Here is a 101,870-nt window from a genome sequence, read left to right as displayed (position 1 = left end):
CCCCAATAGGAGCGTCGCAGTATGCCAGGCAGCTCCGGGACTATGTTTTGGGGCTGCTTCGCAGCCCAACGCGGGGCAAGCCCGCTCGCCACAGGTTACTGGTTGCCCGTTCCGTCTCTTAACTGACCGGCATTGGGCCAGTTGAGCCCGGTTTTTCGTGACGCGCTTATTGCGAGCTGAGCAACTGACCGATGCTTGGGTCCTTGAACAGACGAGTCAAGGCATCACTCAGGACGTCGCTGACCAGCTTGGTGTTGGTCTCCTGGTTGGGCGACATGCCAAAACGCTGGTTGAGCGAGGCCGCATAACGGCCGCTGTAGCGGCGGGTGCCGGCGTTGACGTCGGACTTGAAGGTGGCGCCGATGGAAGCCTCGGTCACATACAGGCCTTCCTTGGGCGACTGGTATTTCAACTCAGCCAGGGTAACGGTCAACTGCGGCACGCCCGGCGAGTTGGATGGGGTAAAGCCCAGCAGACGCACGGCCGCCTCGGCCTGGGCCTGCAGCTTGGGCAGCACATCCTGGGCATTGACCGAAATCAGCGCGGTCTCCGGGTACAGGCCACCACGAGAACCCAAGGTCGGCGACGGACGGCCGTCCACCACCCGCACCGACACCGGTTGGCCATGGCCCACCGGCGCCAACTGCGTGGTGAGTTTCGGTTGCGGACTGAGTTGTTGCGGGCTGTTGGCGCAGCCAACCAGGGCCAGCGTGGTCACAGTGATCAAACCGAACAACAGGCGTTGCAACATGCGCTTCTCTCCAGAAAAGTCAGGTACCGACAGGCCGCCAGTATAACGGGGGGTCATCGCAGGGAACCAGCGTCAGTTACAACCTATGACTCGCGGCATTATGCGCGGTTCGCTGTCACTCACGTGTCACAGCCGATACATCGCTCCGTCATCCCGCACCGGCATGCTTGGCCTCAATCACAGGAGGCTGATCGCCATGCAATTTCTCTGGTCGTTGTTTACCCGCAAGCCCGCGCTTCGTCAGTTTGCGCTGCTCGATCTGCAAGGTCGCTGCCAGGCGTTCAAAGAGTGCAGCCAGCCACCGGTGGGCGAAGGCTGGGTGGAAATCGAGGAAATTCGTCTGAGCTGGATGCATCGCCCCTTGCCGGCCCATGCCCGTGTCAGCCCACGCGTGGAGCGGGCGTCGCGCCGGCCGGCGTTGGCCGCCTGACCAAATGTCTAATAAAAGTCATAAAACACGCCCATTTCCCTGACGTTCTTCGCTACAATCTCCCCCCGATTATAAGGACGTCTCCTGATCGGGCCTCGCAGCACCGTTAATGCCTCGGTATTAACCCCAGCAATCGCCCACAGAGAGCCGCCCACACAGATCCTGTGAAGCTGGCGCGCTTGCTGTTTGCTCTGCAAACCACCCGTCTTTACCGAATCTGCCAGAGCTGCCATTGCGCTCGGCCACTTGAGTTGTTTGCCCGTTCTGCCGCGTGTCGACGCAGAGCTGCGGGCCAGGTGCCAGGCTGGGGCAGCCCTTTTTTGAGGTTCACGTCTTCAAAAGAGCGTGAAAAAAACGGGTTTTCACAACTTCACAAGAGTGTGGCGAGCAAATGAATAGTTTGGCGTTTGTACAAGCACCATCAGCGTCTGGAACAGCCCAACCGCACAGGACCGAGTGCTCCTCGACAACCGGAGCTTGAGCCTGTCCGCTACGGATTGATTGCACGCATCGCACGCTTTGACCATAAGTCGAATTGCCACAGCCGCCCATGAATGCGTTCATAGGCAGATCAGGCCAGGCAGCAAGCGTGTGCTGACGTTGCAAAGAATTGCGAAACGGACATGGCGATCCTGGCCATGGGTAACCTGGGGCAACACGTGAACCGCCCCGTCACTCCTGGCAGCCATGCCGTCAATTTGGTGCTGCAGATTTTGGAGACGCGTTAAATGGCGCATAACGAAGCAGTCGACGTTGTACTGGTAGGGGCCGGCATCATGAGTGCCACCCTGGCCGTACTGCTCAAGGAGCTCGACCCCGGCCTCAAGCTGGAAGTCGTTGAGCTGATGGATTCGGGTGCCGCGGAAAGTTCCAACCCGTGGAACAATGCCGGTACCGGCCACGCCGGCCTGTGTGAATTGAACTACACACCCCAGGCCGCCGATGGCTCCATCGACATCAAGAAAGCCGTGCACATCAACACCCAGTTCGAGGTGTCGAAGCAGTTCTGGGCGTACCTGACCAAAAAGGGCACCTTCGGCTCATCCAAATCCTTTATCAGCCCGGTGCCGCACCTGAGCTTCGTGCAAGGCGAGAAAGGCGTCGAGTTCCTCAAGAAACGCTTTGAGACCCTGCGCCAGCACCATGCGTTTTCGGACATGCACTACACCGAAGACCGCAGCGAGATGGCCGAGTGGATGCCGCTGATGATGCCGGGCCGCCCGCTCGACGAAAAAATCGCCGCTACCCGCGTCATGAACGGCACCGACGTCAACTTCGGCGCCCTGACCAATCAGTTGCTCAACCACCTCACCAGCTCGGCCGATGCCCAGGTCAAGTACTGCAAGCGCGTCACCGGCCTCAAGCGCAACGGTGCCGGCTGGACCGTGAGCATCAAGGACGTCAACAGCGGCAACAGTCGTGAAGTGGACGCCAAGTTCGTGTTCCTCGGCGCCGGCGGTGCGGCCCTGCCGCTGCTGCAGGCCTCGGGTATCGAAGAAAGCAAAGGTTTTGGCGGTTTCCCGGTCAGTGGCCAGTGGCTGCGTTGCGACAACCCCGAAGTGGTCAAGCATCACCAGGCCAAGGTCTACAGCCAGGCCGCCGTGGGTTCGCCGCCGATGTCGGTGCCGCACCTGGACACCCGCGTGGTGGATGGCAAGAAGTCGCTGCTGTTCGGGCCTTACGCCGGGTTTACCACCAAGTTCCTCAAGCACGGTTCATTCCTCGACCTGCCGCTGTCGGTGCGCGCGGGCAACATCGGCCCGATGCTGGCCGTAGCCCGCGACAATATGGACCTGACCAAGTACCTGGTCAGCGAAGTGATGCAGTCCATGGAGCAGCGCCTGGAATCCTTGCGCCGTTTCTACCCGGAGGCGAAAGCCGAGGACTGGCGCCTGGAAGTGGCCGGCCAGCGTGTGCAAATTATCAAGAAAGACCCGAAAAAAGGCGGCGTGCTGCAATTCGGCACCGAGCTGGTCGCAGCCAAGGACGGTACGCTGGCAGCGCTGCTGGGCGCCTCCCCAGGCGCGTCGGTGACTGTGTCGATCATGCTGGAACTGATCGAGCGCTGCTTCCCGGCCAAGGCCAGCGGCGAATGGGCGGCCAAGCTGCACGAGATCTTCCCGGCGCGCGAAAAAGTGCTGGAGACCGACGCCGAGCTGTATCGCAGGATCAACGCGCAGAACAACATCAGCCTGGAACTGGTTGAGCAGAGCAACGAGGCCGAGAGCTTCGCCTAAGGCATTGCTGCAATAAAAAACGCCCCGCTTTCACGATGAGAACGGGGCGTTTTTTTTGCGCGACGCAATCAGCCGCGGGCGTTATCGATCAATTCGATGTACTCGGCGGCATTGCGCTGGTCCTTGATCAGGTCGACGAAGGTCTGGCCGTGCTCGTCTTTGCCATCCAGATCCAGGCCGGCTTCCTTGAAGAACCCCAGGAACCGCTCGAAGTCGTCGATACGCAGGCCACGGTAAGCCTTGATCAGTTTGTGCAGGGACGGTGAAGTGGCGTCGACCGGTTCGAAGTTCAGGAACAACTTGATCTGATCGTCGCCGATCTCATCACCAATCACCTGTTTCTTATCTTTACGCATTACCGACTCCAGCCTGCAAACATTTACACGGGGTTTGAAGTCTACCTGCGCAACGCAGGCTTCGAAAGCGCTGCTGGCCCCATGTGACAGGGCGGCCCGGCACTGCCGTTCAATCGAACTGGGCAAGCATCCAGCGTTGATACTCGGCGACGCCGGCATCGCCCTCCCGGGGCGCCCAGTGCGCGAGCTCACCCTCGCCGACCGGTCGATAGGGCCCGGCCTTGCATTCGAACATCACGGTGTCGGGCTGCAGCACCACCAGACCATGGAACACCCCCGGCTGCAGATCGACGCCGGCGCATTCGCTGCCGGCCTGCATCACGCGCCTGGCGATCACTTCGCCGTTGTCGTTGAACACCAGCAGGCCCAGACGGCCCTGGAGCACAAGCAGGGTTTCCGCCTTGTCCGCGCTGAGATGGCGGTGAGGTGGCACGTAGGTGCCGGGTTGCAGGCCCACCGCCATGCGATGGCAAGGCTCATCCATGTCATGGAAGTTATGATGATGCCGCCCACGGGGGCTGGCGGCCGCTTTCTCGGCCAGTTCGGTGAACAGTGTCTGATCCAGAAAGCGGGCCATGCGTTACATCCCTTTGACGGCGTAGATACCATTGGCGTTGCGCCAGTAGCCTTTGTAATCCATACCGTAACCGAAAATATAGCGGTCGATGCACGGCAGGCCGACGAAATCGGCTTTCAACTCGGGACGGGCCTTGCGGTCGTGGTCCTTGTCGATCAGTACGGCGGTGTGCACTTTACGTGCGCCGGCGTGTTTGCAGAAGTCGATAATCGCACCCAGGGTGTGACCTTCATCGAGGATATCGTCGATGATCAGCACGTCACGATCGATGAACGAGACTTCCGGCTTGGCCTTCCAGAACAGGTCGCCGCCGCTGGTTTCATTGCGATAGCGGGTAGCGTGCAGGTAGGACGCTTCCAGTGGGAAGTGCAGATGAGTCAGCAGCTTGCCGGCGAAGATCAGGCCGCCGTTCATCACACAAAACACCACCGGGTTGGTGTCGGCCATTTCGCGAGTGATGTGTGCGCCGACCTTGGCGATCGCTTCTTCGACTTGCGCTTCGGTGTACAGGCAGTCAGCCTCGCGCATGATTTGACGGATATGCTCGAGATCAGCGGACATGGCGCTCTCCAAGGGGTGCTGTGGCAAGAAAAGCGGGCGAAGGTACGCTTCTCATGCGCTGCGAGCAAGCCTTAATGGACTAACGTACTAGATGTCTATAGGACAACACCCTCGGATAGATTAATCTAGGCCGGTTTTTTTGCCCGCCGCCGGAGCCTTTCCCATGCCCACTCGCGAGATCCGCCACCCGCTGATCCGACACAAACTCGGCCTTATGCGCCGCGCCGACATCAGCACGAAGAATTTCCGTGAGCTTGCTCAGGAAGTCGGAGCGCTGCTCACTTACGAAGCCACCAAGGATTTGCCACTGGAGAGCTACGAGATCCCAGGTTGGGCCGGTCCCGTCCAGGTCGAGAAGATCGCCGGTAAGAAAATCACCGTGGTCCCGATCCTGCGCGCCGGTATCGGCATGCTTGAAGGCGTGCTCAGCCTGATTCCGGGCGCCAAGGTCAGCGCCGTGGGCGTGGCCCGAAATGAAGAGACGCTGCAGGCTCACACCTACCTGGAAAAACTCGTTCCGGAAATCAATGAGCGCCTGGCGATGATCATCGACCCGATGCTCGCCACCGGCAGTTCCATGGTCGCCACCATCGACCTGCTGAAAAAGGCCGGTTGCAAGGACATCCGCGCCATGGTGCTGGTGGCCGCGCCCGAAGGCATCGCGGCCGTCGAGAGTGCGCACCCGGACGTGCAGATCTATACCGCCTCCATCGATGAACGCTTGAACGAACACGGCTACATCATCCCCGGCCTGGGCGATGCCGGTGACAAGATCTTCGGCACCAAGCAGAAGGACGCGTGAGCATGCAGGATGAATTCAACGACCCGCTTTGGCGCCAGATCCTGTCTGGCGCACAAATGCTCTTCGTGGCATTTGGCGCGCTGGTGTTGATGCCACTGATCACAGGTCTTGATCCAAACGTCGCGCTGTTCACCGCCGGCCTGGGCACGTTGTTGTTCCAGGTGGTGACCGGGCGACAGGTGCCAGTGTTCCTGGCATCGAGTTTTGCCTTCATCACCCCGATCATCCTCGCCAAGGGCCAGTTCGGCCTCGCGGCGACCATGGGCGGCGTGATGGCGGCCGGCTTCGTGTATACGTTCCTGGGCCTGGCGGTGAAGATCAAAGGCACCGGCTTTATCGACCGGCTGCTGCCGCCGGTGGTAATCGGGCCGGTGATCATCTCCATCGGCCTGGCCATGGCGCCGATCGCCGCAAACATGGCCATGGGCAAGTCCGGCGACGGTGCCGAGCTGATTCATTACCAGACGGCGATGATGATCTCGATGCCGGCGCTGCTGACCACGCTGATCGTGGCGGTATTCGGCAAGGGCATTTTTCGCCTGGTGCCGATTATCTCCGGCGTGCTGGTGGGGTTTGCCATGTCGTTCTACTTTGGCGTCGTCGATACCGCGAAGATCGCCGCCGCACCCTGGTTCGCTCTACCCCACTTCACCGCGCCGGAATTCAACTGGCAGGCGATCCTGTTTATCGTCCCGGTGGCCCTGGCCCCGGCGATCGAACATATCGGCGGTGTGATTGCAGTAGGCAGCGTGACCGGACGCGACTACCTGAAAAAGCCTGGCCTGCATCGCACCTTGCTGGGTGACGGCATCGCCACCACGGCCGCCGGCCTGTTTGGCGGCCCGCCGAACACCACCTACGCCGAAGTGACCGGCGCGGTGATGCTGACCAAGAACTACAACCCGAAAATCATGACCTGGGCGGCTATCTTTGCCATCAGCCTGGCATTTATCGGCAAATTCGGCGCACTGCTGCAAAGCATCCCGGTGCCGGTGATGGGCGGAATTCTGTGCCTGTTGTTCGGTTCGATTGCTGCTGTGGGGATGAACACGTTGATTCGCCACAAGATCGACCTGGGTGAGGCGCGCAATCTGGTGATTGTGTCGGTAACCCTGGTGTTCGGGATTGGCGGCGTGTTGGTCGGTACCGGCACCGGCCCGGATGACTTCGGCTTGAAGGGCATTGCCCTGTGTGCCGTGGTGGCGATTGGCTTGAACCTGTTGCTGCCGGGCAATGATGGCTGGAAGAACAAGAAACCGGATGAGCCGTTGATCTAACTGCCGACCCACCCACCAATGTGGGAGGGGCTTGCCCCCTCCCACATTTGATTTCAGTGGATGTCAGAGCTCACCCAACCCATCGATCAACGCCTGGTTCTGCTCCGGTGTACCGATGCTGATCCGCAGGAACTGGGCAATCCGCGCCTGCTTGAAGTGGCGCACGATCACCCCTTGCTCGCGCAACTTGGCTGCCAGTCCGGCTGCATCGTGGCGTGGGTGGCGGGCAAAGATGAAATTGGCCGCTGACGGCAGCACCTCAAACCCCTTAGCTTCCAGCTGCACGACCAATTGGTGGCGGCTGTCGATCACCTGCTGACAGGTTTTCTCGAAGTATTCACGATCGTCGAACGCCGCCGCCGCGCCGACAATTGCCAGACGATCCAACGGATAGGAATTGAAGCTGTTCTTGACCCGCTCCAGCGCTTCGATCAGGTCCGGGTGGCCCACCGCCAGGCCTACGCGCAAACCGGCCAGTGAGCGCGATTTGGACAGGGTCTGGGTCACCAACAGGTTCGGGTAGCGGTCCACCAGGCTGATGGCGGTTTCGCCGCCAAAGTCGATATAGGCTTCATCCACCACTACCACCGAATCCGGGCTGGCCTTGAGGATCTGCTCCACCGCGTCCAGAGCCATTACACAACCGGTTGGCGCATTCGGGTTGGGGAAGATGATCCCGCCATTGGGTCTGGCGTAGTCCGCCGCGCGGATCTGAAACTGCTCGTCCAATGGCACCGGCGCCGACTGGATGCCGTAGAGGCCGCAGTACACCGGATAAAAGCTGTAGCTGATGTCCGGGAACAGCAGCGGCAGCTCGTGCTGGAACAGGCCGTGGAAGATGTGCGCCAGCACTTCGTCGGAGCCGTTGCCGAGGAACACTTTGCCAGCATCGATCGCGTAATACCTGGCCACGGCCTGTTTGAGCAGGTCACTGTTGGGGTCCGGGTACAAACGCAGGTCATCGTTCAACTCGGCCTGCATGGCGGCCAACGCCTTGGGCGATGGGCCGTACGGGTTCTCGTTGGTGTTGAGCTTGACCAACTTGGTCAGCTTCGGTTGCTCGCCGGGTACGTAAGGCACCAGATCCTTGACGAAGGGACTCCAGAATTTGCTCATGTGTTATTTCCCCTCATCCAGGATTCGATACTCGGCGCTACGGGCGTGAGCGCTCAGGGACTCACCACGGGCCAGCACCGACGCGGTCTTGCCCAGCTCGGATGCGCCTTGTGGCGAGCAGAAGATGATTGACGAGCGCTTCTGGAAGTCATAAACCCCCAGCGGCGACGAAAATCGCGCGGTGCCGGAAGTCGGCAGCACGTGATTGGGGCCGGCACAGTAGTCACCCAAGGCTTCGCTGGTATGACGCCCCATGAAGATCGCACCGGCATGACGAATCGACGGCAGCCAGGCCTGTGGGTCGGCCACCGACAATTCCAGATGCTCCGGCGCGATGCGGTTGGCCACTTCAATGGCCTGTTCCATGTCCTGCACCAGAATCAGCGCGCCACGACCATTGATTGATTTCTCGATGATTTCGGCACGTTCCATGGTCGGCAACAACTTATCGATGCTGGCGGCGACCTTGTCGAGGAACTCGGCATCCGGGCTGACCAGGATCGCCTGGGCGTCTTCGTCATGCTCGGCCTGGGAGAACAGGTCCATGGCGATCCAATCCGGGTCGGTCTGGCCATCGCACACCACCAGGATCTCCGAAGGACCGGCAATCATATCGATACCGACCTGGCCAAATACATGGCGCTTGGCAGTGGCGACGTAGATGTTGCCGGGACCAACGACCTTGTCGACCTTCGGCACACTTTCGGTGCCATAAGCCAGCGCCGCAACCGCTTGGGCACCGCCGATGGTGAATACACGGTCGACACCGGCAATACAGGCAGCGGCCAGCACCAGCTCGTTGATTTCACCGCGCGGAGTGGGCACCACCATGACGACTTCAGTCACGCCCGCCACCTTGGCAGGAATCGCATTCATCAAAACGGACGACGGGTACGACGCCTTGCCACCCGGCACGTACAGGCCGGCACGATCCAGTGGCGTGACCTTCTGGCCCAGCACCGTGCCGTCGGCTTCGGTGTAGCTCCAGGAGTCCTGTTTTTGTTGCTCGTGGTAGCTGCGCACTCGCGCCGCCGCCACTTCGAGGGCTTCGCGCTGCGGCACGGTAATGCGGGTCAGCGCCAGCTCCAGGCGTTCACGCGGCAGGATCAGGTCGGCCATGGACTGCACGTCGAGACCGTCGAACTGACGGGTGAAATCCACCAGCGCCGCGTCACCGCGCGCGCGCACCGCCTTGATGATGTCGAGCACCCGCTGGTTGACCGAGTCGTCGGACACGCTTTCCCAGCTCAGCAAATGATCCAGATGATGGGCGAAATCCGGGTCGGCAGCGTTGAGTCGGGCAATTGCAGTGGACGTGGTCATAGCGAGGGCCTCATAGGATTGGCAAAAACTCAGGCGCCCTAAACTACCGTTCGCTCCGCTTGGGCACCTGAGAATTCTGGCTATGAGGCGGATAGACGGGCGCGGCCTATGGCCGCGCGGGTGAGTCAACCGCGGTGTCGAGACTCCACTGCCTTGCGCAGGGTGTCGATCAACGCCTGGATTCGGGCGTGCTGCATCTTCATTGATGCCTTGTTGACGATCAGGCGGGAGCTGATGTCAGCGATGAAATCCTGTGGTTCGAGACCGTTGGCACGCAGGGTGTTGCCGGTATCGACCACGTCGATGATCTTGTCGGCCAGGCCGATCAGCGGCGCCAGCTCCATGGAGCCGTAGAGCTTGATGATGTCGACCTGACGGCCTTGCTCGGCGTAGTAGCGCTTGGCGACGTTGACGAACTTGGTGGCCACACGCAGGCGGCCCTTGGGTTCAACGTCACCGACCCGGCCGGCGGTCATCAACTTGCACAGGGCAATACGCAGGTCCAGCGGTTCGTACAAGCCCTGGCCACCATACTCCATCAGCACGTCCTTGCCGGCGACGCCAAGGTCGGCCGCGCCATGTTCAACATAGGTCGGCACGTCGGTGGCCCGCACGATCAACAGACGAACGTCGTCCTGGGTGGTGGGAATGATCAGCTTGCGGCTCTTGTCCGGATTCTCGGTCGGCACGATGCCCGCTTCAGCCAGAAGCGGCAAAGTGTCGTCAAGGATGCGGCCCTTGGACAGTGCGATGGTCAACATGGGAAACGTCAATCCTTCATCAGGCTATTGCTGCCTGGTCGCAAACGGCGCCAGACACAGATCGAGGCCATGACAGCCTCGATTTGGAACACATTCAGCATACCGCGAACTGACACCGTCTGTGGTGAGCGGGCTTGCGCGGTGCGGGGTTGCGTAGCGACCCCAAAGCGGGGACTGCTGCGCAGTCCAGCGCGGGGCAAGCCCGCTCACCACAACAAGCTCGTTCACCACAGCAAGCCCGCTCACCACAGCAAGCTCGCTCACCACAGTGACGGTGTTTTCAGCTCCAGGACTAGCCCGGTACGCGGCGGATTTTCGCGCCGAGCATCTGCAGTTTTTCCTCGATGCACTCGTAACCACGGTCTATGTGGTAGATGCGATCGATCAAGGTGTCACCGTCCGCACACAACGCGGAGATCACCAGGCTGGCCGATGCGCGCAGGTCGGTGGCCATGACTGGCGCGCCCTTGAGCTTGTCGATACCGGTGACGATGGCAGTGTTACCTTCAACCTGGATCTTCGCGCCCATGCGGTGCAGCTCATAAACATGCATGAAACGGTTTTCGAAGATGGTCTCGATCACGGCACCGGTGCCTTCGGCAATCGCGTTCAAGGAAATGAACTGCGCCTGCATGTCGGTCGGGAACGCCGGGTACGGAGCGGTACGCACATTGACGGCTTTTGGCCGCTTGCCGTGCATGTCCAGCTCGATCCAGTCTTCGCCGCAGGTGATTTCGGCACCGGCTTCGCGGAGTTTTTCCAGGACCGCTTCCAGGATGGTCGGATCGGTATCCTTGACCTTGACGCGACCACCGGTGACGGCGGCGGCAACCAGGTAGGTGCCGGTCTCGATCCGGTCAGGCATGACCTTGTAGGTTGCGGTGTGCAGACGCTCTACGCCATCAATGGTGATGGTGTCGGTGCCGGCGCCGGAAACCTTCGCACCCATGGCGTTCAGGAAGTTGGCCAGGTCGACCACTTCCGGTTCGCGCGCGGCGTTTTGCAGGACGCTGCGACCGTTGGCCAGGGCAGCGGCCATCATGATGTTCTCGGTACCGGTCACGCTGACGGTATCGAAGAAGAAGCTCGCGCCACGCAGGCCGCCTTCCGGCGCCTTGGCCTTGATGTAGCCGCCTTCGACATCGATGATCGCGCCCATGGCTTCCAGGCCACGAATGTGCAGGTCTACCGGACGAGAACCGATGGCGCAACCGCCAGGCAGTGCCACTTCGGCTTCGCCGAAACGGGCAACCATCGGGCCCAGTACCAGGATCGACGCACGCATGGTTTTCACCAGCTCGTACGGTGCGATCAGGGTCTTGATGGTACGCGGGTCGATTTCGACAGCGAGTTTCTCGTCGATCACCGGCTCGATGCCCATGCGACCGAACAGCTCGATCATGGTGGTGATGTCATGCAGGTGCGGCAGGTTGGCCACGGTGACCGGGCCATCGCACAGCAGGGTCGCTGCCAGGATCGGCAAGGCGGAGTTTTTCGCACCGGAAATGCGGATCTCGCCATCAAGGCGGGCACCGCCGGTAATAATCAATTTATCCATAAGAATCTCGACGCCTTGGGGGCTCAGGTGCGCTCGGCCCAGGCCGCGCGGCTGAAAAATTTCATAGTGACCGCATGGATGCTGCCATCGGTGATCCACGGGTTCAAATGGGCATAGATCTGCTGCTGACGCTTGACCGGGCTCAATGCCGCCAGTTCATCGCTAATCACGTTCAGCTGGAAATTGCAGCCTTCGCCTTCAACTGCAACCTCAGTATTCGGCAGCTTTCCTTCAAGGAAGCTCTTAACTTCTAGGGCCTGCATGCTCAACCTCTATCGGCGCCCAGTGCGCGCGGGTCGCACATCATACAAAAAAGCCCCGCGCCTGCGAACCCCGCATAGCAGGACTCTGACGGGGGGCTTGCTTGAAGACGTGTATTAAGGATGCGCCAACAGCTCGGTCAGACCGGAAACTTCGGCAATTTCGCGCATGTCTTCAGGCAACGCACGGATGCTGACGGTTTTTTGGGCCGCCTCGGCATCGCGCATGAAGCACAGCAGCAACGACAGGCCGACACTGCTGGATTTGGTCACCGCCGAACAGTCAAGTACCAGCGCGGGCGCGGTACTGGTCTTGATCAACGCCTGCCCCTGCTTGCGCAGGTCAGGCCCGGTGCGGTAATCCAGCACGCCGCTGAGGAATAACTCACCGGCGTCGCCAAGACGCACAGCCGACTCGGTCATTGCGCAGCCTTCCCGGCTTCTTTGTCGGACGTTTCCTTGGCCTTGGCGACTTCACCGGCCCAACCATTGATGGTCTTGTCCAGGTCGTTGCCATTGCGCTGCATGGCGTCGGCGAACTGATCACGGAACAGCTTGCCGATGTTGATGCCGTTGATGATCACGTTACGCAACTTCCATTCGCCCTTGACCTTCTCCAGGGTGTACTGGACAGGGTAGACGGCACCGTTGTTGCCCTTGACGCTCATGTTCACGCTGGTGCGATCACCCGACTCATCGCCGGCGGGTGCAACGGTAATGCCCTGGTTGTTGTACTCGAGCAACGCATTGCCATAGAACTGGAACAGGCCGCGCTTGAAGTTTTCCTGGAAGCGCTGCATCTGCTCAGGGGTCGCCTTGCGCGAATACTTGACCGTCATGATGCTGCGGGAAATGCCTTCGGCATCCACCACCGGTCCGACAATGCTGTTGAGCGCATCATAGAACTTACTCGGGTCTTGCTTGTACTGTTCTTTGTTGGCGGTCAGATCAGCCAACATTTTGTTGGTCGTGTCCTGCACCAGATCGTGCGCAGAACCCGCCGCGTTGGCCATCAATGGCAGCGCTGCAAGCAGTACCAGAAGGCCACGTCGCAAGGTAGAGATCATGTACAGAGTCCTCATTTGGCGTCTTTATTGACCGTATTGAGCAAAAATTTTCCGATCAGGTCTTCAAGCACCAGCGACGACTGCGTGTCGTGGATGGTCGAACCATCCTTGAGCAGGGCTGTTTCCCCGCCCACGCTGACACCGATGTATTTCTCGCCCAGCAGACCCGCAGTGAGGATAGACGCAGTGGAGTCGATCGGCAGGTTGTCGACCTTCTTGTCCAGTTGCATCGTCACTCGACCGGTGAAACTGTCGCGATCCAGATCGATTGCCGTGACCTTGCCGATCGTCACGCCGGCCATGGTCACTTTAGCTCTGACAGTCAAACCGGCGATATTGTCGAAGTAGGCGTAAAGTTTATAAGTGTCGGCGGTGGGGCTGGCCGACAGGCCACTGACCCGCAGGGCCAGCAACAGTAAAGCCAGGATGCCAGCCAGCAAGAAAAGGCCGACACCGATTTCCACAGTGCGGTTTTGCATCAGAAATCTCCAAACATCAAGGCGGTCAAAATGAAGTCAAGGCCCAGTACCGCCAGCGAGGCGTACACAACGGTCTTGGTGGTGGCGCGACTGATCCCTTCTGAAGTGGGCTCACAGTCGTAGCCTTGGAATACGGCAATCCACGTCACGACAAAGGCAAAGACGATGCTCTTTATAATGCCGTTGAGTACATCACCGTTGAAGGTGACGCTGTTCTGCATGTTGGCCCAGTAGGAACCGTCGTAGACGCCCAGCCAGTCCACCGCCACCCAGGAACCGCCCCAGATACCGACCACGCTGAAGATCATCGCCAGCAGTGGCAGGGATATGAAGCCGGCCCACAGGCGCGGGGCAACAATGTATTTGAGCGGGTCGACGCCGATCATTTCCAGGCTGGACAACTGCTCGGTGGACTTCATATTGCCGATTTCGGCGGTCAGCGCGGAACCCGCGCGCCCGGCGAACAGCAACGCGGTGACCACCGGCCCCAGCTCGCGCAGCAGCGTCAGGGCAACCATCTGCCCCACCGCCTGCTCCGAGCCGTAGCTGGACAGGATATTGAAGCCCTGCAATGCCAGTACCATGCCGATGAACACCCCGGAGACCACAATGATCACCAGGGACATCACGCCGACGGCATGCAGTTGCTTGATCAACAAGCCAAAACCGCCGCCGTTGCCGCCGCGGCCGAGCAAGGCGTGAAACAGAAAAATCGTCGAGCGGCCCAGCACTTCGACGATGTCGATGCCCGAGCGACCGAAAAGGCGAACCTTTTCGATAAGAGATGTTTTGCGCATCAGCGCTTCCCCAGAAGATCTGCGCGGTAATCCGCTGCCGGAAAGTGAAAAGGCACCGGGCCATCCGGATCGCCGGTCATGAATTGGCGAATGCGCGGGTTGTCGGCATTCATCAGCTCTTCAGGCGTACCCTGCCCCAGTACCTGACCATCGCCCACGACGTAGAGGTAGTCGGCAATGCTCGCGGTTTCCGCCAGGTCGTGGGAGACCACGATACTGGTGATGCCCAGCGCATCATTGAGCAGCCGGATCAGGCGTACCAGCACGCCCATGGCGATAGGGTCCTGGCCGACAAAAGGCTCGTCGTACATGAGGATCTGCGGGTCGAGGGCAATAGCACGGGCCAGGGCGACACGACGCTTCATGCCCCCGGACAGCTCGTCGGGCATCAGGTCAATGGCGCCGCGAAGGCCCACGGCCTGCAGCTTGAGCAGCACAATGTCGCGAATCATTTCGTCCGAAAGCTGGGTGTGCACCCGCAGTGGAAATGCCACGTTCTCGAAAACATCAAGGTCAGTGAACAGTGCCCCACTCTGGAACAGCACGCCCATGTGCTTGCGCGCATCGAACAGATCACTGCGCGACAGGGTCGGCAGGTTCTGGCCATTGACCCACACTTCACCGGCACTGGGGCGCAATTGCATGCCCATCAAGCGCAGCAGGGTGGTCTTGCCGCAACCGGAAGGCCCCATGATGCCCGTGACCTTGCCGCGTGGAATGCGAATATCGACGTTATTGAAGATGCTGCGCGTCCCGCGCTTGAAGGTCAGTCCCTTCAGCTCGACCGCGTAGGCGTTATCGGCACTCATCTAAACTCCTTGGGATGCAGCTTCTCACTCAGACACCACCTCTGCGACAAACGTTTGCAACGGTTGCGCAATATATATAGCCACGTGGGCTGAGCGGACCGAACTGGCGGCGAACTATAGCACTGCTGGTACAACGCCCCCAAGGCCGGAACTGCGCCAGTTCAGATAAGAGACAGGGAAAAAACGTTGCCGGGCGTGAATCTCAGGCACCGGCAGAATAAAGCCTGACGAACTTGCGTGAGGGAATTGATCATTACCGCTATAATCGCCGACTTTTCGTCAGGCTATACGATTTCAGACATGAGCCAATCCAGCGACCTTATTCAATCCGCACAGCGCACTATTCGCCTCGAGCTTGAAGCCGTGGAAGGCTTGCTGGCCCATATCGACGCGGATTTCGTACGCGCCTGCGAGATGATTCTGGCCAGCAAGGGCCGCGTGGTGGTGGTTGGCATGGGCAAGTCGGGCCATGTCGGCAACAAGATTGCCGCCACCCTGGCCAGCACCGGCACCACCGCGTTTTTCGTGCACCCGGCCGAAGCCAGCCACGGCGACATGGGCATGATCACCAAGGATGACATCATCCTGGCGCTGTCCAACTCGGGGACCACCAACGAAATCGTCACCCTGTTGCCGCTGATCAAACGCCTGGGCATCCAGATGATCAGCATCACCGGCAACCCGGAGTCGACCCTGGCCAAGGCTGCCGAAGTGAACCTGAATGTGCATGTGGCCCACGAGGCCTGCCCGCTGAACCTTGCACCGACCTCCTCCACCACCGCTGCGCTGGTGATGGGGGATGCCCTGGCCGTGGCATTGCTGGAAGCCCGCGGGTTCACCGCCGAAGATTTCGCGTTTTCCCACCCGGGCGGCGCGCTCGGCCGACGCCTGTTGCTGAAGGTCGAAAACGTCATGCATTCGGGCGATGAGTTACCCCATGTACCGCGTGGCACCCTGCTCAAGGATGCGCTGATGGAAATGACCCGCAAGGGTCTGGGCATGACCGTGATCCTCGAAACCGATGGGCGCCTGGCCGGGGTATTCACGGACGGTGACCTGCGGCGCACGCTGGACCGGACCATTGATATTCATACCGCAACCATCGACGCGGTGATGACGCCCCACGGCAGGACGGCGCGTCCCGAGATGCTGGCCGCAGAAGCCTTGAAAATCATGGAAGACCACAAGATCGGCGCACTGGTGGTGGTCGATAGCGACGACCACCCGATCGGCGCCCTGAACATGCACGACTTGCTGCGTGCGGGAGTGATGTAAATGAGCAGCGACCTGTTGCAACGCGGCAAGCACATCAAGCTGGCGATTTTTGACGTCGACGGCGTACTGACCGACGGTCGCCTGTACTTTCTCGAAGACGGCAGCGAGTTCAAGACCTTCAACACCCTCGATGGCCAGGGCATCAAGATGTTGATAGCGGCAGGGGTGCAAACCGCAATTATCAGCGGTCGAAAAACCCCGGTTGTGGAACGTCGCGCACAAAACCTGGGGATTGCTCACCTGTATCAGGGCCGCGAGGATAAACTGGTGGTTCTGGACGAGCTCCTGGGCCAACTCAATCTAAGCTATGAGCAGGTCGCTTACCTCGGTGATGACCTGCCCGACCTGCCGGTCATTCGTCGGGTCGGTCTGGGCATGGCAGTGGCCAATGCCGCGACATTCGTTCGCGAACATGCCCACGGCATAACCACGGCCCGTGGCGGCGAAGGTGCCGCACGCGAGTTCTGCGAATTGATCCTGCGCGCCCAGGGCCGCCTTGAAGCGGCTCACGCCGCCTACCTATAGAGCGTTATATGCTGAGCAAAAAGATTCGCAACTTCCTGTTATTCGGGGTGATCGCCGCGCTGTTCCTGGCGGTGGGCTACTGGAATATCAGCCCGGAGCGCTTTCTCGACCAGCCTGCCGCGCAGGTCGATGAGGGCGCTATCGACTATTACGCCACCAACGCCTACAGCGTGCAGTTCCTGCCGGACGGCAAGGTGCAGTACGAGATGACCTCGGACAAAGTCGAGCACCTGAAGGCCTCCGAAGTCACCCTGCTGACCAACCCGGACTTGAACCTGTACCGCGGCACGGAGTTTCCGTGGCATGTGACCAGCAAGCATGGCGAGGTCAACCCGGACGGTACCCAGGTCGAACTGATCGACTCGGTACGCGTCGCACGCACTGACGCCCAGAACCGCGACACGATTATAACCAGCAGTCGCATGACCGTATTCCCACAACAGCAATATGCGCAGACCGAGCAAGACGTTAGAATCGACGGCGCTGGCGGTGTATCGACTGGCAAGGGAATGAAAGCGTATTTGAAAGAAAGCAGGATACACCTGCTATCGAACGTAAGAGGACAGTATGAGGCTCGTTAAAACTCTCCCGATTTTGCTCGGTCTTGGCGCAGCACTGGGAAGCGTGAGCGCCTGGGCTCTGCCGAACGATAGCGAGCAGCCTATCCGTATCCAGGCTGACGATGCGCAGCTGGATGACAAGCAAGGCGTCGCCACCTATAAAGGTGACGTAATCATTATCCAGGGCTCGATGAAGATCACCGGTAACACGGTAACCCTGACGCGCACCCCGGCAGGCGACATCGACGTGGTGACGTCGGTGGGCAACCTTGCCTACTTCGAACAGAAGCAAAAGGCAGAAGATCCAGGCCCGATGAAGGGCTATGGCAAGACCATCCAGTATCATGCGCAGCAGAACCGCATTGTGCTGATCGATCAGGCCAAGGTGCTGAGCGCCGACGGTAACTCCACCGAAGGCGAGAAGATCGTCTACAACACCAAGACCCAGGTCGCCCAGGCGGGTCGTGCCAACGGCACCAAGGTCAGCGCGCCGCGCCCACGCATCGACATGGTTATCCAGCCGAAGAAGAAGGCCGAGTAATGGCAACCCTGAAAGCCCAGCATCTGGCCAAGGCCTATAAAAGCCGTCAGGTCGTGCGCGATGTCAGCCTGTCGATCGACAGCGGCCAAATCGTCGGTTTGCTCGGCCCCAACGGCGCCGGCAAGACGACCTGCTTCTATATGATCGTCGGCCTCGTCCAGGCCGACCAAGGGCGCGTACTGATCGACGACCTGGATGTCAGCCATCAACCGATGCACGGCCGTGCCCGTGCCGGTATCGGCTATCTTCCCCAGGAAGCTTCGATCTTCCGCAAACTCTCGGTAGCCGACAACATCATGGCGATCCTTGAGACCCGCAAGGAACTCGACCGCGACGGCCGTCGCGCAGAACTGGAAAGCCTGCTGCAGGAATTCCATATCAACCATATTCGCGACAACCTGGGCATGAGCCTGTCCGGTGGCGAGCGCCGCCGCGTGGAAATCGCTCGGGCATTGGCCACTGCGCCCAAGTTCATCCTGCTGGACGAGCCGTTTGCCGGCGTCGACCCGATTTCGGTCGGCGACATCAAGCAGATCATCCACCACCTCAAGGCCAAGGGCATTGGCGTGTTGATCACCGACCACAACGTCCGTGAAACACTCGATATCTGCGAAACGGCTTATATCGTCAACGATGGACAGCTGATTGCCGAAGGCGATTCAGCCACCATCCTGGCCAACGAGCTGGTCAAGGAAGTGTACCTGGGTCACGAATTCCGCCTGTAAACACCGTGGTGTCACGGCCGTTTGCCAAGGTGCGCGGGAGTCAATGAAAACCCCGGTTTTTTATTGTTACCGCGCTCTAGGCAAAGCCCCCGATATCAGGCATATAATTTGCTTATGTTTGGCGCTCACGCGCCCTGTCGTGGATGGCGCATTGCGCCGGCGAATAAGGTGTTAAGCCCCTGCCATGAAACCATCGCTAGTCCTGAGAATGGGCCAGCAGCTGACGATGACACCGCAGCTGCAACAGGCCATCCGCCTGCTCCAATTGTCCACCTTGGATCTGCAACAGGAAATCCAGGAGGCCCTGGAGTCCAATCCGATGCTCGAACGCCAGGAAGAAGGCGACGACTTCGACAATGCAGACCCATTGGCCGACAACATCGAGCAAAAACCCAATTCCGACGTGCAGGAACCTTCCTATCAGGAAACCGCCCCCACGGTGGACAACCTGGAGGAAGGCGAATGGAACGAACGCATTCCCAACGAGCTTCCCGTGGACACCGCCTGGGAGGACGTCTATCAGACCAGCGCCAGCAGCCTGCCCAGCAGTGACGACGACGAGTGGGATTTCACCACCCGCACATCCGCCGGAGAGAGCCTGCAAAGCCATCTGTTGTGGCAGTTGAACCTGGCGCCGATGTCGGATACCGATCGCCTGATCGCCGTAACCCTGATCGACTGCATCAACAACCAGGGCTACCTGGACGAGAGTCTCGAGGAGATTCTCGAGGCGTTCGACCCGGAACTGGATATCGAGCTGGACGAAATCGAAGCCGTCCTGCACCGCATCCAGCAGTTCGAGCCTGCCGGTATTGGCGCGCGCACGCTCAGCGAATGCCTGCTGCTGCAATTGCGTCAACTGCCGGGCAAAACACCCTGGCTGGTCGAAGCCCAGCGCCTGGTCACCGACTACATCGACCTGCTGGGCAGCCGCGACTACAGCCAGTTGATGCGCCGCATGAAGCTCAAGGAAGACGAACTGCGCCAGGTCATCGAGCTGGTGCAGAGCCTCAACCCTCGTCCCGGCTCGCAGATCGAGTCGAGCGAAGCCGAATACGTGGTCCCCGATGTCATCGTGCGCAAGGACAACGAGCGCTGGTTGGTGGAGCTGAACCAGGAATCGGTGCCGCGTCTGCGGGTCAACCCGCAATATGCCGGGTTCGTGCGCCGCGCCGACACCAGCGCCGACAACACCTTCATGCGCAACCAGTTGCAGGAAGCGCGCTGGTTCATCAAGAGCCTGCAGAGCCGCAACGAAACCCTGATGAAAGTCGCGACCCAGATCGTCGAACATCAGCGCGGCTTCCTGGAGTATGGCGACGAAGCGATGAAGCCGCTGGTACTGCATGACATCGCCGAGGCGGTAGGCATGCACGAGTCAACGATTTCCCGGGTGACCACACAGAAATTCATGCATACCCCACGGGGTATCTACGAGCTGAAATACTTTTTCTCCAGCCACGTGAGTACCTCTGAAGGCGGCGAATGCTCGTCCACGGCGATCCGCGCGATCATCAAAAAACTGGTTGCCGCGGAAAATCAGAAAAAGCCGTTGAGTGACAGCAAGATCGCTGGTTTACTGGAGGCACAAGGCATTCAGGTCGCCCGTCGAACCGTCGCCAAGTACCGCGAGTCCCTTGGGATCGCGCCTTCCAGCGAGCGTAAGCGTTTGATGTGACGGGCGGGCCATAGCGTTCCAGTGACGGGTATTTTTGCCCGTCGCTTTATGCACTGGCAACGAAGGAGAAGCTGTATGCAAGTCAATATCAGTGGACACCATGTAGAAGTCACCCCGCCACTGCGCGACTACGTCGAGCAGAAGCTGAGGAAGCTTGAAGGACATTTCGACAAGATCACCAACGTGCAGGTCATCATGAAGGTCGACAAGCTTCAGCAGAAAATCGAAGCGACCCTCCAGATACCCGGTGGCGAAGTGGTTGCCAACGCAGAGCATGAAGACATGTACGCCTCGATAGACTTGCTCACCGACAAGCTGGACCGCCAACTTAAAAAGCATAAGGAAAAGAATCTGAGCCTGCTCCAAGGCACAGGTCGCTAACTCTCCCCCCATGATCCGACTTGAATCCATCCTGACCCCCGGCCGTTCCCTTGTGAACGCGCCGGGCGGCAGCAAGAAAAAAGCCCTCGAACAAATTGCCAACCTGATCGCTCGCGAAGTGCCGGGCCTCGAAATGCAAGATGTCTTCGAGGCTCTCATCGCTCGTGAAAAGCTCGGTTCCACCGGCTTTGGTAACGGCATCGCGATACCCCACTGTCGCCTCAAAGGGTGCACGGATCCCATCAGTGCCCTGCTGCACCTGGAAGCCCCCATCGATTTCGACGCCATCGACGGCGCCCCGGTCGACCTGCTGTTTGTGCTGCTGGTCCCGGAAGCCGCTACCGATGCGCACCTGGAACTGCTTCGGCAGATCGCCAGCATGCTCGATCGCAAGGAAGTGCGTAACAAACTCCGCAGCGCCAGCAGCAATGACGCGCTGTATCAGGTTGTCCTGGATGAGCAAAACGGGCAGTAATCATGCGTTTGATCATCGTCAGCGGCCGCTCCGGCTCGGGTAAGAGCACCGCCCTCAATGTGCTTGAGGACAGCGGTTTCTACTGCATTGATAACCTGCCTGCGGGCCTGCTGCCCGAATTGGCGGAGCGCGCGCTGATTCACACCGAGCTGGCGCAGCCGCTGGTGGCCGTATCGATTGATGCCCGCAATCTGCCCAGCCACCTTTCACGGTTCCCGGAACTGTTGGAAGAAGTGCGGGCCAAGCATATACATTGCGATGTGCTGTATCTGGATGCGGATGAGGAAACCCTGCTCAAGCGTTTCTCCGAAACCCGCCGTCGCCACCCGCTCAGCAGCCCGCATCGTTCCCTGGCCGAGGCCATTGAGGACGAAACGAAGCTGTTGGGGCCGATCATCGATCTGGCCGACCTCAAGATCAATACCACTAGCCTCAACCTGTACCAGCTACGCGACGCTATCAAGCTGCGCCTGCTGAACCAGCCTGAGCCCGGCACGGCGTTTCTCGTCGAGTCCTTTGGATTCAAGCGTGGCATGCCGGTAGACGCCGACCTGGTGTTCGATGTGCGTTGCCTGCCCAATCCTTATTGGAAGCCTGAACTGCGTGACCAATCAGGCCTGGATCAGCCGGTGATCGATTATCTGGCGGCGCAGCCGGATGTGCAGGATATGTTTCAGGACATCTCCAGCTACCTGCTCAAGTGGCTGCCGCGCTTCGCTGCAAGCAACCGCGCCTATGTCACCATCGCCATCGGCTGCACCGGAGGCCATCACCGTTCCGTCTACCTGACCGAACGCCTGGGCCAGGTGCTGCAACAAACCCTCAAGAATGTCCAGGTACGCCACCGCGACCTCAGCTGAAAGGAACACCCCCGCGATGCCCGCACGTGAAATTGAAATCATCAACAAATTGGGCCTTCACGCCCGGGCCTCGGCCAAGTTCGTCGGTGTGGCCGGACAATTCCCTTGCAAGATCCGCGCAGGGCGTACCCGCGAGTCCATGGTCGACGGTAAAAGCATCATGGCCATGATGATGCTGGCAGCCGGCAAGGGCACCAAGATTCACCTTGAGACCGAAGGCGAGCAGGAAGAAGAGGCAATGAAGGCCTTGGAGGCGTTGATCAACAACTTCTTCGACGAAGGGGAATAATTCGCTGACGCTTCATCCCAACGCCGTATCCATCACCATCATCAAGCAAAACCCGATACACAGCCCCAGGCTCGCGAGCTTTTCGTGGCCATTGCGGCGCGACTCCGGGATAACTTCGTGAGTCACCACCAGCAGCATGGCCCCAGCCGCCAAGGCCAGGCCCAAGGGCAGCAGCACCTCGGCCAGGCTTACCAGCCAGGCGCAGAGCACGGCGAACACTGGCTCGACCAAGCCTGAGGCGGCACCCACCATGAACGCCTTGACCCGCGACATCCCGGCGCCGGCCAGCACCAACGCTATCACCAGGCCTTCGGGTACATCCTGCAAGGCGATGCCCATGGCCAGACTGTCGGCATCCGGCATGCCGCCCCCGGCGGAAACGCCCACGGCCATGCCCTCCGGAATGTTATGGGCAATGATCGCGAACACGAACAGCCAGATGCGCGGCGGGATCACCGGTTGCTCCGGCGTACCCACCAGCATTTCCGGGCTGGCGCTTGAGACCTTTCGGTCAACCAGATAAAGGCCGAAGGCGCCCAGGATGATGCCAGAACTGACCAGGCCACTGGCGGCCCAGGGGGACAGCCCCAGCCCTTCAGCTGCCGCAATCCCCGGCACGATCAACGAAAACGCAGTGGCTGCCAGCATCACGCCAGCGCCAAAGCCCAGCAAGGTATCGCTCAAGGCCATCGGCATGCGCCGAATCACTAATACCGGCACCGCGCCCAGCGCCGTGCCCAATGCGCAAATGGAACCACCCTGTAAGGCACGCAGGATGCGCGGCTCAAGATCGAGCCAAGCCAGCCCGTGGGCCACCAGCAAGGCAGTGCCTGCCAACAGCAGCAGCGAGCCAAACGCATAGCGAAACAATCGCACGCTGCCAATCGCCAGTGTTTCAGTGCCCATAATCGGCCTTAGTGCTTGTTATGAAGAAGGGTGTCAGGCCAGAGCAGCCTGATAGCGGGCGGCGACTTCCGGCCAGTTGATAACGCTGTAGAAAGCATTGATGTATTCCGGGCGGCGGTTCTGATAACGCAGGTAATAGGCATGCTCCCAGACATCCAGGCCAAGGATCGGGGTGTTACCGCTCATCAACGGGCTGTCCTGGTTGCCGCTGCTTTCCACCACCAGGGTCTTTTGCGCAGTGACGCTCAGCCAGGCCCAGCCGCTGCCGAAACGCGTCAGCGCAGCTTTGGTGAACACCTCCTTGAAGTTGTCGAAGCCGCCCAACTGCTCATCAATCGCTTTGCTCAGTGCGCCCTCGGGCTTGCCACCACCTTGAGGCGACATTACCGCCCAGAACAATGAGTGGTTGGCGTGGCCGCCGCCTTGGTTGATCACCGCCGCGCGCATTTTTTCCGGCAATTGCTGCACACTCGACACCAGTTTCTCTATTGGCCAAGCGGCGAACTCCGTGCCCTCTACCGCCGCGTTCAAGTTATTGATGTAGGTCTGGTGATGCTTGGTGTAGTGAATCTCCATGGTTTGCGCATCGATATGCGGTTCCAGGGCATCGTAGGCATAGGGCAAGGCAGGCAAGGTGTAGGTCATATCAATGTGCTCCGTATTGAGAAGGCGTGGGGTGCGCTGCAGTACCTCCCAGCAAGCGATGGGTACGCGGGTACTCGCCGTGGTCGCTGATGAAGTTCAACAGCTCAACGTAGGTTTTACTGCTCTGGCGCAGCGCCGCTTCACGCAGCTGCGGCGTAAGACGCGAGTCCTGCATGGCCTGCAGCAGGCGCTGGTGGATGGCGCACAAGTATTCCGCGCTTTCCTCCGGCTGGTTGAGGCGCAGGTGCAGGTCCGCCAGGTTGTGATGGGAAATAACGCAGGCCGCGACAGCCTCTTCGGCATCGGCCCAGCGCTCGAACAGCACTAAGGCCAGGGCCAGGGCTTGCAGATAGGCCTCGCGCGCGTCCACCCAATCACCCTGCATAAAGCAGCGGTTGGCCCGTTCGATCGTGCGTTTCCAGTGCTCCATGGTGAGTCTCCAAAGCAGGTTGGCGATTACACGCCGCCGGCGGTGAGTTTTTCCGGATCCAGCAGGACTTCCAATTGGCTGCGCGGCAGGTCGGTGTGCTCAACAGCCACGTCAATCACCGGACGCCCCTGCTGATAAGCCTTTTTGGCAATTTCAGCCGCCTTCTGGTAGCCGATGATGGGGTTGAGCGCCGTCACCAGGATCGGATTGCGCGACAGCGCCTCTTTGAGTTTGTCCTCGTTCACCTTGAAGCTGGCGATGGCCTTGTCAGCCAGCAGGCGGCTGGAATTGGCCAGCAATTCCAGGCTGCTGAGCAGGTTCTGAGCGATGATCGGCAGCATCACGTTCAGCTCGAAATTGCCTGACTGCCCAGCGACGGTGATCACCGTGTCATTGCCGATCACCTGCGCAGCCACCATCGCTGTCGCCTCAGGGATCACCGGATTGACCTTGCCCGGCATGATCGACGAGCCCGGCTGCAACCCCTCCAACTCAATCTCGCCCAGGCCTGCCAGAGGGCCGGAGTTCATCCAACGCAGGTCGTTGGCGATTTTCATCAGCGACACTGCAGTGGCTTTCAACTGGCCGGACACGGCGACGGCGGTGTCCTGGGAACCGATCAACGCGAACAGATGTTTGCCGGGCGTGAACTGGACGCCGGTCAGGCTGCTGAGCTGCTGGCTGAAGCGCGCCGCGAATTGCGGGTGCGCGTTGATGCCCGTGCCCACCGCAGTCCCCCCTTGGGCCAAGGCTTGGAGACTCGGCAGCAAGTCCTGCAAGTGGCCGATATTGGCCTTGAGTTGTTGCGCCCAGCCAGTGAGCACCTGACTCATGCGTACCGGCATGGCGTCCATCAGGTGGGTACGGCCGGTCTTGATGAACGGATGAACCTGCTCGGCCTTGCGCTCGATCACTTGCACCAGATGCAGCAGGGCCGGCAGCGTTTGCTCATGCAGAACAAGCGCCGCACTCACGTGGATCGTGGTAGGAATGACGTCGTTGCTGCTCTGGCCGCAGTTCACGTGGTCATTGGGGTTGACCACTTCCCCCAGCAAACGGCTGGCCAGCGTGGCGATCACTTCATTGGCATTCATGTTGGAGCTGGTGCCGGAGCCCGTCTGGAAGATATCCACCGGGAAGTGGCGCATGTATTCGCCTTCCAACAAGCCTTGAGCGGCATCGACGATGGCTTTGCCCTGCCCCTCGCCGATTTGCTTGAGGTCTACGTTGACCTTGGCGGCCGCGGCCTTGACCAGGATCAGCGCGCGAATGAACTGGGCGGGCATGGGGCGGTGGCTGATCGGGAAGTTGTTCACCGCGCGCTGGGTTTGCGCACCATACAGGGCATCGGCGGGCACATGCAGTTCGCCCATGCTGTCGCGTTCGATACGGGTGTTACTCATCGGAGGATCCTTGCGCCAGGTCAGAAACGGGTATGGACGGCAGCAACTGGCAAGTCGCCAACTGCCAGGCAAAGGCCTGCCAGCGCTTGAGGCGGCAGGCACAATGAGAAAGCTTTTCCAGGTCGCGCAGTGGGCGCCAGGCCTGATCAAGGCACTGGGAACGCCAATGCCAGGGCAGGGCAATATCGTTGGCGGTGTCGATCAGCAGACGAAATGAAGTTTCGGCGACCGTCCACGGGTGGGTCGCGGTGCAGCACGCCAGGTACCGCCCTTCGCTCAGGTAATGCTCGATCAGGCGCGGCTCATCAGGGTCCAGCCCGCAGCGAATCTGGCGACTCATCCAACGCCAGCTCTCCAGATAAGGATCTTCATGCAGGACAGAACTCATGATCTCACTCGCTCGGTAATGAGATTTATTATTAGATGATATTGAGAATCAAAACAAGCGCTGCACCGGAATCGACTTTTCAAACGCCAAAAAAAAGCGCGCCATCACCGGGATGGCGCGCCTTTCCATAAATCGCTCGGAGCGTCAGCTACCCGCGACAGTCATCCGCTCGATCAAGACCGAACCGGTGCGAATGTTGCTGCGCAGTTCCAAGTCATTCCCTACCGCGACGATCTGCTTGAACATATCGCGCATATTGCCGGCGATGGTGACCTCCTGGACGGCAAACTGAATTTCGCCGTTTTCCACCCAGAAACCCGCCGCGCCACGGGAGTAATCACCGGTAACCATGTTCAGGCCATGGCCCATCAATTCGGTTACCAGCAGGCCGCGCCCCATCCGCCGCAACAGCGCCGCCTGGTCTTCGTCGCCGTGGGTCACGAACAGGTTGTGTACACCGCCCGCATTGGCGGTGCTGGGCAAGCCGAGTTTACGCCCGGCATACGTGCCCAGCACATAGGACACCAACTCGCCTTTCTCGACAAAGGGCTTGGCATAGGTCGCCAGGCCATCACCGTCGAAGGAAGTACTGCCCATGGCACGCATCAAGTGTGGGCGTTCATCGATGGTCAGCCATTCTGGAAACAACGTCTGGCCGATCGCCCCTTCCAGGAACGAGGATTTTCGATACAAATTGCCACCGGAAATCGCCCCGAGAAAACTGCCGAACAAACCGCCGGCCAGCTCCGCCGAAAACAGCACCGGCACTTCACAGGTCGGCACCGGACGCGCGCCCAGGCGGCTCGCGGCACGCTGCGCGGCCTTCTGTCCAATGCTGGCTGGATCGGCGAGCAAATCGCCCTGACGGTTCACGTCATACCAGTAATCACGCTGCATCTGGCCATTGGCTTCGGCGATCATCACGCAGCTCAAACTATGGCGAGTGGACGCGTAACCACCGATAAAACCATGGCTGTTCCCGTACACGCGGCACCCCTGGTGAGTGTTCAAGGTGGTGCCATCGGCATTTTTGATCCTGGGGTCGGCGTCAAAGGCCGCGGCCTCGCAGACCAGCGCCTGTTCGATGGCCTGCTCCGGGGTGATATCCCAGGCATGGAACAGATCGAAGTCCTTCACGTCCTTGGCCATCAGCGCCTGGTCGGCCAAGCCCGAACTTTCATCCTCGGAGGTATGCTTGGCGATTGCCAACGCTGCGGCAACCGTTTCGCGAATCGCCTCCGTACCACTGGCGGACGTACTGGCCGACCCCTTGCGCTGCCCCACGTACAGCGTGATGCCAAACCCCTGGTCGCGATTGAACTCAACGGTTTCCACTTCCCGCTGACGCACCGACGTCGACAGCCCCTGCTCCAGCGAAACGGCTACTTCACAGGCGCTGGCCCCCTGGCGCCTGGCCTCGGCAAGAATCTGCTCGACTTGTTCCTGCAGTGCCGGTAACGCTTGCGGACCGACGCTTTGGGCTGCACTCATGGTTTTCTCCACTCAAATTCTGCTTTCGGTTAAGGCCATCGAGCGACCGGGCCGGACAAGCGGCCCCCGACTGGTTATCATGGCGGCGTTTCTTTGCGGACTGCCACCATGGTTGATTCTTACGACGACTCCCTCGATGGGGAGAAAAGCAAAACCCAGGTCAAACGTGAGCTGCATGCTCTGGTTGACCTTGGCGAGCGCCTTACGACGCTCAAAAAAGACTTGATTGCCAAACTGCCACTGACCGACGAAATGCGTCGGGCGCTTGCGGATGCGCCCAAGCACACCGCGAACATCGCGCGTAAGCGGCACATTTCGTTTATCGGCAAGCTGATGCGCGATCAGGACATTGACGCCATTCTGGCCTTGCTCGATCAAACCGATGCCTCCACTCGCCAGTACAACGAACGCTTCCATAACCTGGAGCGCTGGCGTGACCGCCTGATCTCGGGCGATGACGCGGTGCTGGAGAAATTCGTGCTGGACTACCCGGATGCGGACCGCCAACAACTGCGCTCCCTGATCCGTCAGGCCCAGCACGAACTGGCGCATAACAAGGCGCCGGCCACCAGCCGTAAAATTTTCAAGTACATCCGTGAGCTGGACGAGACTCAACGCGGCCTGCGCTGATCCTCTTCCCCGGGTGGCGGCCTTCGCCACCCGAAGCTCCCTGCTTACGACCCCGTGCCACCCACGGTAATCGCATCAATCTTCAGCGTTGGCTGGCCGACACCCACCGGCACCGACTGCCCGTCTTTTCCGCACGTACCCACGCCGCTGTCCAGGGACAGATCGTTACCCACCATGGACACCTTGCTCATGGCTTCCGGCCCGTTGCCGATCAATGTTGCGCCTTTGACCGGCGCGGTGATCTTGCCGTCCTCGATCAAGTACGCTTCGCTGGTAGAGAACACGAACTTGCCGCTGGTGATATCCACCTGGCCGCCGCCAAGGTTGGCGCAGTAGATACCGCGCTTGACCGAGGCGATGATTTCCGCCGGGTCGCTTTCACCGGCAAGCATGTAGGTATTGGTCATGCGCGGCATCGGCAGGTGCGCGTAGGATTCGCGACGACCGTTGCCGGTGCGCGCCACGCCCATCAGCCGCGCATTGAGCTTGTCCTGCATGTAGCCCTTGAGTACCCCGTTTTCGATCAGGGTGGTGCATTCGGTCGGGGTGCCTTCATCGTCCACGCTCAGCGACCCACGCCGGCCGGCCAGTGTGCCGTCATCAACGATGGTGCACAGCTTGGAGGCGACGCTCTCGCCCATGCGCCCGCTGTAGGCGGAACTGCCCTTGCGGTTGAAGTCGCCTTCCAGGCCATGGCCCACCGCTTCGTGGAGCAACACTCCGGACCAGCCCGAACCCAGCACCACCGGCAAGGTGCCCGCCGGCGCCGGAATGGCTTCCAGGTTCACCAGTGCCTGACGCAGCGCTTCCCGGGCATAGCCCATGGCGCGATCCTCGCTGAGGAAATAACGGTAGTCGGTTCGCCCGCCGCCGCCATGGCCGCCGCGCTCGCGACGGCCGTTCTGCTCGACGATCACACTGACATTGAAGCGCACCAGCGGCCGCACATCCGCCGCCAGGCTGCCATCGGTGGACGCCACCAGGATGCGCTCCCATACACCGGCGAGGCTGACGCTGACCTGCTGGATACGCAGGTCCAGGGCGCGGGTGGCGGCGTCGACACGCTTGAGCAGCTCGACCTTCTCGGCGCGGCTGATCACTTCCAGGGGGTTATCCGGAGCGTACAACTGGGCCACGTCCTGGCTGCTGAACGCCTGAACCGTGCCATGCTGGCCCGCACGGGAGATCGAGCGCGCCGCGCGAGCCGCCAGGCCCAGGGCCTCCAGCGTGATGGCATTGCTGTAGGCAAACCCGGTTTTTTCACCGGACTGCGCACGCACGCCCACGCCTTGGTCAAGGTTGAAACTGCCTTCCTTGACGATGCCGTCTTCGAGGGACCAGGACTCGGAAATCTGCCCCTGGAAATACAGGTCGGCCGCGTCGATGCCCGGCCCGGCCAGATCGCCCAACACCGTTTGCAAGTTTTCGATGGTCACGCCACCGGGTGCCAGGAGGTGTTCACTGACTGAGGACAACAACTCGCTCATAGATTTGGCCTTAAATTCATCGTTCCGAAGCAGGCCGCTGCGCGCCCTGCGAGAAAAAGCGCCGATGGCAGACCACCGGCATGCGCGCCCGTATCGACGCTTGTTCACTGCTGTCGCGCGCGGCCAACAGCACCGCCTCGCCCTTATCCTGTTGCGCCAGCACCTGCCCCCATGGGTCGACAATCGCTGCGTGACCGTAGGTTTCCCGCGGTACCGGGTGCACGCCGCCCTGCGCCGCTGCGAGCAGGTAGCACTGGGTCTCGATAGCCCGCGCGCGAATCAGTACATCCCAATGCGCGGCGCCGGTCACCGCCGTAAACGCCGACGGCGCGGTAATCAGTTCGGCCCCTGCGGCGCGCAGCTCGCTGTACAGCTCCGGGAAGCGCAGGTCGTAACATACGGTGAGTCCCAGACGCCCAACCGGGGTATCCGCCACCACCACGTGGTTGCCGAAAGCATAGTCGTCAGACTCGCGATAGCGACCTCGCGCATCGGCGACGTCGACATCGAACAAATGCAGCTTGTCGTAGCGGGCGACGATTTCGCCGCGATCATCGATCAACAACGAGCAAGCGTTGGGCTTGGCATACGGTTGACCTTCAGGCGGCAACGGCAACGTGCCTGCCACTATCCATAAGGTGAGGTCGCGGGCGGTCTGTTTCAACCATGGCAGGATCGGGCCTTCGCCCAGCGCCTCGGCGCGGCCGATATCCGCCACGTCGCGCCGCCCCATCGCAGCGAAGTTTTCCGGCAATACCGCCAACTTGGCTCCGCCCGCAGCGGCGCGTTCCAGCAAGCGTCGGGCCTGGGCCAAGTTGGCTGGCACGTCGCTCTGGCTGACCATCTGAATTACCGCAAAGGACATGGGGCGACACTCCGTAATGGGCATGCACCAAACATAGAGGACACCATGCTACTGCACGCTCACTCAGTTTGGCTTTTCAAATGGCTTGTCAAAGGTGATCTTCGGATCTTTCCAAGGCCCTTCGACCTTGTATTGCACGCTGGCGAAACGCGAGACACGATCGCCAATCAGCTTGTCGATCAGGAACAACGCACCACCGACCGCCGGCGCCCCCACGATCAACGCAGCAATCGGCAGGTTGTTGGTCACCGGCAGCGTCACCAGTAACTTGGCGTCAACGCGATCGGCCACCAGGTCGAGCGTACCGTTGAGCTCCAGATTACTCGAAGGTCCGGTCATGGTAATCGGCTCACGGGTCACGAACACGCCGTTACTCGCCGCCAGCAGGCCTTTGACCCGGTCATAGCTCAACCCTTTACCGAGCAGATCCGAGAAATCCAGGCGCAGTCGACGCCCGATGGAGTTGAAGTTGAGCAGGCCAAATACCCGCAGGGCCTGGGCCCCGCCCTCGACTTCGACGAACTGGCCCTTGCGGAACGCTGCATCCAGGCTGCCGGAGAAACGCTTCGGCCCGACCCAGGCCGGCGAGCCCGGCCAACGCCCATCCACATCGAGATGGAAATCCTCGCTGGTCACAGTGGGCGCAAAGCCCCAGCCCTTGAGCACATCGGCGATATTCCTGCCGTCCAGCCGGCCCTTGTACCAACTGCTGCTGTCGCCCGGTGCTCCCTCCCAACCCCCGGCGCCCTTGAGCTGCATGCCCTTCAGGCCCAGGTCCAGGCTGTTGAAGGCCAGGCCCTTGGCGGTAGGCCGGATCTTCAATGACCAGGCCCCGATCAGGTCCGGCCCCTGGAACAGCTGATCAATGGCGATATCCAGCGCGGGTATATCCTTGGGGTCAATACTGGCCAATGGGTCCGGTGCGTTCTCGTCAGCCTGTACGGTCGGGTCCACCGCCGGCAGCTTGACGTATTGCAGGTTGATCGCAATCGGCGCGCCCTTGGCGTCCGGAAGGCTGACGCTGCCCTTGGCCTGCCGGCTATCGAGCTGCACGGCCCACGCGGCGGGTTTGCGGTCCAACTGCAGGCTGACCTGATCGAACTGAGTGCCCAGCCCCGTAAGCTTGCCGATTTTGAAATCGGCACTGCTGAGCAGTTCCTTGGCGCTGCCGCCGGGATCGTTGCCGGCGTATTGATTCAGCAGCTTTTTCCAAGGGTCGATATCCAGCTCCGAGAGCACACCCCGAATGCGCAAGCCTTTACCGCCGGGCAACACCGCGTCGCCATCACCGAGGAACAACTCACCGCGGCCCTCATTGAACTTGTCCGGGCGGGCGGCAAAGGTGAAGTTCGCCAACTCACCGTAGTCGAACCAGTAGCGCCGCTCGGCGCCTTGCAGGGTCATGCGAAACGTACTGTCGCGGCCCTGGCTGGCCGGCATGCCGAACGGTGCCGGCAGGTCCACCGCTACGCCTTTGAGATTGGAACTGACCATCAACTGACTGTCGGCCCCGTCCAGATCGAGCTGCAACTGGTAGGGAATATCACCGGACACCGGCAACGGCTGGGTAATTTTCAACCAGTCTGTCAGTCGCTTGACCGTGACCTGGCCTTTGGCGACGACCCGGGTACTGATATTGCCCGGCTTGCCATCGGCGAAGATCTGCGCGGTGATCGGTCGTTCAAACGCTTGGGCGGATATGTTCTGGCCACTGAGGCCCTTGGCGCTGTCGAAACGGAATTCACCCTTGAGCTGCGTCAGATCCAGAGTCGGCTCGGCCAGTTGCAGGCGCGCCTTGTCGGTCTGGAAGTCCACCACGATCTTGGGTTCGGTGCCCTTGGCCAGGGGGATATCCAGGTCCAGCCTGCCTTGCAGGTCGCCTTCGCCTTTCCAGCCGGCGAAGGTCGACGCCGTGCCGATCGGCGCTTCCTGCAGGATCTTCAAGCCATCGCCCAGGCCGCCGGCGAAACCACCGGTAAGCAGCAAATGACTGTCCTTGCCCGCCGGAGCATGGGGAATATTGACGTAGATATCCTTGACCTGGGTATCGAGCAATTGGCCCTTGCTCGCCAGGATGCGCACGCCACTCTCCTCGACAAACACCTCGCCATCGACGTTGCTCACATGGGGCCAGCCCGGCTGGAACGCCAGCTCGGCGTCATGCACCTTGAAAAACAGGCTGATATTACGCGCCGCGCGCACCGCGTCATGGTTCAGCGAGCCCTGGTACTGGAAGAAGCCTTCGTCCACCGCGCCCTTGACGATCGCCGTGCGCAGCCATTCATCCAGGGCCGGGCTCAGCACCGCCGGCAGGTACTTGGGCGTGAAGCGCCCGTCGCCGTCGACCAGGCCGACACGCAGGTCCATGTAGTCTTCCTGGCTGTGGTCGAAATGCAGACGGATCAGGAAATCGGCGGCGATCTTGCCCTCCTCTCCCAGCACCTTGATATACGGTGCGATCAGGGTGAACCCTTGCTTGTCCAGGGTCCAGGTGAGGCGCGCGTTGGCCTGAATGTACTGCCAGGGCTTGGCGAAGATGGGGTCCAGGTGCAGGGAAAAATCCTTGCTGTCCATGCGCAGCTCGCCATGCCCCAGGTCGCCGCTGATGCTGCCGGATACGTTACGCGCGGCCGGCGCGCCGAAATAGGCATCAAAGCCCACACGTTCGAGGTTGGCGGCAAAACTGACTTTCTGATCGGAGCTGTCCTGGGGACGGAAATCCACCAGAACATTGCGCAGCAGCCCCGTGGCCTTGATGTGTTCAACCGCCTTGGCAAAGCCTTCCGGCAACGGAGCCAGTGCGTTGAGCAGCGGTGTGATGGGCGTCAAGTCCAGCCGGTCGGCCTGCAACTTCCAGACTTCAAGCGCCTTTTCGGTAGCCAGCGTCTGCTGCAACTGCATGCGCGATTCCCAGCGGGTTTCCCCCAGGCTCATCGCCAGCGAATCGACCAGGACGTTAAGGCCGGTATCACTGCGTTGCAGATAAGCGGTGAGAGCGAGGTTCTCGATATGCACCGGCTTGCGCTCGGCATAGCTGCCTTTGGCCTGAGGCGAGTTGAGACGCACCGCCGCGCTTTGCACGGCGCCATTGCCCCAGTTCAGCCACAGCTCGCCACCGGCCTTGAATTGCGTGAGCTTCCATTGCCCGGTCAGCCGAGCCGGAATCCATTTGGCCCAGTCGCTCTGAGGCAGGCTCGCATAGGCCTGGATCTCGGCGTCCTCCCATTGGCTGGCGCGGATGCGGCTGCGCAGGCTCAAGGCCAGCGGCTGGCCATCGGGCAGGGTCAGGCGCGCATCCAGGCGCTGGCGGGACACGCCGGTGTGCAGGCTCAAGCCGACGTAGGTGAGGGTCGACGACGGCTGGTCAAACGGCTGCAGGGTCACTTGGCTGTCGAGCAGCGATACACGCTTGACCTGCTGCATGCGTGTCAGCACCTGCTGCGGGTCCAGCGGCTGGTCGTCCTGCACCGGCAGGCCCTGCAAAGCCCAATGGCCGTCCTTGTCTTCCTTGACGCTCAACTGCAGGCCGCTGAGTTGCAGGTGAGCGATGCGCACTTCGCGCGCGGTCAGGCTGGCCCAGATATCCGGCACCACTTCGACCTGGTCCAGGCGCAGGGCGCTGCTGCCCTCGCCCACCATCACGTCATGCGCACGCAGCACGGGCGCAAAGCCACTCCAGCGCCCTTCAAGGCTCCCGATATGCATGGGCATGCCCAGCGCAGCCTCGGCCTTGGCTTCGACTTCAGCCCGGTACTCGGCCACCAGCGGGGTCAACTGGCGCCCCAGGCTCACATACACGGCCGCCAACACCAGCAGCAAAGCGCACAGGCCGAGGCCCCAACGGGTCAAAGCGGCAAAAAAGCGTATCAGACGCTCCATGTCGGGCGACCCTCAAGGCAGTAGTCGGACGGCGGCACAAAGGCCGCCGCTCGCGTGAAAGGAAAGCGAATGGGGATCAGAGCAGCACCACGTCGTATTGTTCCTGGGAATACATGGTTTCGACCTGGAAGCGAATCGTACGGCCGATAAACACCTCCAGCTCGGCGACGTTACCGGACTCTTCATCCAGCAATCGGTCAACCACTTTCTGGTTGGCAAGCACTCTATATCCTTCGGCCTGATACGCCCGCGCCTCTCGTAAGATTTCCCGGAAAATCTCATAGCAAACCGTTTCCGGAGTTTTCAATTTTCCCCGGCCCTGACAGCTGCTGCACGGCTCGCACAGCACTTGCTCCAGGCTTTCACGGGTACGCTTGCGGGTCATCTGCACCAGCCCCAGCTCGGTGATGCCGATGATATTGGTCTTGGCGTGATCGCGTTCCAGCTGCTTTTCGAGCGTGCGCAAGACCTGGCGCTGATGCTCTTCATCTTCCATGTCGATGAAATCAATGATGATGATGCCGCCCAGGTTGCGCAGGCGCAGCTGGCGGGCAATCGCCGTGGCCGCTTCGAGGTTGGTCTTGAAGATGGTTTCCTCAAGGTTGCGATGGCCGACGAATGCTCCGGTGTTGACATCGATGGTGGTCATGGCTTCCGCCGGGTCCACCACCAGGTAGCCACCGGACTTGAGCGGCACTTTGCGCTCCAAGGCTTTCTGAATTTCGTCCTCGACGCCGTACAAATCGAAGATCGGCCGCTCGCCGGGGTAGTGCTCCAGGCGGTCGGCAATTTCCGGCATCAACTCGGCGACAAACTGCGTGGTGCGCTGGAACGTTTCCCGCGAGTCGATGCGAATTTTCTCTATCTTGGGGCTGACCAGATCGCGCAGGGTACGCAGCGCCAGGCCCAGGTCTTCATAGATCACGCTGGGGGCGCCGATGGTCTTGATCTGTGCGCCGATCTGGTCCCATAAACGCCGCAGGTAGCGGATGTCCATAAGGATCTCATCGGCGCCGGCACCTTCGGCGGCAGTGCGCAGGATGAACCCGCCCGCCTCCTTGATACCTTCGGCGGCCACACAATCGCTGACCACTTTCTTAAGACGATCGCGCTCGGCTTCGTCTTCGATCTTCAGGGAAATGCCGACATGGGCCGTACGCGGCATATACACAAGGTAACGCGACGGAATCGACAGTTGAGTGGTCAGGCGTGCGCCCTTTGAGCCGATGGGGTCCTTGGTGACTTGCACCACCAGGCTCTGCCCTTCGTGCACCAGTGCGCTGATGCTCTCGACGGCCGGACCTTCACGCAGGGAAATCTCCGACGCATGGATGAACGCCGCGCGGTCCAGGCCGATGTCGACGAACGCCGCCTGCATGCCCGGCAATACCCGCACCACTTTGCCTTTGTAGATATTGCCTACGATCCCGCGTTTCTGGGTTCGCTCGACGTGCACTTCCTGCAGAACACCGTTCTCTACCACCGCCACGCGCGATTCCATCGGCGTGATATTGATCAGAATCTCTTCACTCATGGCTGGGTCTCGTTCAGGCGTTTTCACAATAGTGACCGATCGCTTAAGGCTGGGCGCTGGAGTAACGCATTCAGCGCACGGTAAGGTTTTGCCAACAGGGTATGTCGAATCGAGCGAGCAGTTGCGCGGTTTCGCACACTGGCAGGCCGACCACCGCGGAATAGCTGCCGTTGAGCCCTGTGACAAACACCGACCCCAGCCCTTGAATAGCATAGCCGCCGGCCTTATCCCGCGGTTCGCCGCTGCGCCAGTAGGCTGTCGCCTCCTCCAACGAGATGGCGCGAAAACGTACAAGGCTGCTGACACATAGGGCTTCACAACGCGTGCCATCCGTCAGGGCGACGGCAGTCAGGACTTCGTGTTCGCGCCCCGCCAACGCCATCAACATAGCCAGGGCATCGGCCTGATCCACGGGCTTGCCGAGGATCTTTGCGTCCACCACCACGGCCGTATCGGCGCCCAGCACACAACCGCCCAAGCCTTGCCCAAGCGCGGCAAAACCAGCCGCCGCCTTGCCGCGCGCCAGACGCTCGACATAGGCAACCGCGGATTCATTTGCGAGGGGAGTTTCATCAATTGCGGCGCTGACCACGGTGAAGGGCACACCGATCTGGGTCAGCAGTTCACGCCGCCGGGGGGAGCCGGAGGCCAGATACAGCGTATTCATTGCAGACTCTCCCTGTAGGGTTCGATAACCAGGCAGAGCCTCGCAATCCATTCAATTGATCTTATAGCGGCGACGTAACCCGCGCAGGCCGAAACTGATCCACGGCCACAGCAAAGCACTGACCAGTGCCGGCAATACCAGCGCCAGGGTCGGTTGACGATTGCCGGTCAGGGCACTGAGCCACAACTGTACCAACTGCGCCAGGCCGAAGATCACCAGGATCACCAGGCACTGCTGCCACATCGGAAACATGCGCAGACGCTGCTGCAACGACAACACCAGGAACGTAATCAGGGTCAGAATCAGCGCGTTCTGGCCCAGCAAGGTGCCATAGAGTACGTCTTGCGCCAAGCCCAGGAACATGGCGGTGACCATGCCGACTTTATGCGGCAGGTTCAACGACCAGAAGGCCAGCAGCAGCGCCAGCCACAGCGGGCGCAGGATTTCCATGAACTGGGGCAGTGGCGACACGCTGAGCAATAAACCGATGGCAAACGTCAGCCAGACGATCCAGCCATTTCGCGAATGGGTACTGGCCATTATTCCTCCCTCTGCCGCGTAGCTGCCGGGGCCGCAGCCGCGGGCGGCTTGGTGGCTGGCGCGGTGGTTGCAGGCGGCTTAGTGGCGGCGGGCTTGACCGGATGGGCGCCATGAGCCGCAGGCTTGGCCGGCGTGGCCACAGGCGCGGTCGCTGCCGGCGCTGTTGCCGGCGCCGCAGGAGTTGCCGGCGCGGGCTTGGGCACCGTCGCGGGGATGATCGGTGAGGTGCCGTTCTTTTTGTCTTCCGCTTCCTGGGCCTGGGCGGCTTCGTTGGCGCGCTCCTCCGGGGTGCGGTTGTCGCTGAATACCAGCAGCAGGTAACGGCTGCGGTTCAAGGCAGCAGTGGGCACGGCGCGCACAATAGCGAACGGCTGGCCGGAATCGTGGATCACTTCCTTGACCGTCGCCACCGGGTAACCGGCGGGGAAACGCTGCCCCAACCCGGAACTGACCAGCAGGTCGCCTTCCTTGATGTCGGCGGTATCGGCCACGTGGCGCAACTCCAGACGCTCGGGATTGCCGGTACCGCTGGCAATCGCGCGCAGCCCGTTACGGTTGACCTGCACAGGGATGCTGTGGGTGGTATCCGTCAGCAACAATACCCGCGAGGTGTAGGGCATCAGCTCGACCACCTGGCCCATCAGGCCACGCGCATCCAGCACCGGCTGGCCCAGGACTACGCCGTCGCGCTCACCCTTGTTGATGATGATGCGATGGGTAAAGGGGTTGGGGTCCATGCCGATCAACTCGGCCACTTCGACCTTTTCGTTGACCAGTGCAGACGAATTGAGCAACTCGCGCAGCCGAACGTTCTGCTCGGTCAGGGCCGCGAGCTTTTGCATGCGCCCCTGCAGCAGCAGGTTTTCAGTCTTGAGTTTTTCGTTCTCGGCGACCAGCTCAGTGCGGCTGCCGAATTGGCTGGCCACGCCCTGATAGAGACGTTGCGGCAGGTCGGTGATCCAGTAAGTCTGCATCAACACCAGCGACATCTGGCTGCGCACCGGCTTGAGCAGTGCGAAGCGCGCGTCGACCACCATCAACGCGACCGAAAGCACGACCAGCACCAATAAGCGCACGCCCAATGAGGGGCCTTTGGCGAAAAGCGGTTTAATAGGCCGCTCCTCCCAGGCAAATGTTCTCTTTATTCATACGGCATCAAACCGGCCTGGATGCAGATTGAAGAAGATAAACGCCCACAGGCAGCACTGCAAAGTGCTGCCTGTGGGCGACGCATGGGCAAACCAGCAATGTCTTATTCGCTGGAGAGCAGGTCCATGGTGTGCTTATCCATCATTTCCAGTGCACGACCACCGCCACGGGCAACACAGGTCAACGGGTCTTCGGCGACGATCACCGGCAGGCCGGTTTCCTGGGCCAGCAACTTGTCGAGGTCGCGCAGCAAGGCGCCACCACCGGTCAGGACCAGGCCGCGCTCGGCGATGTCGGACGCCAATTCCGGCGGCGATTGCTCCAGGGCGCTTTTCACCGCCTGAACGATAGTGGCCAGCGACTCTTGCAGAGCTTCCAGCACTTCATTGGAGTTCAGGGTGAAGGCACGAGGGACGCCTTCGGCCAGGTTGCGACCGCGAACATCGACTTCGCGTACTTCGCCGCCCGGATAGGCCGTACCGATTTCCTGCTTGATGCGCTCGGCGGTGGATTCGCCGATCAGGCTGCCGTAGTTACGGCGCACGTAGGTAATGATCGCTTCGTCGAAACGGTCGCCGCCTACGCGGACGGATTCGGCATACACCACACCATTCAGGGAAATCAGGGCGATTTCGGTAGTACCACCACCGATATCCACCACCATCGAACCGCGCGCTTCCTCAACCGGCAGGCCGGCACCGATGGCGGCAGCCATTGGCTCTTCGATCAGGAACACTTCGCGAGCACCGGCGCCGAGGGCCGATTCACGGATGGCGCGACGCTCCACCTGGGTGGACTTGCAGGGAACGCAGATCAGCACACGAGGGCTGGGCTGCAGGAAACTGTTTTCGTGAACCTTGTTGATGAAATACTGCAGCATCTTTTCGCAGACGCTGAAGTCGGCGATCACGCCGTCCTTCATCGGACGAATGGCAGCAATATTGCCGGGTGTTCGGCCGAGCATGCGCTTGGCCTCGGTGCCGACGGCAACGACACTTTTCTGATTACCATGGGTCCGAATGGCCACAACCGATGGCTCATTCAGAACGATACCGCGCTCGCGCACGTAAATAAGGGTGTTGGCAGTGCCCAGGTCAATGGAAAGATCGCTGGAAAACATGCCACGCAGTTTCTTGAACATGGGAAAGGGACCCTAGGCAACGCGTGGGTAAAAAAGTGCGGCAAACTCTAACAACGACAGGGATTTTGGGCAAGGCGCCAATGTGCTAAATTGGCCGACTTTCTGTGCACCAACCCCCACAATCGCGGCCGTAAGACCGTAGAAATGCGGTAGTGTTCCGACAATCTAACACACGGACAGCCTCCGTTCTGTTTTCCACTGGAGATTCCCATGGCGCTTGAACGCTCCGACGTGGAAAAAATCGCGCATCTGGCCTCGCTTGGCCTTAATGATGCCGATCTTCCACAGACCACCGCAGCCCTGAACAGCATTCTCGGGCTGGTTGACCAAATGCAGGCCGTAGACACCGACGGCATCGAGCCCCTGGCTCACCCGCTGGAAGCCAGCCAGCGCCTGCGCGCAGACGTGGTGACCGAACGCAATAATCGCGAGGCCTACCAGTCCATCGCGCCAGCGGTCGAAAACGGCCTGTACCTGGTTCCGAAAGTCATCGACTAAAGGGAAAGAGCCTTTCATGCATCACATGACTCTGGCCGAGATCGCCCGCGGTCTCGCCGATAAAAAGTTTTCCTCCGAAGAGCTGACCAAAACCCTGCTGGCGCGCATCGCCGAGCTGGACCCCAAGGTCAACAGCTTCATCAGCCTCACCGAAGAACTGGCCCTGAGCCAGGCCAAGGCCGCCGACGCCCGTCGCGCCAACGGTGAGAACGGCGCACTGCTGGGCGCCCCGATCGCCCACAAAGACCTGTTCTGCACCCAGGGCATTCGCACCAGTTGCGGCTCGAAGATGCTCGACAACTTCAAGGCACCCTACGACGCCACCGTGGTGTCCAAGCTCGCGACGGCGGGGGCCGTGACTCTGGGCAAGACCAACATGGACGAATTCGCCATGGGTTCGGCCAACGAGTCGAGCTACTACGGCGCGGTAAAAAACCCATGGAACCTGGAACACGTGCCGGGTGGTTCGTCCGGGGGTTCGGCAGCCGCCGTTGCCGCGCGTTTCCTGCCGGCGGCCACCGCCACCGACACCGGCGGCTCGATCCGCCAGCCGGCGGCGTTCACTAACCTCACCGGTTTGAAGCCGACCTACGGTCGCGTCTCCCGTTGGGGCATGATCGCCTACGCCTCCAGCCTCGATCAGGGCGGCCCGCTGGCCCGCAGCGCCGAAGACTGCGCGCTGCTGCTGCAGGGCATGGCCGGCTTCGACCCGCAGGATTCCACCAGCATCGATGAACCGGTGCCGGACTACAGCGCCAGCCTCAACGCCTCGATCAAGGGCCTGCGCATCGGCGTGCCGAAGGAATACTTCAGCGCCGGCCTCGACCCGCGCATCGCCGAGTTGGTGCATAACAGCATCAAAGAGCTGGAAAAGCTCGGCGCCGTCATCAAGGAAATCAGCCTGCCGAACAACCAGCACGCGATTCCTGCCTACTACGTGATCGCGCCAGCGGAAGCCTCCTCCAACCTGTCGCGTTTCGACGGCGTGCGCTTCGGCTACCGCTGCGAGAACCCGAAGGACCTCACCGACCTGTACAAGCGCTCCCGTGGCGAAGGCTTCGGTGCCGAAGTGCAGCGCCGCATCATGGTCGGTGCGTATGCCCTGTCGGCCGGCTATTACGACGCTTACTACCTCAAGGCGCAGAAAATCCGACGCCTGATCAAGAACGACTTCATGGCCGCCTTCGAAGAAGTCGACGTGATCCTCGGCCCGACCACGCCGAACCCGGCCTGGAAGATCGGCGCCAAGACCGGCGACCCGATCGCCGAGTACCTGGAAGACCTCTACACCATCACCGCCAACCTCGCGGGCTTGCCAGGCTTGTCCATGCCGGCCGGTTTCGTCGATGGCCTGCCGGTGGGCGTGCAGTTGCTGGCCCCGTATTTCCAGGAAGGCCGCCTGCTCAATGTGGCGCACCAGTACCAGTTGCACACTGACTGGCACACCCGCACCCCTACCGGCTTCTGAGGAGAACACTATGCAATGGGAAGTCGTGATCGGGCTGGAGATTCATACCCAGCTCGCCACCCAATCGAAGATTTTCTCCGGTAGCGCCACCACGTTCGGCTCCGAGCCCAACACCCAGGCCAGCCTGGTCGACCTGGGCATGCCCGGCGTACTGCCGGTGCTGAACCAGGAAGCGGTACGCATGGCGGTGATGTTCGGCCTGGCGATTGACGCCGAGATCGGCCAGCACAACGTGTTTGCACGCAAGAACTACTTTTACCCGGATCTGCCCAAGGGCTATCAGATCAGCCAGATGGAACTGCCGATCGTCGGCAAGGGCCACCTGGACATCCCGCTGGAAGACGGCACGATCAAACGTGTCGGCGTGACCCGCGCCCACCTGGAAGAGGATGCCGGTAAAAGCCTGCACGAAGAATTCCCGGGCGCTACCGGTATCGACCTGAACCGCGCCGGCACGCCACTGCTGGAGATCGTCTCCGAGCCGGACATGCGCAGCGCCAAGGAAGCCGTGGCCTACGTCAAGACCATCCACGCGCTGGTGCGCTACCTGGGTATCTGCGACGGCAACATGGCCGAAGGCTCGCTGCGTTGCGACTGCAACGTATCGATCCGTCCAAAGGGCCAGGTCGAATTCGGCACCCGCTGCGAGATCAAGAACGTCAACTCGTTCCGCTTTATCGAGAAAGCGATCAACAGCGAAGTGCGCCGCCAGATCGAACTGATCGAAGATGGCGGCAAGGTTATCCAGCAAACGCGCCTGTACGACCCGAACAAGGACGAAACCCGCGCCATGCGCAGCAAAGAGGAAGCCAACGACTACCGTTACTTCCCCGATCCGGACCTGTTGCCGGTGGTGCTGGAGGATTCGTTCCTCAATGACATCCGCGCCACCCTGCCGGAATTGCCACAGCAGAAACGCGAGCGCTTCCAGGCGCAGTTCGGCCTGTCGGTCTACGATGCCAGCGTTTTGGCCTCCAGCCGCGAACAAGCCAACTACTTCGAAAAAGTCGTGAGCATTGCCGGTGACGCCAAACTGGCGGCCAACTGGGTGATGGTCGAACTGGGCAGCCTGTTGAACAAACAGGGCCTGGAAATCGACGAAGCACCGGTCACCGCCGAGCAACTGGGCGGCATGCTGCTGCGCATCAAGGACAACACCATCTCCGGCAAGATCGCCAAGACCGTGTTCGAAGCCATGGCCAGCGGCGAAGGCAGTGCCGACGAGATCATCGAAAAGCGCGGCCTCAAGCAAGTCACCGACAGTGGCGCGATTTCGGCCGTACTCGATGAAATGCTCGCGGCCAACGCCGAGCAGGTCGAGCAGTACCGTGCGGCAGACGAGGCCAAGCGCGGCAAGATGTTCGGCTTCTTTGTGGGCCAGGCCATGAAAGCCTCCAAGGGCAAGGCCAACCCGCAACAGGTGAACGAGCTGCTCAAAAGCAAGCTTGAAGGCTGACAGCGATGAATGGTCCGAGTGAGACTTCACGCTTAACTCGGACTCCCTGTGCGAGGGGGCTTGCCCCCGATAGCGGTGATTCAGTCAACCCAGTGGCGGCTGACACTCAGCTATCGGGGGCAAGCCCCCTCCCACATTTGTAACGGGGTAACCTTGGAATGAAGCGTCTACTCGGCCTCCTGGCCCTGTTCTCTCTTTTAGGCGGTTGCGCCAGCGGCATCATCGACCCCAATGGCTACGACGAAACCGGCACCGCTTCCTATTACGGCGCCAGACACCATGGCAAGAAGACTGCCAGCGGTGAACCCTTCAACCAGAACGCCCTGACCGCCGCCCATCGGCGCCTGCCCTTCGGCACTCAGGTCAGGGTCACCAACCTGAACAACGATCGAGCCGTGGTGGTGCGCATCAACGATCGCGGCCCACATGCCCGTGGGCGCTTGATTGATCTTTCCCGCAAGGCGGCCGAGCAACTGGGTATGCTCGGCAGCGGCACCGCCCGCGTTCGCGTGCAAGCCCTGAGCAACTGAACCACAGCGCAAAGGAGCCCTGGCCATTTTCGGATTAACCGCCCTCTCCCCCTGGAGCCTGCTCGAACTGACCAGCGGCCTCGTGTTGCTGATCCTTGGCGCCGAAATCCTGGTGCGCGCCGCCGTGCGCCTGGCGGCGAGCCTCAAGGTACGGCCATTGATCATCGGCTTGACCATCGTGGCCTTCGGCAGCAGCGCGCCGCAGATGACGGTCAGCCTGCAGGCCACCCTGGCCGGCAATACCGACATTGCCGTGGGCAGTGTGATCGGCAGCGGCATCTTCAACATCCTGGTGACCCTGGGCCTTTCTGCGCTGATCATCCCCCTGCGGGTGTCGCGCCAACTGGTACGCCTGGATATTCCGGTGATGATCCTCGCCGGGCTGCTGGTGTTCACCCTGGCCGCCAATGAAGAACTCACGCCGCTCGATGGCGTGTTGCTGCTGGTGGCCCTGAGCGCCTATCTCGGCGTGCTGCATTATCAGACCCGACACTCACGGCGCCCGCGCACGCTCGACACCGTGGCACGGGCGCCGTGGCTGAGCAGTGTGCTGCTGATGCTCGGCGGGCTGCTGATCCTGGTACTGGCCGGCCACCTGCTGCTGGGTGCGGCAGTGGATGTGGCGGGCGACCTGGGCCTGTCGGAACGCATTATCGGCCTGACACTGATCGGCGTCGGCACCTCGCTGCCGTGCATGGCCACCTCCCTGATCGCCGCCCTGCGCGGCCAGCGGGAAATTGCCGTAGGCAACGTGATCGGCAGCAACCTGTTCAACCTGCTGGGCGTGCTGGGCCTTACCGCCGTGCTCGCGCCGTCGCCGCTGTCGGTATCGCCCAATGCGCTGGATTTCGATTTGCCGGTGATGCTGGGCGTGGTGGTGCTGTGCCTGCCGGTGTTCTATACCGGCTACCGCGTGACCCGTGCCGAAGGTTTGGTGCTGCTGGGCTTGTACCTGGCGTATGGGCTGCATGTGATGTCGTTCACCACCGGCATGCCCCTGGCCAACAAACTTGAACACTTGATGGTGTATTACATCCTGCCAGTGCTGGTGGCTTTCCTGTTGTTCAGCACGCTGCGAGCCTGGCGCCGCCAACACAAGAGGGAATCGTCATGACCGAGCAGAAAACACCCGGGGTTGAGATGCGTCGCCAGGTGATGGGCGACGCGTTTGTCGACCGCGCACTGGGCAATGCCACGGACTTCACCCAGCCGCTGCAGGACTTCGTCAACGAGCACGCCTGGGGCAGTGTGTGGAACCGCGACGGGCTGCCGCTCAAGACCCGCAGCCTGATCACTCTCGCCGCCCTGACCGCGCTCAAGTGCCCGCAGGAACTCAAGGGCCATGTGCGCGGCGCGCTGAACAATGGCTGTACCGTGGAAGAGATTCGCGAGGCGCTGCTGCATTGTGCGGTGTACGCCGGGGTACCGGCCGCCATCGATGCGTTTCGGGCAGCGCAGGAAGTGATCGACAGCTACCAGCAGGACGCCTAGATCCAGCCCCCGGCCTGCAACACAAAGATCCCGATATTCGTGGTCACCGCCGCCATCAGCGTGGTGATCACAATAATCGCCGCCGCCAGTTCATGATTGCCCTCGGCCGCGCGAGCCATCACAAAACTGGCAGCCGCCGTCGGCGCACCGAAGTACAGGAACAGAATCCCCAGTTCCGCCCCGCGAAAGCCCAGCAGCCAAGCGCCCAGGGTGGCGAGCAGCGGCAGCCAGATCATCTTCATCAGGCTCGCACTCAAGGCCATGCTGCCGCTTTTGCGCAGCGCCGCCAGGGACAAGGTACCGCCGATGCAGATCAGCGCCAGCGGCAAGGTCGTGTCGGCCAGATACTGGGCGGATTTTTCCAGCCAGCCCGGCAGACCGATCTGAAAGTACGCGAACGGCGCGGCGGCAATCACGCTGATGATCAGCGGGTTGGCGATCACGCTTTTGAAGATGCTCCACGGGTCGGACTTGATCACCGGGCTGTACACCGCCAGCACGATGGTCGACAGGGTGTTGTAGAACAGGATCACCAGCGCCGCGAGGATCGCACCGAGGGAGATGCCGTAGTCGCCATACATGCTGGCGGCCAACGCCAGACCGATCACCCCGTTATTACCGCGAAACGCGCCTTGGGTATAGATGCCACGGTCTTCTTTGCGGCAACGAAAGATGGCCCAGGCCCAGGCCAGCGCAAAGCTCACCAGCGTGGCCACGGAAAAGTAGATCAGCAGGCCCGGCTTGAGCGCCGAATGCAGGTCGGCGTGCAGGATGCCGAGGAACAGCAACGCCGGCATGGTGACGTTGAACACCAGGGACGATGCGGTGTGGATAAAGTTGTCGTTGATCCAGTTGATGCGCTTGAGCAGCACACCCAGAAACAGCATGGCAAACACCGGCGCGGTGATCGTGAGGGTAGTGAGAAAGATAGCCAGCATGCCGGGGAGAACCTTGGTGAGCGTCGTTAGGTGGCTAATGATAAGCCATGCAGCTCAGCGGTGCCTGTTAGACCGCAATCGGGGGCAAGCCCCCTCCCACAGTTTGAATTGTGAATACCTTCAAGTGTGGGAGGGGGCTTGCCCCCGATGCAGACGACTCGATCTCAGGTGATCGGCGCCGGGTTGAACAAGGTAATGTCGTTGTGCAGCTTGTGATGCTCCGCCCACGTTTTCTTCTTGCCGCTGGCCACGTCCAGGTAGAAGTGAAACAACTCCCAGCCCAACTCCTCGATACTCGCGCGCCCGGTGGCGATGCGCCCGGCGTCGATGTCGATGAGGTCCGGCCAGCGTTGCGCCAGTTCCGTACGGGTCGATACCTTCACCACCGGCGCCATCGCCAGCCCATAAGGCGTGCCACGACCGGTGGTAAATACATGCAGGTTCATCCCCGCCGCCAGTTGCAACGTACCGCACACAAAATCGCTGGCCGGGGTGGCGCAGAAAATCAGGCCCTTGCCCTTGAAGCGCTCGCCAGGGCCCAGCACGCCGTTGATCGCGCTGCTGCCGGACTTGACGATGGAGCCCAACGACTTCTCGACAATGTTCGACAACCCGCCCTTCTTGTTGCCCGGCGTGGTGTTGGCACTGCGGTCCGCTTCGCCCTTGGCGAGGTAACGGTCGTACCAGTCCATTTCTCTGACCAACTCTTCGGCCACTTCCTTCGTCTGTGCGCGAGAGGTCAGCAGGTAGATGGCATCACGTACTTCGGTGACTTCGGAAAACATTACCGTCGCGCCCGCCCGCAGCAGCAAATCCGAGGCGTAGCCCAGGGCCGGGTTGGCGGTGATGCCGGAAAACGCATCGCTGCCGCCGCATTGCATGCCCAGGATCAGCTCGGACGCCGGCACGGTTTCCCGGCGGCGCTGGTCGAGCTTCTTCAAGCGCACTTCGGCCAGTTCCATGATCTGCTCGATCATCTCGGTGAAGCCGTGGCTGGAGTCCTGCAGCCGATACAGCCACGGCTCGCTCAAATCGACGGAACTGTCGTTGTCGTGCATCACCTGGCCGGCCTGCAGTTTCTCGCAGCCCAGGCTGATCACCAGGGCTTCGCCGCCCAGGTTCGGGTTGCGCGCCAGGTTGCGCACGGTACGGATCGGAATGTAGGCATCCGTCGCGGTGATCGCCACCCCGCAGCCATAACTGTGAGTCAGCGCCACCACGTCATCGACGTTGGGGTACTTGGGCAGCAACTCCTCCTTGATGCGCTTGACCGCGTGGTCCAGCACCCCGGTTACACACTGCACCGTGGTGGTGATGCCCAGGATATTGCGCGTGCCGACAGTGCCGTCGGCATTGCGGTAACCCTCGAACGTGTAGCCCTCCAGCGGCGCCTGGCCCTCGGGCACCTCGGTGGACAGCGGCAAGCTGTCCAGCGGTGGCGCGGTAGGCATGCGCAGTTGATCTTCCTGGACCCAACTGCCACGCGGAATCGGCGCCAGGGCGTAACCGATGGTCTGTCCGTAGCGAATAATCTGACCGCCTTCGGGGATATCCTCCAGGGTCACTTTATGGCTCTGGGGGATGAAATCCACGGTCACCAGGCCGTCCGGGAACTCGGTCCCGGCCGGTACACCCTGGTCGTTGACCACGATCACTACGTTGTCGCGCTCGTGCAGGCGAATGGAGCGCGGCGAGTCGGCATGTTCAATCAACTGCATCACAGGGCCTCTCAGGAATGCGCTTCGGTTAGGTTGGTCAACTCAGGCCCTTTGCTTGGCGGCTCTTTGAGTACGACACGCTTGATCGGGCCGACGATCACCAGGTAGCTGAACACCGCCACCAGCGCGTTAGCGCCGACAAACACCAGGGCCCACTTGAACGAACCGGTGGTACTGATGATGTAGCCGATGACAATCGGTGTGGTGATCGACGCCAGGTTACCGAAGGTGTTGAACAGGCCGCCACTGAGACCGGCGATTTGTTTCGGCGAGGTGTCAGACACCACCGCCCAGCCCAGTGCGCCAACACCCTTGCCGAAGAAGGCCAAGGCCATGAAGCCCACCACCATCCATTCAACGTCAACATAGTTGCACGCGATGATGCTGCTGGAGACCAGCAGGCCGGCAATGATCGGCGCCTTGCGGGCGAAGGTCAGCGAGTGGCCTTTGCGCAGCAGGTAATCGGAAATCACCCCGCCGAGCACGCCGCCGATAAAGCCGCAGATCGCCGGCAACGAGGCGATGAAACCGGCCTTGAGGATGGTCATGCCACGGTCCTGCACCAGGTACACGGGGAACCAGGTCAGGAAGAAGTAGGTGATGCCATTGATGCAGTACTGGCCGAGGTACACGCCAAGCATCATGCGGTTGGTGAGCAACTGACGGATGTAATCCCACTTCGGCCCGTCGGTTTTCTTACCCTTGGCTTTGTCCTGGTCCATATCGACCATCGCGCCATTGGCGGCGATGTGATTGAGCTCGGCCTCATTGATCATCGGGTGCTGACGCGGGCTGTGGATCACTTTCAGCCAGATCAGCGAGAACACGATACCGATCGCGCCCATTACGATGAACACGTGCTGCCAGCCGAAGCGGTAGACGATCCACCCCATCAGCGGCGCGAACAGCACCGTGGCGAAGTACTGCGCCGAGTTGAAGATCGCCGAAGCCGTGCCGCGCTCTGCGGTCGGGAACCAGGCGGCCACGATCCGCGCGTTCCCCGGAAAGGACGGCGCTTCGGCCAGGCCTACCAGGAAGCGCAGCATAAACAGCGCGACCACGGCGGTGGAGACACCGAACTCACCGACATAGCCTTGCAGCACGGTGAACAGAGACCAGGTGAAGATGCTCAGGGCATAGACTTTTTTCGAGCCGAACCGGTCCAGCAGCCAGCCACCGGGGATTTGCCCGGCCACATAGGCCCAACCGAATGCGGAGAAGATATAACCGAGGGTGACCGCGTCGATGCCGAGGTCTTTTTGCAGGCTGGAGCCCGCGATGGCGATGGTGGCCCGGTCGGCGTAGTTGATCGTGGTCACCACAAACAGCATGAGCAGGATCAAATAGCGGACGTGGGTCGGCTTGGTCGCTTGCATGTAGAAGTACTCCCACTAATTATTTTTTTTGCGGGTAATGGTTTTCTGTTTTTGTCGTGGGGTCCGGCACGCATCCGGCCCCCACTGGGTGTTGCGTATTACGAACCGATGTAGCTGGTTTTCACCACGGTGTAGAACTCTTGCGCATAGCGACCCTGCTCACGCGAACCATAGGACGACCCCTTACGGCCACCGAACGGCACGTGGTAATCCACGCCGGCGGTCGGCAGATTGACCATCACCATCCCGGCCTGGGAGTGACGCTTGAAGTGGTTGGCATACTTGAGCGACGTGGTGGCGATACCGGCCGACAAGCCGAACTCGGTGTCGTTGGCCATGGCCAGCGCCGCCTCGTAGTCGGCTACGCGCACCACGTTGGCCACCGGGCCGAAGATTTCTTCGCGGCTGATGCGCATGGACGCTTCGCTGTCGGCAAACAACGTCGGCGCCAGGAAGTAGCCCTCGGTGTCGCACGTCACCAGGCCGCCACCGCTGACCAGCCGCGCGCCTTCGCTCTGGCCGATATCGATGTACTTCATGTCCTGGTCCAGTTGGGCCTGGGACACGACTGGACCGATATCGGTGCCGCTCTTGAGGGCGTGGCCGACCTTGATCGACTTCATGCGCTCGGCCATGGCCGCGACAAACTGGTCGTGGATGCCGGCGGTCACGATCAAACGGCTGGACGCCGTGCAACGCTGGCCCGTGGAATAGAACGCGCTCTGCACCGCCAGCTCCACCGCTTGCTTGAGGTCGGCGTCGTCGAGAATGATCTGCGGGTTCTTGCCGCCCATTTCCAGCTGCACTTTGGCCTGGCGCGACACACAGCTGACCGCGATCTGGCGACCCACACCGACGGAACCGGTGAAGCTGATACCGTCGACTTTCGGGCTGTTGACCAGCACATCACCGACCACACGGCCGCTGCCCATCACCAGGTTGAACACACCGTCCGGGAAACCGGCGCGAGAGATGATTTCCGCCAATGCCCAGGCACAACCCGGCACCAGCTCGGCGGGCTTGATCACCACGCAATTGCCGTAGGCCAGGGCCGGCGCGATTTTCCACGCAGGAATGGCAATCGGGAAGTTCCACGGCGTAATCAGGCCAACCACACCGAGGGCTTCGCGGGTGACTTCGACGTTGACGCCCGGACGCACCGACGGCACGTAGTCGCCGGACAAGCGCAGGCATTCGCCAGCGAAAAACTTGAAGATATTACCGGCGCGGGTCACTTCACCGATGGCTTCGGGCAAGGTCTTGCCTTCTTCACGGGCCAGCAACGTGCCGAGCTCTTCACGGCGAGCGAGGATTTCGCTGCCGACTTTATCCAGTGCATCGTGACGTGCCTGGATACCCGAGGTGGACCAGGCCGGGAACGCGGCGCGGGCGGCGTCGATAGCGGCGTTGACTTGAGCGACATCAGCCTTGGCGTATTCGCCGATGACATCGGACAACTCCGACGGGTTGATGTTGGTGCAGTAGTCAGCACCGGCCACCCACTGACCATTGATGTAGTTTTCAAAACGCTTGGATTGGGACACGAATCTTCTCCTGACGCAAAAGGCCGCTGATTGCTCAGCGGCCTTGTAAATGTCTTATTGCGGGCCTTGCTTATCGATCAGCGTGGCCAGGGCTTCGTATTCTTCCGGCAACAGATCGGTCAGCGGCGTGCGCACCGGGCCTGCGTCGTAACCGGCGATTTTTGCACCGGCCTTGACGATGCTCACGGCATAACCGGCTTTGCGGTTACGAATGTCCAGGTAAGGCAGGAAGAAGTTGTCGATGATCTTGCCGACGGTGGCGTGATCATCCCTGGCAATCGCGTGGTAGAAGTCCATCGCGGTTTTCGGGATGAAGTTGAACACCGCCGAGGAGTACACCGGCACGCCCAGGGCCTTGTAGGCCGCGGCGTAGACTTCTGCAGTCGGCAGGCCGCCAAGGTAGCTGAAACGATCACCGAGGCGGCGACGGATCGACACCATCAGCTCGATGTCGCCCAGACCGTCCTTGTAGCCAATGAGGTTCGGGCAGCGCTCAGCCAGGCGTTCCAGCAGCGGCGCCGTCAGGCGGCAGACGTTGCGGTTATAGACCACCACGCCGATCTTGACCGATTTGCACACCGCTTCAACGTGGGCGGCAACCCCGTCCTGGCTGGCTTCGGTGAGGTAGTGCGGCAGCAGCAGCAGGCCTTTGGCGCCCAGACGTTCGGCTTCCTGCGCATATTCGATAGCCTGGCGCGTCGAACCGCCGACACCCGCGAGGATCGGCACGCTGGTGGCGCAGGTATCAACGGCAGTCTTGATCACTTGAGAATATTCGCTGGCAGCCAGGGAAAAAAACTCACCGGTGCCGCCTGCGGCGAACAAGGCTGTAGCGCCGTAAGGGGCCAGCCATTCCAGGCGCTTGATGTAACCCGCCTGGTGGAAATCGCCCTGGGCGTTGAAATCGGTCACGGGGAAAGACAGCAGACCGTGAGAGAGGATGGACTTCAGTTCTTGTGGATTCATTATTCGAACACCCTGGGTAAAGACTTTCTGTCGAAAGATTGTTGTTGGTTTTGATGATGTCGTACGTCATCGTACAACTATAAAAGTATTCGTCAACTGCAATTCATCGACCGTGGCGTTGCGCCATGTTTATACGAGGCTCCTTGACGTAGGACATTTATCCTCTAAGCTCGCAATGGCTGTATATCCATACAGCATAAAGGGAAAATTCCTACGACATAGCAAGGAGCTAACATGTCCGGTTCTACACTCGCGGCACCCGAAAAAAAATCACCCCTGCTGCGCTTCGAAGGTGGGGAACACACCGCCATCGGCGATGACACACTGTTGCGTTTCGCCAAAGACGCGGCGGCAATTCCCGCACGCCAAGTCCTGCTGCACCTGCCCAACGGGCTTGCCCTGACCTACGGCCAAGTGATCGCCCTGGGTGGCGATTTCTATGGCATCCCCGGCCATCCCATCAGCGATGGCGCCTCCCCCGCCGAACGGGTGCAACGATTTACGGCCGCCTTCAATTCCCTGGCAGTGCTGCCGGCCTCACGGGAAGAAGCCGGCAAGATCCTCGCGGTGATGCAAAAGGAGATCAACGCGGTCAACCAGGCCATCAAGGACGGCAAACAGCCCCATGACGCGTATGACGCCCTGGGGGATAGCTTGTCCGAGGAATGGAACCGCATCACCGGTGGCGGCAGCGCGGTGTCGGCGCTGATTCCGCTGGGTCGCTACCTCAAGCTGGCGGCGGACAATGCCGACCATTTCGGCGAATGGGCACTGTCGGCCTACCTCGCCGGGCATACCGCAGCGCTGCAACAAGCCGTGGTGGCCCATCAAACCGGCACCGATCAGGCGCTGGAACTGGCCTACGCCATGAACAGTTTTGCCGATCACTTTTTGACCGATCTGTTTTCCGCCGGCCACCTGCGCGTCCCGCGCAAGCAACTGGCCGCCGTGGTCACACCTGGCGATCTCGGTTCGCTGATCAGCCGTTTCATGCATGACGAAGACAGTAAATTCGGACTCAAGGTGCGCAACGCCATGGGCGACGAATGGCACGCCTACGGGGACAAACGCTACTTCGATGACATCGACGCGGCCAATCGGGTCCAGGTCAAGCGCGCGGTGCAAGCCTCGGCGGACGAGATCTTCGAGACGTTTATCAGCGGCACCGCGCCCTCCCCGGCCACTTTCAAGGCGCCGCTGTACGTGCCGGACCTGAACGCCGCGCAGAACCCGGCGAACAACTTTTCACCGTTGTTCAAGATGGAAGGCGACAAGGTGGCGAGGCGCAAGGACGTGAATGACCTGAACGACAAGCACTGGACGAATGACTGGTGGGGATGGAGTACGTATTTGTTGCTCAAGGACTACACGCCGAATGCTCCGGCTTGAAGAATGCCGTTTGTCGAAACTGTGATTTTTAACAGTTACGTGGGATCAAGACGAGGGGGATAACACGCCTCAAGGGCAGTGCAAGCAGCTCTTGAGGCAAATTTTTACAACCACCCCGATACCAAGGAGAACCCAACATGACTCTAGCCCCTCCTATCCTCAAGCCACAAGCCGACAAAGGTAGAATCAGGCTGGCAGAGCTTCCAGAGGCATTGAGCCTGAGCATCACTGATAAGTTAGCGCTTAATTCGCAGGTTTACGCGTTCATCCTGACCGACCCAATACAAGACCCTGAATTTCCAACGTGGTCCGGTTATGACATGCGTCGGCTCAACACCAGTGAATGGCGCGTTTCGCCCGATGATCCGGAAGATGGGGACTTCTTCCCTCTCAGCGATCTTAAAGTAACCATTCCCAAGGAGACACTCGCGAACTACCTTGGCAAAACCATTCACGTGGGTTACTCGACCCGAGGTGAATCCGGCGTAGAGAGCTCATCGACTATTCCACTGACTATCACATCGCGCAGGACCGGAATGCGCACGATATGTCACATCAACTCCATGACTAAGCTGCCGGGCAATGTCGACAATCCCCAGTATTTTGAGCTCGAAGCAGCCGCGAATGTCGGAGATTTCATTTATTTCAGCCTGGCAAACCTATGGGTTCTCGTCAAAGGCAGGTATTTTTTCATGGGAGAGGACATCGACGACCAGACGCTGATACTAGAGACCTTGGTCACCGAGCCCCCCACTGATATTCGGCCACCGGCGTGATCAGACAGCCCTTTCAGCCTCTTCATGAGCATGGCGCAGCCGCTCGCGACTGTTGGTCAGGTGCAAACGCATGGCCGCTCGTGCCGCGTCCGAATCCTGGCGGGCAATCGCCTCGTAGATTTCTTCGTGTTCGCGGCTCAGGCGGTCCATGTAGTGTTGCTGATCATCATGGGCCAGGCGCGCGGAGTTCAGGCGGGTACGCGGAATGATGCTGGTGCCCAGGTGGGTCATGATGTCGGTGAAGTAGCGGTTGCCGGTGGACAAGGCAATTTCCAGGTGAAAAGCAAAGTCCGATGCAACCGCATCGCCCGCGTGCGCGGCGCTCTCGTTCAGCGCATCGAGTGCCGCGCGCATGGCCGCCAGTTGCTCATCGTTGCGACGTAACGCGGCGAGGCCGGCGGATTCCACTTCCAGGCTGATACGCAACTCCAGAATGGCCAGTACATCGCGCAACGTCACCACGGTGGCAGGATCAATGCGAAAACCACTGGGGCTGGGCGTATCGAGTACAAAGGTGCCGATGCCATGGCGCGTCTCGACCTGCCCTGCCGCCTGCAGGCGCGAGATGGCTTCGCGCACCACCGTGCGGCTGACCCCATGGGCTTCCATGATGGCCGACTCGGTAGGCAGTTTATCGCCACGCTTGAGTTGGCCATCGCGGATTTGCTCGGACAACACCGTGACCAATTCCTGGGCAAGGCTGCGGCGCTTGCGGGGAAGACGAGGGGCGGTGTTGGCGTTTTCCATGATGGATCATCTTTCTCGGCGAACTTGAGCACGCATCATAGCCCATGGCGGTTGTACGATCACCGTCCAGTCACGACTTTCATCCCTATCCAGCGCGCAAAAAAATGCCCCGACACAGATCGAGGCATTTTCTTCAGACACGTCCCGGGACGTAACGGCTTACTTGACCACCTTCAGGCTTGGCCGGCCGCTGGGACGCGGTGGCTCGGTACCCGGCGGTGGCAGATCATCACCGTCTTCACTGTCGATCGTTTCGTCATCCTCGAAAGGCGACTCCAGATCGAACACCATGCCTTGCCCATTCTCACGGGCATAGATCCCGAGAATGGCGCCAATCGGCACATAGAGCGTATGCGGCACACCACCGAAACGCCCTTCGAAACTAACGGCTTCGTTGTCCATATGCAGATGACGCACCGCACTGGGCGACACGTTCAGCACAATCTGTCCGTCACTGGCAAAACCCTGCGGTACCTGAACCGCAGGAAATTCGGAATTGACCAGCATGTGCGGGGTGCAATCGTTGTCCACAATCCACTCATAGAGCGCGCGGACCAGGTAGGGTCGACTGGAGTTCATCAGCGGCTCCTTAAGCCTTAGCGCATATCGCGTTCGACACCAGACAGACTCGCCTGGAAAGCCTCACGCGCAAACTGGCGCTCCATGTAATCAAGCAACGGCTTGGCCGGCCGTGGCAGTTCAATGCCCAGAATCGGCAAGCGCCAGAGTATGGGTAATAGGCAGCAATCGACCAGGCTTTGTTCCTCACTGAGGAAAAAAGGCTTGTCGGCGAACAATGGCGAAACGCCGGTCAGGCTTTCGCGCAATTCCTTGCGCGCCACAACACGGGCCGCCTCTTTGCTGCGCGAATCCAGGATCACATCCACCAGCCCGCACCAGTCACGTTGGATCCGATGGATCAGCAGGCGGCTGTTGGCACGCGCCACCGGGTACACCGGCAACAAAGGCGGATGAGGGTAACGCTCATCCAGATATTCCATCACCACGGTTGACTCCCACAACGCCAGGTCACGATCGACCAGGGTGGGCAAGCTGCCGTAAGGGTTCACTTCGATCAGTTTCGGTGGATGGCGTCCTGCCTCCACACTGATGATCTCGGCGCTGACACCCTTCTCTGCGAGCACGATGCGTACTCGGTGGGAATAGTGGTCGGCGGGGTCGGAGTAACAGGCCAACCGATTGGTCACGCCCATGGCGGTCCTCCTCGCTTGTTGAAATTATCGAAAGCTCAAAAACGAGCGCGCCCAGAGAGCCTCTCTGCAGGACCTGATGACAGATCGCTACGGTTCAGAGAGGCCGCTGGGCGCGCAAGATTAACAGCAATTGCTTACGGTTGGATCAATGCACATCCTTCCAGTATTCGCGTTTGAGCAGATAGGCGAATACAAAGAAGAAAGCCAGGTACAACAATACATAGGTACCGATGCGCTGATGCTGCAGTTTAACCGGGTTGGCCGAGTAAGCCAGGAAGGTCACGAGGTTCTTGACCTTCTCGTCAAACTGCTCCTCGTTAAGCGCGCCGGTCTTCGGCACGATGGTCAGTTGATCGCAGGCCTCATGGGTCAGAGGCGTTCCGGTCAACGGATCATATTGCTTCTTGCCGTTCTCAACGACCTGAACCTGCTTGCATCCTACCACTTGGCGACCCTGCAGGCCGACCAGAACGTTAGGCATGCCCACGTTCGGGAAGACTTTGTTGTTCACACCCCAGGGGCGCGTCGGATCTTCGTAGAATGATTTGAGGTAGCCGTAGAGCCAATCGGTACCGCGCACACGAGCGACCAGTGTCAGGTCGGGCGGTGCGGCGCCGAACCAGGCCTTGGCATCGGCGGGTTTCATCCCGATATTCATGTGGTCGCCGATCTTGGCCCCTGTGAACACCAATTTCTCCAGCATCATCTCGTGAGGGATGCCCAGGTCATCGGCGACTCGCTCATAGCGCTGGAACTTGGCGCTGTGGCAGCCCATGCAGTAGTTGGCGAACGTCCGCGCACCGTCCTGCATGGCGGCTTTGTCGGACACGTCAATGTCGACCTTTTCCAGTTCCGGGCCGCCATGTTCGGCAGCGAAGGACAGCAGCGGCAGTGCCGCAAGCATTAATGCAACGAATAATTTTTTCATCAGCCAGTCACCCTTTCCGGAACCGGTTTGGTCTTCTCGAGCCGGGTATAGAACGGCATCAGAATGAAGTAGGCGAAGTACAGGAAGGTGCAGACCTGCGACAGCAACGTCCGTTCAGGCGTTGGCGCCAGCACACCCAGGACACCCAGGATCACGAAGGCGATACAGAACACCCACAGCCAGATCTTGCTCAGCCAACCCTTGTAGCGCATGGACTTGACCGGGCTTCGGTCGAGCCACGGCAGCACGAACAGCACCGCGATGGCCGCACCCATGGCGATTACGCCCATGAGTTTGTCGGGGATCGCCCGCAGGATCGCGTAGAACGGCGTGAAGTACCAGACAGGCGCGATATGCTCAGGTGTCTTGAAGGCGTTCGCCTGTTCGAAGTTAGGCTTCTCCAGGAAATAACCGCCCATCTCCGGGAAAAAGAACACGATCGAGCAGAATACGAACAGGAACACGACCACGCCGACAATGTCTTTGACGGTGTAGTAAGGGTGGAACGGAATGCCATCCAGCGGGATGCCGTTCTCGTCCTTGTGCTTCTTGATATCCACGCCATCGGGGTTGTTGGACCCCACTTCGTGCAGCGCCAGGATGTGCAGTACCACCAGGCCCAGGATCACAATCGGCAGGGCCACTACGTGCAAGGCGAAGAAGCGGTTCAGGGTGATGCCGGAGATCAGGTAGTCACCGCGGATCCACTGGGTCAGGTCGTTGCCGATCACGGGGATCGCGCCAAACAGCGAGATAATCACCTGAGCGCCCCAGTACGACATCTGGCCCCACGGCAGCAGATACCCCATGAAGGCTTCGGCCATCAGCGCCAGGTAAATCAGCATGCCGAAGACCCATACCAGCTCGCGGGGCTTCTGGTAGGAACCGTAGAGCAGGCCACGGAACATGTGCAGGTAGACCACGATGAAAAACGCCGAAGCGCCGGTGGAGTGCAACAGACGCAGGATCGAGCCGTACTCGACGTCGCGCATGATGTATTCGACCGAGGCAAACGCCTCTTCCGCCGACGGGTTATAGCTCATCGTCAACCACACGCCGGTGACGATCTGGTTGACCAGCACCAGCAGTGCCAGGGACCCGAAGAAGTAGAAGAAATTGAAGTTTTTTGGGGCGTAGTATTTGCTGAGATGGTCTTCCCACATTTTAGTGGCGGGGAAACGCGCATCCACCCAATCCATGAACTTGCTCATCACGCGTTCTCCTTATCGAGGCCAATGACAATAAGGTCGTCAGTTTCGTAGGTGTGCGGTGGCACGGGCAGGTTCAATGGAGCAGGCTGAGACTTGTAGACACGACCGGCAAGGTCATAGTGAGAACCGTGGCACGGGCAGAAATACCCGCCGACCCAGTCCTTGCCCAGATCGACAGGGGCTACTTCCGGGCGGAAAGTAGGTGAGCAACCCAAATGGGTACACAGTCCGACCAGCAGCAGAATCTCTGGCTTGATCGAACGGGCTTCGTTTTTGGCGTAGGCGGGTTGGTCGGATTTCTCGGATTTCGGGTCAGACAGCTGGCCTTCGATCTTTTTCAGATTTCCCAGGATTTCCTCGGTACGACGAACAATGAATACCGGCTGGCCGCGCCATTCAGCAATCATCTGCTGGCCTGGCTCGATCTTGCTGACATTCACTTTCACCGGTGCACCTGCGGCTTTCGCCTTGGCACTGGGAAACCATGACCCCACGAACGGGACCGCAGCCCCCACCGCTCCTGCAGCACCCACCACGGATGTGGCTGCTACCAAGAAGCGACGCCGGCCTGCATTCACGCCGTCATTGCTCATTCAGTCCTCTCCCATCAGCTTTTTGGCCTGTTAAATCAGGCGTCTACTAAGTATTAAATCTGAACTTATAAAAATTTTGCCGAATGGTAATGAAAAGCCCCACCTCTGACAAGGGAATTACCCGGAGCTCCGGCTCCAGGCCTTGTAGTATAGGGGGTCTACGGATGTGGCAAGTTGTCACGGCGATTTTTATGCACAAATCGCGGGCAATAAAAAACGCCCAGCTCCGTAAGGAGGCTGGGCGTTCTTGTGGAACGTAAAGCGAATTAACGCTTCGAGTACTGCGGACGCTTACGCGCTTTACGCAGACCGACTTTCTTACGTTCTACTTCACGGGCATCACGAGTCACGAAGCCAGCTTTGCGCAGAGCGCCACGCAGGGTTTCGTCGTACTGCATCAGAGCGCGAGTGATACCGTGGCGGATTGCGCCAGCTTGACCACTTACACCGCCACCGATAACGGTGACGTAGATGTCGAACTTTTCAACGGTCTCGGTCAGTTCCAGCGGCTGACGAACTACCATGCGGGCAGTTTCGCGGCCGAAGAAGTTGTCCAGGGAGCGGTTGTTGATCGAGATGTTACCAGTGCCCGGACGCAGGAAAACGCGTGCGGTTGCGGTTTTGCGACGGCCAGTGCCGTAATTTTGAGTCGCCGACATAATGAACTATTCCGTTAAAACTTCAGTTCTTGGGGCTGCTGAGCAGCATGAGGGTGGACAGCGCCCGCATAGACTTTCAGCTTGCGAAACATATCGCGACCCAGTGGGCCCTTCGGCAGCATGCCTTTGACCGCGATTTCGATCGGGGCTTCAGGCTTCTTGGAAATCAGGCCTTCAAAGTTGGAAGACTTGATACCGCCTGGGAAACCGGAGTGACGGTAGTACATTTTGTCTTGCGCTTTGTTGCCGGTAACACGTACCTGCTCAGCGTTGATGATCACGATGTAGTCACCGGTGTCAACGTGAGGGGTGTACTCAGGCTTGTGCTTGCCACGCAGACGGCTGGCGACTTCAGTGGCCAGACGACCCAGGGTCTGACCAGCGGCGTCGACGACAAACCAGTCGCGCTGAACTGTTTCCGGTTTTGCAGTAAAAGTTGTCATTCTTTAATAGCCTCAGGGGCCGCCCTGTAAATTAGACGGCGGATCTTACTGAATAGTGCGTACTTTGACAAGTCAAAGGCAGCCGGATACAGACGCTATCGGGGGCTCGGGTCAGCGCGTCCGTTCAACGGCAAGATTCTTCGGCAGGCGGCGCATCACTTCCACTGCAGAAAGAGGTGGGCAATTATGCAGATTGCGAAAAAAAATTCAACCTGCTTTTATGATTGTTTTCCCCGACAGGAGTACCCGATGGATTATCGACAGCTGGGCCGTACGGATCTGAACGTGAGCGCGATAGCCTTGGGCACCATGACCTGGGGCGAGCAGAACAGCGAGGCAGAGGCCTTCGCGCAGATTGAGCGAGCCAAGGCCGCGGGGATCAACTTCCTCGACACCGCGGAAATGTACCCGGTGCCTCCCAAGGCCGATACCTATGCCACCACCGAACGCTACATCGGTCGTTACTTCAAGAGCCGTGGCGACCGCGCCGACTGGATCCTGGCCAGCAAGATCGCCGGCCCCGGCAACACCATCGACTACATCCGCGACGGCCACCTGCGCCATAACCGCAAACACATCGTCGACGCACTGGACGCCAGCCTCAAACGCCTGCAGACCGACTGGATCGACCTGTACCAGTTGCACTGGCCGGAGCGCAGCACCAACTTCTTCGGCCAATTGAGCTACAAGCACAAGGACGAAGACGACCTCACGCCGCTTGAGGAAACCCTCGAAGCGCTGGACGAACAGGTCAAGGCCGGCAAGATCCGTCACATCGGTCTGTCCAATGAAACCCCGTGGGGCACCATGAAATTCCTGGCCCTGGCCGAAGCCCGGGGCTGGACGCGCGCGGTGTCGATCCAGAACCCGTACAACCTGCTCAACCGCAGCTTTGAAGTGGGCCTGGCGGAAGTCGCGATTCGCGAACAATGCGGCCTGCTGGCCTACTCGCCCCTGGCGTTCGGCATGCTCAGCGGCAAATATGAAAACGGTGCTCGCCCGGCTAAGGCGCGCCTGACCGAATACAGTCGTTTCAGCCGCTACTTCAACCCGCAGTCGGAGGCGGCGTGCAGCCGTTATGTGGCACTGGCGCGTGAGCATGGCCTGGACCCGGCGCAGATGGCATTGGCATTTGTGACCCAGCAACCGTTCGTGACCAGCAACATTATTGGCGCAACGTCGCTGGAGCAACTGGACAGCAACATCGCCAGTGCAGATCTGAAGCTGTCGAAGGAAGTACTGGAAGGGATTGAGGCGATTCAGAAGGATCATCCGAATCCGGCGCCTTGATCGATCTGTAGACCGCTATCGGGGGCAAGTCGAATCGTCGCACCGCCCCTCCCACACTTGGAATGCATTCCAATGTGGGAGGGGGCTTGCCCCCGATGACGCATTCAAGACCAGCAAAAAATCAAAGCGACCGCGCAATAATCTCCTTCATGATCTCGTTGGTCCCCGCATAAATCCGCTGCACCCGCGCATCCGCCCAGGCGCGGGCAATCGGGTACTCCCACATGAACCCGTAGCCGCCGTGCAACTGCACGCACTCGTCGAGCACCTTGCATTGCAGGTCCGTGGCCCAGTACTTGGCCATCGCCGCCGTAGGCACATCCAGCTTGCCTTCCAGGTGTAACGCCATGCACTGGTCGACGAATACACGGCCGACCTGAATCTCAGTAGCCATCTCGGCCAGTTTGAAACGGGTGTTCTGGAAGTCGGCGATCGCCTTGCCGAATGCCTTGCGCTCACGGGTGTATTGCAGGGTCCACGCCAACGCCGCCTCGGCGGACGACAACGCGCCAATCGCCACGGTCAGGCGCTCCTGGGGCAATTCCTGCATCAGGTAGGCGAAGCCCATGCCGGCCTGGCCCAACAGGTTTTCCTTGGGCACCCGCAGATCCTGGAAAAACAGCTCCGAGGTGTCCTGGGCCTTCATGCCCACCTTCTCCAGGCGCTTGCCCTTGGCGAAGCCCGGCGTATCGGCCTCTACCAGAAACAGGCTGGTGCCCTTGGCGCCGGCCTTGGGGTCGGTCTTGGCCACCACGATCACCAGGTCGGCGAGATAGCCGTTGGTAATAAACGTCTTGGAGCCGTTGATCACATACTCATCGCCATCAAGCACGGCGCTGGTCTTGACCCCTTGCAGGTCGGACCCGGCGCCGGGTTCGGTCATCGCAATGGCGGTGACCATCTCGCCGCTGATCAATTTGGGCAGGTATTTATGCTTCAGCGCCTCACTGCCGTAATGCAGGATGTACGGCGCAACAATGTCCGAATGCAGGGAGAACCCGATCCCGGTCAGGCCCAGCCGGCCGATCTCCTCGATCACCACGGCGCTGTAGAGAAAGTCAGCGTCGAGGCCGCCGTAGGCTTGCGGCAGATGAGAGCACAGCAAGCCCGCCTCCCCCGCCTTTCTCCACAGGCTGCGGTCGATATAGCCCTGCTTTTCCCATTGGCCATGGAAAGGCACGGCGTCTTTTTCGAGAAAAGTGCGCACGCTCTCGCGAAACAGTTCGTGGTCTGGACTGAACAAGGTTCTCGGGATCATGGGGCACCTGTGTGGATTGTCGGACAAGAACGAACCCACAGAGCCTATGCCGCCCAAGCGTCACGGGACACTGGACACATGCGACAAAAAATAAGACGATCCAGCCGTCTGGTGACCACTTTCCCCTATAAGAATAAATGAAATTATGTCTAACCAAATCTCCACGCCGTTGCGGCGCGTCAGCATTCTGGCCATTGATCGGGTATTCGCGTCCACCCTCATGCAAGCCAAGGATTTCTTTCACCTGGCCAGCCTGCGCTATGGCAAGCAGCAAGGCCTGGGTCTGACCCCGGCGTTCGAAACGCGTCTTGTCAGCCCCGATGCAAAATCGGTGTGCAGCTTCAGTGATGTGATCATGCCGGTGGATGGCGGCCTGGAAGACGCCGACATCATCGTTCTACCGGCCTTCTGGGATGACTTCGACGCCCTGTGCGCCCGCTACCCCCAAGTGTTGCCCTGGCTGCGCGAACAACACGCACGCGGTGCCGTGTTGTGCGGCGAAGCCACCGGGGTGTTCTGGCTCGCCGAAGCCGGCCTGCTCGATGGCAAGGAGGCGACCACCTACTGGCGCTTCTTCAACGCCTTCAGCGAACGCTTCCCCAAGGTCCAGCTCAATCAGGACAAACATCTCACCGACGCCGACAACCTCTACTGCGCCGGCGGCACCACCTCGGCCTGCGATCTCTATATTTATCTGATCGAACGCTTCTGCGGCGCCAATATCGCCCAGGCCGTGGCACGCGACATTCTCTACGAAGTGCAGCGCAGCTATTCACCTGGCCGCATTGGCTTTGGCGGGCAGAAACTGCACCAGGATGTGATCATCCTGCAGATCCAGCACTGGCTGGAAGAGCACTTCGCCGACAAATTCCGCTTCGAAGATGTCGCCCGGGAACACGGTATGAGCATCCGCAACTTCATGCGTCGCTTCCAGACCGCCACCGGGGACAAGCCGCTGCATTACCTGCAGCGCCTGCGCATCGAAACGGCCAAGGGCCTGCTCTCGGGCAGTCGCAAGAGCATCAAGACCATCAGCTATGAGGTGGGTTACGACGATGCGAGTTTCTTTGCGCGGTTGTTTCGCCAACACACCGAGCTATCGCCGAACCAATACCGCCAGCAATTCCAGCAGGCTGCGTAAGCCAATGTGAGAGGGGGCCAAGCCCCCTCTCACACTTAGGGTTTGTGCCCGCGCGAGAGGAACTCGTGGGACTGCATCTCCAGCAAACGGCTGAGGGTGCGCTGGAATTCGAAGTTCAAGCGACCGCCGGTGTAGAGGTCCTTGAGTTCCACTTCCGCCGAGATGATCAGCTTGACGTTGCGGTCGTAGAACTCGTCGACCATGTTGATAAACCGGCGCGCGATGTCGTCGGTGGTCACGCTCATCTGCTCCACGCCGCTGAGGATCACCGCGTGGAAGATCTTGCCCAGTTCGATGTAGTCGTTCTGGCTGCGCGGGCCGTCGCAGAGTTGGCGGAACTCGAACCAGGCCACGTCATCGCAGGTGCGCAGGGCGATGATTTCGCGATTTTCGATCACCAACTTATCGTTTTCCACCGCCTGGGTGCATTCCGGCGTCAGGGCACGGAAGCTCTTGCGCAGACTTTCGTGAGCCGCTTCGTTCAGCGGAAAATGGTACAGCTCCGCCTGCTCGAGGTGACGCAGGCGATAGTCGACGCCGCTGTCCACATTGACGATTTCAGTGTGCTGCTTGATCAGCGCGATTGCCGGCAGGAAGCGCGCGCGCTGCAGACCATCCTTGTACAGACCGTCAGGCACGATGTTCGAGGTGGCGACCAGGGTTACGCCGTTCTTGAACAGCTCTTCCATCAAGGTGCCAAGAATCATGGCATCGGTAATGTCGGAGACGAAGAATTCATCGAAACAGATCACCCGGGCTTCCTGGGCAAAGCGCTTGGCGATGATAGTCAGCGGGTTTTTCTCGCCCGGCAGCGTCTTCATCTCTTCGTGCACGCGCTTCATGAAGCGGTGGAAGTGGGTGCGGACTTTTTCCTTGAACGGCAGCGCTTCAAAGAAGGTGTCGACCAGATAAGTCTTGCCACGGCCCACGCCGCCCCAGAAATACAGGCCTTTGACCGGCGTATGGTCTTTCTTGCCGAACAGCTTGCTGAGCATCCCTGGCTTGCTTTGCGAAGCTGCAAGCAGGTCCTCGTACAGGCGCTGCAAATGACGCACCGCATTTTCCTGAGCCGCGTCGTGGAAGAACTCAGGGCGTTTCAGATCAGCTTGATATCGTTCTAGGGGCGTCATAATTTCGTTAGCAAGGCAACAAAAACGGGCCGTCACTGTAACGACGGCCCTGGATAATGGCAATCAACCCTTGGTCGGGTTAATCCTCGAGGGGGGCCAACGCGATGCGCAGGGCCTCAATGGCCGCGTCAAGCGACGCAGGGTCGGCAAACTCGGCACTGTCGGCTACCGCGGCGCCGTCCAGCCATACGCTGAAGCGCAGGCCATCGGTGCGCACGTCAAGGGCGTCACCGCTTTGCAGTTGTTTGGTCACCGCACCTGCCGCCTTGCCGTCGGCAAAATGGCGCGACAACAGCAGTTGTTCGCCATCGGCGGCCAGCAGGCGGAAACGGAAACTGCCGTCATCTTCGCGAAAGCTCACGAAACGCGCGGTCTTGGTGGTTTTCTTTTTGGCGCTGACCGGCGCCGCAGCCTGGTTCACGAACGAACGCAGGCCCACCGCCTCACGCAGCTCGGCAAGAAACGGTGCCGCGACGGCGCGGGCTTTCTTCGCCCCGACCAGCAACAGATCTTCCATGTCCGACGGGCGCGACATCAGTTGGTGATAGCGCTCGCGGGCCTCGCCCAACTGGCCGTCCAGCAATTGGAACAGACGGTTCTTCGCCTCGCCCCAACCCAGGCCTTGCAGCAGTTCGTAACGGAACGCCTGCTCCTGGGCCTGCGTGGCAAAGGCCTGGTACAGGGTGAACAGGTGCGAATTGTCCGGATCCTTGGCTTCGCCCGGCGCGCGGGAGTCGGTGACGATGCGCGAGATCGCGTCCTTCATATCCTTGGCGCTGGTGAACAACGGGATGGTGTTGTCGTAGCTCTTGGACATCTTGCGGCCATCCAGGCCCGGCAAAGTGGCAACGCTTTCTTCGATCAACGCCTCGGGCATCGTGAAGAATTCCTTACCGTTGCCGAACAGGTGGTTGAAACGCTGGCCGATGTCGCGGGCCATCTCCACATGTTGGATCTGGTCGCGGCCCACCGGCACCTTGTGCGCGTTGAACATCAGGATGTCCGCCGCCATCAGCACCGGGTAGCTGTACAGGCCCATGGTGATACCCGCATCCGGGTCCTCGCCGGTCTCCACGTTCTTATCCACCGAGGCCTTGTAGGCATGGGCGCGGTTGAGCAGGCCCTTGGCGGCGACGCAGGTCAGCAGCCAGGTCAGCTCGGGGATTTCCGGGATGTCAGACTGGCGATAGAAGGTCACCCGGTTCACATCCAGGCCACCGGCCAGCCAGGTCGCGGCGATTTCCATGCGCGAGCGCTGGATGCGCTGCGGGTCATCGCATTTGATCAGGGCGTGGTAGTCGGCCAGGAAGTAGAAGGAATCGGCATTGGCGTCCTGGCTGGCAAGGATGGCCGGGCGAATCGCACCGGCGTAGTTGCCCAGGTGCGGCGTGCCGGTGGTGGTGATGCCGGTGAGGATACGGGTACGAGTCGTCATGGGTAATCGCTTATCAGACTGCTATCAATTCGAGAGACGCGGCAGCACCAGATCTTTGAGATCGGTGAGCTTGCCGTGAAAAAAGTGCCCGCATTCTGCCACTTTCAGCAGCTCATGGGGGCGTTTCAAGGCGGCGGACCAGTCGTAGACCAACTGTGGGTCGACCACTTCGTCGGTTTCCGGTTGGATCAAGGTCAACGGGCAGTCCTGGGGCAGCACATCGTTATCGCTCAGGCGCATCACAGCAGCGGCGACCATGAACAGGTGCGCGAGTTTTTCGCCTTTGGCCTCCAGGCGCCCGCCCAGGCTCGCCGCCACGTAGCCGCCAAAGGAAAACCCGAGCAAGGTGATCGGCAGGCCAGGATGCTTTTCCCGCAGCCAGGTGACGGCCGCTTCGGCATCGTCCACTTCGCCGCTGCTCATGTCGTGGCTGCCGGCACTGGCGCCGACGCCGCGGTAATTGAAACGCAGCGTGATCAAACCGGCATCGCGCGCGGTGCGTTGCAGGGTCGACACGACTTTATTGAGCATGGTCCCGCCCTGCACCGGGTTAGGGTGGCAGATCAGCGCGAGGCCACGTGGTTCGGGCTGATCCAGGTACAGGGCTTCCAATTGGCCTACCGGGCCATCGATCAAAACGGGGGTTTCGCGCATGAGCAAGGAATGAACTCCGTGACCTCTCAATGGGTCGACTCGTCTAGCTAAAAATCTGTGCATGACATCATTGCGAGCTTAATCGCGGTATACAGCGCAGGTCCGAGCCGTTAACGTAAAGCAAAGCCGTTTATAGAGGAAGGACTCGTGGAACACTCGCTCTTAGTTTGGTTGTTGCCGACTCTTGCCCTGGTTGCCGGTGTCGCCATTGGATTCCTGGTTGCTCGCCTGCTGCCGAATGCCGCGCCTAACCGCACGCAGCGTCAGCTCGATGACATCCAGGAACGTTTTGACAGTTATCAGAACGAGGTTGTTACCCACTTCAATAGCACCGCGACCCTGGTCAAGAAGCTCACCCAGAGCTACCAGGAAGTACAGGATCATCTCGCCGATGGCGCTAACCGCCTGGCCCTCGACGATATCACTCGCCAGCGCCTGCTGGCCGCGCTGCACTCCGATGCACCGCAGACACCACGGGAACGCCTGACCCCACCCCGGGAAAACCAGGAACCGCCACGGGACTACGCGCCGAAAACGGCGGATGCTCCAGGCATGCTGGATGAGCATTACGGTTTGAAGAAGTAAGTCATTTTCAAGCAATAGAAAGCCCGGCTGATCGATGATCAACCGGGCTTTTTGTTGGCCCCCACATTAGGTCTCAGGAGATGGATTGCTCTTGAAGCCACCCGCCTTCGATGCGCACATGCCGACCATGAAAGCGTTTGAGGCTGCTGCGATGGCCGACGCTGACGATACTCAGCCCCGGCAACGCATCGATCAGCGCCTGGTACAACGTCGCCTCATCTTCCTCATCCATTGCCGAGGTGGCTTCGTCCATGTACAGCCATTGCGGCGCGAACAGCAAGGCGCGGGCAAACGCCAGGCGCTGTTGTTCGCCCGGCGAGAGCACGCGTTGCCAGTGGTTGGCCTCATCCAGCTGCCCTACCAGATGCGGCAGGCGGCACGTTTCAAGGACCTGTGCATAACGTTGCGCCGAGTAGACGCCGGCGTCCTGTGGATAACTCAACACCGCCTTCAGCGTGCCGATCGGCAGGTAAGGCTTCTGCGGCAGGAACAGGTAACGCCTGGCCGGCAAACGAATGCTGCCGTGACCTGCGGGCCAGAGCTGCCCCATGGCGCGCAGCAGGGTACTTTTGCCACTGCCGGAACGGCCACTGAGCATGACGCGCTGACCCGGTTCAACGATCAGGTTGGCATCGGTGAGCAGGTGGCGACCATCCATAAGATTCATGCCCAGCCCCTGCACGACAAGACGCTCGCCCTGCGCGCTCACATCAATGGCCGCCGGGCGTTGTTCGTTTTCCGTCATCGCCTGTTGAAAGCTCAATAGACGGTCGCTGGTGGCGCGCCAGCTGGCCAGGTCGGCGTACGCGCTGATAAACCAGCTGAAATTGCCCTGTACGTTGCCGAAGGCCGAGTTGATTTGCATCAGCTCACCCAACTCGATCTTGCCGGAAAAATAGCGCGGGGCAGCCACGATAAACGCAAAGACGGTAGCAATCTGTTCGTAGCCGGCGGTAAAGAACGTCAGGCGTTTGGACACCTTCATGATGTCCCAGTAGTTATGCCAGACCTTGCCGAACCGTGCGCTCAAGCGTTGGTTTTCGTTGGGCTCGCCGTTGTACAGGGCAATGCTTTCAGCATTCTCGCGCACCCGCACCATGGAGAAACGCAGGTCCGCTTCGAAGCGCTGCTGCTGGTTGCTCAAGCCGATCAGACGACGACCGATCAGGTGGGTCAGCCAACTGCCGACACCGGCGTAGACCAACGCACACCAGAACATGTAGCCGGGGATGGTGATGCCGAACACTTCGATGCTGCCCGACACGCCCCACAGAATGACCGAGAACGACACGAGGCTGACGACATTGCGCAGCAACCCAAGGCCAAGGCTCAGGGTGTTCTGGGTAAAACTATTGAGGTCTTCGGAAATCCGCTGGTCCGGGTTATCGGTATAACCCCCCTGCTCCAGCTGGTAGTAGTTTTTGTGGCCAAGCCAGCGGGCGAAGTGCTTTTCGGTCAGCCATGCACGCCAGCGAATCGTCAGCATCTGAGTGAGGTAAAGACGGTAGACCGCGCCGAGAATCGCCACGGCGGCGATCCCGCAGAAATACAGGATTTGTTGCCAGAAGGCCGCGGTGTCCTTGTTTTCCAGAGCGTTATAGAAGTCTTTGTACCAGTGGTTGAGCCACACGGAAATTGCCACGCTGAACAGCGACAGGCCGATCACCACTGCCAGCAACAGCCAGGCCTTGCCCTTCTCTTCGCTGCGCCAATAAGGCGTGATCATCGCCCACGTTCGGCGAAAGAAATGCCCACGCAGCGCATCGTTGACCGCGGAATATTCAGCGTTCTGATTCATCGTTCAGGCTCGGTAGGAAAGAGATGACAGGCGTTCGAACCGATCTTAGGTGATCGGTTCGGGGCTCCGTGCGGCCTGAAGCGGGTTGTTCAGCTTAGGTTCAGCGTCGGACCGGCCGCTTCTGCAGCTTGCGTTGCAGGGTGCGACGGTGCATGCCCAGGGCACGGGCGGTGGCGGAGATATTGCCTTCGTGCTCGGTCAGCACGCGCTGGATGTGTTCCCACTGCAGGCGGTCCACCGACATCGGGTTTTCCGGAACCAGGGTATCGAGGTCGGCGTGCTCGGACAGCAACGCGGCCAGCACGTCGTCGGCATCCGCCGGTTTGCACAGGTAGTTGCAGGCGCCGCGCTTGATGGCTTCGACAGCGGTGGCAATGCTGGAGTAGCCGGTGAGGATCACCACGCGCATTTCCGGGTCCAGCTCCAGCAGCTTGGGCAGCAGCACCAGGCCGGAGTCACCGTCCATTTTCAGGTCGAGCGCGGCGTAGTCCGGCAGGTCGGCCTGGGCGATGGTCAGGCCCTCTTCGGCGGACCCGGCGGTGCTCACGCGAAATCCGCGACGACTCATGGCACGTGCCATCACGCGGGTAAACGTAGCGTCGTCATCTACCAGCAGCAGGTGCGGCAGTTCTTCGCCTTCGACTTGGATCTCATCACTCATCGATATCTCCTCGTGCGACACGGGGCAGGCGCAGCTCGGTGAGCGTGCCACCTTCCTCATGACTATAGAGCTTCACTGAGCCGCCGGCGCGGGTCACGCTGGCCTTGCTCAAAAACAGGCCGAGGCCGAAGCCCTTGCCCTTGGTGGTAAAAAATGGTTTTCCGATCTGCTCGGCAATCGCCAGCGGCACGCCCGCGCCGTGGTCGCGAATGCTGATGGTGAGATCTTCGGTGTTCCAGTCCAACTGCACTTCAAGCCCTTCGGGGCAGGCGTCGGCGGCATTGTTCAACAGGTTGAGCAACGCCTGGGTCAGGTCCGGTGGCGGCGCCATGCGCGGTACCGTGCCCTGCCCCAGCAGGTGGAAGCGATAGCTGGCCTCGGGGCGCATCAGGTGCCAGCGGTTCAGGGCTTCATCGAGCCACTGCGTCACGTCCTGCATCTCCACGGCCAGGCGGCGATTGGCTTCGGCGGCGCGCACCAGTTGCTGCAGGGTCAGCTTGCACTGCTTGACCTGTTCCTGCAGCACGCTCAAATCGTCCTGCAGGGCCGGGTCGTGGTGGTCCTGGGTCATTTCCTTGAGCAGTACGCTCATGGTCGCCAGCGGCGTGCCCAATTCATGGGCCGCGCCGGCGGCCTGGGTGGCGACGGCGAGCAATTGTTGATCGCGCAGGCCCTCTTCACGGCGAATGGCGCGCAGTTCTTCCTGGCGACGCAATTCCTCGGCCATGCGCGCGGCAAAAAAGGTGATGACGGCGGCGGACAGCGCAAAGCTCAGCCACATCCCATAGATCTGCAGGTTTTCCCGGGCGATGGGGAAGGTCTGCAGCGGGTAGAACTGGGCCAGCAGCAGGGTATAAAGGGTCAGGGCGATCCCCGACAGCACCACGGAATAGCGCCATGGCAACGTCACTGCCGCGATCGTCAGGGGCACCAGATAATAAGAAACGAAGGGGTTGGTAGAGCCACCCGAGAAATACAGCAACACACTGTGGATAAACAGGTCGCAGGCCAGTTGCAGGGCATATTCCAGCTCGGTCACCGGCCAGGTGGTGCGCAGCCGGATCGCGGTAAACACGCAGAGCACCGTGGAAAAACCAAGGGTCACGCCCAGTGGCAGCCAGGGCAGCGGCAGCAGGTCGAACCAATAGGCAAGCCCCACCGAACCGGCCTGGGCGGCCAGTACCAGAGTACGGATGAACGTCAGGCGCCAAAGGTTCTGGCGGGTGGCGGAAGTCAGTTTTACGGCGGCGAGCATGAGCTCTCCCGGTGAGCGCTGCAGGCGGATCGGCAGGAGTATAAACGAAGCGTCGCCTCGGGCATTGGGTGTGTGGCTCTTTGACGCACCGGGCGCCGTAGCTGCAAGCCGCGAGGTAAAAGCGGCAAGAACTCGCCTCGCCCTTCGCTTGCTTGCGGCTTTAAACTTTTTCCAATTCATAAACCCGAAGAACCCGTTACCACCGTCTACAGTCATACCGATACGACCCCCCTAAGGAGCTTCCATGTCTCGTTTCACTCGCAGCGCAGCCATCCTCACCCTCAGCGCCGGCGCCCTGGCCAGCTTTTCGGCCATGGCGGCCGATGAACTGCACTACAACCAGATCTCCCTGCGCGCCGAGGCCAGCCAGGAAGTGGCCCGCGACAAGATGATCGTCACGCTCTATACCGAATCCCAGAACACCGATCCGGCCAAGCTCGCCGCCGACATCACCACCACCGTGAATCAGGCGCTGGGCCAGGCCCGCGAAGTCAAAGCCGTGACCCTGCGCCAGGGCAGCCGCAACAGTTACCCGATCTATGACAACAAAACCCAGAAGATCACCGGCTGGCGCGAACGCGCCGAACTGCGCCTGGAAAGCGCGGACTTCCCGGCGCTCTCCAAACTGACAGGTGAATTACTGAACACCCTGAAAATGGGCGGCATGGATTTCGCCATCGCCGACGCCACCCGCAAAGCCAGCGAAGATGCGCTGCTCAAGGACGCGGTCGCTGCGTTCAAGGCCCGCGCTCAACTGGCCACCGACGCACTGGGGGGCAAGGGTTACAAGATCGTCAACCTGAATTTCAACACCAACGGTTATCCACAGCCGTATGAGCGCGGCGCGATGATGATGAAGGGGGCCTTGATGGATTCGGCGCCGACTCCGGAAGTGGAAGCCGGCACCAGCAAGGTCAGCATGAGCGCCGACGGAACCATCGAAGTCCTGCAGTAAGCGCACGGCTGAGGCGAACGGGCTTGTTACCGCGCAATGCGTGCCCGTTTCGCCGCTTTATGCACTCGCCTCATGGCTGCTCCTCTTGGAGTAAATGTAACCGCCTTGATCAGGGCACATCGCACGTTACACACCTCCACGCCCCGCCGACGCCCGGCGGCACGGTTGGCACGCCCCCTCAGTCACGGCGGCCGCGCACTCCCGCCATTTGATCTATGTCCATAGATGTCCCTTGCAACATTCCTGTGAACACGCACAACGCCCACGCCGGAACGTCCGCGCGCTCATTTCCCACGCACCTATCGAACACCTGAACGCCAGGGAGGCTCATTTACGGAGATCGATACAGAATGATTACCCCTGCCACCACCACTATTCCGACAACCGTATCCGATTCGTCGCACACGTCAGCGACCCCATACCTGCAGGCGGACACGGTGGGCGCTGAACATCAACCTCGCCGCAAAAGTGCCAAACGGCGCAATCATCACCAAACACTGATACCGGGCCTGCCGTATAACCCGGGGGTAGAGAAATACATCTGGAAAGCCAAAGACGGGTTCAAAACCCCCAGTCAGAGTACCGCCGAGATTATCAGGTCAGAGCTGAAGACGCGCTGGGGCAAGGACATCGATCCCGACAATACGTTTATCGTGACCTTGAACTACGACCCCAAGCAGCCACAGCCCAGGGGCGGCAAAGTTCTGAATAAGATTTCCCTGACCCAGGCCGCACTGCATAACGTACAGCGCGCCAATAAAAACGATGAACACCAGACACCGCTCGAAAAGCAGCGGTCCACCCTGCACACCTGGCTTGGTCGGCTGGCGCCTTTGCTGCCTCTCCCGGCGGTCGTGGATGAAATTGACACGCTGGCGCGGCGACAGAGGACTTATGAAGGCATATTTGTCGGGGCAGAACCTGGCGGCAGGGAGGTCTATAACAGTCGCAACCTGCTGAGGCAGACGCCAGCGGCGTTTCGAGACATCGTGTGGAACACCGAACTGAGCAAACCGTACACCCAATTCCTGAACGAGTTCTGGCCCGCCCATGAGGGCAAATACGCACAACTGAGCAAGGCATCCCTGGTGGGCGCGGCCCTCAGTCAATTTGAAAACGACAGCTTGAGCGCCAGTGACACCAACCTGGTGATGCGCGCCGCCGGCCTGCCGCCGAATACGACCTGGGAAAACCTCAAGCTGGACGACCTGGCCCCGGCCACCACCCAGGACCCAAGCGTGGAAGTCGGGCTGCTGAGCATCAATGGCTTCAAGTCCACGGACCTGCTCTGCATCACCGACAAAACCCCTCGATTCGATGCCGACGGCAAACCCGCTACCCGTACCTTGCTGTACATCCCCGGTAATTCTTCGCCGCTGCATACCTTCGACAACCAGGCGCAGATGAAGCGCTGGCTGGCTGAACAGGCCGCTGACCCGGTCAAGCGCGAAGCCCTGTCGATGCATTTCCCCTTGCGTGACCAGGCTGATCGACATTTCTCCGACGGGGTCAATCAAACACTGGTCGGGCTCGGCGGCTGGTCGAAAAAAGACGCTCCCGATGCCGGGTTTCTCGAACGCCTGAACGAATTCGACCCGCAAACGTTTATCACCATTGAAACGCTGTCCGATGACCCGTTCGATGTCATGACCCAGCGTCAGAAAGCGCGCTCCTACGCCGATGCCGAAACCGAAATCACCACCGACGGCGATGTCACCAAAGCCACGATCCTGGAAGTGTTGGAGACCACCACTAAAGTCGCCTTAATGATGACCCCGCTCGCCATGGTCATGCCCGAAGTGGCGGTGGGCCTGGAGCTGTACTACGTCGCCGCCGGCGCGGTGGAAGTCGGGGTGGGCGCCGATGACCTCAGGCATGGCAAGCCAGGTGGGGCCGACCATATCGTGTTCGGTGTGCTGAATGCGCTGCCCGTCATCGCCGGCGGTGCCACCCGCCTGGCCAAGGGCGACGTCGCTGCGGGAAAAACCCTGGGAAAAGCGCTGCCACCCCGCGAGCCGACTGTGACCGAGCGCGGCATCGAACAGAGCCCGGCCAATCGCTTGCGCCCGTCCCAGGCCGCCGATATCAGCGCATATGCCGTACCAGATGGCGAAGGGCTTATTGAAGGCATGCAGCCAAATTCCAAAGGCATGTATCAAGTCAAAGACAGCGCCGGAGCAGACCATTGGTATATCCGTTATACCGACGCAACAAGAACGCCCAAGGTGTACGAGATTAAAGGCAACTTCAAACTCAGCAACGACTACGCGCAGATCATTGATTCTGCCAACGGCAAGCCTGTGATGATAGTGCACTCAGACGGCAAGGGCGGATGGGCTCGCGCTGCCGCCGATGGCGGCGTTGTGTGGCCATGGCAACGCCGGGCTTCGCCAACGCCCAGTGATGATCCAAAGACTCCTGCCACCTTCGCCGATGAATTCCTCGAAATTGATGGTAAAAAAATGGCCGGAGCCGAAAAACTCGATGAAGTCTTGAGAGCAAGAGCGGGAACCAACTTCGAACTCTCCAGCAGGAACTTCGAGGAAAACGGGCTCGTTAAAAGAAGGTTTAACACCTCTTGGAACATCGACGAAACCGGGTTCGCTGTCGAGCCTGGAGAGAAAGCACAAATGACGGAACTCAGTTCCAGCGAGTACTCACCCAACTTTGTCCTCGATATCAATCGTTGTCCTTACACCGTTACCACTACAGAAAACGGTCTGTCAGTGACCACGAAACTGGACGCCGTAGCCGGCACGTCAGAGGGTATCCAGCGAGCAAGGTTGGCGCAGTTCGAGGCGGTAATTCCCGATGCTCAATTGCGGGCCCGCATCTCCGAGGTGGCCCATCAAGGCTCTACCTTCCCTGCCATCGCTGATTTGCATGGGGGGGCGGGACTGCAGGAAGGCTACTACTACGGTGCTGACAATACCCATTTTCAGATTGATTATGACTCCTCCCGCAACCTGGCGAAGGTCCATGTCACCTCTGAAGGGCACCTCTCTATGCCGGAGCAAGACATCAACCGCGTTCCCGGCGTACAGGTAACCATCAAGAGAAGCTTCACGATTGGCGAGGGTAATCAGTCGAACAGCTTATATGAGATCGGCAAAGCGGCCCCCACCACAATCGATGTCAGCGTCACAGCCAATCCATAAAACCGGCGAATAACTTCTTACTTGACTCCCCTGAACGGCGGTAACCTCGGTGACCGCCGTTTTCGTTCGGGCAGCTTTTATACGCCTGCCACTTCAGGAGTCTCCATGGAAAGAACCGTCTTGAAACCGCTGATCCTGGCTGCAAGCCTTCTGGCTTTCATGCCTCTCGCCCACGCTGCCAGCACCCTGGTCTATTGCTCCGAAGCCAGCCCCGCCGGCTTCGACCCCAGCCAGTACACCAGCGGCACCGATTTCGATGCCTCCGCCGAAACCGTATTTAACCGCCTGACCCAGTTCAAGCGCGGCGGTACCGAAGTCGAACCTGGCCTGGCGACAAGCTGGGAGGTGTCCAGCGACGGCCTGACCTACACCTTTCATCTGCGCGAAGGGGTGAAATTCCACACCACCGACTTCTTTACGCCGACCCGCGACTTCAATGCCGACGACGTGCTGTTTACCTTCAATCGCCTGTTGGATGCGCAAAGCCCGTTCCGCAGGGCTTACCCGTCCGAGTCGCCGTATTTCACCGATATGGGCCTGAACACCACGATCAAGCACGTCGACAAACTCGACGATCACACCGTGCGTTTCAGCCTGAACAACGTCGACGCCTCGTTCGTGCAAAACCTGGCCATGAGCTTCGCCTCGGTGCAGTCCGCCGAATACGCCACGCAGCTGTTGAAGGAAGGCAAGGCGGCCGACATCAACCAGAAACCGGTGGGCACCGGGCCGTTCGTATTCAAGCGTTATCAGAAAGACTCGCAGATTCGCTACGTCGCCAATAAACAGTATTGGAAACCCGAGGACGTAAAACTCGACAACCTGGTGTTCGCTATCACCCCCGACGCCGCCTCGCGCCTGCAAAAACTCAAGGCCGGCGAATGCCAGGTCAGCGGTTACCCGCGCCCGGCCGACATCGAAATAATGAAACAGGACCCCAACCTGCGCGTGCTGCAACAGGCCGGTTTCAACCTGGGGTTCTTGGCCTACAACGTGACCCACCCGCCGCTGGACCAGCTCAAGGTGCGCCAGGCGCTGGACATGGCCATCGACAAACCCGCCATCATCAAGGCGGTGTATCAGGGCGCCGGACAATTGGCGCAGAACGCGCTGCCACCGGCCCAGTGGTCTTATGACCCATCGGTGAAGGACGCGCCCTACGACCCGACCAAGGCCAAGGCGCTACTAAAAGAAGCAGGGGTTGCACCAGGTACCACCATCGATTTGTGGGCGATGACCGTGCAACGCGCTTCCAATCCAAACGCGCGCATGTCGGCGCAAATGATCCAACAGGATTGGGCCAAAGTAGGCATCAAGGCCAACATCGTCAGCTATGAGTGGGGCGAATACATCAAGCGCGCCAAAAATGGCGAGCATGACGCGATGATTTATGGCTGGACCGGCGACAACGGCGACCCGGATAACTGGCTGGGCGTGCTCTACAGTTGTGCCGCAGTCAAGGGCAGCAACTACGCCAAATGGTGTAACCCGGCATACGACAAACTGGTGCAGCAGGCCAAAGTCAGCAACGACCGCGAGCAGCGCATCAAGTGGTATCAACAGGCGCAAAAAATCCTTAAGGAACAAGTACCTATAACGCCTATTGCAAACTCGACGGTTTTCCAACCCCTGCGCAAGGAGGTCCAGGACTTCAAGATCAGCCCATTTGGGCTGACGCCGTTCTACGGGGTGAGTCTGGAGAAGTAACAACCGCGCCCCAACCGAGTGCGCTAGACGCCTCGGTGGGGCTTTTTTGGTGCGGCCGCTGCACCGAAAAAACCCTCAAAAGACGTGCAATTATGTCGAAACTTTCATAATTGCGACATTCCTGTACGTTCGTACCACTCTTTCCGCCTTGCAACTGTTCAACATCTTGCAATGGGTATGGCGCCTGCATAAGTATCCGCAGGCCGACTCACGAGGTCGCCCTCACCACCAAAAATGACAACAAATCATGAGGCCAACATGCTTAAACACGCAGTCCTTCCGCTATTAGTCAGCGCTGGCCTTATGGCCGCGGCCCCTTTCGCCCACGCGGCGGCTAACCTGGTGTTCTGCTCCGAGGGGAGCCCGGCCGGTTTCGATCCAGGCCAGTACACCACCGGAACAGACTTCGATGCTTCGGCCGAAACCATGTTCAACCGCCTCAGTCAGTTCGAGCGCGGCGGCACCGCCGTGGTACCTGGCCTGGCCACCAGCTGGGATGTGTCCCCGGATGGCCTGACCTACACCTTCCACCTGCGTGAAGGCGTCAAGTTCCATACCACCCCGTACTTCAAGCCCACTCGTGAATTCTCGGCCGACGACGTACTGTTCACCTTTAACCGGATGATCAATAAAGACGATCCATTCCGTAAGGCCTACCCTACCGAGTTCCCGTACTTCACGGACATGGGGATGGACACCAATATCAAGAACATCGAGAAAATCGATGACCACACCGTCAAGTTCACCCTTGGCACCGTGGATGCGGCATTTATCCAGAACCTGGCCATGAGCTTCGCGTCGATCCAATCGGCCGAATACGCAGCCCAGCTGTTGAAAGAAGGCAAGCCTGCGGACATCAACCAGAAGCCTGTCGGCACTGGCCCGTTCGTGTTCAAGAGCTACCAGAAAGACTCCAACATTCGTTACACCGGCAACAAGGATTACTGGAAGCCCGAAGACGTGAAGATCGACAACCTGATCTTCGCCATCACCACCGACCCGTCGGTGCGCATCCAGAAGCTCAAGAAAAACGAATGCCAGATCACCCTTTTCCCGCGTCCGGCCGACCTCAAGGCACTGGGCGAAGACAAGGACCTGAAACTGCCGCACCAGGCCGGTTTCAACCTGGGCTACGTGGCCTACAACGTCATGGACAAGGTCAAGGGCAGCGACCAGCCCAACCCGCTGGCTGACCTGCGCGTGCGCCAGGCGCTGGACATGGCGGTGAACAAGCAGCAGATCATCGACTCCGTCTACCAGGGCGCGGGGCAACTGGCCGTCAACGCCATGCCGCCGACCCAGTGGTCCTATGACACCACCATCAAAGATGCCAAGTACGACCCTGAGAAAGCCAAGGCGCTGCTCAAGGAAGCCGGCGTCAAGGAAGGCACCGAAATCGTGCTGTGGGCCATGCCGGTTCAGCGTCCGTACAACCCGAACGCCAAGCTGATGGCAGAGATGCTGCAGAACGACTGGTCCAAGATCGGCCTGAAGGTCAAGATCACCAGCTACGAGTGGGGCGAGTACATCAAGCGCTCCAAAGGCGGCGAGAACCAGGCCATGATCATTGGCTGGAGCGGCGACAATGGTGACCCGGACAACTGGCTGAACGTGCTGTTCGGCTGCGACTCGCTGTCCGGCAACAACTTCTCCAAGTGGTGTGACAAGAAATTCGACGGCATCGTGAAGGAGGCCAAGGCCACTTCCGACGTCGCTAAACGCACCGAGCTGTACAAGCAGGCGCAACATATCCTCAAAGATGCAGTCCCGATGACACCTATCGCGCACTCGACGGTGTATCAACCCATGCGTAACACCGTGCAGGACTTCAAGATCAGCCCATTCGGCCTGAACTCGTTCTATGGCGTTAGCGTAAGCGGCAAGTAAGGATCAATAACGGCGACGCTTCATAACGTCGCCGTTATTGCATCTGCCAGGCCGGTAGGAAACAGACCACGTTCACATCCGTTGCGTCCTACAGCAACGAACTGCGATGCGCGACTCCGTTGCCTACAAGGTCAATCCGATTTGGCGCATTTACTGCGAAGTCCGCGACCCATAACGTCGTAGGACAGCAGAGATACCCATTTGGGAAAGTCACTTGCTGTGCGTGGGATCAGTGATGTTTCCCTGCCCGAAAGGCAGGGCGATTGCTCGCTGATGACAACTACAAACAAGGATCGGGATCGTCATGCGCCATACCACCGTTCTATCCGCAATTTTTGGCACCAGCCTGCTGGCCGTGGCCACGATGGGCCAAGCCGCCGACAGAAAGAGCCTGGTGTTCTGCTCCGAAGGCAGCCCGGCAGGGTTCGACACCGCGCAATACACCACCGCCACCGATAACGACGTGGCCGAGCCGCTGTATAACCGCCTGGTCGAGTTTGAAAAAGGCGAGACCAACGTGGTGCCCGGCCTGGCGACCAAATGGGATATTTCCGACGACGGCCTGACCTACACCTTCCACCTGCGTGAAGGGGTGAAGTTCCACAGCAACAAGGAATTCAAGCCGACGCGCGACTTCAATGCCGACGACGTGCTGTTCACCTTCAACCGCATGCTTGACCCTGAACATCCCTTCCGCAAGGCCTACCCCACTGAGTTTCCGTACTTCAACGGGATGAGCCTGAGCAAGAACATCGCCAAGGTCGAGAAAACCGACCCGTACACCGTGGTGATGACCCTGAACACGGTGGACGCCGCGTTCGTGCAAAACATCGCCATGAGCTTCGCCGCAATCCTGTCGGCCGAATACGCCGAGCAACTGCTCAAAGAAGGCAAGCCCAGCGACATCAACCAGAAGCCGATCGGTACCGGGCCGTTTGTATTCCAGCGCTACCAGAAAGACTCGCAGATCCGTTACGTGGCCAACAAACAGTACTGGGACCCGAGCCGCGTGAAGCTCGACCAACTGATTTTCGCCATCAACACCGACGCATCGGTGCGTGTGCAAAAGCTCAAGGCCGGCGAATGCCAGGTGACCCTGCATCCGCGTCCCGCCGACGTCGATGCGCTCAAGGCCGACCCGAACCTGCAATTGCTGACCAAACCCGGCTTCAACCTGGGCTACATCGCTTACAACGTGCGCCACAAGCCCTTCGACCAGCTTGAAGTGCGCCAGGCGCTGGACATGGCGGTGAACAAGCCGAGCATTCTGAACGCCGTGTACCAGGGCGCCGGGCAATTGGCGGTCAATGCCATGCCGCCGACCCAGTGGTCCTACGACGACACTATCAAAGACGCCGCCTACAACCCGGAAAAAGCCAAGGAACTGCTCAAGGCCGCCGGCGTGAAGGAAGGCACCGAGATCACCCTGTGGGCGATGCCGGTGCAGCGTCCGTACAACCCCAACGCCAAGCTGATGGCCGAGATGCTGCAAAGCGACTGGGCCAAGATCGGCCTCAAGGTCAAGATCGTCAGCTACGAGTGGGGTGAATACATCAAGCGCACCAAGAACGGTGAGCACGATGTCAGCCTGATCGGCTGGACCGGCGACAACGGTGACCCGGACAACTGGCTGGGCACTCTGTACAGCTGCGACGCCATCGGCGGGAACAACTACTCGATGTGGTGTGACCCGGCGTACGACAAGCTGATCAAGCAAGCCAAGGTCGTAACCGACCGTGAACAAAGGACTGTTCTATACAAACAGGCGCAGCAACTGCTCAAGCAGCAGGTGCCGATCACGCCGGTCGCCCACTCGACGGTCAACCAGCCGTTAAGCGTCAAAGTCGAAGGGTTCAAAGTCAGCCCCTTCGGCCGCAACGTGTTCTCGGGCGTCAGTATTACCCCATAAGAAAATAACCGGATTGCGCAGGGCGAATGCCGCCCTGCTGCAAACGTGCAGCCTTTGATTGGGATTTTTCCTACGGCAAACGTTTGCAATGGCTTGAACGAGTTACACACCAATAGCCGGTTCACCTAAAAAGACCGGCATAAAAAAAGAGAACCAAAGGAGCTTCACCCATGAAACTGAGCAGCAAAGCGCTTCTGGCCCTGGCCATCAGCAGCATCACGGCCACCGCCTACGCAGAACCGGCCAGCCAGGACTTCGTTCCGACGACATTGGCAGGCACCAGTGCGCAAAGCGAAGCCAAGGGTTTTATCGAAGATTTCACTCTGGGCGGCACCACGCGTAACTGGTATTCCCACGAAAGCAAATACCGTGGCGGCACCTTTTCCTACCAGAAGCACGGCGAAACCCGCACCGACCGTAACCGTACCAACTGGGTGCAGGGCACTATCCTTAACGCCAGCTCGGGGTTCACCCAGGGCACTGTCGGTGTCAAGACTGAAGTAGCGGTTTACAACGCGCTGGTCCTGGACCGCAGCAAGCGTGACATCAAAGGCGGCTCCAACCGCACCCTGGCCGACTCCAACGGCGACGCCGTCGACCAATGGAGCAAACTGGGCCTGGCCAACGTGCAGTTCCGCGTATCCAACACCACGTTGACCGCCGGTCGCCAGAATTTCAGCAGCGGCATCGTCGACACCATCGGCAACCGTGCACTGCCTTCAAGCTTTGAAGGTGTGAGCTTCAACAGCGAAGAATTCAGCAACCTGTCGTTCCAGGGCGGCGTGTTTGACCGCGTTTCGCCACGTACCGAGCAGAGTCTGTCGAAATTCCGCAGCGAATACGGCAATGGCGTTGAGACCGACAAAGTCTCCACTCTGGGCGTGAACTATCAGCCGCTGAAAAGCCTGAAAACCAGCTTCTTTGCCGCCAACGTGAAGGACTTCTGGAACCAGTACTACTTCGGCGCTACCCACGAACTGGGCGACGCTCAACAACTGGGGCTGACCACCGGTTTCAACTACTACAAGACGGTCGATGAAGGCAAAAAAGAGATGGGGGAAATCGACAACGATACCTTCTCCCTGTCCCTGGGACTGACTCACCAGGCACACAGCCTGACCTTCGCTTACCAGCAAGTGAACGGTAACGAGTACTTCGACTACCTGCACGAAACCAACGGCATCTACCTGGCCAACTCCCTGACCTCGGACTTCAACGGCCCGAACGAGAAGTCCTTCCAGATCGCCTACGCCATCAACATGGCCGAATACGGTGTGCCAGGCTTGAAGTTCAACGCCTACTCGGCCCGCGGCTGGGACATCGACGGCACCCACTACACCGGCAACAATGGCCGGGCCAAGTTCGCCTACGACGGCATCCAGTCTCAAGACGGCGAGAAGCATCAGGAATACGGTGTAGGCGCCTCTTACGCCCTGCAAAGCGGTCCGCTCAAAGCCACGACCGTGCGCGCGACGTATGTTGAGCACCGTGGCAGCGAGTTCCAGTCCGACGGCAGCATCAAAGAATTCCGTCTGGTCACCACCATCCCATTCAACATTCTTTAATCAGCACCAGGTAGACGGCAGGCTCAGGACGAGCCTGCCGTCCACGTTGTCTGGTCCCATCGATTGCAGAGGGCTCTTAATGAAAATGCTCCCGCTACAAGCTGCCGTTGCCGCCGCGCTGTTAAGCGTGGCCATCGGTGTATCGGCCAAACCCCTGGTGGTCTGCACCGAAGCCAGCCCGGAGGGTTTTGACCCGGTCCTGTACACCACCGCCGTCACCGCTGACGCTGCGGCCGAAACCATGTTCAACCGTCTGGTGGACTTCAAGCCCGGTACTACCGAAGTGGTGCCTGCACTGGCCAAATCCTGGGAAATTAGTGACGACGGCCTGACCTACACCTTCCACTTGCGCGACGACATCAAGTTCCATACCACCGACTACTTCAAACCCACGCGCAACCTGAATGCCGACGACGTACTGTGGAGCTTCCATCGCCAGATGGACCCGAAACACCCTTGGCATAACAAGTCCGCCACCGGGTTCCCCTATTTTGAAAGCATGGGCTTCAAGGAACTGCTCAAAAGCGTCGAGAAGACGGACGACCACACTGTGGTCTTCACGCTGACTCGTCCTGAAGCGCCGTTCCTGGCCGATGTCGCAATGCCCTTTACCGCTATCCACTCCGCCGAATACGCCGACAAACTGCTGGCCGCCGGCAAGACCGATGAGCTGAACAGCAAGCCGATCGGCACCGGCCCGTTCATCTTCAACCGCTACGCCAAGGACGCCCAGGTGCGCTTCAAGGCCAACCCGGAATACTTCCGTGGAAAACCACCGGCCGATCCGCTGATCCTGGCGATCACTACCGACAACAACGTGCGCCTGCAAAAACTCAAGGCCAATGAGTGTCAGATCGCGCTGTATCCCAAGCCCGATGACGTGCCGAGCGTGAAGGCCGACCCGAACCTGAAAGTGGCGGAACTGGCGGCGATGACCACCGCGTACACCGCCCTGAACACCACCCACAAGTACATGAGCGACGCGCGGGTGCGCCACGCGATCAACATCGCGTTCGACAAGAAAGGCTACAACGAATCCCTCTATGGCAAAGGCAACGCCATCGACGCCACCGGCCCGTATCCACCAACCCTGCTGGGCTTCAACAATAAGTTGAAGAACCCTGAGCGCGACCTGGACAAGGCCCGCGCCCTGCTCAAGGAAGCCGGCGTGCCGGAAGGCACCGAGTTCACCTTGTTCACCCGTAACGGCGGCGGCCCGACCAACCCCAACCCGATGCTCGGCGCCCAGCGCATGCAGGCGGACCTGGCGCAGATCGGCCTGAAAGTGAACATTAAAGTCATGGAATGGGGCGAGATGCTCAAGCGCGCCAAGGCCGGCGAGCACGATATGGTGTCTGCGGGCTGGGCCGGCGATAACGGTGACCCGGATAACTTCCTCACGCCAAACCTGAGTTGCGATGCAGCGAAAAACGGCGAAAACTACGCCCGCTGGTGTAACAAAGAGTTTCAGGCTTTGATCGACAAGGCCCGCGCTGACGCTGAACCCACTGAGCGCGCCGCACTCTATGAACAAGCCCTGGATGTTTTCGAGAAAGACCAGCCGTGGATTCCCATGGCCTATCCGAAAATGTTTACCGCCATGCGTAAAAACGTCGAAGGCTTTACCCAAAGCCCTCTGACCACTAATAACTTCGCCACCACCCAGGTGAAGTAAATAAGAAAAACGCTCGGCACCGTCGACATGGGCGGTGCCGAACCTGCCTAACCGGCTGATTGAGGTACACAACAAGATGTTTAGTTTTATTGCCCGCCGACTGGGGTTATTGATCCCCACGTTCTTCGGCATCACGTTGCTGACGTTTGCGTTGATACGCATGATTCCCGGCGACCCCGTAGAAGTCATGATGGGCGAACGCCGCGTCGACCCCGAGATGCACGCACAGGCAATGGAACGCCTTGGTCTTAACAAGCCGTTGTATGCGCAATACCTGGACTATGTCGGCAAGCTCGCCCAGGGCGACCTTGGCGAATCCCTGCGCACCCGTACCAGCGTGTGGACCGAGTTCACCGCCCTCTTCCCCGCGACCCTGGAACTGTCCATGGCCGCCCTGTTGTTCGCCGGTATCCTGGGCCTGTTGGCCGGGGTGATCGCGGCACTCAAGCGAGGATCCCTGTTCGACCATGGGGTGATGGGCATCTCCCTGGCGGGGTATTCGATGCCGATCTTCTGGTGGGGCCTGATCCTGATCATGTTCTTCTCGGTGAGCCTGGGCTGGACCCCGGTTTCCGGGCGCATCGACCTGCTCTACGACATCGAGCCGCGCACCGGCTTCATGCTGATCGACACCCTGCTGGCCGACGAGCCGGACGCGTTCTTCGACGCCCTGCACCACCTGATCCTGCCGGCCATCGTGCTCGGCACCATTCCGCTGGCGGTGATCGCGCGGATGACCCGTTCGTCGATGCTCGAAGTGCTGCGCGAAGACTACATCCGCACCGCCAAGGCCAAGGGCCTGTCGCCGACGCGCGTGGTGTTCGTACACGGCCTGCGCAACGCGCTGATCCCGGTATTGACCGTGGTCGGCCTGCAAGTCGGCACCCTGCTGGCCGGCGCGGTCCTGACCGAAACCATCTTCTCGTGGCCCGGCATCGGCAAATGGCTGATCGAAGCCATTGGCGCGCGGGACTACCCGGTGGTGCAGAACGGCATCCTGCTGATCGCCTGCCTGGTGATCCTGGTGAACTTCGTGGTGGATATCCTCTACGGCTTCGCCAACCCACGCATCCGTCACCAGCGCTGAGATCATGACCATGACCACACCTACTCAAGTGTCAGCAGTCGATCAAAGCCTGCTGTACCCGTCCCCGTACAAAGAATTCTGGCAAGCCTTTTCCAAGAACAAAGGCGCGGTGGCCGGCCTGCTGTTCATGTTGCTGATTGTGTTCTGCGCGATCTTCGCCCCGTGGGTTGCGCCGCATAACCCCAGCGAGCAATACCGCGACTTCCTGCTCACCCCGCCGGCGTGGCTGGAAGGCGGGCAGATGCAGTTTCTGCTGGGCACCGACGAACTGGGCCGTGACCTGCTCTCGCGTCTGATCCAGGGTTCGCGCCTGTCGTTGCTGATCGGTTTGTCGTCGGTGGTGATGTCGCTGATCCCGGGCATCCTCCTGGGTCTGTTTGCCGGGTTCTTCCCGCGCCTGCTGGGCCCGACCATCATGCGCCTGATGGACATCATGCTGGCGCTGCCGTCGCTGCTGCTGGCGGTTGCCATTGTCGCCATCCTCGGCCCTGGCCTGATCAACACCGTGATCGCTATCGCCATCGTGTCGCTGCCGTCCTACGTGCGTCTGACCCGCGCCGCGGTGATGGGCGAACTGAACCGTGACTACGTGACCGCCGCGCGCCTGGCCGGTGCCGGCCTGCCGCGCCTGATGTTCATCACCGTGCTGCCCAACTGCATGGCGCCGCTGATCGTACAGGCCACCCTGAGTTTCTCCTCGGCGATCCTCGATGCCGCGGCCCTGGGCTTCCTCGGCCTTGGCGTACAACCGCCGACCCCGGAGTGGGGCACCATGCTGGCTTCGGCCCGTGACTACATCGAACGCGCCTGGTGGGTGGTGAGCCTGCCTGGTTTGACCATTTTGCTCAGCGTGCTGGCAATCAACTTGATGGGCGACGGCCTGCGCGATGCGCTGGACCCGAAACTCAAGAACGCCGCCTGAGGAGATTCCCATGTCACTGTTAGAAATCAAGAATCTCAACGTACGCTTCGGCGACGCAACCGCCGTGCCGGTGGTCGACGGCCTCGACCTGTCCGTGGACAAGGGCGAAGTACTGGCCATCGTGGGCGAGTCGGGTTCGGGGAAATCCGTGACCATGATGGCGCTGATGGGCCTGATCGAGCACCCCGGTATCGTCACCGCCGATGCGCTGACCTTCGACGGCAAGGACATGCTCAAGCTGAGCAACCGTCAACGCCGCCAGATCGTCGGCAAAGACCTGGCGATGGTGTTCCAGGACCCGATGACCGCGCTCAACCCCAGCTACACCGTGGGTTTCCAGATCGAAGAAGTGCTGCGCCTGCACCTGAAAATGTCCGGCAAACAGGCACGCAAACGCGCCATCGAGCTGCTGGAAAAAGTCGAAATCCCAGGCGCCGCCAGCCGTATGGATGCCTACCCGCACCAGTTGTCCGGCGGTATGAGCCAGCGCGTGGCGATTGCCATGGCGATTGCCGGCGAGCCGAAACTGCTGATCGCCGACGAACCGACCACGGCGCTGGACGTCACCATTCAAGCGCAGATCATGGACCTGCTGCTGGCCCTGCAAAAAGAGCAGAACATGGGCCTGGTACTGATCACCCATGACCTGGCAGTGGTGGCAGAAACCGCCCAGCGCGTATGCGTGATGTATGCCGGCCAGGCCGTGGAAGTCGGCCAGGTGCCGCAACTGTTCGATATTCCCGCGCACCCTTACAGCGAAGCGCTGCTCAAGGCGATCCCCGAGCACAGCCTGGGCGCCACGCGCCTGGCAACACTGCCCGGCATCGTGCCTGGCCGCTACGACCGTCCGCAGGGTTGCCTGCTGTCGCCGCGCTGCCCATACGTGCAGGAAACCTGCCGCGCCCAGCGCCCGGGCCTCGATCCAAAAACCAACAGCCTCGCGCGTTGCTTCTACCCCTTGAACCAGGAGGTGGCGTAATGGCCGTCGTTCTTACTGCCCGCGACCTGACCCGTCACTACGAAGTGTCCCGTGGCCTGTTCAAGGGCCACGCCACCGTGCGGGCCCTCAATGGTGTGTCGTTCGAACTGGAAGCCGGCAAGACCCTCGCCGTGGTCGGCGAGTCGGGCTGCGGCAAGTCCACCCTCGCCCGCGCACTCACGCTGATTGAAGAGCCGTCGTCGGGCTCGCTGAAAATCGCCGGCCAGGAAGTCGCCGGTGCCGACAAGGCCCAGCGCAAGCAATTGCGCAAAGACGTGCAGATGGTGTTCCAGAGCCCTTACGCCTCGCTGAACCCTAGACAGAAAGTCGGCGATCAACTGGGCGAGCCGTTGCTGATCAACACCAACCTGTCCGCCGCTGAACGCCGCGAGAAAGTGCAGGCGATGATGAAGCAAGTGGGCCTGCGCCCCGAGCATTATCAGCGCTACCCGCACATGTTCTCCGGTGGCCAGCGCCAGCGCATCGCCCTGGCCCGCGCCATGATGCTGCAACCCAAAGTGCTGGTGGCGGATGAACCTACCTCCGCACTGGACGTATCGATCCAGGCCCAGGTGCTCAACCTGTTCATGGACCTGCAGCAGGAGTTCAACACCGCCTACGTGTTCATCTCCCACAACCTGGCGGTGGTGCAGCACGTCGCCGATGACGTGATGGTGATGTACCTCGGTCGCCCGGTGGAAGTCGGCCCCAAGGCAGACATCTACGCGCGCCCGCTGCACCCGTACACTCAGGCGCTGCTGTCGGCCACGCCGACCATTCATCCGGATCCGAACAAACCGAAGATCAAAATCGTCGGCGAGTTGCCCAACCCCTTGAACCCGCCGCCGGGTTGCGCGTTCCACAAGCGCTGCCCGTACGCCACCGAGCGCTGCAGCACCGAGGAGCCGCAATTGCGGCCGTTGGATAACCGTCAGGTGGCTTGCCACTATGCGGAGCAGTTCGTCGCCTGAGCGCGCCGGACCGATCAGTAGCAGAGTTTCACAGCCCTTCCCATCAGGTTGCGCATCAGCCTGGCGGGAGGGGCTTTCTTTTGGGCAACGCTAACTGTCGCCATCGTCGTAGGTTTCGCTGTCTTCCCCCTCGTTATAGGGGTTTTCTGCGTCCTCTTTGGGAGCGGGTTGGGCCTGGGGTTGCCAGCCGCCGGAATTGACCTCTTTCTGTTTTTTCTTGGTGATAGGGCCGGTGTCTTTCCACTGGGGCGTGCCTGCGTCAGCCAGTGCCGGGAGGGTCGTCAGCCACAGGGCGGCCAGCAACAGCAGGGATAGGGCGCGTTGAGCCTTTGGCACGGTGGTCTCCTTGACAGTCGATGGGTAAACGCTAGACCCGATGCCGGATTCTCGCCAATCCCATGCCTGGTGGAGAAGTAAATGTGGAGGGGGCTTGCCCCCGATGGCAGTGTGTCAGCCAGTACATTCAGAGCTGACACTACGCTATCGGGGGCAAGCCCCCTCCCACATGTTGTTTAGTGGTGCTCGCGGGTCGCGCGGAATTTCACGTCCGGCCAGCGTTCTTCCATCAGCGCCAGGTTGACGCGGGTCGGGGCCAGGTAGGTCAGGTGACCACCGCCATCGAGCGCGAGGTTTTCCACGGCTTTGTTGGAGAACTCTTCCAGCTTCTTCTTATCGGCGCATTCGATCCAGCGCGCGGAGTACACGGTGATCGGCTCGTAGGAGCATTCGACCTTGTATTCCTCTTTCAAGCGGCTGGCGACCACATCGAACTGCAGCACACCTACGGCGCCGAGGATGATGTCGTTGCTGCGCTCGGGGAAGAACACCTGGGTGGCGCCCTCTTCCGCCAGTTGCTGCAAGCCTTGGCGCAGTTGCTTGGATTTGAGCGGGTCGCGCAGGCGCACGCGGCGGAACAGTTCCGGGGCGAAGTGCGGGATACCGGTAAAGCCCAGCGCTTCGCCTTCGGTGAAGGTGTCGCCGATCTGGATGGTGCCGTGGTTGTGCAGGCCGATGATGTCGCCGGCGTAGGCTTCTTCGAGCTGTTCACGCTCGGAGGAGAAGAACGTCAGGGCGTCGCCGATGCGCACGTCCTTGCCAGTGCGCACGTGGCGCATCTTCATGCCTTTTTCGTATTTGCCGGAGCAGATGCGCATGAAGGCGATACGGTCGCGGTGCTTGGGGTCCATGTTCGCCTGGATCTTGAACACGAAGCCGGTGAATTTCTCCTCCACCGGTTCCACGGTGCGCTCGTTGGCCACGCGGGCCAGCGGGCGCGGCGCCCAGTCCACCACGGCGTCGAGTACATGGTCGACGCCGAAGTTGCCCAGGGCGGTCCCGAAGAACACCGGGGTCAACTGGCCGTCGAGGAATTCCTGCTGGTTGAACTCATGGCAGGCGCCCTGCACCAGCTCCAGCTGATCGACGAAGCGGTCGTACTCGTCACCGAGGTGCGCGCGGGCTTCGTCGGAGTCGAGCTTCTCGATGATTTTCACATCGGTGCGTTCGTGACCATGGCCGGCGGTGTAGACGATGATGTAATCGTCGGCCAGGTGATACACGCCTTTGAAGTCGCGGTAGCAACCAATCGGCCAGGTGATCGGCGCGGCCTTGATCTTCAATACGGCTTCGATTTCGTCGAGCAGCTCGATCGGGTCGCGGATATCGCGGTCGAGTTTGTTGATAAAGCTGACGATCGGCGTATCGCGCAGCCGGCACACGTCCATCAGCGCGATGGTGCGCGGCTCGACGCCCTTACCGCCGTCCAGCACCATCAGCGCCGAGTCCACCGCGGTGAGGGTGCGGTAGGTGTCTTCGGAGAAGTCTTCGTGGCCCGGGGTGTCGAGCAGGTTGACCATGTGGTCGCGATACGGGAATTGCATGACCGACGTGGTAATGGAGATACCCCGTTGCTTTTCCATTTCCATCCAGTCGGAGGTGGCATGGCGGTCGGATTTGCGCGATTTCACCGTGCCGGCCACCGCGATTGCCTTGCCCATCAGCAAGAGCTTCTCGGTGATAGTGGTTTTACCGGCATCGGGGTGGGAAATAATGGCGAAAGTGCGGCGTTTCGCGACTTCGGCGGCCTGGTGGGTCATGGGAAATCGCCTGGCAGGTGAGTCAAAAAAGGGCGGCGAGTATAGCGCAAACCCAAGGTGACGGACCACCGTTCACCCGATCAGGGGTGGCTAAATGGTGCCAAGTGTGGAACCTTTTAAAAGGTGCAGACGTCCACTCCCCTGCTATCGCACTCGTAACAGGGGCTGAAAAATCAGCAAGTTAGCCTGACGAGGCTGCGCTTATGGCTCGAACTCATACCGCTTTTGACGGTATTGGCGAGCTGCATTTCGCGTTCACTTTCCGCTGACAGCCAGCCATGGCATGCCACGCAGGAATGTGTTCGTCGACAGAAGAAAAAAGGAGTCCGCCTGTGGCTATTCGCTATGGCAAAGGGCTGATAGGAGGTGCGTTTGTCGTCGCGCTCCTGGCCCTGCTGATCCACTGGATCGGCATCAACACGATCGAGTTGTACCGCGACGATTTGTTGTTTTACCTGCAAGCTCACTTAGTTCTCGTTCTAGTCTCCATGCTGGCGGCCCTCGTTGTGGGCATCCCCGCCGGTATCCTGCTCAGTCGACCGCACATGGTCGGGCGCGCAGAACGTTTCATGCAGATCTTCAACATCGGCAACACCGTCCCTCCCCTGGCCGTACTGGCCATCGCCCTCGGCGTCCTCGGCATCGGCAGCGGCCCGGCTATCTTCGCGCTGTTCCTCGCCTCCCTCCTGCCCATCGTGCGCAACACTTACGAAGGCCTGAAAAACGTTCAAGGCTCGCTCAAGGAAGCCGCCACCGGCATCGGCATGACCCCGCGCCAGGTGTTGTTTCGCGTGGAGTTGCCCAACGCCGTGCCGATCATCATCGGCGGCGTGCGCGTCGCGCTGGCGATCAATGTGGGCACCGCGCCCCTGGCGTTTCTGATCGGCGCCAACAGCCTGGGCAGCCTGATCTTTCCCGGCATCGCCCTGAACAACCAGCCGCAACTGCTGCTCGGCGCTGCGTGCACCGCGTTGCTGGCCTTGTTGCTGGACGGTCTGGTGACCATGGCCAGCCGCCTCTGGCTGGAACGCGGGTTGCGTCCGTCTTAAGGCTTGGCAAAGGAATTCACATGAAAAAGCTGACACTGATACTGAGCTGCATCCTGCTGTGCGCAGGGTTTGCGCAAGCCGCCGAAAAACCGGTGATCCGTATCGGCGCGCGGGTGTTCACCGAACAGACTCTGCTCGCCGAAATCACCTCCCAATACCTCAACACCAAAGGCTATGACGCCCGCGTCACCGGCGGCCTGGGCAGCAATCTGGCGCGCAGTGCCCAGGAAAGCGGGCAGTTGGACCTGATCTGGGAATACACCGGTGTGTCGCTGGTGGCCTACAACCATATCGACGAGAAACTCGACAGCGAACAGTCCTACGCTCGGGTCAAGGAACTCGACGCGAAAAAGGGCCTGGTCTGGCTGTCGCCTTCGCGCTTCAGCAATACCTACGCCCTGGCGCTGCCGCAGAAGGTCGCGCAGGAACATCCCGAGATCAACAGCATCAGCGACCTCACCAAGGCGATGGCGGAAAACACCCGGGAACATCGCCTGGTCGCGCTGGACACCGAGTTCGCCAACCGCTCCGACGGTCTGGCCGGCATGGTCAAGCTGTATGAGATGAACCTGACCCGCGCAAACACACGGCAAATGGACGCTGGCCTGGTCTACACCGCGCTGCGTAATGGCCAAGTGTTCGCCGGCCTGGTCTACACCACCGACGGGCGCCTGAACGCCTTCAAATTAAAACTGCTGGCGGACGACAAGCACTACTTCCCGGACTACACCGCCGCACCGGTGGTACGCCAGGCCTACCTGGACGCGCACCCGCAACTGGCCGCCGACCTCAAGCCGCTGGCCGCGCTGTTCGACGACGAAACCATGCGTCAACTCAATGCTCGCGTCGACGTCGACCACGAAAGCCCGTCCGCCGTGGCCGCCGACTTCCTGCGCCAGCATCCGATCAACTAACGAGGAGAAGACATGGAATTCCTGAACGCCTTTTCCCATCTTGATTGGGCCCAAGTCCTGCACCTGACCTGGCAGCACATCACCCTGGTTGGCATCGCAGTCGTTCTGGCAATCGTCGTCGGCGTGCCCCTGGGCGTGCTGATGACGCGCTTCCCGACGCTTGCCGGCCCGCTGCAGGCCAGCGCCACGGTGTTGCTGACCGTGCCGTCCATCGCCCTGTTCGGCCTGCTGCTGCCGTTCTACTCCAAGTTCGGTCAGGGCCTGGGGCCGATGCCGGCAATCACCGCCGTGTTCCTCTACTCCTTGTTGCCGATCATGCGTAACACCTACCTGGCCCTTACCGGCGTGGAACCGGGCATTCGCGAAGCCGCCAAAGGCATCGGCATGACCTTCGGCCAGCGCCTGCGCATGGTCGAGTTGCCGATCGCGGTGCCGGTGATTCTGGCCGGGGTGCGCACCGCGGTGGTGATGAACATCGGTGTGATGACCATCGCCGCCACCATCGGCGCCGGTGGCCTGGGTGTACTGATTCTGGCCTCCATCAGCCGCAGCGACATGTCGATGCTGATCGTCGGCGCCGTGCTGGTCAGCCTGCTGGCCATCTTCGCCGACCTGCTTCTGCAATGGCTGCAACGCTCGCTGACTCCAAAAGGACTACTCAAATGATCGAACTTCAAAACCTGACCAAGACTTTTCAAAGCAACGGCAAAACTGTTTCGGCCGTGAACGACGTGAGCCTGACCGTCAACGAAGGCGAGATTTGCGTATTCCTCGGCCCTTCGGGCTGCGGCAAAAGCACCACGCTGAAGATGATCAATCGCCTGATCAAACCCACCTCGGGCAAGATCCTGATCAACGGCGAAGACACCACCGACCTGGACGAAGTGACCCTGCGCCGTAACATCGGCTACGTGATCCAGCAGATCGGCCTGTTCCCCAACATGACCATCGAAGAAAACATCGTGGTTGTGCCCAAGTTGCTCGGCTGGGACAAGCAGAAATGCCACGACCGCGCCCGCGAGTTGATGAGCATGATCAAGCTCGAACCCAAGCAGTACCTGCACCGCTACCCGCGTGAACTGTCCGGCGGCCAGCAGCAGCGCATCGGGGTGATCCGCGCGCTGGCGGCGGATGCGCCGTTGCTGCTGATGGACGAGCCCTTCGGCGCGGTCGACCCGATCAACCGCGAGATGATCCAGAACGAGTTTTTCGAGATGCAACGGGCGCTGAACAAGACGGTGATCATGGTCAGCCACGACATCGACGAAGCCATCAAGCTGGGCGACAAGATTGCGATTTTCCGCGCCGGCAAGCTGTTGCAGATCGACCACCCGGACACGTTGCTGGCACATCCGGCCGACGAGTTCGTCAGCAACTTCGTGGGCCAGGACAGCACCCTCAAGCGCCTGCTGCTGGTCAAGGCCGAAGACGCGGCGGACAACGCTCCGTCGGTAAGCCCGGAAACCCCGGTGGCCGAAGCCCTGGAGTTGATGGACGAACTGGACCGTCGCTATGTGGTGGTGACCTGCGCCGAGAACAAGGCACTGGGCTATGTGCGCCGTCGCGACCTGCATCGTCAGACCGGCACCTGCGGCCAATACCTGCGCGAGTTCAACGCTACCGCAGCGTACGACGAGCACTTGCGCATCCTGTTGTCGCGCATGTACGAGTTCAACCGCTCGTGGTTGCCGGTGATGGATGCCGAGCGGGTGTTCCTGGGTGAAGTGACCCAGGAGTCGATTGCCGAGTACCTGAGTTCCGGTAAGTCCCGTGGGGGCAAGACCAGCATCGTCTCCCCTGCCGAGACCGCCCTGGCCTGATCTTATGTGGGGAGGGGGCTTGCTCCCTCCCACATTGGGTCCGTGATCTGTCAGGGAAATCCCTTCAATTACTCCCATCCGGGGAACATCAATCCGTCACACCGGTCGGTTACATAAGTAGCTGCACAACGCAGCGCGACGAACGCGTGCAGAAACGCGACATTTTTAGTTGATCTATGGCCCCTCACGCCCTAAAGTTCGCGCCGAACGTCCATGCTGGAAACGATCCATCCGGCTCAAGTACTGACGACGAGACAGCAAGGCCAAGGGCAGCTTATCCCATGGCCTTTTTGCTTTCGGCGACATGCCTTGGGAAGTAGGCGAACCAAAGTGGGGATACGGAGGACGTTCAGTTGTACCCATTGATCAATACAGTTTGCCCTTAGGAGTTCCCAGCATGTCGATCAACGTCGAAGATTATTTCGCGCGCGCCACTTTTGACAAAATGAAGGCGTTCGCCGACAAGCAAGAAACCCCGTTCGTGGTGATCGACACCGCGATGATCAGCCAGGCCTACGATGACCTGCGCGCCGGTTTCGAATTCGCCAAGGTTTATTACGCGGTCAAGGCCAACCCGGCCGTCGAGATCATCGACCTGTTGAAAGACAAAGGCTCGAGCTTCGATATCGCGTCGATCTACGAGTTGGACAAGGTCATGGACCGCGGCGTCAGCGCCGACCGCATCAGCTACGGCAACACCATCAAGAAATCCAAGGACATCCGCTACTTCTATGAGAAGGGCGTGCGTCTGTTCTCCACCGACTCCGAAGCCGACCTGCGCAACATCGCCAAGGCCGCGCCGGGTTCGAAAGTGTATGTGCGCATTCTCACCGAAGGCTCGACCACCGCCGACTGGCCGCTGTCGCGCAAATTCGGTTGCCAGACCGACATGGCCATGGACCTGCTGATCCTGGCCCGCGACCTTGGCCTGGTGCCTTACGGCATCTCGTTCCACGTCGGCTCGCAGCAACGCGATATCAGCGTGTGGGACGCGGCCATCGCCAAGGTCAAAGTGATCTTCGAGCGCCTGAAGGAAGAAGACGGCATCCACCTCAAGCTGATCAACATGGGCGGCGGCTTCCCGGCCAACTACATCACCCGCACCAACAGCCTGGAAACCTACGCCGAGGAAATCATCCGCTTCCTCAAGGAAGATTTCGGTGATGACCTGCCGGAAATCATCCTGGAACCCGGCCGTTCGTTGATCGCCAACGCCGGCATCCTGGTCAGCGAAGTGGTGCTGGTGGCGCGTAAATCCCGCACCGCCGTCGAGCGTTGGGTATACACGGACGTGGGCAAGTTCTCGGGCCTGATCGAAACCATGGACGAAGCCATCAAGTTCCCGATCTGGACCGAAAAGAAAGGCGAGATGGAAGAAGTGGTCATCGCCGGCCCGACCTGCGACAGCGCCGATATCATGTATGAAAACTACAAGTACGGCCTGCCGCTGAACCTGGCGATCGGTGATCGTTTGTACTGGTTGTCCACCGGCGCGTACACCACCAGCTACAGCGCGGTTGAGTTCAATGGGTTTCCGCCGCTGAAGTCGTTCTACGTCTGATCCGCCGCTTCTGATCGTTCCCAAGGCGGGAACGATCAGAGCGTCGCGGCACGCTGTCGATACGCCTCGGCCATCGCTCGAACCTGCGGATCACTCGCCGCAGCCAAGGCCTTATGGGCCGTTCGCAGGAACTTGAGATTTCCGCCCGCCAACGCCTTGCGCAACCACTGCAGCGCTGTCTCGACCTGGCCCCTGTCGGCCAGCACCGCCGCATAACTGAACTGCCCGCGAAAATCCCCACCTTCGGCCGAGCGCCGATACCAGTCGACGGCGGCCTCCAGGTCCCTCGCACAATACTGGCCGTCTTCCAGATAGCGCCCCAGCAGGTTCATCGATTTGGCGTGGCCTTGCTCCGCCGCCCGACGATAAAAGGCCAGTGCCTGCGCCTGATCCTCAACCACACCGCGGCCGGTCGCCAGCAGATTCGCGTAGTTGTATTGCCCCCAATCCAGCCCCGCCTCGGCGGCCAGACGGTAGTGCTGTGCCGCTGCCACCGCATCGGCCGCGCAACCCCAGCCGTGCTCCAGGCAACGGCCGACCATATTGCGCGCCATGCGGTGACCGCCCTGCGCCGCGATGCGGAACCAGCGCAGCGCCAGCGCTTCATCGCGGGCAATGCCACGGCCTTCCAGCAGGATTTGCCCGAGCAAGGCCTGGGCATCGACCACGCCCTCCTTCGCCGCGATCAGAATCGCCTGGGCAGCCCGCACCGGGGAGCCGTCGAGCATGTTCTGCAACTGCTCGACCGTGAGCACTTCCTGGCGACGCAACAGGAAACTCATCTCAGACCTCGACCCAGCGGCGCAACAGGTTGTGGTAGGTGCCGGTGAGCTGAATCAGCGCCGGATGATCGGGCACATCGCGGGTCAGTTGCTGGATCGCGCCGTCCATCTCGAACAGCAGCGTGCGCTGGCTGTCTTCACGCACCAGGCTCTGGGTCCAGAAGAATGAGGCGTATCGCGCGCCTCGGGTCACAGGGTTGACTTTGTGCAGGCTGGAACCGGGGTACAGCACCATATCGCCGGCCGGCAACTTGACTCGCTGCAGGCCGAAGGTGTCCTGGATCTCCAGTTCACCGCCGTCGTAGTCGTCGGGGTCGCTGAAAAACACGGTGGACGACAAATCGGTGCGCACGCGCTCAGGGCTGCCCTTGGGTTGGCGCACGGCGTTATCGATATGAAAGTCGAAACTGCCGCCGGCGGTGTAGCAGTTGAGCAACGGTGGAAAGACTTTGTGCGGTAACGCCGCCGACATGAACAACGGGTTTTGCCACAGACGTTCGAGCATCGCCGCGCCGATTTCCTTGGCTAAGGGATGGCCTTCGGGCAATTGCAGGTTGTGCTTGGCCTTGGCGGACTGGTGCCCGGCGGTGATTTTACCGTCGGCCCAATCGGCGTCTTCCAGGGCCAGGCGAATGCGTTGCACCTCCTCGCGGGAGAACAGGCCGGGAATGTGCAGCAGCATGGGGTGGTACCTGGGTGCGGAGGGGCGCCAATGATATTGATTCTTATCAACGCTGTAAAACCCGGAGACGGATGAACGCGTAAAAACCGTAAGGTAAAAGTGTAAAGAATGTAAATTCAATGCAATTAGCAATGTATCGCAATTGATAGAAAGTCGTGTTCACCCTATATTCCGCCGCCTTACATCCTTGGGGAAAGGACACGACATGTCGCGCACTGCACAAAAAATTCCGGCCAGTTCACCACGTTTGCTGGCCTCGGCCATCGGCGTTGCCCTTGGCGCCACGACGGTGACCCACTTGGCACAGGCGGCCGAGGACACTGAGCAAAAAAGCCAGCGCAACAGCATCTCCCTGGGCGCCACCAGCATCACCGGCGAAGAGCAGGACACTACCTCGTACCAGGTAGAAAAAGCCGCGTCACAGAAATACACCGCGCCGCTGGTGGATACGCCGCGCTCGGTCACGGTAGTGCCGCAACAAGTGCTCAAGGACACCGCCGCCACCTCGTTGCAGGATGCCTTGCGCACCGTACCCGGCATCACTTTCGGCGCCGGTGAAGGCGGCAACCCTCAGGGCGATCGTCCCTTCATCCGCGGTTTCGATGCACAGGGCGACACCTACCTGGACGGCGTGCGCGACACCGGCGGCCAGAGCCGTGAGATTTTCGACATCGAGTCCATCGAAGTCAGCAAAGGCCCGAACTCTTCCTTCGGCGGACGCGGCTCGGCCGGTGGCAGCCTCAACCTGGTGAGCAAAACCCCGCAGGCACGGGACTTCACCAACGGCGGTTTCACCTACGGTTCCGACCAGACCCGCCGCTACGTGCTCGACGTGAACCGCCAGTTCCTCGACGACAGCGCCGCATTCCGCCTGAACCTGATGAGCCACGAACAGAACGTGGCCGGGCGCGACGCGGTCAATTACGACCGCTGGGGCGTGGCGCCCTCGCTGACCTTCGGCCTGGGCACCCCCACCCGCGTCAACCTCAGCTACTACCACCTGGAAAGCGACGACCTGCCGGACTCGGGGATTCCCTACGGCTACGGTTCGGCCACCGCCACCGCCCACGTCCACGACAAACCCAACGACGGCGGCGACAGCAATAACTTCTACGGCCTCAAAGACCGCGATTTCCGCAAGACCCGCGCCGACATCAGCACGTTCTCCATCGAGCACGACCTGAACGACAACATGACGCTGAAAAACACCCTGCGCCACGGCAGTACCGGCCAGGACTACGTGCTGACCCAGCCCGACGACAGCAAACTCAACGTGAACAAGTTCGGCACCGTGTGGCGCCGGGCCAATTCGCGTGTATCCACCACCACCACGACCACCAACCAGACCGACCTGTTCGGCAGCTTCCAGGCCCTGGGCTTCAAAAACACCTACTCCACCGGCCTGGAATTCACCGGTGAAGAAACCCGCGTCAGCAGCTACACCGTGAGCCCGAACGCGAATCCGGTGTGCACGCCGGCCAAAGGCGGCCTGGGCGGCCAATGCACCTCATTGAGCAACCCGAACCCGGACGACGCCTGGACCGGTTCCGTCGCGCGCAACTACAACGGCACCAACACCAAAGCCACCAGCCGCGCCGCGTACGTGTTCGACACTATCGAACTGGACCCGAAATGGCTGCTTAACGTCGGCCTGCGCTACGACACTTTCGACACCGAAGCCAACACCAATGCGGTGCCTAGTGCGACGGTCAAGGCACGCAGCAAAATCAAGGACGACAGCCAATTCTTCAACTGGCAGGCCGGTCTGGTCTGGAAACCGCTGGAAAACGGCAGCATCTATGCCTCCTACGCCACCTCGGCCACCCCGCCCGGCGGCCTGGTCGGCGAAGGCTCGGACGGCAACCCGCTGTCCGCCGGCGCGGCCACCAGCGATCTGCAACCGGAAGAAACCGTCAACTATGAGCTGGGCACCAAGTGGGACCTGTTCCACGACCGCCTTTCGCTGACCGCCGCCGTATTCCGCACCGAGAAGAAAAACACCCGCATTCTGGTGGACGCCCTCACCTACCAGAACGCCGGCGAGTCGCGGGTCGACGGCGTGGAATTGTCCGCCAGCGGCAAAATCACCGAGCAATGGCAAGTGTTCGCCGGCTACAGCTACCTGGACAGCGAACTGGTCAAGGCTGGCCGTAACGGTCGCAACGGAGTGATCAGCGCCGGTTCCAACGAAGGCAACCAGATGCCCAACACGCCGAAGAACACCTTCAGCCTGTGGACCACCTATGCCCTTACACCCAAGTTCACCGTTGGCGGCGGCGCGTTCTATGTCGACCAGGTTTACGGCGACGTGGGCAACACCGTGTATGTGCCGTCCTATACCCGCTACGACGCCATGGCCAGCTACAAGCTGACCAAGAACGTCGACTTGCAACTGAACGTGCAGAACCTGACCGATAAGGTCTACTACGATAAGGCTTACTCCGCGCACTTCGCCAACCAGGCCGCCGGTCGCACGGCGCTACTGACCACCAGCTTCCATTTCTAAACGCTCGGCCCTGAGCCCCACGCATCGGATGCGTGGGGCTTTTGCGTGTTAAACAACAAAGTTTCTCGACAACCCACGGCATAATGCGCGCCGTGGCACTTATATCCCGATGAACGAGGCGGTCCGACGTGTTGAAGAAAACCCTGTTTCAGTTGCACTGGTTTTTCGGCATTACTGCCGGGCTGGTGCTGGCCTTGATGGGGATCACCGGAGCGGCCGTGTCGTTCCAGGATGAAATACTGCGGGCTCTCAACCCCAGCGTCCTGCACGTGCAAAAACGCGAAGCCGGCGTGCTGCCGCCGGCCGAACTGGTGCGCAAGCTCGAAGCCGTCGAAGGCAAGACCGTCGCCATGCTGTGGGTAGAGCGCGACAGCGGCAATGCCGCGCGCGTGGCCTTCACCCCGCCGCCGGGTGAACGGCGTGGCCCGATGCGCTACTTCGACCCGTACACCGGCGAGTACCTGGGCGACGCCGTCGGCCAGGATGTGTTGGGTTTTATCCTGCAACTGCACCGCTTCCTCGCCATCGGCGAAACCGGCCGGCAGATCACCGGCGCCTGCACCCTGATCCTGGTGTTCTTCTGCCTCTCCGGCCTGTACCTGCGCTGGCCGCGCCAGGTCGCGAACTGGCGCGCCTGGCTGACCCTGGACTGGCGCAAAAAGGGCCGCAGCTTCAATTGGGACCTGCACTCAGTGTTCGGCACCTGGTGCCTGCTGTTTTACCTGTTGGCGGCGCTCACCGGGTTGTTCTGGTCCTACGACTGGTACAGCCGAGGGCTGACCCAACTGCTGTCCGACACCCCGCAGAACGAACGGGTACGCACGCGCGGCCCAGCGCCCGCAGGCCCGGCACCGGTGGCCAACTACGACGCAATCTGGAGCAGCCTCTACAGCAACGCCGGTCCTGACCTGAGCGCCTACAACATCCGCATGCCTGGCGCTGCCGGGCAACCGGCTACCGTGTATTACCTGCTGAGCGACTCGCCCCATGACCGCGCGCTCAACCAGATCAACCTGGACCCGGCCACCGGCGAGGTCCAATCCCATGATCGCTACGCCGGCAAGAGCCTCAAGGCTCAGTTACTGACCAGCATTTATGCACTGCACACCGGCAGCTACTTTGGCTTGATCGGGCGGATCGTGCTGACCGTCAGTTCACTGTTGATGCCGTTGTTCTTCATCACCGGCTGGTTGCTGTACCTGGATCGCCGTCGCAAAAAACGCCAGGTGCGCGACGCTCGCCAGCGCCTCGGCGCCAACCCCAGCGATGCCTCGGCGTGGCTGATCGGCTTTGCCAGCCAGAGCGGTTTCGCCGAACAACTGGCCTGGCAGACCGCCGGGCAACTGCAGGCTGCCGGCCTGCCGGTGAAAGTGCAGGCGCTGGGCAGCGTCAGCGCGGATGAGCTGCGCCAGGCGCACAACGCGCTGTTCGTGGTCAGCACCTTCGGCGACGGTGAAGCGCCCGACAATGCCCGTGGCTTCGAGCGCAGCGTGCTCGGCCAGGGCCTGTCGCTCAAGGGCTTGAACTATTCGGTGCTGGCCCTCGGCGATCGCCAATACCCGCACTTTTGCGGCTTCGCCCGGCGTCTGCATTTCTGGCTGACCAACCAGGGCGGCACAGCGTTATTCGCCCCGGTGGAAGTGGACAGCGGCGACACCCACGCATTGCTGCACTGGCAGCAACAGTTGGGCGAACTGACCGGCCACGCCCCGGCCGCCGCCTGGCCAAGCACCCAGTACGAACACTGGACACTGAGCCAGCGCACCCTGCTCAACCCCGGCAGCGTCGGCGCGGGCGTGTACCTGCTGGGCCTCACGTCGACGTCGTCGCAGCAGTGGGACGCCGGCGACCTGGTGGAAATCCTGCCGCGCAACGCCCCGTCGGCAGTCGAGCACTTTCTGGCGGGCCTGGGCCTGCAAGGCAGCGACGGCGTACTGATCGAAGGGCTGGCACAAACCCTCGACCGGGCCCTGGCCACTCGCCAGTTGCCGGACAACCGCGCGCACCTGGTCGGCCTGCACGCCCAGGCGCTGGTGGACGCCTTGGTGCCGCTGGGCATGCGCGAATACTCCATCGCCTCGATTGCCGGCGACGGTGTGCTCGAATTGATCGTACGTCAGGAACGCCACGCCGACGGCCGCCTGGGCCTGGGCTCGGGCTGGCTCACCGAACACGCGCCCCTCGGCGGCGCGATCAGCCTGCGTCTGCGACGCAACAGTGGCTTCCACCTGCCGGACGCGCCGGTGCCGCTGATCCTGCTGGGCAACGGCACCGGGCTGGCCGGCCTGCGCAGCTTGCTTAAAGCGCGCATTGCCCAAGGCCAGCAGCGCAACTGGCTGGTGTTCGGCGAACGCAATATCGCCCACGACTACCTGTGCCGGGACGAGCTGCAAGGCTGGCTGGCCAGCGGCGATCTGGCGCTGTTGGACCTGGCGTTCTCCCGCGATCAGGCAGAGAAAATCTACGTGCAGGATCGCCTGCGCGAGTCGGCGGATGTACTGCGCCGATGGCTGGCCGATGGCGCGGCGATTTATGTGTGCGGCAGCTTGCAGGGGATGGCTGCCGGGGTGGATCAGGCGCTGGTGGATATCCTCGGCCGTGAGGCGATGGAGCGCTTGATCGAACAAGGCCGCTATCGCCGCGACGTCTACTGAGGTCACCCAATGTGGGATTGCATCTCAAGTCAGTGTTCTGTGCCGGTGGCGCTTTTTCGAACACCATTTCAGGCCCGGCGACAAACCCCCGGAACGGCTCGAAATCCTGGAACGCCGCGCGATCCACTGTGGGAGGGGGCTTGCCCCCGATAGCGGTGGATCGCTCGTCTGATAAATGACTGTCACACCGTCATCGGGGGCAAGCCCCCTCCCA

Annotated in this window: 96 protein-coding genes; 44 read left to right on the top strand and 52 right to left on the bottom strand. The window is 60.5% G+C overall.

The annotated features are described in order from the left end of the window. Nucleotides 1-166 precede the first annotated feature (166 nt). The gene (locus tag G7025_RS19065; protein ID WP_181080650.1) at nucleotides 167-751 is read right to left on the bottom strand and encodes a YajG family lipoprotein; all 585 of its coding nucleotides are present in this window, start codon (nucleotides 749-751) and stop codon (nucleotides 167-169) included. A gap of 196 nt (nucleotides 752-947) precedes the next feature. On the opposite strand from G7025_RS19065, the gene G7025_RS19060 reads away from it, so the two are divergent. Beyond that, complete coding sequence (locus G7025_RS19060) at nucleotides 948-1,181, top strand: hypothetical protein (RefSeq protein ID WP_181080649.1); 234 nt, start codon at nucleotides 948-950, stop codon at nucleotides 1,179-1,181. 728 nt (nucleotides 1,182-1,909) lie between these two features. Further along, a complete protein-coding gene (mqo, locus tag G7025_RS19055) occupies nucleotides 1,910-3,418 on the top strand; it encodes a malate dehydrogenase (quinone) (RefSeq protein WP_181080648.1) in 1,509 nt (502 codons plus the stop codon). A 68-nt stretch (nucleotides 3,419-3,486) separates the two neighbouring features. Here the strand turns inward: mqo and G7025_RS19050 are convergent, their stop codons facing one another. From G7025_RS19050 to G7025_RS19040, 3 genes are all read right to left on the bottom strand, one after another. Beyond that, entirely contained in the window at nucleotides 3,487-3,774 is a 288-nt protein-coding gene (locus G7025_RS19050; RefSeq protein WP_181080647.1) for a PA4642 family protein, read from the bottom strand. A gap of 109 nt (nucleotides 3,775-3,883) precedes the next feature. After that, entirely contained in the window at nucleotides 3,884-4,351 is a 468-nt protein-coding gene (locus tag G7025_RS19045) for a WbuC family cupin fold metalloprotein (protein ID WP_181080646.1), read from the bottom strand. Nucleotides 4,352-4,354: 3 nt separating this feature from the next. Continuing rightward, nucleotides 4,355-4,912 (bottom strand): hypoxanthine-guanine phosphoribosyltransferase, encoded by a 558-nt coding sequence (locus tag G7025_RS19040; protein WP_181080645.1) that lies wholly within the window; start codon nucleotides 4,910-4,912, stop codon nucleotides 4,355-4,357. A 163-nt stretch (nucleotides 4,913-5,075) separates the two neighbouring features. On the opposite strand from G7025_RS19040, the gene upp reads away from it, so the two are divergent. Beyond that, nucleotides 5,076-5,714, top strand: coding sequence for a uracil phosphoribosyltransferase (upp, locus tag G7025_RS19035; protein ID WP_181080644.1), 639 nt, complete (start codon nucleotides 5,076-5,078; stop codon nucleotides 5,712-5,714). Nucleotides 5,715-5,716: 2 nt separating this feature from the next. Further along, complete coding sequence (locus tag G7025_RS19030) at nucleotides 5,717-6,991, top strand: uracil-xanthine permease family protein (RefSeq protein WP_034095928.1); 1,275 nt, start codon at nucleotides 5,717-5,719, stop codon at nucleotides 6,989-6,991. Between the two features lie 63 nt (nucleotides 6,992-7,054). On the opposite strand, the gene hisC is transcribed toward G7025_RS19030, so the two are convergent. From hisC to G7025_RS18980, 10 genes are all read right to left on the bottom strand, one after another. Next, nucleotides 7,055-8,107 (bottom strand): histidinol-phosphate transaminase, encoded by a 1,053-nt coding sequence (gene hisC, locus G7025_RS19025; protein ID WP_181080643.1) that lies wholly within the window; start codon nucleotides 8,105-8,107, stop codon nucleotides 7,055-7,057. 3 nt (nucleotides 8,108-8,110) lie between these two features. Beyond that, nucleotides 8,111-9,430: a histidinol dehydrogenase gene (gene hisD, locus G7025_RS19020; protein ID WP_181080642.1), complete on the bottom strand. Its 1,320-nt coding sequence runs from the start codon at nucleotides 9,428-9,430 to the stop codon at nucleotides 8,111-8,113. Between the two features lie 125 nt (nucleotides 9,431-9,555). Then, complete coding sequence (gene hisG, locus G7025_RS19015) at nucleotides 9,556-10,191, bottom strand: ATP phosphoribosyltransferase (protein WP_003188599.1); 636 nt, start codon at nucleotides 10,189-10,191, stop codon at nucleotides 9,556-9,558. A 292-nt stretch (nucleotides 10,192-10,483) separates the two neighbouring features. Next, entirely contained in the window at nucleotides 10,484-11,749 is a 1,266-nt protein-coding gene (gene murA, locus G7025_RS19010; protein ID WP_181080641.1) for a UDP-N-acetylglucosamine 1-carboxyvinyltransferase, read from the bottom strand. Nucleotides 11,750-11,772: 23 nt separating this feature from the next. Then, a complete protein-coding gene (locus G7025_RS19005; protein WP_010567702.1) occupies nucleotides 11,773-12,012 on the bottom strand; it encodes a BolA family protein in 240 nt (79 codons plus the stop codon). Nucleotides 12,013-12,126: 114 nt separating this feature from the next. After that, nucleotides 12,127-12,432 (bottom strand): STAS domain-containing protein, encoded by a 306-nt coding sequence (locus G7025_RS19000; RefSeq protein WP_181080640.1) that lies wholly within the window; start codon nucleotides 12,430-12,432, stop codon nucleotides 12,127-12,129. Continuing rightward, the gene (locus tag G7025_RS18995; RefSeq protein WP_181080639.1) at nucleotides 12,429-13,076 is read right to left on the bottom strand and encodes an MlaC/ttg2D family ABC transporter substrate-binding protein; all 648 of its coding nucleotides are present in this window, start codon (nucleotides 13,074-13,076) and stop codon (nucleotides 12,429-12,431) included. Before G7025_RS18995 ends, G7025_RS19000 begins: the two co-directional genes overlap by 4 nt. An 11-nt stretch (nucleotides 13,077-13,087) precedes the next feature. Continuing rightward, the gene (mlaD, locus tag G7025_RS18990; RefSeq protein ID WP_181080638.1) at nucleotides 13,088-13,555 is read right to left on the bottom strand and encodes an outer membrane lipid asymmetry maintenance protein MlaD; all 468 of its coding nucleotides are present in this window, start codon (nucleotides 13,553-13,555) and stop codon (nucleotides 13,088-13,090) included. Continuing rightward, a complete protein-coding gene (gene mlaE, locus G7025_RS18985; protein ID WP_181080637.1) occupies nucleotides 13,555-14,352 on the bottom strand; it encodes a lipid asymmetry maintenance ABC transporter permease subunit MlaE in 798 nt (265 codons plus the stop codon). The genes mlaD and mlaE overlap by 1 nt, the downstream gene beginning before the upstream one ends. Beyond that, nucleotides 14,352-15,161 (bottom strand): ATP-binding cassette domain-containing protein, encoded by an 810-nt coding sequence (locus tag G7025_RS18980; protein WP_105520876.1) that lies wholly within the window; start codon nucleotides 15,159-15,161, stop codon nucleotides 14,352-14,354. Before G7025_RS18980 ends, mlaE begins: the two co-directional genes overlap by 1 nt. Nucleotides 15,162-15,461: 300 nt before the next feature. Here G7025_RS18980 and G7025_RS18975 point away from each other — a divergent pair, with 300 nt between their 5' ends. From G7025_RS18975 to G7025_RS18930, 10 genes are all read left to right on the top strand, one after another. Continuing rightward, complete coding sequence (locus G7025_RS18975; RefSeq protein WP_181080636.1) at nucleotides 15,462-16,436, top strand: KpsF/GutQ family sugar-phosphate isomerase; 975 nt, start codon at nucleotides 15,462-15,464, stop codon at nucleotides 16,434-16,436. Further along, entirely contained in the window at nucleotides 16,437-16,961 is a 525-nt protein-coding gene (locus G7025_RS18970; protein WP_181080635.1) for a KdsC family phosphatase, read from the top strand. 8 nt (nucleotides 16,962-16,969) lie between these two features. Next, a complete protein-coding gene (gene lptC, locus G7025_RS18965; protein WP_181080634.1) occupies nucleotides 16,970-17,542 on the top strand; it encodes an LPS export ABC transporter periplasmic protein LptC in 573 nt (190 codons plus the stop codon). Next, on the top strand, nucleotides 17,529-18,062 hold the full coding sequence (gene lptA, locus G7025_RS18960; RefSeq protein WP_034095915.1) for a lipopolysaccharide transport periplasmic protein LptA: 534 nt from the start codon (nucleotides 17,529-17,531) through the stop codon (nucleotides 18,060-18,062). Before lptC ends, lptA begins: the two co-directional genes overlap by 14 nt. Continuing rightward, on the top strand, nucleotides 18,062-18,787 hold the full coding sequence (gene lptB, locus G7025_RS18955; RefSeq protein WP_048723959.1) for an LPS export ABC transporter ATP-binding protein: 726 nt from the start codon (nucleotides 18,062-18,064) through the stop codon (nucleotides 18,785-18,787). Before lptA ends, lptB begins: the two co-directional genes overlap by 1 nt. Nucleotides 18,788-18,971: 184 nt before the next feature. Next, on the top strand, nucleotides 18,972-20,465 hold the full coding sequence (locus tag G7025_RS18950; protein WP_181080633.1) for an RNA polymerase factor sigma-54: 1,494 nt from the start codon (nucleotides 18,972-18,974) through the stop codon (nucleotides 20,463-20,465). A gap of 75 nt (nucleotides 20,466-20,540) precedes the next feature. Next, nucleotides 20,541-20,846 carry a ribosome hibernation-promoting factor, HPF/YfiA family gene (gene hpf / locus G7025_RS18945; RefSeq protein WP_027604812.1) on the top strand — a complete coding sequence of 102 codons (306 nt, stop codon included), beginning with the start codon at nucleotides 20,541-20,543 and terminating at the stop codon, nucleotides 20,844-20,846. Between the two features lie 10 nt (nucleotides 20,847-20,856). Next, nucleotides 20,857-21,321, top strand: coding sequence for a PTS IIA-like nitrogen regulatory protein PtsN (ptsN, locus tag G7025_RS18940; RefSeq protein WP_181080632.1), 465 nt, complete (start codon nucleotides 20,857-20,859; stop codon nucleotides 21,319-21,321). 2 nt (nucleotides 21,322-21,323) lie between these two features. Beyond that, nucleotides 21,324-22,181 (top strand): RNase adapter RapZ, encoded by an 858-nt coding sequence (gene rapZ / locus G7025_RS18935; RefSeq protein WP_181080631.1) that lies wholly within the window; start codon nucleotides 21,324-21,326, stop codon nucleotides 22,179-22,181. A 16-nt stretch (nucleotides 22,182-22,197) separates the two neighbouring features. Beyond that, nucleotides 22,198-22,470, top strand: a complete 273-nt coding sequence (locus tag G7025_RS18930; RefSeq protein WP_181080630.1) for an HPr family phosphocarrier protein — start codon at nucleotides 22,198-22,200, stop codon at nucleotides 22,468-22,470. Nucleotides 22,471-22,482: 12 nt separating this feature from the next. Here the strand turns inward: G7025_RS18930 and G7025_RS18925 are convergent, their stop codons facing one another. The 6 genes from G7025_RS18925 to pmbA all read right to left on the bottom strand — a co-directional run bounded on the left by G7025_RS18925 (nucleotide 22,483) and on the right by pmbA (nucleotide 27,733). Continuing rightward, entirely contained in the window at nucleotides 22,483-23,376 is an 894-nt protein-coding gene (locus tag G7025_RS18925) for a ZIP family metal transporter (RefSeq protein ID WP_181080629.1), read from the bottom strand. A 33-nt stretch (nucleotides 23,377-23,409) separates the two neighbouring features. Then, nucleotides 23,410-24,021 carry a superoxide dismutase gene (locus G7025_RS18920; RefSeq protein ID WP_181080628.1) on the bottom strand — a complete coding sequence of 204 codons (612 nt, stop codon included), beginning with the start codon at nucleotides 24,019-24,021 and terminating at the stop codon, nucleotides 23,410-23,412. 1 nt (nucleotide 24,022) lies between these two features. Then, nucleotides 24,023-24,451 (bottom strand): hypothetical protein, encoded by a 429-nt coding sequence (locus G7025_RS18915; RefSeq protein WP_181080627.1) that lies wholly within the window; start codon nucleotides 24,449-24,451, stop codon nucleotides 24,023-24,025. A gap of 26 nt (nucleotides 24,452-24,477) precedes the next feature. Further along, nucleotides 24,478-25,854 (bottom strand): class II fumarate hydratase, encoded by a 1,377-nt coding sequence (locus tag G7025_RS18910; protein WP_181080626.1) that lies wholly within the window; start codon nucleotides 25,852-25,854, stop codon nucleotides 24,478-24,480. Then, on the bottom strand, nucleotides 25,847-26,242 hold the full coding sequence (locus G7025_RS18905) for a FagA protein (RefSeq protein ID WP_181080625.1): 396 nt from the start codon (nucleotides 26,240-26,242) through the stop codon (nucleotides 25,847-25,849). The genes G7025_RS18910 and G7025_RS18905 overlap by 8 nt, the downstream gene beginning before the upstream one ends. Nucleotides 26,243-26,386: 144 nt before the next feature. Further along, on the bottom strand, nucleotides 26,387-27,733 hold the full coding sequence (gene pmbA / locus G7025_RS18900) for a metalloprotease PmbA (protein ID WP_181080624.1): 1,347 nt from the start codon (nucleotides 27,731-27,733) through the stop codon (nucleotides 26,387-26,389). A gap of 108 nt (nucleotides 27,734-27,841) precedes the next feature. Here pmbA and yjgA point away from each other — a divergent pair, with 108 nt between their 5' ends. Next, a complete protein-coding gene (yjgA, locus tag G7025_RS18895) occupies nucleotides 27,842-28,363 on the top strand; it encodes a ribosome biogenesis factor YjgA (protein ID WP_181080623.1) in 522 nt (173 codons plus the stop codon). Between the two features lie 44 nt (nucleotides 28,364-28,407). Here the strand turns inward: yjgA and tldD are convergent, their stop codons facing one another. The 8 genes from tldD to mreB all read right to left on the bottom strand — a co-directional run bounded on the left by tldD (nucleotide 28,408) and on the right by mreB (nucleotide 39,625). Then, nucleotides 28,408-29,850, bottom strand: coding sequence for a metalloprotease TldD (gene tldD, locus G7025_RS18890; protein ID WP_181080622.1), 1,443 nt, complete (start codon nucleotides 29,848-29,850; stop codon nucleotides 28,408-28,410). 16 nt (nucleotides 29,851-29,866) lie between these two features. Beyond that, nucleotides 29,867-30,715: a carbon-nitrogen hydrolase family protein gene (locus tag G7025_RS18885; RefSeq protein ID WP_181080621.1), complete on the bottom strand. Its 849-nt coding sequence runs from the start codon at nucleotides 30,713-30,715 to the stop codon at nucleotides 29,867-29,869. A 63-nt stretch (nucleotides 30,716-30,778) separates the two neighbouring features. Further along, complete coding sequence (locus tag G7025_RS18880; protein WP_181080620.1) at nucleotides 30,779-34,594, bottom strand: YhdP family protein; 3,816 nt, start codon at nucleotides 34,592-34,594, stop codon at nucleotides 30,779-30,781. A 76-nt stretch (nucleotides 34,595-34,670) separates the two neighbouring features. Then, nucleotides 34,671-36,128, bottom strand: a complete 1,458-nt coding sequence (gene rng / locus G7025_RS18875; RefSeq protein ID WP_181080619.1) for a ribonuclease G — start codon at nucleotides 36,126-36,128, stop codon at nucleotides 34,671-34,673. A gap of 70 nt (nucleotides 36,129-36,198) precedes the next feature. Then, the gene (locus G7025_RS18870; protein WP_181080618.1) at nucleotides 36,199-36,795 is read right to left on the bottom strand and encodes a Maf family protein; all 597 of its coding nucleotides are present in this window, start codon (nucleotides 36,793-36,795) and stop codon (nucleotides 36,199-36,201) included. Between the two features lie 51 nt (nucleotides 36,796-36,846). Continuing rightward, complete coding sequence (gene mreD / locus G7025_RS18865) at nucleotides 36,847-37,335, bottom strand: rod shape-determining protein MreD (protein WP_181080617.1); 489 nt, start codon at nucleotides 37,333-37,335, stop codon at nucleotides 36,847-36,849. Beyond that, the gene (gene mreC / locus G7025_RS18860; RefSeq protein ID WP_181080653.1) at nucleotides 37,335-38,447 is read right to left on the bottom strand and encodes a rod shape-determining protein MreC; all 1,113 of its coding nucleotides are present in this window, start codon (nucleotides 38,445-38,447) and stop codon (nucleotides 37,335-37,337) included. The genes mreD and mreC overlap by 1 nt, the downstream gene beginning before the upstream one ends. Nucleotides 38,448-38,587: 140 nt before the next feature. Beyond that, entirely contained in the window at nucleotides 38,588-39,625 is a 1,038-nt protein-coding gene (mreB, locus tag G7025_RS18855) for a rod shape-determining protein MreB (protein WP_002555108.1), read from the bottom strand. 210 nt (nucleotides 39,626-39,835) lie between these two features. On the opposite strand from mreB, the gene gatC reads away from it, so the two are divergent. The 6 genes from gatC (at nucleotide 39,836) to G7025_RS18825 (ending at nucleotide 45,068) form a co-directional block, all read left to right on the top strand. Continuing rightward, nucleotides 39,836-40,123: an Asp-tRNA(Asn)/Glu-tRNA(Gln) amidotransferase subunit GatC gene (gene gatC, locus G7025_RS18850; RefSeq protein WP_005784804.1), complete on the top strand. Its 288-nt coding sequence runs from the start codon at nucleotides 39,836-39,838 to the stop codon at nucleotides 40,121-40,123. A gap of 16 nt (nucleotides 40,124-40,139) precedes the next feature. Then, the gene (gatA, locus tag G7025_RS18845; protein ID WP_181080616.1) at nucleotides 40,140-41,591 is read left to right on the top strand and encodes an Asp-tRNA(Asn)/Glu-tRNA(Gln) amidotransferase subunit GatA; all 1,452 of its coding nucleotides are present in this window, start codon (nucleotides 40,140-40,142) and stop codon (nucleotides 41,589-41,591) included. A 10-nt stretch (nucleotides 41,592-41,601) separates the two neighbouring features. Further along, nucleotides 41,602-43,047 carry an Asp-tRNA(Asn)/Glu-tRNA(Gln) amidotransferase subunit GatB gene (gene gatB / locus G7025_RS18840; protein ID WP_181080615.1) on the top strand — a complete coding sequence of 482 codons (1,446 nt, stop codon included), beginning with the start codon at nucleotides 41,602-41,604 and terminating at the stop codon, nucleotides 43,045-43,047. Between the two features lie 158 nt (nucleotides 43,048-43,205). After that, nucleotides 43,206-43,577, top strand: coding sequence for a septal ring lytic transglycosylase RlpA family protein (locus G7025_RS18835; protein ID WP_181080614.1), 372 nt, complete (start codon nucleotides 43,206-43,208; stop codon nucleotides 43,575-43,577). Between the two features lie 67 nt (nucleotides 43,578-43,644). Next, on the top strand, nucleotides 43,645-44,691 hold the full coding sequence (locus G7025_RS18830) for a calcium/sodium antiporter (protein WP_181080652.1): 1,047 nt from the start codon (nucleotides 43,645-43,647) through the stop codon (nucleotides 44,689-44,691). Next, a complete protein-coding gene (locus G7025_RS18825; protein WP_181080613.1) occupies nucleotides 44,688-45,068 on the top strand; it encodes a carboxymuconolactone decarboxylase family protein in 381 nt (126 codons plus the stop codon). The genes G7025_RS18830 and G7025_RS18825 overlap by 4 nt, the downstream gene beginning before the upstream one ends. On the opposite strand, the gene G7025_RS18820 is transcribed toward G7025_RS18825, so the two are convergent. The 5 genes from G7025_RS18820 to kdgD form a co-directional block, all read right to left on the bottom strand. Beyond that, nucleotides 45,065-46,006 (bottom strand): AEC family transporter, encoded by a 942-nt coding sequence (locus G7025_RS18820; protein ID WP_181080612.1) that lies wholly within the window; start codon nucleotides 46,004-46,006, stop codon nucleotides 45,065-45,067. The genes G7025_RS18825 and G7025_RS18820 overlap by 4 nt on opposite strands. A gap of 164 nt (nucleotides 46,007-46,170) precedes the next feature. Further along, nucleotides 46,171-47,724, bottom strand: a complete 1,554-nt coding sequence (gene garD, locus G7025_RS18815; protein WP_034111764.1) for a galactarate dehydratase — start codon at nucleotides 47,722-47,724, stop codon at nucleotides 46,171-46,173. Between the two features lie 11 nt (nucleotides 47,725-47,735). Then, nucleotides 47,736-49,100, bottom strand: a complete 1,365-nt coding sequence (locus G7025_RS18810; RefSeq protein ID WP_181080611.1) for an MFS transporter — start codon at nucleotides 49,098-49,100, stop codon at nucleotides 47,736-47,738. 98 nt (nucleotides 49,101-49,198) lie between these two features. Further along, nucleotides 49,199-50,644, bottom strand: a complete 1,446-nt coding sequence (locus G7025_RS18805; RefSeq protein ID WP_181080610.1) for an aldehyde dehydrogenase family protein — start codon at nucleotides 50,642-50,644, stop codon at nucleotides 49,199-49,201. A 54-nt stretch (nucleotides 50,645-50,698) separates the two neighbouring features. Beyond that, nucleotides 50,699-51,610 carry a 5-dehydro-4-deoxyglucarate dehydratase gene (gene kdgD / locus G7025_RS18800; RefSeq protein ID WP_181080609.1) on the bottom strand — a complete coding sequence of 304 codons (912 nt, stop codon included), beginning with the start codon at nucleotides 51,608-51,610 and terminating at the stop codon, nucleotides 50,699-50,701. 234 nt (nucleotides 51,611-51,844) lie between these two features. Here kdgD and G7025_RS18795 point away from each other — a divergent pair, with 234 nt between their 5' ends. Further along, complete coding sequence (locus G7025_RS18795; RefSeq protein ID WP_181080608.1) at nucleotides 51,845-52,999, top strand: phospholipase; 1,155 nt, start codon at nucleotides 51,845-51,847, stop codon at nucleotides 52,997-52,999. 137 nt (nucleotides 53,000-53,136) lie between these two features. Beyond that, the gene (locus G7025_RS18790; RefSeq protein ID WP_181080607.1) at nucleotides 53,137-53,775 is read left to right on the top strand and encodes a hypothetical protein; all 639 of its coding nucleotides are present in this window, start codon (nucleotides 53,137-53,139) and stop codon (nucleotides 53,773-53,775) included. Here G7025_RS18790 and G7025_RS18785 read toward each other — a convergent pair whose 3' ends face one another. The 8 genes from G7025_RS18785 to rplM all read right to left on the bottom strand — a co-directional run bounded on the left by G7025_RS18785 (nucleotide 53,776) and on the right by rplM (nucleotide 59,570). Beyond that, nucleotides 53,776-54,522, bottom strand: coding sequence for a FadR/GntR family transcriptional regulator (locus tag G7025_RS18785; protein WP_181080606.1), 747 nt, complete (start codon nucleotides 54,520-54,522; stop codon nucleotides 53,776-53,778). Nucleotides 54,523-54,681: 159 nt separating this feature from the next. After that, on the bottom strand, nucleotides 54,682-55,101 hold the full coding sequence (locus G7025_RS18780) for a ClpXP protease specificity-enhancing factor (protein ID WP_181080605.1): 420 nt from the start codon (nucleotides 55,099-55,101) through the stop codon (nucleotides 54,682-54,684). Nucleotides 55,102-55,118: 17 nt separating this feature from the next. Next, complete coding sequence (locus tag G7025_RS18775) at nucleotides 55,119-55,736, bottom strand: glutathione S-transferase N-terminal domain-containing protein (protein WP_032886246.1); 618 nt, start codon at nucleotides 55,734-55,736, stop codon at nucleotides 55,119-55,121. A 145-nt stretch (nucleotides 55,737-55,881) separates the two neighbouring features. Next, a complete protein-coding gene (locus tag G7025_RS18770; RefSeq protein WP_181080604.1) occupies nucleotides 55,882-56,664 on the bottom strand; it encodes a cytochrome c1 in 783 nt (260 codons plus the stop codon). Next, a complete protein-coding gene (locus tag G7025_RS18765) occupies nucleotides 56,664-57,875 on the bottom strand; it encodes a cytochrome b (RefSeq protein WP_034095878.1) in 1,212 nt (403 codons plus the stop codon). Before G7025_RS18765 ends, G7025_RS18770 begins: the two co-directional genes overlap by 1 nt. Continuing rightward, nucleotides 57,875-58,468 (bottom strand): ubiquinol-cytochrome c reductase iron-sulfur subunit, encoded by a 594-nt coding sequence (petA, locus tag G7025_RS18760; RefSeq protein WP_034095877.1) that lies wholly within the window; start codon nucleotides 58,466-58,468, stop codon nucleotides 57,875-57,877. The genes G7025_RS18765 and petA overlap by 1 nt, the downstream gene beginning before the upstream one ends. Before the next feature lie 266 nt (nucleotides 58,469-58,734). Further along, nucleotides 58,735-59,127, bottom strand: a complete 393-nt coding sequence (rpsI, locus tag G7025_RS18755) for a 30S ribosomal protein S9 (RefSeq protein ID WP_002555064.1) — start codon at nucleotides 59,125-59,127, stop codon at nucleotides 58,735-58,737. A 14-nt stretch (nucleotides 59,128-59,141) separates the two neighbouring features. Next, a complete protein-coding gene (gene rplM / locus G7025_RS18750; protein ID WP_003171742.1) occupies nucleotides 59,142-59,570 on the bottom strand; it encodes a 50S ribosomal protein L13 in 429 nt (142 codons plus the stop codon). A gap of 249 nt (nucleotides 59,571-59,819) precedes the next feature. Between rplM and G7025_RS18745 the strand changes: the two genes are divergently transcribed. Next, on the top strand, nucleotides 59,820-60,860 hold the full coding sequence (locus G7025_RS18745) for an NADP(H)-dependent aldo-keto reductase (RefSeq protein WP_181080603.1): 1,041 nt from the start codon (nucleotides 59,820-59,822) through the stop codon (nucleotides 60,858-60,860). Nucleotides 60,861-60,981: 121 nt separating this feature from the next. Here G7025_RS18745 and G7025_RS18740 read toward each other — a convergent pair whose 3' ends face one another. Then, the gene (locus tag G7025_RS18740) at nucleotides 60,982-62,118 is read right to left on the bottom strand and encodes an acyl-CoA dehydrogenase family protein (protein WP_181080602.1); all 1,137 of its coding nucleotides are present in this window, start codon (nucleotides 62,116-62,118) and stop codon (nucleotides 60,982-60,984) included. 244 nt (nucleotides 62,119-62,362) lie between these two features. On the opposite strand from G7025_RS18740, the gene G7025_RS18735 reads away from it, so the two are divergent. Then, nucleotides 62,363-63,259, top strand: a complete 897-nt coding sequence (locus tag G7025_RS18735) for a GlxA family transcriptional regulator (protein ID WP_181080651.1) — start codon at nucleotides 62,363-62,365, stop codon at nucleotides 63,257-63,259. A 35-nt stretch (nucleotides 63,260-63,294) separates the two neighbouring features. On the opposite strand, the gene zapE is transcribed toward G7025_RS18735, so the two are convergent. From zapE to G7025_RS18720, 3 genes are all read right to left on the bottom strand, one after another. Then, nucleotides 63,295-64,389 carry a cell division protein ZapE gene (gene zapE, locus G7025_RS18730; RefSeq protein WP_181080601.1) on the bottom strand — a complete coding sequence of 365 codons (1,095 nt, stop codon included), beginning with the start codon at nucleotides 64,387-64,389 and terminating at the stop codon, nucleotides 63,295-63,297. A 79-nt stretch (nucleotides 64,390-64,468) separates the two neighbouring features. Further along, entirely contained in the window at nucleotides 64,469-65,824 is a 1,356-nt protein-coding gene (locus tag G7025_RS18725; RefSeq protein WP_181080600.1) for a tryptophan--tRNA ligase, read from the bottom strand. 24 nt (nucleotides 65,825-65,848) lie between these two features. After that, nucleotides 65,849-66,478 carry an alpha/beta hydrolase gene (locus G7025_RS18720; RefSeq protein ID WP_181080599.1) on the bottom strand — a complete coding sequence of 210 codons (630 nt, stop codon included), beginning with the start codon at nucleotides 66,476-66,478 and terminating at the stop codon, nucleotides 65,849-65,851. A gap of 147 nt (nucleotides 66,479-66,625) precedes the next feature. On the opposite strand from G7025_RS18720, the gene G7025_RS18715 reads away from it, so the two are divergent. Continuing rightward, nucleotides 66,626-67,063 carry a YhcB family protein gene (locus G7025_RS18715; RefSeq protein WP_034095870.1) on the top strand — a complete coding sequence of 146 codons (438 nt, stop codon included), beginning with the start codon at nucleotides 66,626-66,628 and terminating at the stop codon, nucleotides 67,061-67,063. A 73-nt stretch (nucleotides 67,064-67,136) separates the two neighbouring features. Here G7025_RS18715 and G7025_RS18710 read toward each other — a convergent pair whose 3' ends face one another. From G7025_RS18710 to G7025_RS18700, 3 genes are all read right to left on the bottom strand, one after another. Further along, on the bottom strand, nucleotides 67,137-68,861 hold the full coding sequence (locus tag G7025_RS18710; protein WP_181080598.1) for an ABC transporter ATP-binding protein/permease: 1,725 nt from the start codon (nucleotides 68,859-68,861) through the stop codon (nucleotides 67,137-67,139). A 100-nt stretch (nucleotides 68,862-68,961) separates the two neighbouring features. Continuing rightward, nucleotides 68,962-69,522, bottom strand: coding sequence for a response regulator transcription factor (locus G7025_RS18705; RefSeq protein ID WP_003171731.1), 561 nt, complete (start codon nucleotides 69,520-69,522; stop codon nucleotides 68,962-68,964). Next, nucleotides 69,515-70,777, bottom strand: a complete 1,263-nt coding sequence (locus G7025_RS18700) for an ATP-binding protein (RefSeq protein ID WP_181080597.1) — start codon at nucleotides 70,775-70,777, stop codon at nucleotides 69,515-69,517. The genes G7025_RS18705 and G7025_RS18700 overlap by 8 nt, the downstream gene beginning before the upstream one ends. A gap of 244 nt (nucleotides 70,778-71,021) precedes the next feature. Here G7025_RS18700 and G7025_RS18695 point away from each other — a divergent pair, with 244 nt between their 5' ends. From G7025_RS18695 to G7025_RS18645, 11 genes are all read left to right on the top strand, one after another. Continuing rightward, on the top strand, nucleotides 71,022-71,732 hold the full coding sequence (locus G7025_RS18695; protein ID WP_181080596.1) for an SIMPL domain-containing protein: 711 nt from the start codon (nucleotides 71,022-71,024) through the stop codon (nucleotides 71,730-71,732). Nucleotides 71,733-72,082: 350 nt separating this feature from the next. Then, nucleotides 72,083-74,890 (top strand): dermonecrotic toxin domain-containing protein, encoded by a 2,808-nt coding sequence (locus tag G7025_RS18690; protein ID WP_181080595.1) that lies wholly within the window; start codon nucleotides 72,083-72,085, stop codon nucleotides 74,888-74,890. A 105-nt stretch (nucleotides 74,891-74,995) separates the two neighbouring features. Further along, nucleotides 74,996-76,597, top strand: coding sequence for an ABC transporter substrate-binding protein (locus G7025_RS18685; protein ID WP_181080594.1), 1,602 nt, complete (start codon nucleotides 74,996-74,998; stop codon nucleotides 76,595-76,597). A gap of 258 nt (nucleotides 76,598-76,855) precedes the next feature. Next, entirely contained in the window at nucleotides 76,856-78,484 is a 1,629-nt protein-coding gene (locus tag G7025_RS18680) for an ABC transporter substrate-binding protein (RefSeq protein ID WP_181080593.1), read from the top strand. A gap of 364 nt (nucleotides 78,485-78,848) precedes the next feature. Then, nucleotides 78,849-80,393, top strand: coding sequence for an ABC transporter substrate-binding protein (locus tag G7025_RS18675; protein WP_375139342.1), 1,545 nt, complete (start codon nucleotides 78,849-78,851; stop codon nucleotides 80,391-80,393). A gap of 170 nt (nucleotides 80,394-80,563) precedes the next feature. Further along, the gene (locus G7025_RS18670; protein WP_181080591.1) at nucleotides 80,564-81,958 is read left to right on the top strand and encodes an OprD family outer membrane porin; all 1,395 of its coding nucleotides are present in this window, start codon (nucleotides 80,564-80,566) and stop codon (nucleotides 81,956-81,958) included. A gap of 79 nt (nucleotides 81,959-82,037) precedes the next feature. Then, nucleotides 82,038-83,633, top strand: a complete 1,596-nt coding sequence (locus tag G7025_RS18665; RefSeq protein WP_181080590.1) for an ABC transporter substrate-binding protein — start codon at nucleotides 82,038-82,040, stop codon at nucleotides 83,631-83,633. A 76-nt stretch (nucleotides 83,634-83,709) separates the two neighbouring features. Continuing rightward, the gene (locus G7025_RS18660) at nucleotides 83,710-84,720 is read left to right on the top strand and encodes an ABC transporter permease subunit (RefSeq protein ID WP_025856266.1); all 1,011 of its coding nucleotides are present in this window, start codon (nucleotides 83,710-83,712) and stop codon (nucleotides 84,718-84,720) included. A 10-nt stretch (nucleotides 84,721-84,730) separates the two neighbouring features. Then, on the top strand, nucleotides 84,731-85,642 hold the full coding sequence (locus G7025_RS18655; RefSeq protein ID WP_003188486.1) for an ABC transporter permease subunit: 912 nt from the start codon (nucleotides 84,731-84,733) through the stop codon (nucleotides 85,640-85,642). A 10-nt stretch (nucleotides 85,643-85,652) separates the two neighbouring features. Next, on the top strand, nucleotides 85,653-86,621 hold the full coding sequence (locus G7025_RS18650) for an ABC transporter ATP-binding protein (RefSeq protein ID WP_181080589.1): 969 nt from the start codon (nucleotides 85,653-85,655) through the stop codon (nucleotides 86,619-86,621). After that, complete coding sequence (locus G7025_RS18645) at nucleotides 86,621-87,592, top strand: peptide ABC transporter ATP-binding protein (protein WP_181080588.1); 972 nt, start codon at nucleotides 86,621-86,623, stop codon at nucleotides 87,590-87,592. Before G7025_RS18650 ends, G7025_RS18645 begins: the two co-directional genes overlap by 1 nt. 90 nt (nucleotides 87,593-87,682) lie before the next feature. On the opposite strand, the gene G7025_RS18640 is transcribed toward G7025_RS18645, so the two are convergent. Then, nucleotides 87,683-87,928: a hypothetical protein gene (locus tag G7025_RS18640; protein ID WP_181080587.1), complete on the bottom strand. Its 246-nt coding sequence runs from the start codon at nucleotides 87,926-87,928 to the stop codon at nucleotides 87,683-87,685. Between the two features lie 176 nt (nucleotides 87,929-88,104). Further along, complete coding sequence (locus tag G7025_RS18635; protein WP_181080586.1) at nucleotides 88,105-89,688, bottom strand: peptide chain release factor 3; 1,584 nt, start codon at nucleotides 89,686-89,688, stop codon at nucleotides 88,105-88,107. A gap of 296 nt (nucleotides 89,689-89,984) precedes the next feature. Between G7025_RS18635 and G7025_RS18630 the strand changes: the two genes are divergently transcribed. From G7025_RS18630 to G7025_RS18610, 5 genes are all read left to right on the top strand, one after another. Then, nucleotides 89,985-90,737, top strand: coding sequence for an ABC transporter permease (locus G7025_RS18630; protein WP_258197709.1), 753 nt, complete (start codon nucleotides 89,985-89,987; stop codon nucleotides 90,735-90,737). A gap of 20 nt (nucleotides 90,738-90,757) precedes the next feature. Beyond that, on the top strand, nucleotides 90,758-91,651 hold the full coding sequence (locus G7025_RS18625) for a glycine betaine ABC transporter substrate-binding protein (protein ID WP_181080584.1): 894 nt from the start codon (nucleotides 90,758-90,760) through the stop codon (nucleotides 91,649-91,651). A 12-nt stretch (nucleotides 91,652-91,663) separates the two neighbouring features. Next, nucleotides 91,664-92,317 carry an ABC transporter permease gene (locus G7025_RS18620; protein WP_115129013.1) on the top strand — a complete coding sequence of 218 codons (654 nt, stop codon included), beginning with the start codon at nucleotides 91,664-91,666 and terminating at the stop codon, nucleotides 92,315-92,317. Then, nucleotides 92,314-93,471: an osmoprotectant ABC transporter ATP-binding protein OsmV gene (locus G7025_RS18615; protein ID WP_181080583.1), complete on the top strand. Its 1,158-nt coding sequence runs from the start codon at nucleotides 92,314-92,316 to the stop codon at nucleotides 93,469-93,471. Before G7025_RS18620 ends, G7025_RS18615 begins: the two co-directional genes overlap by 4 nt. A 397-nt stretch (nucleotides 93,472-93,868) precedes the next feature. Further along, a complete protein-coding gene (locus G7025_RS18610) occupies nucleotides 93,869-95,032 on the top strand; it encodes a type III PLP-dependent enzyme (protein WP_014716890.1) in 1,164 nt (387 codons plus the stop codon). 35 nt (nucleotides 95,033-95,067) lie between these two features. On the opposite strand, the gene G7025_RS18605 is transcribed toward G7025_RS18610, so the two are convergent. Together G7025_RS18605 and G7025_RS18600 are read right to left on the bottom strand one after the other, a co-directional pair. Further along, nucleotides 95,068-95,814, bottom strand: coding sequence for a tetratricopeptide repeat protein (locus G7025_RS18605; protein ID WP_181080582.1), 747 nt, complete (start codon nucleotides 95,812-95,814; stop codon nucleotides 95,068-95,070). 1 nt (nucleotide 95,815) lies between these two features. Then, nucleotides 95,816-96,496, bottom strand: coding sequence for a Fe2+-dependent dioxygenase (locus G7025_RS18600; RefSeq protein ID WP_181080581.1), 681 nt, complete (start codon nucleotides 96,494-96,496; stop codon nucleotides 95,816-95,818). Nucleotides 96,497-96,701: 205 nt separating this feature from the next. Between G7025_RS18600 and G7025_RS18595 the strand changes: the two genes are divergently transcribed. Further along, nucleotides 96,702-99,002 carry a TonB-dependent receptor gene (locus tag G7025_RS18595; RefSeq protein ID WP_181080580.1) on the top strand — a complete coding sequence of 767 codons (2,301 nt, stop codon included), beginning with the start codon at nucleotides 96,702-96,704 and terminating at the stop codon, nucleotides 99,000-99,002. Nucleotides 99,003-99,130: 128 nt separating this feature from the next. Next, complete coding sequence (locus tag G7025_RS18590; protein ID WP_181080579.1) at nucleotides 99,131-101,656, top strand: PepSY domain-containing protein; 2,526 nt, start codon at nucleotides 99,131-99,133, stop codon at nucleotides 101,654-101,656. Nucleotides 101,657-101,870 lie beyond the last annotated feature (214 nt).

The organism is Pseudomonas lurida, from assembly GCF_013522705.1.
Lineage (GTDB): Bacteria > Pseudomonadota > Gammaproteobacteria > Pseudomonadales > Pseudomonadaceae > Aquipseudomonas > Aquipseudomonas quebecensis.
The sequence above is the reverse complement of the archived record's forward strand: the minus strand, read 5'-3'. Positions and strand labels throughout refer to the sequence as shown.

Bases quoted from the DNA above. Each gene is read 5' to 3' on its own strand.
- G7025_RS19065 (WP_181080650.1), bottom strand. From the start codon at position 751: ATGTTGCAACGCCTGTTGTTCGGTTTGATCACTGTGACCACGCTGGCC.
- G7025_RS19060 (WP_181080649.1), top strand. From the start codon at position 948: ATGCAATTTCTCTGGTCGTTGTTTACCCGCAAGCCCGCGCTTCGTCAG.
- mqo (WP_181080648.1), top strand. From the start codon at position 1,910: ATGGCGCATAACGAAGCAGTCGACGTTGTACTGGTAGGGGCCGGCATC.
- G7025_RS19050 (WP_181080647.1), bottom strand. From the start codon at position 3,774: ATGCGTAAAGATAAGAAACAGGTGATTGGTGATGAGATCGGCGACGAT.
- G7025_RS19045 (WP_181080646.1), bottom strand. From the start codon at position 4,351: ATGGCCCGCTTTCTGGATCAGACACTGTTCACCGAACTGGCCGAGAAA.
- G7025_RS19040 (WP_181080645.1), bottom strand. From the start codon at position 4,912: ATGTCCGCTGATCTCGAGCATATCCGTCAAATCATGCGCGAGGCTGAC.
- upp (WP_181080644.1), top strand. From the start codon at position 5,076: ATGCCCACTCGCGAGATCCGCCACCCGCTGATCCGACACAAACTCGGC.
- G7025_RS19030 (WP_034095928.1), top strand. From the start codon at position 5,717: ATGCAGGATGAATTCAACGACCCGCTTTGGCGCCAGATCCTGTCTGGC.
- hisC (WP_181080643.1), bottom strand. From the start codon at position 8,107: ATGAGCAAATTCTGGAGTCCCTTCGTCAAGGATCTGGTGCCTTACGTA.
- hisD (WP_181080642.1), bottom strand. From the start codon at position 9,430: ATGACCACGTCCACTGCAATTGCCCGACTCAACGCTGCCGACCCGGAT.
- hisG (WP_003188599.1), bottom strand. From the start codon at position 10,191: ATGTTGACCATCGCACTGTCCAAGGGCCGCATCCTTGACGACACTTTG.
- murA (WP_181080641.1), bottom strand. From the start codon at position 11,749: ATGGATAAATTGATTATTACCGGCGGTGCCCGCCTTGATGGCGAGATC.
- G7025_RS19005 (WP_010567702.1), bottom strand. From the start codon at position 12,012: ATGCAGGCCCTAGAAGTTAAGAGCTTCCTTGAAGGAAAGCTGCCGAAT.
- G7025_RS19000 (WP_181080640.1), bottom strand. From the start codon at position 12,432: ATGACCGAGTCGGCTGTGCGTCTTGGCGACGCCGGTGAGTTATTCCTC.
- G7025_RS18995 (WP_181080639.1), bottom strand. From the start codon at position 13,076: ATGATCTCTACCTTGCGACGTGGCCTTCTGGTACTGCTTGCAGCGCTG.
- mlaD (WP_181080638.1), bottom strand. From the start codon at position 13,555: ATGCAAAACCGCACTGTGGAAATCGGTGTCGGCCTTTTCTTGCTGGCT.
- mlaE (WP_181080637.1), bottom strand. From the start codon at position 14,352: ATGCGCAAAACATCTCTTATCGAAAAGGTTCGCCTTTTCGGTCGCTCG.
- G7025_RS18980 (WP_105520876.1), bottom strand. From the start codon at position 15,161: ATGAGTGCCGATAACGCCTACGCGGTCGAGCTGAAGGGACTGACCTTC.
- G7025_RS18975 (WP_181080636.1), top strand. From the start codon at position 15,462: ATGAGCCAATCCAGCGACCTTATTCAATCCGCACAGCGCACTATTCGC.
- G7025_RS18970 (WP_181080635.1), top strand. From the start codon at position 16,437: ATGAGCAGCGACCTGTTGCAACGCGGCAAGCACATCAAGCTGGCGATT.
- lptC (WP_181080634.1), top strand. From the start codon at position 16,970: ATGCTGAGCAAAAAGATTCGCAACTTCCTGTTATTCGGGGTGATCGCC.
- lptA (WP_034095915.1), top strand. From the start codon at position 17,529: ATGAGGCTCGTTAAAACTCTCCCGATTTTGCTCGGTCTTGGCGCAGCA.
- lptB (WP_048723959.1), top strand. From the start codon at position 18,062: ATGGCAACCCTGAAAGCCCAGCATCTGGCCAAGGCCTATAAAAGCCGT.
- G7025_RS18950 (WP_181080633.1), top strand. From the start codon at position 18,972: ATGAAACCATCGCTAGTCCTGAGAATGGGCCAGCAGCTGACGATGACA.
- hpf (WP_027604812.1), top strand. From the start codon at position 20,541: ATGCAAGTCAATATCAGTGGACACCATGTAGAAGTCACCCCGCCACTG.
- ptsN (WP_181080632.1), top strand. From the start codon at position 20,857: ATGATCCGACTTGAATCCATCCTGACCCCCGGCCGTTCCCTTGTGAAC.
- rapZ (WP_181080631.1), top strand. From the start codon at position 21,324: ATGCGTTTGATCATCGTCAGCGGCCGCTCCGGCTCGGGTAAGAGCACC.
- G7025_RS18930 (WP_181080630.1), top strand. From the start codon at position 22,198: ATGCCCGCACGTGAAATTGAAATCATCAACAAATTGGGCCTTCACGCC.
- G7025_RS18925 (WP_181080629.1), bottom strand. From the start codon at position 23,376: ATGGGCACTGAAACACTGGCGATTGGCAGCGTGCGATTGTTTCGCTAT.
- G7025_RS18920 (WP_181080628.1), bottom strand. From the start codon at position 24,021: ATGACCTACACCTTGCCTGCCTTGCCCTATGCCTACGATGCCCTGGAA.
- G7025_RS18915 (WP_181080627.1), bottom strand. From the start codon at position 24,451: ATGGAGCACTGGAAACGCACGATCGAACGGGCCAACCGCTGCTTTATG.
- G7025_RS18910 (WP_181080626.1), bottom strand. From the start codon at position 25,854: ATGAGTAACACCCGTATCGAACGCGACAGCATGGGCGAACTGCATGTG.
- G7025_RS18905 (WP_181080625.1), bottom strand. From the start codon at position 26,242: ATGAGTTCTGTCCTGCATGAAGATCCTTATCTGGAGAGCTGGCGTTGG.
- pmbA (WP_181080624.1), bottom strand. From the start codon at position 27,733: ATGAGTGCAGCCCAAAGCGTCGGTCCGCAAGCGTTACCGGCACTGCAG.
- yjgA (WP_181080623.1), top strand. From the start codon at position 27,842: ATGGTTGATTCTTACGACGACTCCCTCGATGGGGAGAAAAGCAAAACC.
- tldD (WP_181080622.1), bottom strand. From the start codon at position 29,850: ATGAGCGAGTTGTTGTCCTCAGTCAGTGAACACCTCCTGGCACCCGGT.
- G7025_RS18885 (WP_181080621.1), bottom strand. From the start codon at position 30,715: ATGTCCTTTGCGGTAATTCAGATGGTCAGCCAGAGCGACGTGCCAGCC.
- G7025_RS18880 (WP_181080620.1), bottom strand. From the start codon at position 34,594: ATGGAGCGTCTGATACGCTTTTTTGCCGCTTTGACCCGTTGGGGCCTC.
- rng (WP_181080619.1), bottom strand. From the start codon at position 36,128: ATGAGTGAAGAGATTCTGATCAATATCACGCCGATGGAATCGCGCGTG.
- G7025_RS18870 (WP_181080618.1), bottom strand. From the start codon at position 36,795: ATGAATACGCTGTATCTGGCCTCCGGCTCCCCCCGGCGGCGTGAACTG.
- mreD (WP_181080617.1), bottom strand. From the start codon at position 37,335: ATGGCCAGTACCCATTCGCGAAATGGCTGGATCGTCTGGCTGACGTTT.
- mreB (WP_002555108.1), bottom strand. From the start codon at position 39,625: ATGTTCAAGAAACTGCGTGGCATGTTTTCCAGCGATCTTTCCATTGAC.
- gatC (WP_005784804.1), top strand. From the start codon at position 39,836: ATGGCGCTTGAACGCTCCGACGTGGAAAAAATCGCGCATCTGGCCTCG.
- gatA (WP_181080616.1), top strand. From the start codon at position 40,140: ATGCATCACATGACTCTGGCCGAGATCGCCCGCGGTCTCGCCGATAAA.
- gatB (WP_181080615.1), top strand. From the start codon at position 41,602: ATGCAATGGGAAGTCGTGATCGGGCTGGAGATTCATACCCAGCTCGCC.
- G7025_RS18835 (WP_181080614.1), top strand. From the start codon at position 43,206: ATGAAGCGTCTACTCGGCCTCCTGGCCCTGTTCTCTCTTTTAGGCGGT.
- G7025_RS18825 (WP_181080613.1), top strand. From the start codon at position 44,688: ATGACCGAGCAGAAAACACCCGGGGTTGAGATGCGTCGCCAGGTGATG.
- G7025_RS18820 (WP_181080612.1), bottom strand. From the start codon at position 46,006: ATGCTGGCTATCTTTCTCACTACCCTCACGATCACCGCGCCGGTGTTT.
- garD (WP_034111764.1), bottom strand. From the start codon at position 47,724: ATGCAGTTGATTGAACATGCCGACTCGCCGCGCTCCATTCGCCTGCAC.
- G7025_RS18810 (WP_181080611.1), bottom strand. From the start codon at position 49,100: ATGCAAGCGACCAAGCCGACCCACGTCCGCTATTTGATCCTGCTCATG.
- kdgD (WP_181080609.1), bottom strand. From the start codon at position 51,610: ATGAATCCACAAGAACTGAAGTCCATCCTCTCTCACGGTCTGCTGTCT.
- G7025_RS18795 (WP_181080608.1), top strand. From the start codon at position 51,845: ATGTCCGGTTCTACACTCGCGGCACCCGAAAAAAAATCACCCCTGCTG.
- G7025_RS18790 (WP_181080607.1), top strand. From the start codon at position 53,137: ATGACTCTAGCCCCTCCTATCCTCAAGCCACAAGCCGACAAAGGTAGA.
- G7025_RS18785 (WP_181080606.1), bottom strand. From the start codon at position 54,522: ATGGAAAACGCCAACACCGCCCCTCGTCTTCCCCGCAAGCGCCGCAGC.
- G7025_RS18780 (WP_181080605.1), bottom strand. From the start codon at position 55,101: ATGAACTCCAGTCGACCCTACCTGGTCCGCGCGCTCTATGAGTGGATT.
- G7025_RS18775 (WP_032886246.1), bottom strand. From the start codon at position 55,736: ATGGGCGTGACCAATCGGTTGGCCTGTTACTCCGACCCCGCCGACCAC.
- G7025_RS18770 (WP_181080604.1), bottom strand. From the start codon at position 56,664: ATGAAAAAATTATTCGTTGCATTAATGCTTGCGGCACTGCCGCTGCTG.
- G7025_RS18765 (WP_034095878.1), bottom strand. From the start codon at position 57,875: ATGAGCAAGTTCATGGATTGGGTGGATGCGCGTTTCCCCGCCACTAAA.
- petA (WP_034095877.1), bottom strand. From the start codon at position 58,468: ATGAGCAATGACGGCGTGAATGCAGGCCGGCGTCGCTTCTTGGTAGCA.
- rpsI (WP_002555064.1), bottom strand. From the start codon at position 59,127: ATGTCGGCGACTCAAAATTACGGCACTGGCCGTCGCAAAACCGCAACC.
- rplM (WP_003171742.1), bottom strand. From the start codon at position 59,570: ATGACAACTTTTACTGCAAAACCGGAAACAGTTCAGCGCGACTGGTTT.
- G7025_RS18745 (WP_181080603.1), top strand. From the start codon at position 59,820: ATGGATTATCGACAGCTGGGCCGTACGGATCTGAACGTGAGCGCGATA.
- G7025_RS18740 (WP_181080602.1), bottom strand. From the start codon at position 62,118: ATGATCCCGAGAACCTTGTTCAGTCCAGACCACGAACTGTTTCGCGAG.
- zapE (WP_181080601.1), bottom strand. From the start codon at position 64,389: ATGACGCCCCTAGAACGATATCAAGCTGATCTGAAACGCCCTGAGTTC.
- G7025_RS18725 (WP_181080600.1), bottom strand. From the start codon at position 65,824: ATGACGACTCGTACCCGTATCCTCACCGGCATCACCACCACCGGCACG.
- G7025_RS18720 (WP_181080599.1), bottom strand. From the start codon at position 66,478: ATGCGCGAAACCCCCGTTTTGATCGATGGCCCGGTAGGCCAATTGGAA.
- G7025_RS18710 (WP_181080598.1), bottom strand. From the start codon at position 68,861: ATGAATCAGAACGCTGAATATTCCGCGGTCAACGATGCGCTGCGTGGG.
- G7025_RS18705 (WP_003171731.1), bottom strand. From the start codon at position 69,522: ATGAGTGATGAGATCCAAGTCGAAGGCGAAGAACTGCCGCACCTGCTG.
- G7025_RS18700 (WP_181080597.1), bottom strand. From the start codon at position 70,777: ATGCTCGCCGCCGTAAAACTGACTTCCGCCACCCGCCAGAACCTTTGG.
- G7025_RS18695 (WP_181080596.1), top strand. From the start codon at position 71,022: ATGTCTCGTTTCACTCGCAGCGCAGCCATCCTCACCCTCAGCGCCGGC.
- G7025_RS18690 (WP_181080595.1), top strand. From the start codon at position 72,083: ATGATTACCCCTGCCACCACCACTATTCCGACAACCGTATCCGATTCG.
- G7025_RS18685 (WP_181080594.1), top strand. From the start codon at position 74,996: ATGGAAAGAACCGTCTTGAAACCGCTGATCCTGGCTGCAAGCCTTCTG.
- G7025_RS18680 (WP_181080593.1), top strand. From the start codon at position 76,856: ATGCTTAAACACGCAGTCCTTCCGCTATTAGTCAGCGCTGGCCTTATG.
- G7025_RS18675 (WP_375139342.1), top strand. From the start codon at position 78,849: ATGGGCCAAGCCGCCGACAGAAAGAGCCTGGTGTTCTGCTCCGAAGGC.
- G7025_RS18670 (WP_181080591.1), top strand. From the start codon at position 80,564: ATGAAACTGAGCAGCAAAGCGCTTCTGGCCCTGGCCATCAGCAGCATC.
- G7025_RS18665 (WP_181080590.1), top strand. From the start codon at position 82,038: ATGAAAATGCTCCCGCTACAAGCTGCCGTTGCCGCCGCGCTGTTAAGC.
- G7025_RS18660 (WP_025856266.1), top strand. From the start codon at position 83,710: ATGTTTAGTTTTATTGCCCGCCGACTGGGGTTATTGATCCCCACGTTC.
- G7025_RS18655 (WP_003188486.1), top strand. From the start codon at position 84,731: ATGACCACACCTACTCAAGTGTCAGCAGTCGATCAAAGCCTGCTGTAC.
- G7025_RS18650 (WP_181080589.1), top strand. From the start codon at position 85,653: ATGTCACTGTTAGAAATCAAGAATCTCAACGTACGCTTCGGCGACGCA.
- G7025_RS18645 (WP_181080588.1), top strand. From the start codon at position 86,621: ATGGCCGTCGTTCTTACTGCCCGCGACCTGACCCGTCACTACGAAGTG.
- G7025_RS18635 (WP_181080586.1), bottom strand. From the start codon at position 89,688: ATGACCCACCAGGCCGCCGAAGTCGCGAAACGCCGCACTTTCGCCATT.
- G7025_RS18630 (WP_258197709.1), top strand. From the start codon at position 89,985: ATGTGTTCGTCGACAGAAGAAAAAAGGAGTCCGCCTGTGGCTATTCGC.
- G7025_RS18625 (WP_181080584.1), top strand. From the start codon at position 90,758: ATGAAAAAGCTGACACTGATACTGAGCTGCATCCTGCTGTGCGCAGGG.
- G7025_RS18620 (WP_115129013.1), top strand. From the start codon at position 91,664: ATGGAATTCCTGAACGCCTTTTCCCATCTTGATTGGGCCCAAGTCCTG.
- G7025_RS18615 (WP_181080583.1), top strand. From the start codon at position 92,314: ATGATCGAACTTCAAAACCTGACCAAGACTTTTCAAAGCAACGGCAAA.
- G7025_RS18610 (WP_014716890.1), top strand. From the start codon at position 93,869: ATGTCGATCAACGTCGAAGATTATTTCGCGCGCGCCACTTTTGACAAA.
- G7025_RS18605 (WP_181080582.1), bottom strand. From the start codon at position 95,814: ATGAGTTTCCTGTTGCGTCGCCAGGAAGTGCTCACGGTCGAGCAGTTG.
- G7025_RS18600 (WP_181080581.1), bottom strand. From the start codon at position 96,496: ATGCTGCTGCACATTCCCGGCCTGTTCTCCCGCGAGGAGGTGCAACGC.
- G7025_RS18595 (WP_181080580.1), top strand. From the start codon at position 96,702: ATGTCGCGCACTGCACAAAAAATTCCGGCCAGTTCACCACGTTTGCTG.